This is a genomic window from Pseudomonas sp. GW821-FHT10B02, assembly GCF_059415665.1.
Window position 1 is genome coordinate 125,454 of sequence record NZ_JBWKNR010000012.1, and the last position, 113,199, is coordinate 238,652.

Genomic DNA, 113,199 nt, shown 5'->3' on the forward strand with positions numbered 1-113,199 from the left:
AAATTGGTAGACACGCCAGCTTCAGGTGCTGGTGACCTTACGGTCGTGGAAGTTCGAGTCTTCTTCTGGGCACCAATTTCAAATCTTAGAACTGCCCCGCGCTTCTGAGATTTACTGCAACACGCTACACTGTTTTCGTTACAAGCTACACCGCTTCATTTTGCCCAGATGGTGAAATTGGTAGACACGCCAGCTTCAGGTGCTGGTGACCTTACGGTCGTGGAAGTTCGAGTCTTCTTCTGGGCACCAATTCAGATCAAACCCGCGAAAGCGGGTTTTTTCGTTTCTGCCCTCCTCGTTTTCTTGCTTGCTGCCTCGAAACAACCGATAGCCTGCTCATGAAATTCCTCTCATTCAGGCATCTGAGAAGCGATATCGTTTATCATTGTTTCCAGATATGTAGCCGCAAGCGAGGAAGTACCCGCATGACGTTCCGCAATGCCCCCCTATTGCGCGGCCTGGCCGTTTCTCTTTTGACCCTGCTGCTCGGCGCTCCCGCCGCCATGGCCGCCGACCCTGTGTCCCTGACCCTGTACAACGGCCAGCACAAGGAAATCGGTGATGCCATCGCCAAGGCCTACGAGGCCAAGACCGGCATCCACATCAACATCCGCAAGGGCAGCAGCAACCAGCTGGCCAGCCAGATCATCGAAGAAGGCGAGCGCTCGCCAGCCGATGTCATCTACACCGAAGAGTCGCCACCGCTGAACAACCTGGGCGAGCTCGGCCTGCTGGCCAAGATCGACGAGTCGACCCTGCAGGTACTGCCCAAGGAATTCGTCGCAACCAACGGTACCTGGATGGGCGTGACCGCACGCACCCGGGTGGTGGCGTTCAACCCGAAAGTCATCGACGAGAAAGAGCTGCCACCTTCGGTGATGGACTTCGCCAGCCCCGAATGGGAAGGCAAGATCGGTTTCGTGCCGACCAGCGGCGCCTTCCAGGAACAGGCCGTGGCCATTCTCAAGCTGCACGGTCGCGACGCCGCCGAAGAATGGCTGACCGGCCTGAAGGCCTTCGGCAAGACCTACACCAACAACATGGTTGCTCTCAAAGCCGTGGAAAACGGTGAAGTGGCGGCGGTACTGGTCAACAACTACTACTGGTACGCCCTAAAGAAAGAGCGTGGCCAGCTGGATTCGAAACTCTACTACCTGGCTGACGGCGACGTCGGCGGCCTGATGACCATTTCCGGCGCCGCTGCCGTGAAGGCCAGCAAACACCCGAAAGAAGCCCAGGCACTGCTGGCCTGGATGGCCAGCGAAGAAGGTCAGCGCGTGATCACCCAGACCACCGCCGAGTATCCGCTGCACAAAGGCATGGTTTCGGACCAGGGCCTGAAGCCGTTCGAAGACCTGCGCCCACCGAAAATCACCCCGGCCGATCTGGGTAACGCTGAAGAAGCCCTGGAGCTTGAACGCGAAGTTGGCCTGCTCTGATGAGTGCAGCCGTACCCGCACCAGCGCTGAGCAGCCGCTACGTCCCCAAGCGCAAGCGCCCTTCGATCTGGGTTGTGCTACCGGTGCTGCTGCTGGTCGGCCTGAGCCTGCTGCCCCTGCTCTATGTCGCCCTGAAAGCCTGGGAAGCCGGTTGGCGGGAAGCCTTGCACCTGCTCTGGCGTCCGTTTGTCTGGGGCCTGATGCGCAACACCCTGATGCTGATGGCCGGCGTCACCCTGGCCTGCATGGCCCTGGGCGTGTCACTGGCCTGGCTACTGGAGCGCAGTGACCTGCCGGGACGGCGCTTATGGGGCGTTATTCTGTGCCTGCCTTTCGCCGTGCCGGCCTTTGTCAGCGGCTTTACCTGGGTGTCCCTGAGCCCGCGCTTCGAAGGCCTGGGTGGCGCCATTCTGGTGATGAGCCTGTCCAAGTACCCGCTGGTGTTCCTGCCGGTGGCGGCAACCCTGCGCAACCTCGACACCTCCCTGGAGGAATCGGCGCGCACCCTGGGGCAAAATCGCTGGGGCGTGTTCTTCAGAATCACCCTGCCATTGCTCTGGCCATCGATTCTCGGCGGCAGCCTGCTGATTGCCCTGCACATGCTGGTGGAGTTCGGCGCCCTGTCGATCCTCGGCCTGCAGACATTCACCACGGCGATCTACCAGCAGTTCGAACTGGAGTTCAGCAATGCCAACGCGGCGATGCTGTCGGCGGTGCTGCTGTTCATGTGCCTGCTGATGCTCTGGTTTGAGCTGCGCGTACGCGGCAAGGCGCGGCATGTGCGCATTGGCCAGGGCGTGGCGCGACGCGGTGCACCGATCCGCCTGCGCGCCTGGATGCCAGCGGGGCAACTGTATTGCCTGATCCTGGCACTGCTGGGCAGCGGCATTCCGCTGGGCATGCTGGGTTACTGGCTGAGCGTCGGCTCGTCTGCGGCCTTTCCGGTGGCCGACATCAGCCGTGCACTGTTCTCGTCGCTGTCACTGTCGCTGGGTGGCGCAGGCTTGAGCTTGCTGCTGGCGCTGCCGGTCAGTTTCCTCGTGGTGCGCTACAAAGGCCGTCTGGCGATCTGGGCCGAGCGTTTGCCCTACCTGCTGCACGCCCTGCCCGGCCTGGTGATCGCCTTGACTCTGGTGTATTTCGCCCTGCATTACGTACCGGCTCTGTACCAGACCACCGGATTGTTGCTGCTGGCCTATGCCCTGCTGTTTCTGCCGCTGGCCCAGGCGCCAGTACGCACGGCACTGAACAAGGCAGCGCCGCAACTTGAAGAAGCGGCGCGCACCCTTGGCGCAACGCAGTTCACGGCGTTCTGCCGGGTCACCCTGCCGATTATCTTCCCGGCCCTGGCGGCAGCATTTGCCCTGGTGTTTCTCGATGCCATGAAGGAGCTGACCGCAACCCTGCTGCTCAGCCCGACCGGCATGACCACCCTGGCCACTGAAGTCTGGGCGCACACCGCCAACGTCGAGTTCGCGGCGGCAGCGCCTTATGCTGCACTGCTGATTCTGGTGTCGGGGCTGCCGGTGTATTTGTTGACTACGCGGATGTATCTGAACCGCGCTTGAGGCTGTGGAAAAGCATCGCGGGGCAAGCCCGCTCCCACAGGGTTGTGAATAGCCACCCTGTGGGAGCGGGCTTGCCCCGCGATTGCTTTCAGGCCCGAAACTGCCCGAGGCTGGCCTTGAGCTGCGCCGCCAAATCATCCAGCACCTTGCTACTGGCAGTGGTCTGCATCACCACCTCGGCAGCGCGCTCGGCCTGGGCATGAATGGTCTGCACCCGCCCACGCACAGCCTGAGCCCCTTGTGCCTGTTGCTCAGCCGCGCGGGTAGCCAGGCCAATCGCCGCATGCACCTGCTCAACCGAAGCCTGCACCGACTGCTGCAAGCGCGCATTGTCACGCAGCACCAACAGACCTTCGCTGGCCTGGCGCCCGGCCTGACTGATCGCCGCAACCGCCTCTTTCGCCCCTTGCTGCAGCGCACCGATATGCGCCTGGATATCGCCGGTTGAGCTCTGGGTCTTGCTCGCCAAGGCCCGCACTTCGTCAGCGACCACGGCAAAGCCGCGCCCGGTCTCACCGGCCCGTGCCGCTTCGATCGCGGCGTTGAGCGCCAGCAGGTTGGTCTGTTCGGCGATACCGTGAATCACCGTCAACACCACCTCGATCTGCTCGCTTTGCTGAGCCAGGCGCTCGATGACTTTCGAGCCGGTCTCGACTTGCCCGGCCAGCTCTTCGATGAGCTTGGCCACCTGGGTCGAGGTCCGGCTGTTTTCGTCAGTGGCCTGACGGATATCCACCACTTGCTGCAACGCCGACTGCATGGCGTGGCTCTCGGCCTGGGCCTCATCGGCCATGCTCGACAAGTCGCGCAGGCTGGCCGCCACTTCGTCACGCTGCAGTTCAGCCGCAGCATCGGCGCCGGCATTGCGCTGAGCCATGACGCCGATCTCGACGCCCGTGCGCTGCGCCACTTCACCCGCCTCACGGACAATGGGCTGCAACTTATCGACAAACTGGTTAACCGCGGCCGCCATATCGCCAATCTCGTCGCGGCTGTCGATCGTCACGCGTTTGGTCAAGTCACCCTCACCTGCCGCCAGATCGTTGAGCGCAGCGATCAGCAGACGCAGCTTGTTGACCACCCGCCGCCCCAGTACCACCGCCACCACCAGCAGCACGCCGAGCCCGACCAGCGCCAGGCCTACGCCGATATTCCAGCGTAGCGTTGCAGCAGCCTCCTGGACACTCTGCGAGGTGTTGGCCTGCATGCCAGCAGCACTGGCCTGTGCCGCCTCCAGGCGCGCGCGCAGGGCCTTGTTACTGTCAGCGGCAGCGCCCACCAGGCTCTCGCCAACCAACTGATCACCACTGGCGATCAAGGCCGAGAAGCGCTTGTCGAGGGCGACCAGTTCGGCATCCACTGCCGCAGTGGAAACACCCATCAGCACCTTGCCGATCTCGACGCCGTTAGGACTGATCGAAGCTTCGACGAAGTACACCGAGGGATCATTGCGCGCAGCGTCGAGGACCTTGTCCAGCGCTCGTTCACCCTGGCCCTTTTCCAGCAGGACCTGGTTGATCGGGTTCTGCCGGTTCAGGTAGCGGGTCAGGTGCTGACCCTGGGCATCGTCGTACACCACGAACAGCACATTGGGGTTGCGCTGGGCACGCCGGGAGAACTCCGACAGGGTCGGCACATCGTTGTCCCACATGGCCCGCGGGGCGACCGAGGCCAGCAGTTCAGCCATGTCATTGGCCGAGTCCTTGAGGTTTTTCTCCAGGGTCGCCCGCAACTGGGCCTGCTCGCCTTGCAGACGCGTCGAAAGCCCAGCGGTAAGACGCTGGCGGGTACTGGCGGAAAGGCTATCGAGCCCGGCACTGACTTCCTGCCCGGCCTGCTCAAGCTCGGCGGACAATTTCTGGCTATCGGCACCCAATCGCTTGCCCAAATCGGCCTCAAGGGTGGTGACCGTGCTCCGGGTCAGCGCGACCGCGACCAGCACCTGCACCAAAAGAGCGATACCAAGGGCAACAAAGACCGGCCGCAACAGGCGGCTTCGTAACAGTGAGAGAACGGCAGACACGTAAGAACCCTCTACTACTGGGGCCATTAAAATGATGGCAACCCGAAAGCGATTCTTACAGCAAAGGTTGTGCCGAACAGCAGGCAGAAACGACAAAGGCCCCTATAAAGGGGCCTTTGCTTTCACATCAATCGCGACTCAGGCGAACGGGTGACGCAGCACGATGGTCTCGTTGCGGTCCGGGCCGGTGGAGACGATGTCGATCGGCGCGCCGATCAACGCTTCAATGCGCTTGATGTAAGCACGAGCGTTGGCTGGCAGCTCTTCCAGGGTCTTGGCACCCACGGTCGATTCGGTCCAACCCGGCACTTCTTCGTACACAGGCTGCAGACCCACGTAGCTGTCAGCGTCAGTCGGAGCAACGTCGTTACCTTCTGCATCTTTGTAGCCGACGCAGATGTTGATGGTTTCCAGACCGTCGAGCACGTCCAGCTTGGTCAGGCAGATGCCCGAGATGCTGTTCACATCGATAGCGCGACGCAGGATAACGGCGTCGAACCAGCCGCAACGACGAGCACGGCCGGTCGTCGCGCCAAACTCGTGACCTTGTTTAGCCAGATGCGCACCTACCTCGTCGAACAGTTCGGTCGGGAATGGACCCGAGCCTACGCGCGTGGTGTAAGCCTTGGTGATGCCCAGGATGTAGTCCAGGAACATAGGGCCAACACCCGAACCGGTAGCGACGCCACCAGCGGTGGTGTTCGAACTGGTCACATAGGGGTAGGTACCGTGGTCGATGTCCAGCAACGAACCTTGGGCGCCTTCGAACATGATGTCTTTGCCAGCGCGACGCAGGTCGTGCAGCTCAGCGGTAACGTCCAGCATCAGCGGCTTGAGCAGCTCAGCGTATTCTTTGCATTCAGCCAGGGTCTTGTCGAAGTCAATGGCTGGCTCTTTGTAGTAACCGACCAGCATGAAGTTGTGGTACTCCACCAGTTCACGCAGCTTGTCTTCAAAGCGCGGCATGTTGAGCAGGTCGCCAACACGCAGGCCACGGCGCGCGACCTTGTCTTCGTAGGCTGGGCCGATGCCGCGACCGGTAGTACCGATCTTCAGCTCGCCACGCGCCTTTTCACGGGCCTGGTCCAGCGCAACGTGGAAGGACAGGATCAGCGGGCAGGACGGGCTGATACGCAGGCGCTCGCGCACCGGTACGCCCTTCTCTTCCAGCTTGCTGATCTCACGCAGCAGGGCGTCCGGTGCAACCACCACGCCGTTGCCGATCAGGCACTGTACGCCTTCGCGCAGCACGCCAGACGGGATCAGGTGCAGCACGGTCTTTTCACCGTCGATCACCAGGGTGTGGCCCGCGTTGTGGCCACCTTGGTAGCGCACTACGGCGGCAGCATGTTCGGTCAGCAGATCAACGATCTTGCCTTTGCCCTCATCACCCCACTGGGTGCCCAGGACTACGACATTCTTACCCATAACACTTGTCCTCATTCGCGCAAACTTGGCGCCGGCTCGTACCGGCGGGGAATCTCAAATGGCCAGCGGCAGTACCTGCCAAAGCCCGTTTTGCTGAATCAATTGCCGATCGCAATCCGCCTCGACGGCGGCAGTCAATGGCTGCCCAGGCAGCGCCTGAACCACCCGCTGACCTTCACTGCGCAATTGGCAGACCAACTGCCAGAGTGCTGCATCGCTGCTGTCGGGCATCCAGATCCCGCCAGACGGCAACACAACCTCGGCCCGCCCCAGTGTGACCAGGGTCTTCAAATCCGTGGAGAAACCGGTAGCCGGGCGTGCCCGGCCAAAGTCTGCTCCGATATCGTCGTAACGACCGCCCTGGGCGATCGACTGACCGACGCCCGGGACGAAGACGGCAAACACTACGCCAGTGTGGTAGTGATAACCGCGCAATTCACCCAGGTCGAAATACAGCGGCAGCTCGGGGTAACGCGTAGCCAGCCGCTCGGCGATCGCCATCAGGTCATCCAGCGCTGCCAGCACCGCAGCCGGGGCACGCCCCAGACGCACGCGCGCCTCGGCCAGCACTTCACGACCGCCGCACAGCTCGGTGAGCGAACGCAGCATGGCGGCAAGATCCGCCGGCAGGTTGGCGGTCAGCTCGATCACTTCATCGATAGCCTTGCGCTGCAGGGCATCGAACAGCTGCTGTTCAACCGCGCCGGACAAACCGGCCGCACGGGCCAGGCCACGGTAGATACCGACATGACCAAGGTCCATGTGCACATCCGGCACGTCGGCCAGTTGCAGCATGGCCAGCATCAGGCTGATTACTTCAACGTCGCTGACCGGACTGGCGTCGCCGTACAGCTCGGCACCGAGCTGGATCGGGCTGCGCGAAGTCGACAGCGCGCGCGGCAAGGCGTGCAGCACGCTACCGGCGTAGCACAGACGACTCGGGCCTTCACGACGCAGGGTGTGCGCATCGATGCGCGCGACCTGCGGGGTGATGTCGGCACGAAAGCCCATCTGCCGACCCGATTGCGGGTCAATAACCTTGAACGTGCGCAGATCCAGGTCCTGGCCGGCACCGGTAAGCAGCGATTCCAGGTACTCGATATGCGGAGTCACGACGAACTCGTAACCCCAGCTCTGGAACAGATCCAACACCTGACGACGCGCGATCTCGATGCGCGCCGCCTCAGGTGGCAGTACTTCTTCGATGCCATCTGGCAGCAGCCAGCGGTCTACCGTTGCCATTACGCCATTTCCCCTTTGGTCCGGGCGGCCTGCCCGCAGGCTTGCCTTGAGTGAAGCAGGTATCGCCAAACTATGACGCGCAGCACTGATTCCAGCGCAACCGCCGTGCCGATACCCTCAAATACCTTGGGCTGCGCTGTAGGCCGGCGACGGCTTGCGGCCGTTCGGTCTTGCAGACGCAAAAAAGCCGGGAATTTCCCGGCTGCCGCATCATACACCCGTTTTCTCGCAGGATCACCCCGCCAGGCGTTTTAACCGCCCGGCGGGGTGCAACCTGACTACTTGGCCTTGTCCATGAAGCGGAAGAACTCGCTGTTCGGATCGAGCACGAGTACATCGCTTTTGCTGGCAAAGCTTTCGCGGTAAGCCTTGAGGCTGCGGTAGAACGCGTAGAAGTCCTGGTCCTGACCATAGGCCTTGGCGTAGATCGCCGCCGCCTGGGCATCACCATCACCACGGGCCTCTTCCGATTCCCGATAGGCTTCTGCCAGCAATACACGGCGCTGACGGTCGGCGTCGGCACGAATACCTTCGGCCAGCTCGTTACCTTTGGCGCGGTGTTCGCGGGCTTCACGCTCACGCTCGGTGCTCATACGCTCGAACACGCTGCGGTTTACTTCCTTGGGCAGGTCGATGGCCTTGACGCGAACGTCGACCACTTCGATGCCCAGCTCCTTGCTGGCCATACGGTTCAGCGAGGCAGTAATGTCAGACATCAGCGCGTCACGTTCACCGGAAACCACTTCGTGCAGGGTGCGCTTGCCGAACTGGTCACGCAGGCCGCTTTCCAGACGGCGCGACAGACGTTCGTCGGCGATCTGCTTGAGGCCCGAAGTCGCGGTGTAGAAACGCTCGGCGTCCTTGACCCGCCACTTGGCGTAGGCATCGACCATCACCGCTTTCTTTTCCAGGGTAAGGAAGCGCTGGGTCGGGGCATCCAGGGTCATCAGGCGGGCGTCGAACTTGCGCACCTGGTTGACGTACGGAATCTTCACATGCAGGCCAGGCTGGACATCGGTCTGAACCACACGACCGAATCGCAGCATTACCGCACGCTCGGTCTGCGAGACGATGTAGAAGCTGTTCCAGGCCACGATCGCCAGCACCACGCCAACGATCAGGGCGATCAGCGATTTATTGCTCATCAGCGGCTCTCCCTAGTACGCAACTGTGTTTGCTGCTGTTGCAGCTCAGCTGCCGCGCGATTGGCCGCGTCGTTGGCCGAAGCCGGGACGCTTACTGGAACACTGCTGCTACGGCTGCCTTCGACCATCTTGTCCAGCGGCAGGTACAGCAGGTTGCTCTGGCCATCCTTACCGGAAACCAGGACCTTGCTGGTGTTGCTGTAGACTTCCTGCATGGTGTCCAGGTACAGACGCTGACGGGTCACTTCAGGTGCTTTGCGGTATTCGGCAACCAGCTTGGTGAAGCGATCAGCCTCACCCTTGGCGCGCGAGACGACTTCGTCGCGGTAACCGTTGGCATCCTCGATGATCCGCTGGGCCTGACCACGCGCTTCCGGCACCACGCCATTGGCGTAGGATTCGGCCTGGTTGCGGGCACGCTGCTCGTCTTCACGGGCACGGATCACGTCATCGAAGGCTTCCTGCACTTCACGCGGGGCTGCCGCGCTCTGTACGTTGACCTGGGTGACGGTGATACCGGTACGGTAGGTGTCGAGGAAACGCTGCAGGCGCTCCTTGATTTCCACGGCCATCTGCTCACGACCTTCGGTCAGTACCTTGTCCATGGCGGTGGAACCCACCACATGGCGCAGGGCGCTGTCGGTCGCATGCTGCAGGCTGACTTCAGGCTGATCGACGTTCAGCACGAAATCCTGCAGGTTGGTGATCTTGTACTGCACGGTCAGCGGCACTTCGACGATGTTCTCGTCTTCGGTGAGCATCTGCCCCTGCTTGGTATAGGCACGCTCACGCGTGACGTTTTCCATGTACTTGCGATCGATCGGCGGGAAGTAGATGTTCAGGCCCGGCCCTACGGTTTCGTAGTATTTGCCGAAGCGCAGCACTACCGCCTGCTCCTGTTCGTCGACCACATACACGGCGCTGTACAGCCAGATAGCTGCCAGCACGGCCAGCCCGACGCCGAGCAGGCCGAAGCCACCGCCCTTGCCGATGCCGTTGTCACCGCCGCGTTTTTTGCCACTGCCGAACATGCCGTTCAGGCTGTCCTGCAGCTTGCGGAAGGCCTCGTCGAGATCCGGCGGCCCTTTCTTGTCGCCACCACGGCGCCCGCCCCACGGATCCTGATTGTTCGAGTTGCCACCCGGCTCATTCCAAGCCATAGCGCTCTCCATCTGATAAAGCAAAGACGCACCCACGGCGCGCCGTCCAATGCTACAGAATGCCTGTCACGGCTGCCCGACCGCGTCGCCGGGCTTTTATTGCAAAGTGTGTTGCTCGATGAACTCCGCCGGCTTCAAGCCTTCGCGAGTGACCAGGCGATTGAACTCGACCCGCGACACCCGAATGGCCAGAAGACTGCTGCCTTCATCGTCGTGCTCTTCGCCCTGCACTGCGCCCAATGCAAAGAATTGCGCGCGCAATCGCGCGAAACGCTGTTCAAGGCGCAAGGTTCCGATAAACAGGTCATCCCCCAGCAACTCGGCGACTGCCTGCCCCACCAGTTCCAGGCCGCGCCCATCACGCGCCGAGACCCAGACCCGCTGCGGCTTGCCGTCGGCATCGCGCTGAATCTGTGGCTCGACACCCTCAAGCAGGTCGAGTTTGTTATAGACCTCGAGGATCGGCAAGCCTTCTGCACCAATCTCCCCCAACACCGCCATGACCTGTTCAATCTGCTCCATGCGATCAGGCTCATGGGCGTCGATCACATGCAGCAGCAGATCGGAGTTGCTCGACTCTTCGAGCGTAGCCCGAAAAGCTTCCACAAGCTTGTGTGGCAGGTGGCGAATGAAACCCACGGTATCGGCCAGCACGATCGGCCCGACGTCATCGAGCTCAAGCCGGCGCAGGGTCGGGTCGAGGGTCGCGAACAGCTGGTCGGCCGCGTAGACCTCGGATTGGGTCAGGGCATTGAACAGGGTCGATTTGCCGGCGTTGGTATAGCCGACCAGGGACACCGACGGGATATCTGCCCGTTTGCGCCCGCGGCGAGCCTGCTCGCGCTGGCTGCGGACCTTCTCCAGGCGCGCCTTGATCTGGCGCAGACGCACCCGCAACAGACGCCGGTCGGTTTCCAGCTGGGTTTCACCCGGACCGCGCAGGCCGATACCGCCTTTCTGCCGCTCAAGGTGTGTCCAACCGCGTACCAGCCGCGTGCTCATGTACTCAAGCTGAGCCAGTTCGACCTGCAGCTTGCCTTCATGGGTACGCGCCCGCTGGGCGAAGATGTCGAGAATCAGACCGGTGCGGTCAAGCACGCGACACTCGAAAACTCGTTCGAGGTTACGTTCCTGACTGGGGGTGAGGGTGTGATTGAAAATCACCAAATCTACCTGCTCGGCGCTGACCAGGTCGCGCAATTCCTCGACCTTGCCACTGCCAATCAGGTATTTGGCGCTGGGCTGATGTCGCGCCACATTGGCGAACGCGACTATATCGGCCCCAGCCGACAGTGCCAGCTCCCGAAACTCCTGCGGATCTTCGCGCGCCTCAGGGTTCTGACCTTCCAAGTGAACGAGGACTGCCCGCTCACCACCACCGTGGCGCTCAAAGAACAAAGCAGACTCCTATCAGGCGTTACCTGGCTCAGCGTCGCCATGCTCGGATTCGGATGCGCTTGGCAGACGGATCGGACGCACAGGAACCACTGTCGAGATAGCGTGCTTGTAAACCATCTGGCTGACGGTGTTTTTCAGCAGGATCACGAACTGGTCGAAGGATTCGATCGTGCCTTGCAGCTTGATGCCGTTAACCAGATAGATCGAAACCCCAACTTTTTCTTTTCTCAAAGTATTCAAGTAAGGGTCTTGTAGCGAATGCCCTTTTGACATATGCCGCACTCCTGTAAGGATCAATAGTAAAAAAATCAAAGAAAAACTGATGGCTCAAGCCGCCCCACCCCAAGGATAGACGGCAATTACAAGGACTCAGCTCAATATGGAGACCGATCCCAGGTATTTCAAGGTGCGAGACAGATTGTCGCAAGCCAGGCTATCCAACCAGTGCAGGTCAGCCCAACTACGCAACCAGGTGAATTGCCGTTTCGCCAATTGGCGAGTGGCAATAATGCCGCGCTCCTGCATTTCAACTGATGTTAACTTGCCATCAAGATGATCCCAGACCTGGCGATAACCAACCGCCCGTATAGACGGCAGCCCCGCGTGCAAGTCACTTCTGGCTCGCAGCAATCGGACCTCGTCAACGAAGCCCTGTTCCAGCATTTGCCCAAATCGTAGCGCAATCCGCTCGTGCAACACGTGACGGTCGGCAGGCGCAATGGCCAGGCTGGCGACAGTATAGGGCAAATGACCCGCCGCCGAAGGGCCTGCGGCGCTACTTTCCGCGGATTGACGCTGGCGGTGAGCCGTCATTGTCAGGCCGCTGACCCGATAAACCTCGAGCGCGCGAATCAGGCGCTGGGGGTCATTGGGGTGAATTCTCGCTGCCGATTCCGGGTCGACCGCTGCCAACTGCTGGTGCAGCCCTTGCAATCCAAGGCGTGCAGCCTCTTCTTCAAGTTCGGCGCGTACCTGCGGGTCGGCCGCAGGCATGTCGGCCAGGCCTTCGAGCAGGGCCTTGTAATAGAGCATGGTGCCACCGACCAGCAGCGGTATTTTGCCGCGCGCGGTGATATCGGCCATGGCCTCCAGTGCATCACGACGAAAATCGGCAGCCGAATAGCTCTGGGCCGGGTCGAGAATATCGATCAGGCGGTGAGGATGGGCCGCCAGCACCTCTTTGGAGGGCTTGGCCGTGCCAATATCCATACCTCGATAGACCAGCGCCGAATCGACACTGATCAACTCGCAAGGCAGTACCTTGGTCAGCTCGATGGCCAGATCGGTCTTGCCCGCCGCGGTCGGGCCCATCAGGAATATCGCGGGAGGTTTGCCACTCATTTTATCGACCGCGCAGGAACAGTTTGTCCAGATCGTCCAGGCCCAGTTGGGTCCAGGTCGGTCGGCCATGGTTGCATTGGCCGCTGCGCTCGGTGTTTTCCATGTCGCGCAGCAGGCCGTTCATTTCTGCCAGCGCCAGGCGCCGGTTGGCGCGGATGGCACCGTGGCAGGCCATGGTGCCGAGCAGTTCGTTCAAGTGCGCCTGAATCCGGTCGCTGGTGCCGTATTCCATCAGGTCGGCCAGCACATCCTGGACCAGGCGGTTGGCTTCGGCCTGCTTGAGCAGTGCCGGGATCTGGCGAATCGCCAGGCTTTCCGGGCCCAGGCGTTGTAATTCGAAGCCCAGGCGCTGGAACCATTCGGCATGCTCTTCGGCACAATCGGCCTCACGCTGGCTCAGCGCCAGGGACTCTGGCACCAGCAGCGGCTGGCCGCTGAGCCCTTCGCTGGCCATGGCCACTTTCAGGCGCTCGTACATGATGCGCTCATGGGCCGCGTGCATGTCTACCAGCACCAGACCCACGGCGTTCTCGGCAAGAATATAGATACCCTTGAGTTGCGCCAGGGCGTAGCCCAGTGGCGGGATATCACCCTGGCTGTCAGGCAGTGCAGCGGGCGCGGCCTCGTTCAGCGGCGCAAAGAATTCACGGTAGACGCTCTGCGTCTCGGCAGCCGGTAGCGCCTGGGCCGGACGCGGGGTGTACTGATACTGGTATGCGCCACCACTGCCACTGCCGTTGCCAGCGCCCATGGGCCGCACGCCCGGCTCGGCCAGCGGCTGCTCAAGCAGGTTGGCCGCCAGGCGCATCTCGCCCTGAGGGCCGAATTCGCCGGCCTGGATACCGCTGGGGCGGATGATTTCGCTGGTCGCGGCAGGCGCAGCCAGTTGATCTTCCGGACGCACGTCGGCCAAGGCCCGGTGCAAGGTGCCATAAAGGAAGTCATGGACCATGCGCCCATCACGAAAACGCACTTCATGCTTGGTCGGGTGCACGTTGACGTCGACGCCGGTGGGGTCGACCTCGAAGAACAGCACGAACGTCGGGTGCCGGCCGTTGAACAGTACATCGCGATAGGCCTGGCGCACCGCGTGGGCAACCAGCTTGTCGCGCACCGCACGACCGTTGACGAAGAAGTACTGCAAATCGGCCTGGCTGCGCGAGAAGGTCGGCAAGCCAACCCAGCCCCACAGGTGCAAGCCATTGCGTTCGACTTCGATCGGCAATGCCTGCTCAAGAAAGCCCGGGCCGCAGATCGCCGCCACGCGCCGGGCGCGTGCAGTGTCATCCTGGGCTTCGTGCAGACTGAGAATGCTCTTGCCGTTGTGACGCAGGTGAAAACCTACATCAAAGCGCGCCAGCGCCAGGCGCCGGATCACTTCCTGCAGGTGATCGAATTCGGTTTTCTCGGTTTTGAGGAACTTGCGCCGGGCCGGGGTGTTGAAGAACAGGTCACGCACTTCGACCGAGGTACCGACCGGATGCGCCGCCGGCTGCACTCGGGGGGCCATGTCGCGGCCTTCGGTTTCCACCTGCCAGGCCTGTTCGGCATCGCGGGTTCGCGAGGTCAGGGTCAAGCGTGCGACCGAGCTGATCGATGCCAGCGCCTCACCACGAAAACCCAGGCTCATGACCCGCTCGAGGTCTTCCAGGTCGCGAATCTTGCTGGTGGCGTGACGGGCCAGAGCCAGCGGCAGGTCGTCGGCGGCGATACCGCTGCCATCGTCGCGGACCCGCAGCAATTTCACGCCACCCTGCTCGACTTCCACGTCGATGCGCCGGGCACCGGAGTCGAGGCTGTTCTCCAGCAACTCCTTGATGACCGACGCCGGGCGTTCGACCACCTCACCGGCGGCGATCTGGTTCGCCAGCCGCGGGCTGAGCAGCTCGATCCGTGCGCTATCGGTCATTGCTGGGACGCCAGGGCAGTAGTAGGGATATGCAGGCTCTGGCCGACCTTCAACTCATCGGTCTTGAGGTTGTTGGCAGAACGCAGGCTGGCTACGTTGACCTGATAACGCACGGCGATCATCGCCAGCGTCTCACCCGGCCGCACGCTGTGTTCGCGCGGCCCCTGGGCAATCTTGCCGCTGTCGCGCAGGAAGGCGATGTAAGTGCCTGGCGGCGGGTTCTGCTGGAAGAACTGGCGCACGCCGCTATGAATCGAGCGTGCCAACGATTGCTGGTGGCTCGGGGTGGCCAGTTTGGCCGCCTCGTTGGCGTTGGAGATAAAGCCGGTTTCCACCAGGATCGACGGGATGTCTGGCGACTTGAGCACCATGAAGCCCGCCTGTTCGACCCGGCGCTTGTGCAGCGGCGTGACCCGGCCCATGTTGCCCAGCACCTTCTGCCCGACGTTGAGGCTGGAACTCAGCGACGCGGTCATCGACAGGTCGAGCAGCACGCCGGCGAGCATGCGGTCCTTGTCATCGAGGCTGACGTTGCCAGCGCCACCGATCAGGTCCGAACGGTTTTCACTGTCTGCCAGCCAGCGTGCGGTTTCCGAGGTGGCGCCGCGATCGGACAGGGCGAACACCGAGGCGCCGAAGGCGGCCTTCGACGGTGCGGCGTCGGCGTGGATCGAGATGAACAGGTCGGCGCCCTTCTTGCGGGCGATCTCGGTACGCTTGCGCAGCGGAATGAAGTAATCGCCGGTACGCGTCAGTTCGGCGCGGAAGCCTTTCTCGCTGTTGATCTGACGCTGCAGCTCTTTGGCGATCGACAGCACGATGTCTTTTTCATGCTGGCCCTTGGAGCCCGAGGCGCCCGGGTCTTCGCCACCATGACCGGCGTCGATGGCGATAACGATGTCACGCTTGCCACTGGGCACCGGGGTCAGCTTGATTGCCGGCTGCGCTGGCGTCACCGGCACAGCGGGTGCAGTGGCAACCGGAGGGGTTGGCGGTGGCGAAACGGCGTCGGCAGCCTGATCGTAAAGGTCGACGACCAGGCGGTTGCCGTACTGGGCGTTAGGCGCCAGGGTGAAACTCTTGGGGGTCACCGACTTGCTCAGGTCCACGACCACACGCAGGTCGGTAGGTGTGCGCTGGGCCGAGCGCACACTGGTAATCGGGGTGTTGGAAGTCGACACGGTCAACGGCGCGGCCAGGGTCGCACCATTGATGTCGATAACCAGGCGATCCGGGGCGGTCAGGGTAAAGACACTGTGCTGCACAGGCCCTGAGAGGTCGAACACCAGCCGCGTGTTATCCGGCGCTCGCCACAAACGCATACTTTTGACTTGCGTGACGGCCAGAGCATCAACAGTCACCGCCGTAAGCAGCAATCCTACGACCGCAACCAGTGCGCGAATGCGCATACCTATCCCCATTTTCTATTTGAATTCCAAGGCCAGAGCGGCACACCAGGCTTCGCCACGTGCCCCCTGCGGCGACAGGTTGAGCGAACGACCGCTCGCCTGGGGGCTTATGGTAATGGTCAGGTCGGGCTTTGGCAAAATACCCGCCCCCTTTTGGGGCCATTCGAACAGGCACAGGGCATCGTTTTCGAAGTAATCGCGAATACCGATGTACTCAAGCTCTTCGGGATCGACCAGGCGATAGAGGTCGAAGTGGAAGGCACGGATCTCGCCGATCTCGTAGGGCTCGACCACAGTAAACGTAGGGCTTTTGACCGCCCCTTTGTGGCCGAGACCGCGGATGATGCCGCGCGACAGGGTGGTTTTACCCATTCCCAGATCGCCTTCCAGAAAAATCACGCCGTGACCTTTGGTCACTTCGGCGATACGGGTGCCGAAGCGGACCATGGCCTCTTCGTCGGCCAAAAACAGGGTTACACCTGACACGCTGAATGCTCCTCCAATAAATGACGAATGGCCGGGACCAGATCACTGGCCGCCAGCCCCCGACCGTGCATGCCCAACCGCTCTCCGGCGCAAGCGTGCAGCCAGACGCCCAGGCAGGCGGCGTCCCAGCCCGACATGCCCTGAGCCAACAGCGCCCCCAGCACACCACTGAGCACATCGCCCAGGCCCGCCCCGGCCATCGCCGGATGCCCGCGGTTGCACAGGGCAAGCTGCCCGGCCGGATCAGCCACCAGGGTACCGGCGCCCTTGAGCACACAGATGACCGCATATTTACGTGCAAGTTTGCGCGCCGCCCCGGCACGGTCCGCCTGTACTGCTTCAGTGGAAATGCCCAGCAGCCTGGCCGCCTCCCCCGGATGCGGGGTGATGATCGAGCCCGCCGCCAGCGCCAATGGCGCCCGTGCCAGCAGGTTCAAGGCGTCGGCATCCCACACTTGCGGCAACCGCGCGCTGACGACTGCCGACAGCAAGCTACGCCCCCAGGCCGCCTGGCCGAGGCCGGGGCCGACCACCACGACCGACGCGCGCTCGATCGGGGTCATCAACTGATTGGCCGAATGCACACCCAGACACATCACCTCCGGCAGCCGCGCCAGGGCCGCAGGCACCTGCTCGCTGCGCGTGGCCAGCGAAACCAGCCCGGCGCCACAACGCAACGCGGCTTCGGCGCTGAGCAGAACCGCTCCGCCGGTACCACGATCGCCGCCAACCACCAGGACGTGGCCGAAATCACCTTTTTGCGCCGCAAGCAGGCGCGGCGCGAGGGGCGTCAAGGCAACACTGGTGAGGATTTGCGCCTGGTTTGCAGGGTGTTTGGTCTGAGGCATGGGTCAAAGGCTCCGATGTCTGGCAGAATTATACGCACCTGAGTCTGCGTTGCCTTATTTCCCATGTCTGCTGCCACCCCCGATCTTCCCGCACTGGCCCAATCAATCAAGGATTGGGGCAAAGAGCTCGGCTTTGCCCATGTCGGCATCGCCGGGGTGGAGCTGGGCGAGCACGAGCAACACCTGGAGCGCTGGCTGCAGGCGGGCTATCACGGTGAAATGGACTACATGGGCGCGCATGGCAGCAAACGCTCGCACCCGGAGCAACTGGTGCCCGGCACCCTGCGCGTGGTGTCCCTGCGCATGGACTACCTGCCAGGCGACACGCGCATGGCCCAACAACTGGCCCAACCGGAAAAAGCCTACATCTCCCGGTACGCCCTGGGCCGTGACTACCACAAGCTGATTCGCAAGCGCGTGCAGCACCTGGCCGAGCGCATCCAGAAAGAAATCGGTCCCTTCGGCTTTCGCGCCTTCGTTGACAGTGCGCCGGTACTGGAGAAGGCCATCGCCGAGCAGGCCGGCCTGGGCTGGATTGGCAAGAACACCCTGCTGCTCAACCGCAAGGCGGGCAGCTACTTCTTTCTCGCCGAACTGTTTGTCGACCTGCCGCTGCCTGTCGATCCGCCCCAGGTCAGCGAACATTGCGGGCGTTGCACGGCCTGCCTGGACATCTGCCCCACCCAGGCCTTTGTCGGCCCTTACCTGCTTGATGCCCGGCGCTGCATCTCGTACCTGACCATCGAACTGAAAAGCGCTATCCCTGAAGAACTGCGCGCGCTGATCGGCAACCGGGTGTTCGGTTGCGATGACTGCCAGATCGTCTGTCCGTGGAACCGCTTTGCCAGGCCCACCGACGAGAGCGACTTCAAGCCCCGGCATAACCTCGACAGCGCGGGATTGGCGGAGTTGTTCATGTGGGATGAACAGACCTTTCTCGACAGTACCGAAGGCTCGCCGCTGCGGCGCGCCGGCTATGAGCGCTGGCTGCGCAACCTGGCGGTGGGGTTGGGGAATGCGCCGTCGACAATCCCCGTACTGGAGGCACTCAAGGCGCGGCAGGACTACCCTTCGGAACTGGTGCGCGAGCATGTGGAGTGGGCACTGAAGCAGCATGCCGCGCGGCAAGCCAGCTGATTTCGCGGCGCGACCATCGCTGGCAAGGCCAGCTCCCACAGGGTTTGGTGGGCACAGAAATTGTGGGAGCCGGCCTTGCCGGCGATGAGGCCGGTACTGCTCTGATCAATGCTCGTCGTTGTAATGAAACTTCGGCATTTCCCAGTGGAAACGAATCGCCAGCAAGCGCAGCAGAAAGCCGCCAAACAAGGTCAGCAGGATCGCCTGCTCGCCGGGCACCTTGAAGTAGACACAACCCAGATAGAACCAGGCCGCGGCAAAAGACACACTCGCATACAGCTCACGGCGGAAGATCAGCGGAATATCGTTACAGAAAATATCCCGGAGAATGCCGCCAAACACCCCGGTGATCACCCCGCTGATAGACGCCACCAGCATGCCCTGGCCCATTTCCAGGGCGGTCATGCAGCCGATCAGGGTAAAAGCGACCAGCCCCAGCGCGTCGAGCACCAGGAACAAGGAGCGCAGGTGACGCATCAAGGGTGCAATGAAGATGGTCATCAGCGCGGCAAAGCTGGTCAGCACCAGGTATTCCGGGTGCTTGACCCAGGTCAGCGGGTAATGCCCCAGCAACACATCGCGCACTGAACCGCCACCCAGGGCGGTGATGCAGGCAATCAGCACCACGCCGAACCAGTCCATGCCGCGGCGCCCGGCAGACAGCGCGCCAGTCATGGCTTCAGCGGTGATTGCAATGAGGTAGAGCATCAACAACATGGCGCAGATCCGTGCAATGGGGCGCGCAGTCTAACCAGTTGCCTCAGGCACCAAAAGGGGGCGCCGCACGGATTGTCTGTACAACCGTGCGGCGGGGTGATCAGAACTTGATGAAGTGTTCGCGGTAGTGGCGAAGTTCGTTGATCGATTCGCGAATATCGTCCAGCGCCAGGTGCGTGCCACCTTTCTTGAAACTGTCGCGCACCGCAGGTGCCCAGCGTGCCGCCAGCTCTTTGAGGGTCGAGACATCCAGGTTGCGGTAGTGGAAGTAGTTTTCCAGGCCGCGCATGTGGCGGTAGAGGAAACGACGATCCTGGCAGATGCTGTTGCCACAGATCGGCGACTTGCCTTTCGGTACCCACTGCTCCAGGAAGGCAATGGTCTGCGCTTCGGCTTCGGCCATGCTGACCTTGCTGTCCTTGACCCGCTGGGTCAGGCCGGAGGCGCCATGGGTGCGGGTGTTCCACTCGTCCATGCGCGCCAGCACCTCGTCACTGTGGTGAATGGCGATCACCGGCCCTTCGGCCAAGGTGTTGAGGTCGCTGTCAGTAACGATGGTGGCCATTTCGATAATGACGTCGTGGTCCGGATCCAGACCGGTCATTTCCAGGTCGATCCAGATCAGGTTCTGTGGGTTCTGCATGATTCTGCTCCTCGGTAGGTGCGCAGTTTAGCCTAGTGGAGCGTGCTAAACTCCTCGCCGTTTAATAATGCATGCCGAACACGGAACCTTCATGGCCAAACGCCAGCTCAATCGCCGCCAAAACTGGCGGATCGAAAAAATCCAGGGTGAACGCGCTGCCCGCGCCGCCAAACGCGAACAACAGACCCTGAAGGAGCTCGAAGGCGGTGACTTGGGCCCCGAGCAACTCGGCCTGGTGATCGCCCACTTTGGCGTGCAGGTCGAAGTCGAGGCCCAGGACGGCGAAGATGCCGGCCAGGTGTTCCGCTGCCACTTGCGCGCCAACCTGCCAGCGCTGGTAACCGGCGACCGCGTGGTGTGGCGCGCGGGCAACCAGGGTATCGGCGTAATCGTCGCGCAAATGCCGCGCAACACCGAGCTGTGCCGCCCCGACAGCCGTGGCCAGCTCAAGCCGGTGGCGGCCAACGTCGATCTGATCGTGATCGTCTTCGCCCCGGCGCCGGAACCGCATGCCAACCTGATCGACCGCTACCTGGTAGCCGCCGAACACGCCGGCATTCACCCGCTGCTGTTGCTCAACAAAGCCGACCTGATCAACGAACAGAACGCCCCGGCGCTCAACGCGCTGCTGGCGGTGTACCGCCAGCTGGGTTATCCATTGCTGGAGGTTTCGGCCCATCACGGCGATGGCATGCAGCAGCTGCAGGCGCGCCTGGATGACCATATCAGCGTCTTCGTCGGTCAGTCGGGGGTCGGCAAGTCGTCGCTGGTCAACAGCCTGCTGCCCGAGGTGCAGACCCGGGTCGGCGATCTGTCGGAGTGGTCCGGCCAGGGTACGCACACCACCACGACCGCACGCCTGTACCACTTCCCGGGCGGCGGTGAGCTGATCGACTCCCCGGGTATTCGCGAATTCGGCCTGGGTCACGTCAGCCGTGCCGATGTCGAAGCCGGCTTCATCGAGTTCAACGACCTGATCGGCACCTGCCGCTTCCGTGACTGCAAGCATGATCGCGAGCCAGGTTGCGCGTTGCTCAAGGCCCTGGAAGACGGTCGTGTCCAGCAGCAGCGGATGAACAGCTATCGCTCGATCATTGCCAGCCTGCCTGAAGACAGCTACTGAAATACCGCGTGAGGCTCGCAATGGGCCTCACTTTGCTGCCTCGTAGGAAAACACTGCAGGAAAATTTACCAAGCAAGGTAAGACCCTTCTTTAACGCTGGTCGTCCCTTGCCGTCATAAAAGCTTTCATTGATTGTCACCTTTCAGATTCGCCACGACCAAGCGAATCAACTCCATGCTCTGAGTATGAAAGGAATCAACAATGACAATACGATCCTCAGGTACCCGCCACCCAGCCTGTGCACCAGGAGGGCCTGTCTGATGCCAGTCGTTATCAGCTATCGCCACCCGCAACGCCTGGATGCCTACATCATCAGCGAACGCCTGAAACTTGAAGGCATTGCTACCCACCTGGATCTGTTCGATGGCGACGCCGGGCAGACCGGCGACGACATCAGCGGCCTGGTCTGTAGCAACATCAGCAGCTGTACGCACCTGATCAGCGTGCTGTCCGAAGAGAACGCCGATACCTGGTGGGTGCCCTTCCAGCTCGGTGCTGCCACCCTCAGCAATCGTCGGGTATCGCTGTTCCAATGTGCAGAGAGCACATTGCCCGACTACCTGGACAAGTGGCCGATCATGAGTTCACGCGAGCACATCGACCTGTTCGTCCTCGCCTACCATGACGAACAGACCTTCAAACGTTCGATCACCAAAGAAGAAGCTGGCGCCGACGCCACCAACCGCCTGAACGCAGGATTCTTTCACGCCGACCTGAAGGCCAAGATCCGCCGCGGTTTCTGAAGCCGCCCATAAAGCACAACGCCCGTGAGCATCGCTGCTCACGGGCGTTGTGATCAGAACCCAGGATTACTCCTTGCTCTCATCCATCTTCAACACACCATCCTCGAAGATGTTCAGCTTCTGGCGCAGCTCGCGCGGCTGCATCGGCTCGGCCTCGGGTGCCGGGGCCGGCACTGCAGGCGCAGGAGCCGGCGCATTGGCGTCTGGAACGGTGCCCTCAGGCGCAGCTGGCTGCTCGCCTTCAAGGGTCCGCTGGGCCTTCTTGGTCAAGACAATGATATCGATGCGCCGGTTGACCGGGTTGAGCGGGTTCGCCCGATCAAACAACGATGACGAGGCGTAACCGACCACCCGGGCAACCTGCGCATCCGGGTAGCCACCGGCAACCAGGGCGCGCCGCGCCGCGTTGGCACGGTTGGCCGACAGTTCCCAGTTGCCGAAGTCACCGGTGCCGGCATACGGCTTGGCATCGGTATGGCCGCTGATACTGATCTTGTTCGGTACCGCCTTGATGGTGTCGGCCATGGCCAGCAGGATATCTTCGAAGTACGGCTGCAAGCGGGCGCTGCCCAGGTCGAACATGGGCCGGTTTTCGGCATCCATGATCTGGATGCGCAGACCATCCTGGGTAATTTCGAAGAGGATCTGGTCCTTGAACTTCTGCAGCTGCGGGTTTTCTTCGACCTTGTTCTGCAATTCCTGCAAGAGCAACTCGAGACGCTCGCGCTCGACCTGCTCGGCCATGCTTTCAACCTTGTCCTGGCCCAGCTGGATACTGGTGTCCGGGGTCGGCTCGGACTTCTCTTCCGGGTTGATGGTCTTTTCCGGGGCAAGCTGTGGCGAGCCCCCCAGGTCAATAACGTAGGGTGTGCCGCTTTCGGAAAAACCGATCGGGTCCTTGAAGTAGCCGGCAATGGCGATCTTCTGCTCCGGCGTGGCCGTCGACAGCAGCCAGAGCACCAGGAAGAACGCCATCATCGCCGTAGCAAAGTCGGCGAAGGCGATCTTCCAGGCGCCACCGTGGTGGCCGTCGCCAAAGCGTTTGACGCGTTTGACGATAATGGGCTGGTTGTTCTCCATGACTCAGCGTCCGCGAACCGCTTGTTCCAGCTCGGCGAAGCTCGGACGGTGGGCCGGAAACAGCACCTTGCGCCCGAATTCCACAGCCAGCGACGGCGGCATGCCGGAAGCCGAGGCTACCAGCGAAGCCTTGATGGCTTCATAGACGTTGAGTTCTTCCCGGGCATCCTGACGCAAGGCGGTGGCCAGCGGGCCAAAGAAACCGTACGCCGCGAGAATACCGAAGAAGGTACCGACCAGCGCCGCACCCACGTGCAGGCCGATGGATTTCTGGTCGCCATCGCCCAGCGAGGCCATGGTCACCACGATCCCCAGTACCGCCGCAACGATACCGAAGCCCGGCATACCGTCGGCGATACCAGTCACGGCATGGGACGGATGATCGAGCTCTTCCTTCATGCTCAGCAGTTCCATGTCGAACAGGCCTTCGAGCTCATGCGGAGCCATGTTGCCGGTGGACATGATGCGCAGGTAGTCGCAGATGAACGCAGTCATGCGTTCATCACCGAGCACAGCGGGGTACTTGGCAAAAATCGGGCTGGAGGCGGCGTCTTCGATATCGGCTTCAATCGCCATCATGCCTTCGCGCCGGCTCTTGTTGAGGATCTCGTAGACCAGCCCGAGCACCTCGATATAGAAGGTATGGGTAAAGCGCGTACCAAACATCTTCAGCGACTTCTTGATTACATGCATGGTCATGTAACCGGGGTTCGCCTGCAGGAACGCACCAAAGGCCGCGCCACCGATGATCAACACCTCGAAGGGCTGAATCAGTGCGGCAATTTTGCCGTGGGATAGAACATATCCGCCGAGCACACTCGCGAATACGACGATGATGCCGATAATTTTAGCCATAGATAGAAAGCACTTACTGTCGTGGTCAGGGTCGTGAGCGGAAGTTAATAAAACTCTTCTTCTACTTATCGGCAGATCTGCGCCAGACTATAGTCAGTCACGGCGAAAAGCCAGTTCGGCCCCCTCCAGCATACCTATTGAATCCATCGTGCCAGATCAAATACCAAAAACACTCGATGCCTGGGTCAAACTACTCGATAGCGTTCGCCTGCCGGTTCCGCTGGCCAGCTACGAACGGGTAAAAGCCACCATTGCCGACAACCGCAGTGCGCTGCGCGATATTGCCGAGGTGATGCAGGACAGCCCGGCGCTGGTGCTCAGCGTCATGCGCGAGGCTAACCATCACACCCAGACCAGCATCGGCGAGCCCGCCGAAAGCCTGGAAGTCGCCCTCAATCGCCTGGGGCTGGCACGCACCTCAGAGCTGTTGGAGCGCTTGCCGGCGCTCCCCGAGGGTGAAATTGCGCCGACCTTGCGCCAATTGCAGCAGGTCAGCCAACACGCCAGCCAGCAGGCCAACGGCCTGTTCGCCAGCCGCCTGGCGCGGCTCTGGCAGGAAATACACTGGGGCAGCCTGTTGTTTCTGTCGCCTTTATGGCCACTGGCCCTGACCTTTCCCAAGCTGCTCGAAGACTGGGAACTGCGCGTGGTGCACAAGGGCGAATCGGCGCCGCAGGTAGAAATGGAGCTGTTCGGGGTACGGCTGCTCAGCTTGTGCCAGGCACTGGCCGAACACTGGCGCCTGCCGGACTGGGTCACGCGCGGCTATCACCTGCTGCAGGAGGAGCGGCGTTTGCTGGCCAAGGCACTGCACATCGCCCGCGACCGGAACAGCCTGCGCCAACAGCAGCGTCTGGACGACAACCCGAACCTGCGCCGCTGGTTCAATCAGCCCGCCAACACCGTACTCTTGGCCAACGGCCTGGCCCTGGCGGCACAAGTCGGCTGGACCAACACGCATGTTCGACGCTGGCAACTGCTTACCAGCCTGTACCTGCAGACCTCACTGGATGATGTGCAACAGCTGGTGCACCAACAAGCGGCCATCAGCGCCCGCCACCATGCCTGTCATGACCTGTTTCACCCGGCCGAAGCCCTGCTCTGGCCCTGGCATCAACGGCGCCTGCACCAGGGTCTGATCGCCCCGCCGCCGCCCTCGGCCCAGGCCCTGGGCACCTGGCGCAAGCTGTGCGCCGAGCTACTGGTCGAGCCCAGCCCGTTCAGCAATGCCCTTCACCTGACGACCCTGGCCCGAGATGCCTTGGTCGCCTGTGGCATGCAGCGGGTCATGCTGCTGATGACCGACAAGACCCTGACGCAGCTGCGGGTTCATCAGATTGCCGGATTGGCGCCAGAAGCGGCTGGCCTGGTTTTGCCTGTCGAACAGAGCAAACTGCTTCAGCGCCTGTTGAGCGCGTCGGCGCAACTGCGCCTGACCCCCGAAAATCACGCACAATTCTCGGCGCTGCTTCCGGCTCACTTGCGCGCATTGTTTCGCAGCGAACACCTGCTGTTGCGCTCGCTGTCGAGCAATGGCCGCGTAGTGATGCTGCTGATTGCCGACCAGGGTGCAAAACCGCTGGCTGATATCAGCGTGCAGGCCTTTGCCAAGACCGCGCAATGCATCGAGCGCGCCTTGACCGCCTTCAGCACCCGCAGCGCCTGACCCATGCGCTACAATCGCCCCCTCTGTTCTGCTCTGGAGACTCTGGATGACTGACTTTTCTGGCTTGCCCCTGGTAATCGAACCGGCTGACCTGCAAGCCCGGCTTGATGTACCGGAGTTGATCCTGGTGGACCTGACCAGCGTCAACCGCTATAACAGCGGGCACATTCCGGGGGCTCGCTTTGTCGACCCGAAGCGTACCCAGCTGGGCCAACCCCCTGCGCCGGGCCTGCTGCCGGCCAAAGCCGATCTGGAAAAACTGTTTGCCGAACTCGGCCACAACGCCAATGCGGTCTACGTGGTCTATGACGACGAAGGCGGCGGCTGGGCCGGGCGCTTCATCTGGTTGCTGGATGTCATCGGTCACACGCGTTATCACTACCTCAACGGTGGTGCGCAAGCGTGGCCAGCGAGCACTCTCAGCACCGACGTACCGGCCGCTGCCAGCGGCACGGTCAGCCTGACCCTGCACGAAGAACCCACGGCAACCCGTGAATACCTGCAAAGCCGCATCGGCGCCGCCGACCTGGCGATCTGGGATGCACGCAGCCCCGCTGAATACCGCGGCGAGAAAGTCCTGGCCGCCAAAGGCGGGCACATTCCCGGCGCGGTCAATTTCGAATGGACTGCCGGCATGGACCTGAACAATGCCCTGCGCATCCGCAAGGACATGCCCGAGATCCTCGAACAGCTGGGCATCAGCAAAGACAAGGAAGTGGTTACCCACTGCCAGACACATCACCGCTCCGGCTTTACCTATCTGGTGGCCAAGCATCTGGGCTACCCTCGGGTCAAAGCCTATGCCGGATCCTGGGGCGAATGGGGCAACCACCCCGACACCCCTGTTGAAGTTTAAGGAAACCTAATGAAATCCCGCTTGTTCATCATCAGTCAGTACCTGCTGCCTCATCACCTGCTGTCGCGCCTGGCCGGCTGCATTGCCGAATGCCGCGTGCGCTGGTTCAAGAATGCCTTCACCAGCTGGTTCGCCAAGCGCTACCAGGTCGATATGTCCCAGGCCCTGGTCGAGGACGTCACCGCTTACGAGCATTTCAACGCCTTCTTCACCCGCGCCTTGAAACCCGGTGCACGTCCGCTCGACGAGACCCCGGGTGCAGTCCTCTGCCCGGCCGACGGTGCGGTCAGCCAGCTGGGCCCGATCGAGCACGGTCGCATTTTCCAGGCCAAAGGCCACAGCTTCAGCGCGCTTGAACTGCTGGGCGGCGATCCGGCCAATGCTGCGCCGTTCATGGGCGGCGAATTCGCCACCATCTACCTGTCACCGAAGGACTACCACCGGGTGCACATGCCACTGGCCGGTACCCTGCGCGAAATGATCTATGTGCCGGGTCGACTGTTCTCGGTCAACCAGACCACCGCCGAAAACGTACCGGAGCTGTTTGCCCGCAACGAACGCGTGGTCTGCCTGTTCGATACCGAGCGCGGGCCGATGGCTGTGGTGCTGGTTGGCGCAATGATCGTCGCGTCGATCGAAACCGTCTGGGCTGGCCTGGTGACCCCACCTAAGCGTGAACTGAAGACGTTCCGCTACGACGAAGCCAGCCGCGCGCCGATCCACCTGGAAAAAGGTGCGGAACTGGGTCGCTTCAAGCTGGGTTCGACGGCTGTCGTGCTGTTTGGACCTGAGCAGGTCAAATGGGCCGAAGAACTCGGTGCCGGTTCGGCGGTGAGCATGGGCCAGCGTCTGGCGCTGCCTGCCCAGGCCTGAAAACGAAAAAGCCCGCAGCGATGCGGGCTTTTTTGTACCTTTCTTTTAGCTACGACCGTCGCGATCACGAAAGCCCAACAGGTACAGCACACCATCCAGACCCAGCGTCGAAATCGCCTGTTTGGCCGACTGCTTGACCAGCGGTTTGGCACGGAACGCCACGCCCAGACCGGCGATGGCCAGCATCGGCAGGTCGTTTGCGCCGTCACCTACCGCAATGGTCTGCTCCATCTGCAAGCCTTCCTTGCGCGCCAGCTCACCCAGCAGGTCAGCCTTGCGCTGGGCATCGACGATCGGCTCAACCGCAACGCCAGTGACTTTACCGTCAACCACTTCCAGCTCGTTGGCAAAGACATAGTCGATGCCCAGCTTGGCCTGCAGTTGCTTGGCGAAGTAAGTGAAACCGCCAGACAGGATCGCGGTTTTGTAGCCCAGACGCTTGAGTTCGGCAAACAGGGTCTCGGCGCCCTCGGTCAGGCGCAGCGAGGCGCCGATCTCGTCGAGCACGCCAACATCCAGGCCCTTGAGCAAGGCCAGACGCTCTTTGAAGCTGGCGCGGAAGTCCAGCTCACCACGCATGGCCCGTTCGGTGATTTCCGACACCTGCTCGCCCACGCCAGCGGCCTTGGCCAACTCGTCGATCACTTCGGCCTCGATCAGGGTCGAGTCCATATCGAACACCGCCAGACGGCGGTTGCGACGGAACAGCGAGTCCTGCTGGAAGGCGATGTCGACGTTCAGCTCCTGGGCCACACTGAGGAACTCGGCACGCAAGGCTTGCGGATCGGCCGGCTCGCCACGGACCGAAAACTCGATGCAACCCTTGCCCTGCTCGACCGGCGTATCCAGAGCCACACGGCCGGAAAGACGGTCGATATGGTCGATGTTCAGCCCGTACTTGGCGGTAATCGAACTGACCCGCTGCAATTGTTCGGCAGTCACCTTGCGGGTCAGCAAAGTCACGATGTGACGGGCCTTGCCCTGACCTTCGACCCAACTCTGGTAGTCAGCTTCGGAAACCGGCGTGAAACGGACCTGCTGATCGAGTTCGTAGCCCGCAAACAGAATATTTTTCAGAACCGATGAGGCCTTCTCGGTATCCGGGATTTCCACCAGGATGCCAAAGGACAGGGTGTCGTGAATCACCGCCTGACCAATGTCGAGGATGTTCACGCCACCCTGGGCCAGAACGCCGGTAATGGCCGCAGTAAGACCCGGACGGTCTTCACCTGTGATGTTAATCAGAACGATTTCGCGCAAAACGGGCTCCGACTCGTGGAAAAAAGCACATTCTACCGATTTTCGCTGACCATCGGGCGCAGCCGATGCTTTGCCGGTCCATGAGCGCTCGCTATACTGCGCAGCAACTTCTCCGACATAAAGAGCCGCGCTCTGTGAACCGGCCCACGCCCGTTAAAACCGACAACTTCTTCCTGCTGATATTTCATGCTCTGCGCCAGCGCCGTGTGCCGCTTGCGCTGCGTATCGCCTGCCATAACGTGCTGCTGGTGGCACTGGCGCTGGTGATCTATGCCTGCGTGATGGGATTGCAATTCAAGCAGGCCATGCATGAACAAGCCGACGCCCTGGGGCAGAGCCTGACCACGCAGACCGCTACCTCGGCGACCGAGCTGCTGGTGTCCAACGACATCCTCAGCCTCAATGTGCTGCTGGGCAACCTGGTGAAAAACCCGCTGGTGGCCCATGCGGCGATCTACAGCGTCGACAACCGGATCCTTGCCGAAGCCGGCCAGCGCCCGAAAAACGGCCTGCTGGGTGAGGCCGAAGGCCTGTACCAGACCAAGATCACCTTCCAGGACGTGACCGCCGGGCAACTACGTATCAGCCTGGACATGAGCCAGTTCCAGCAGCCGCTGACCATCAGCCTGCAAAGCATGGGCATTCTCGCCGGTATTCTGCTGGCCCTGGCCCTGGCCATGAGCTTGCGCCTGGGGCGCTTCATCTCTACCCCGCTGCTGCAACTGCGGGTGTGGCTGCGTGACATCAACGAGTTCACCCCGGCCACTGACCGCCAGGATGAGATCGGTGACCTGGCCCGCCAGCTGCACACCCGCTTTGCCCCACCGCCGCGCGAAGTCGAGCCGGAGCCCGAAGAGCTGGACGAAGACGAACCCGAGTTCGAAGTTCGTAACCTGCGCGACCCGAGTTTTGACGAAGCACCTGCCGTGGCCAGGATCAGCAAGCCGGTAACTGCCGACGACGACAACGATGACGCATTTGCCGACCTGATCGACGACGAAACGCACAGCGCCCCGCGCCCTGCCCCGCAAGCCGTCAATCGCGAACCCCAGGCCAGTGCCGTACTGGCGGTGCAGCTAGGCTCCCAGGAGCAACTTCGGCGCCTGCCGCGCACCCGTCTGACCGAGTTGCTGGAACGCTATCGCGACTGCCTTGACCAGGCCGCATCGCTGTATGAAAGCGAAGTGCACACCCTCAACGACGGCAGCACCCTGATGCTGTTCCACAGCCAGGACAGCGGCGAGGACTACCTCACCAATGCCATTTGCTGTGGCGAGCTGTTGCGTGCCCTTGGGCATGCCCTGCAGATCGAAGTGGCCGACAGCGGCATCACCTTGCAGCTGCAGCTTGGCCTGACCCTGGGTGAAGACCTGCACGGCCTGAACCAGATCGACCTGCTGTTGACCGAGAAGGCCCAGGATGCCCTGGCCCTGTCGCAACACAGCCGTAACCTGCTGCTGGTTGAACGCAAGATCAGCGACGACAGCCTGATCCGTCAGCGCGCCCGCATCCGCCCGATTGCCAGCCCCGAGGGTGCCTGCTGCGTCGAGCGCCTGATGGAGCCCTACCCGTCGATGCTGGAACGCCAGCTGGCGCGGATGCATGAGCGTCGGGTCAAGAGCTGATCTGTGGGAGCCGGCCTTGCCGGCGATGGCATCGCTGCGGTATCAGGCGTTACGCGGCGCCTGCATCGCTGGCAAGGCCAGCTCCCACAGTTAACCAGGTGACAGACCGTTGCTCCCTCAGGTTTGTACAGCGCACAAAAAAGCCCGCATTGCTGCGGGCTTTTTTATGGGTACTTGCTTAGAAGCGGAACACTTCCAGATCGGTACGAATCGGCGTTGCCAGAGGAATCTTCGGCTTCTCCGGCTCTTTGCGCACCTGCACCGGCGCGGCCTTCTTCGGCGCCTCTTCAACAATCGGAGGCTGGTTGGCCAAAGGCTTGAGGGCAATGCTCAACTGCTCAGCGAGCTTTTGCAGCAACTGCCCCTGGGCCTGAACCTGCGCCGCCGAGCTACCCTGGTGCTGCTGCTCAAGGTGAACAATGCGGTTGTCCCGGACCTGGCCACGGCGATCAAGCAAACGCCACTGGGCATCCAGAATCGCCGGTTGGTTAGTGCCGGAGTCCAGACGGGTAATCGACAGAAGGACCTGCACATCCGGCGTGAAGCCGGTATTAGCCGGTGCCAGCACTACGCGCTGGCTGTCCAGGCGCCAGGCCAGCTGACGGACCAGCAACTGATCGATATCTGCCGACAGGCTGCCAGCCCAGCGGCCATCGGTCGCTGCGGTCAGGCTGCCATCGGACTGGCGCTGCAGCAGGGTCTCGCGCTGCAGGTAGTCGGCGACCGATACCGGGCCGAGCACGACAGCCATGCCCGCGCTTTGCTTGGGTTGGCCAGGCTCACCACTGTCGAGCTGATACAGGGATACCGGCTGGTGCATGCTGCAACCGGCCAGACCGAGCACGCCACTCATCAGCAGAACAAACGGAAGGCGCAGAAATTTCATCATCCCATCCAGGCGGTCGCCACAAGGCAAACCGCAGTGATACTCATATAGATTCATTCGGGCACACAGCTACGCTGGCACCGCAAGGGCCCTATCATCCGCGAAATAGCGGCACGACTCCAGTGTTTCAACCACGAACGGGTGCTAATTTACCCATTCGCAGCCTCTATCCCGGCTTATACGGGATTTTCCACCAACAACGCATCAACCCGCTGGAAGCCCCGTGGCAGTTTATTGCCTCGACGGCCACGCTCCCCTTTGTAATGCTCGAGGTCATCGGCCTTCAGTGACAGCGTACGCTTACCGGCCTGCAACACAAGGGTCGCGCCATCGGCAATGACCGCCAGATCGGTGACGAACTCCTCACGACTGGCAACCCGGTCGCCGGGAATCCCGATGATCTTGTTGCCCTTGCCTTTGCCCAGCTGTGGCAAGTCGCTGATCTTGAAGATCAACAGACGACCTTCGGTGGTCACCGCTGCCAGCCAGTTCAATTCGCGGTCAGCCACCGCACGCGGGGCAATGACCTTGGCACCATTGGGAAGGCTGAGCAACGCCTTGCCGGCCTTGTTCTTGGCCTGCAGGTCTTCGCCTTTGACCACGAAGCCGTAGCCGGCGTCGGAAGCGATTACATACAGTGCATCATCTTCAGGCAGCAGCACACACTCGAAGCCCGCCCCCGGCGGCGGCGTCAGACGACCGGTCAGCGGTTCGCCCTGGCCACGTGCCGAAGGCAAGGTATGCGCGGCGACCGAATAACTGCGCCCGGTGGAGTCGATGAACACGGCAAACTGATTGGAACGCCCGGCAGCGGCGGTCTTGAAACCGTCACCGGCCTTGTAGGACAGGCCCGTGGCGTCGATATCATGACCTTTGGCGCAACGTACCCAGCCTTTTTCCGACAACACCACCGTCACCGGCTCGGTCGGCATCAATTCATTTTCCGACAGCGCCTTGGCTTCAGCACGCTCGACGATCGGCGAACGACGATTGTCGCCGTAGGTTTCAGCATCCTTGATCAGCTCGGCACGCACCAGCTTGCGCAACTTGCTTTCGCTGCCCAGCAGCGCGATCAGCTTGGCTTGTTCCTTGGCCAGCTCGTCCTGCTCATTGCGGATCTTCATCTCTTCCAGCCGCGCCAGCTGGCGCAGGCGGGTTTCGAGGATGTACTCGGCCTGGGTTTCAGTCAGGTCGAAGCGCGCGATCAGCGCGGCTTTGGGCTGATCCTCGGTGCGGATGATGTGGATCACTTCATCCAGGTTGAGGAACGCAACCAGCAAGCCTTCGAGCAGATGCAGGCGGCGCTCGACCTTGTCCAGACGAAATTGCAGGCGGCGGCGCACGGTCTGTACGCGGAATTCAAGCCATTCGACCAGCAGCGCACGCAGGTTCTTCAGCTGCGGGCGTCCATCCAGGCCGATAATGTTGACGTTGACCCGGTAGCTGGACTCAAGGTCGGTGGTGGCGAACAGGTGTTGCATCAGCTCGTCGAGGTCAACCCGGTTGGAGCGGGCGATGATCACAATGCGGCACGGGTTTTCGTGGTCCGACTCATCGCGCAGGTCTGCCACCATCGGCAGCTTCTTGGCCTGCATCTGTGCGGCGATCTGCTCCAGTACCTTGGCCCCGGAGACCTGATGCGGCAGTGCCGTGACGACGATATCGCCATCTTCAATGCGGTAGACCGCGCGCATGCGCACCGAGCCGCGACCGCTTTCGTAAATTTTCAGCAGTTCCGCGCGCGGCGTGATGATCTCCGCTTCGGTCGGGTAGTCCGGGCCCTGGATATGCTCGCAAAGCTGCTCGACCGTAGCTTTCGGCTCGTCCAGCAGGCGCACGCAGGCGCTGGCGACTTCGCGCAGGTTGTGCGGCGGCACGTCGGTGGCCATGCCCACGGCAATACCGGTGGTACCGTTGAGCAGGATGTTCGGCAAACGTGCCGGCAGTACCGCAGGCTCATCCAGGGTACCGTCGAAGTTCGGTACCCAGTCGGCAGTGCCCTGGCCCAGCTCGCTGAGCAGCACTTCGGAGTAGCGCGACAGGCGCGCCTCGGTATAACGCATGGCGGCGAACGATTTCGGATCGTCCGGCGCACCCCAGTTGCCCTGGCCATCGACCAGGGTGTAGCGGTAGCTGAACGGCTGGGCCATCAGCACCATGGCTTCATAGCACGCCGAGTCACCGTGGGGGTGGAACTTGCCGAGTACGTCACCCACGGTACGCGCCGACTTCTTGTGCTTGGAATCGGCGTCCAGGCCCAGTTCGCTCATGGCATAGACGATGCGTCGCTGCACCGGCTTCAGGCCGTCGCCGATATGCGGCAAGGCGCGGTCCATGATCACGTACATGGAGTAGTTGAGGTAGGCCTGTTCGGTGAAGTCAGCCAGTGACCGGCGCTCTACGCCATCGAGGCTGAGATCAAGGGAGTCGCTCATGCGGGCCTCATCATTTCAGGTTCTGGCGCAGCAGCAAGGTGCCACCACGCTGGGTAAATTCGAGTTGTTTCAGGGCACTCATGCCCAGTAGTACCTGGTCGCCATCCAGCCCTGGTACCACCAGGGCGCGCACTTCGCGCAGCAGAATGTCACCCAGTTGCAGCGTGCCAAGACGGGTGCGATAGCCCTGGGTCCGGCCATTGGCGGTACTCAACATCACCGGGGCGCCACGCTCAAGATCAAGCCTTGCGGCCAGCTGTTCGGGAATTGCCACGTCGGTGGCACCGGTATCGAGGAGAAAATGTACTGCCTGGCCATTGATCTGACCATCGGCGACAAAGTGGCCCTGGCCGTTACCTGCCAGCTGCACCTCGATAAAACCTTCGCCGTGCTGGGAGCGGACCTGTGCATTGGGGTTGGCCTGACGCTGCTCCCAATCACCGAAAAAACGTGTGGCCAGGAACAATCCGGCCGCCCAGGCCAGGACCAGCAGTACCCTGCCAGCACGCTTGCCTGGAGGCTGACTCACGATTTACTGCTCCAGCCGCCAGCTGGAGCGGCAAAACGCCAGACAACCGGCCGCGACTCGCCATCGTTGCGGGTTGCACCATTGTTGTCCAAGCCGATCCAGGCACCTTCGGCATCGATCACCAGTGCCTCGGCCAGGCCAAATGGCTGGGAGTACAGACGCGGCTCGGTCAAGCCACCCTCAGCGTACGACCAGCAGCGCTCGACCTTGGCGCTCGCCGTGTCGCGCCGGCAGATACGATGGGCGTTGCGTTCCAGGGTGAACAGCTTGTCGTTGAACAGTGCCAGGTCAGCAAAATCCCGTGGTAGCGCTCGCGCGCCGGGCATCTGCGGCGGCTGCATTTCGACCCCGGCCTCACTGAGCAGCACGCAGCCATTGCCGCAATTCCAGACGGTCTGCTGGCGATTGATCAGCAACAGGCCGCGGCGCTCGCGCTCGGCCGCCAGCCAGATGCGATCACCGGCCGGGCTCACCGCCAGGCCTTCGAACAGGGCGTTGAAATGCAGGAGCATGCCACTGGCCCGCGCCTGACGCACCATGCTCGGGTCGATCTTCAGCCAGTTCGGCTCGCCGTCGACCGGCACCTGCAACACGCCAGCATGCGCCTCGCTGACCAGGTAGCGGTTACCTGCGGCATCACAACTGATGCCTTCGAAATCCAGATCGCCGCCACGAACCTTGCCGACTGCCCAGGTCCGCGAACGAATGCCCCAGGGCAAGCCGCTTTCCGGCACCGGCGGCGCCGCCACCGGCACCGATTCGGCCTGCCATACCGGCGCCTGGGTATTGAGCCGGTAAATCAGGTCGTCATCGCGGTCTGACACCGTCCATAGCTCACCCTTGCACAGCGCCAGGCCCGACAGGTTGCCACCGCGCATGCCCTCGACCGGGTACTCGGCGACAAACTTCAACTCCGGCCACGGCGCGGCCTGCGATGACAGGGCAAAAACGCCAAGCACTGCTGCCAGGAGTGAACGAATCAAGCCAGGACCTCGGCCAGGTTGCCTTTGGACTCCAGCCAGTTCTTACGGTCGCCGGCACGCTTCTTGGCCAGCAGCATGTCCATGATCTCGCGGGTGCCGTCCAGATCGTCCAGGGTCAACTGGACCAGACGGCGGGTGTTCGGATCCATGGTGGTTTCACGCAGCTGCGGCGGGTTCATTTCACCCAGGCCTTTGAATCGCGTGACCTGCGGCTTGCCGCGTTTCTTCTCGGCGACCAGGCGATCGAGGATGCCATCACGCTCGGCTTCATCGAGGGCGTAATAGATTTCCTTGCCCAGGTCGATACGGTACAGCGGCGGCATGGCCACGTAGACGTGACCGGCTTCGACCAGCGGACGGAAATGCTGGACGAACAGTGCGCAGAGCAAGGTGGCGATGTGCAGACCGTCGGAGTCGGCGTCGGCGAGGATGCAGATCTTGCCGTAGCGCAGCTGGCTCATGTCGGCAGCGCCAGGATCGACGCCGATGGCCACGGCGATGTTGTGCACCTCCTGGCTGGCCAGGACTTCACCACCGTCGACTTCCCAGGTGTTGAGGATCTTGCCGCGCAGCGGCAGGATCGCCTGAAACTCCTTGTCGCGCGCCTGCTTGGCCGAACCACCTGCCGAGTCACCCTCGACCAGGAACAGCTCGGCTCGCATCGGGTCCTGCCCGGCGCAGTCGGCCAGCTTGCCCGGCAATGCCGGACCCTGGGTAACGCGCTTGCGTTCGACCTTCTTGCTGGCTTTGAGTCGACGTCCGGCATTGTTGATGGCCAGCTCGGCAAGCTGCATGCCCAGCTCGGGGTTCGCATTGAGCCACAGGCTGAAGGCGTCCTTGACCACCCCGGAGACGAATGCAGCGGCCTCACGGGACGACAGGCGTTCCTTGGTCTGCCCGGAGAATTGCGGCTCCTGCATTTTCATCGACAGGACGAAGCTGATGCGTTCCCAGACATCTTCGGGTGCCAGCTTGACACCACGAGGCAACAGATTGCGGAACTCGCAGAACTCGCGCATGGCATCGAGCAAGCCTTGGCGCAGGCCGTTGACGTGCGTGCCGCCCTGGGCGGTAGGAATCAGGTTGACGTAGCTTTCCTGGATGCTGTCGCCGCCCTCGGGCAACCACAACAGGGCCCAGTCGGCAGCTTCCTTGTTCCCCGCCAGGCTGCCGCAGAACGGCTCGTCGGGCAAGCGCAGGAAATCGCTGACCGAGTCGACCAGGTAGGAACGCAGGCCGTCTTCATAGTGCCATTCGACTTTTTCGCCGCTGGCCTTGTCTTCGAAGCTGACCAGCAGTCCCGGGCACAAGACCGCTTTGGCCTTGAGCACGTGCTTGAGGCGGCTGATGGAAAACTTCGGTGAATCGAAATACTTCGGATCCGGCGCGAAATACACGCTGGTACCGGTGTTGCGCTTGCCAACCGTACCGACGACTTCCAGCTCGCTGGCCTTGTAGCCGTCGGCGAAGGTCATCTGGTACTCGTTGCCGTCGCGCTTGACCTTGACCCGCACCTGGCTGGACAAGGCGTTGACCACGGAAATACCCACGCCGTGCAGACCCCCGGAGAACTGGTAGTTCTTGTTGGAGAACTTGCCGCCGGCGTGCAGCTTGGTGAGGATCAGTTCGACCCCGGAAACACCCTCTTCCGGGTGGATATCCACGGGCATGCCGCGACCGTCATCGGACACTTCCAGCGAGTGGTCGGCGTGCAGGATCACCTGCACCGACTTGGCGTGCCCGGCCAGGGCTTCGTCGACACTGTTGTCGATGACTTCCTGGGCCAGGTGGTTCGGCCGGCTGGTGTCGGTGTACATGCCCGGGCGTTTGCGCACCGGGTCAAGGCCCGAGAGGACTTCGATGGCGTCTGCGTTATAGGCACTAGCGCTGGGAATGGCCATGGGGTCTCGTCGTCAGTCGTGGGTGAAAATAAGTCATCAAAATACAGAAAAATCGAGCGATTGATACTGCTGTGGCGCAATGCCGGCAAAGCTCAACAAGGCTGGCAGGTGCTCGGCAAAGCCCTGGAAACTGTGATCGCCACCAGCCTGGATGCGCAGCGCGCAGGCCCGGTAGAACTGTTCGGCCTGGCGGTAGTCCAGGGTTTCATCGGCGGTTTGCAGCCAGACCTGATAGCGCCCGGCATCCGTCGGCGGCGCCACCTCAAGTTCGGCCAGGGCCTGCACATGATCGAGGGTCAGCTCCCAGGACTCACCGGTGTAGTGGTTCTGCTGAGTGCCCAGAAAGCCATCGAAACGCCGGTGCGGGTTGACCGCCGGGTTGATCAGCAATGCCTTGAGCCCATGGCGCTCGGCCAGGTGGGTGGCATAGTAGCCGCCGAGCGAGCTGCCGACCAGTAATGGCGATTCGAGCTCGGCAATCGCAGCTTCGAGCTGAGCCATGGCCTGGCGCGGGTGATGGTGCAGCGCTGGCACCCGCAGGCGTTCGCCCAGGCCGATCTGCGCCATCACTGCAATCAATTGGCAGGCTTTCTTGGACGAGGGCGCGCTGTTGAACCCGTGTATATAGAGAATCGAACCCGACATGCCGCCCCCGGTGCACTTCATTCGCCTGACGGTGCCAGGCAGGAAAGCGCGCATTTTAGCCTGTTCAACGGCAGATGGAGCAGTTTCACCCATTCAGCAACACTTAATAGCCGTCGCCTTCATAGTCGACCGTGAACACAAAGTCGGTTACCCGCGAGACCCCGGTGTCGATCGAGCCATCGTCATGCAAGCGCAACCAGCGGTAGCCGGGAGCCTGCTCACCGACCTTGAAGTCCTCACTGCCGGGCTCGAACTGAATGCAGGTGGAGGGTGAGGCCAATAGCCGCAGACCGTCACGCCGCTCATCCCATTCCTGGTGCACATGCCCCCACAGCAAGGCCCGCGCCTGTGGATAACCGTTCAGCAGGGCAAACAGTGCGTCAGCATTGCGCAGGCCGATCGGCGCCATCCAGGCGCAACCGATGGGCACCGGCTGGTGATGAAAACAGATCAGATGGTGACGCTCGGGCGCCTCTTTCAAGGACTGCTCGAGCAGCGCCAACTGGCGCTCATCAAGCACGCCCGGCACGGATCCCGGCACCGCTGAATTGAGCATCAGGATACGCCAGTTACCGATATCGACCAGCGGCTTGAGCAGATCACTGCCCTGCGCCACGCGCTCCATCGGCACAGGCTCGTCATGATTACCGGCGAGCCAGCGCGCCGGGGCCCCGAGGCTTGCCGTCAAATCACGAAAATATTCGTAGGAGGCTTCGCTGCCATCCTGAGACAAATCGCCAGTAGCCAGCAGCAGGTCGATTCGCGGCTGCTCTTCACGCACGCGTTCGACCACCCGCTGCAAGCTGTCGCGGGTATTCATGCCCAGCAGCGTGCCCTGCCCGTCGGCGAACAGATGGCTGTCAGTCAGTTGCACCAGGTACAAGGATGCATCGCTATGCGGGATCGATTGTTGCGGCAAGGGCCGACTCCTTGAAAGGATTCAGCGCGATTATGGCGGCACGCGGCGCTTGAGCAAATACGCGAAAACGACCGCCGTCACATTTCAGCGAACTGCGGCCAGTTCATGGCCACAGGCCAGACAGTGACTGAGCCACTCACCGAGGAACAGATTGAGCTGCGCTTTTTCGTCAGGCTGGTGCATCGCCGCATTCGGATAGGGATAGATGCTGCGAAAACGCCGGGCGTGCTCGGCGCTGACCACTTCGGCCATGCGCGCATCGTGATACACCTGCACTTCCAGCTGTGGCACCGGCAGCCATGGCAGGCTGTGCTCCTGGCGCACGCGCAGGGTGGTGGTGTAGGGACAGGCGAGCACCACATCGAGGACCAGCACGCCGAGCATCTGGTCACCCTGGGTCATACCGATGCGGCGCGAACTCATGGTGCTGCGCATGTCCGGCAACAAGCGCATCAAACGCGCATAGTTGGCCTCGCAGGCAGCCTGCAACCCGACCAGATCGACCCGGTAGCGTTCGCGCAACAGATTCACGACCATAGCCCCCTGACTTCATCTCGATTCAAGGCCAGCCATTGCAGGGCAATAATGCTTGCCGCGTTGGCGATCAGCCCATCGCGCACGGCCTGCATGGCATCCTCGAACGCCCAGACCTTGACGCGAATGTCTTCACCCTCTTCCTCCAGCCCGTGCAGGCCGCCCGCCCCAACGCTGCTGCACTGGCCCAGATACAAATGAACGAACTCATCGCTGCCGCCAGGTGACGGGAAATACCGGGTCATCGGCCACAGCGCTTTGAACACAAGCCCAGCTTCCTCCTGCGCCTCGCGGTGTGCAACTTCTTCCGGTGCTTCATCTTTATCGATCAGACCAGCGACCAGTTCGATCAACCAAGGGTTGGCGACCTTGCCCATGGCACCGACGCGAAACTGCTCGATCAGCACCACTTCATCACGTACAGGATCGTAGGGCAGCACACAGACGGCATCATGGCGAACGAACAGCTCACGGCTGATCTCGCGCCCCATGCCACCGGCGAACAGCTCGTGACGCAAGCGAACCCGGTCAAGCTGGTAGAAGCCCTTGAAGCAGTTGACCCTTTCGACGATCTCGACGTCCGTGGGCACAGGTTTCAGCGTGTCTGACATGGAAATCCTCATAACCTCGTGTACTGCATCGCGCCATCCTAACCTGCGCACCGCCACGTTTCACCCCTTTCAACTTGCAGGCCGGGCTGCGAGGATAGACAGCCTGCTGATATTCAGCTTAGTGGCGAACTGAAGGCCTTGCCGACGGTCCAAGCCCGATCACCTTTGCCTTACAAGGATCATCATGACGCTTGTGAAACTAACTACCGTGGCCGTGCTGGCCTTGGTCCTGGGCGCTTGTCAAAGCCTGTTCCAGCCCAACATGCGCACGCCACTGGAGGTCAAGCGCGACCGCTGGGAGCACATCAAGCCCGGTTGCAACACGGCCGATTGCCCGCTGGTCAATATCGACACCATTCACTTCCCGGCCAACCCGAAACTGGACGCGATCGTCGAAAAACGTCTGTTGCAAATGACCCAGGACAACCAGCACAGCGCCCTGCCCGCTTCGCTAAAAGCCTACGAAGACCAGTTCATGGCCACCGCCGAGACCCGCCATAGCAGCTACCTGCAAGCCAAGGTACGCGAGCAGCATGACGGACTGGTGATCATCGAACTGTCCAGCTACCTGGACACCGGCGGTGCCCATGGTATGCCGGGGCGCGGCTTCATCAACTACTCGCGTCAGCAGGACAAGGTCCTGACCCTGCAGGACATGCTGGTGCCGGGCCAGGAAGCGACGTTCTGGAAGACCGCCGAGGAAGCCCACCGGGCCTGGCTGATCAGCACCGGCATGGACAAGGACGCCGAGTTCGTCAAAACCTGGCCGTTCCGCCAGACCCCGCATATCGCCCTGACCTACGGCGCGGTAGTGCTCAAGTACGAAGTGTATGCCATCGCCCCGTATTCCATGGGCCACATCGAACTGAAGATCCCCTACCCGCGCCTGAACGGTGTGATCAAGCCGGAGTTGTTTCCGGGTCGCGGCTGACCGACGGCGCTGCCGCCCAGTACACGCACCCTGCCAGCAGCAAGGCGGGCAGGGTCGAGCCGAGATCGGCAGCGTAATGCGCCAGCAGATGGTAGGTGGCGACGCCGCAGGCCCAGGCGATCAGAGCGCGCCAGTGCAGGCTCTGGATCGGACTGGCGTCACTGCGACGGCGACGCACGACGAAATGATCGACCAGCACCACGCCGAACAGCGGGGCGAACACCGAGCCGATCAGCAGCAGGAAGTTCTGGTACTGCGCCAGCGGCGCGAAGCAGGCGATCAAGGTGCACAGCACACCGATGGCCAATGCCAGATGCTCGACCTTCAAGCGAATCAGCAGGCCAGTTGATACCGCCGCCGAATGGATGTCGGCGAAGGCCTTTTCCGATTCATCGAGCAGAATCAGCAGCAAGGGAATTCCGATACCGGCACCGGCCAGCGCCAACAGCAAGGTATTGACCTCGCCCGCCGGCGCGAAGGCCAGGGTATAGGCCACGCCCAGACTCATCATCCACACGTTGCCGACGAAATAGCCCAGCGCCGTACCAAAAAACACCCGGCTGCCATGGCGGCTGAAGCGGGAATAGTCGGCAATCAACGGCAGCCACGACAACGGCATGGCAATGGCGATGTCGATACCCACCGCCAGCGACATCGAACCATCACCGGCACGTGCCCAGAGGGCGGCGAGATCAGCCTTGGCAAACAGGTTCCAGGTCAGCCACAGGCAGGCACCGAGCAACAACCAGATGCCCCATTTGCGCAGAATCTTGCGCACGAAAGTCAACGGCCCGCTGACCGCCAGCAGGGTTGCCAGGGCGCCGAAGCACAAGGTCCACAGCAAGGGGTTGGTCAGCGCACTGCCTTCGCCGAAGGCGCGGGCACCGAGCAGACTGGCGGCATCACGCATGACGATGATTTCGAACGAGCCCCAGCCGATCAGCTGCAGCAGGTTGAGCAGCGCTGGCAGGCGGGCGCCTTCGCGACCGAGACTGCGCCGCAGCGCCGCCATGGACGACAGGCCGGTATCGCTGCCGATGACGCCAACGGCCGCCAGCAGCAAGACCCCCACGCTGGTACCGATGATGATCGCCAGCACCGCATTGGCCAGGCCTAGGCCAGGGCCAAGCAAGGCGCCGGTCTGCAGGACCATCAGGCCGATGCCCAGGGAGAACCATAGGGAACAGAGGTCGCGACCGCTGAGGACGCGTTGCCCGGCGGTTACCGGGTGATCGGGGGAGAACTGACTGGGTGTGCTCACAAGGGTGATCTCGACAGGGAGAAAATTGTTGTTCGGGCCCTATCGCTGGCAAGGCCAGCTCCCACAAGAGTCTGTATGCAGTCCCCTGTGGGAGCCGGCCTTGCCGGCGACGCGGTGTGCACGGCACACCGCCTGAACAGGCCGATCAGACCTTCTTGTACAACTGGCTGCCTTCCTGGCGGAACCGCTCGGCCTGCTCGCGCATGCCGTCCTCGACCGCCACATCCACCGCATCAATGCGCTGGTTGGCGGCGTACTCACGCACTTCCTGGGTAATTTTCATCGAGCAGAACTTCGGCCCGCACATCGAGCAGAAGTGCGCGACCTTGGCCGAATCCTTGGGCAGGGTCTCATCATGGAACGAACGCGCGGTATCCGGATCCAGGCCAAGGTTGAACTGGTCTTCCCAACGGAACTCGAAACGCGCCTTGGACAAGGCATTGTCACGGATCTGCGCGCCCGGATGCCCCTTGGCAAGGTCGGCGGCGTGGGCGGCGATCTTGTAGGTGATGATCCCGGTCTTGACGTCATCCTTGTTCGGCAGGCCCAGGTGTTCCTTGGGTGTCACGTAGCAGAGCATGGCGCAACCGAACCAGCCGATCATCGCCGCGCCGATACCGGAGGTGATGTGGTCGTAACCTGGCGCGATGTCGGTGGTCAGTGGGCCGAGGGTGTAGAACGGTGCTTCGTCACAGCATTCCAGCTGCTTGTCCATGTTCTCCTTGATCAACTGCATCGGCACGTGGCCCGGGCCTTCGATCATGCACTGGACATCGTGTTTCCAGGCGATCTTGGTCAGCTCGCCAAGGGTCTCCAGTTCGCCGAATTGCGCCGCATCGTTGGCATCGGCAATCGAACCCGGACGCAGGCCGTCGCCCAGCGAGAAGCTGACGTCGTAGGCCTTCATGATTTCGCAGATTTCGTCGAAATGGGTGTAGAGGAAGTTCTCTTTGTGATGCGCCAGGCACCACTTGGCCATGATCGAACCGCCACGGCTGACGATGCCGGTAACGCGCTTGGCGGTCAGCGGCACATAGCGCAACAGCACGCCGGCGTGAATGGTGAAGTAGTCCACGCCCTGCTCGGCCTGCTCGATCAGGGTGTCGCGGAACAGCTCCCAGGTCAGGTCTTCGGCGACGCCATTGACCTTTTCCAGGGCCTGGTAGATTGGCACGGTACCGATCGGCACGGGCGAGTTGCGGATGATCCACTCGCGGGTTTCGTGGATGTGCTTGCCGGTGGACAAGTCCATGACCGTGTCCGACCCCCAACGGATACCCCAGGTCAGCTTGGCCACTTCTTCTTCGATCGAAGAGCCCAGCGCACTGTTACCGATGTTGCCGTTGATCTTCACCAGGAAGTTGCGGCCGATGATCATCGGCTCCAGTTCAACGTGGTTGATGTTGGCCGGAATGATCGCGCGACCACGGGCGATCTCCTCACGGACGAACTCGGCGGTGATTTCCTTGGGGATGCTGGCACCGAAGCTGTGGCCCGGGTGCTGCTGGTCGAGCAGGCCGGCGGCGCGGGCTTCTTGCAGCTTCATGTTCTCGCGGATGGCGACGTATTCCATCTCGGCGGTGATGATGCCCTGGCGCGCGTAGTGCATCTGGCTGACGTTGGCGCCGGCCTTGGCCCGGCGCGGATTGCGCACATGGGCAAAACGCAGCTTGGTCAGCTCGGCATCCGCCAGACGCTGCTGGCCAAAGTCCGACGACAACCCGGGCAGGCGCTCGGTGTCACCACGGGCGTCGATCCAGGCCGAACGCACATCGCTCAGGCCTTTGCGCACGTCGATGACGACATTGGGGTCGGTGTAGGGGCCGGAAGTGTCGTAGACCAGCACCGGCGCGTTGGCTTCACCGCCGAAATCGGTCGGGGTGTCGTCCAGGCTGATTTCACGCATCGGCACGCGGATGTCCGGGCGCGAGCCTTCGACATAGATTTTGCGCGAACGGGTGAACGGCTGTACGGACTGCTGATCGACCTGGGCCGACTCACTCAGATTGGTCAGGTATTTTTCTTGTTTACTCATCACAGGCTCTCCAGACGGCTTCCTAGCAGTGGAATGTCGGGGAGAACCTGAAAGGCACGGACGCACCAGGAGCGGTGCTGTGCCAGATGTGCGGGGATGCCTGCAGCTATTTACGGCTGGCTCGACATTCCCGGACCTGACACAAGAGACTCGCCGGGAAAGCGAGAAATCTTGTTCCCTACGCAGGCGCTAACCTGATCAGGTTCAACGGGATCCGGATTATCCGATCTCAGCCTCAACGCAAGGCACCCCGACAAGAACGCGTCCAGTCTAGACTGGACGCCGCTGCAAAGCCAACAGTACAAACACGGTGACGATAAATGGTGTAATTGGCAGATTGTTGCAAAGTGCCCGCGCATCTACACTCACCGGTTCAGAAAGACTCAATCGTTCAAGGATCGCCCTATGCTGCGCAAACTTTCACTGGCCCTTGCCGTGTCTTGTGCTATCAACGGAATGGCCTGGGCAGCAGACGCGCCCTTGTCAGCGAAAACCGATCTGGTCAGCGTCTACCAGGAGGCTGTGGACAACAACGCCGACCTCGCCGCAGCCCGCGCCAACTACGGCGCGCAAAAGGAAGTGGTACCTCAGGCCCGTGCCGGCCTGCTGCCAAACCTTTCGGCCGGTGCCGAAATGCAGAGCACCCGGACCAAGCTCGATGATCCATCGATCACCTCCAACCGCAGCGGCAACTCATGGTCGGCAACCCTGGCCCAGCCGGTGTTCCGTGCCGATCGCTGGTTCCAGTTGCAGGCTGCCGAAGCGGTCAACGAACAGGCGGCGCTGGAGCTGTCGGCCACTGAGCAGAACCTGATCCTGCAAACTGCCGAGAACTATTTCGCGGTGCTGCGCGCCCAGGACAACCTGGCCTCGACCAAAGCCGAAGAAGCCGCTTTCAAGCGTCAGCTGGACCAGTCCAATGAACGTTTCGATGTCGGCCTTTCGGACAAGACCGACGTCCTGCAGTCCCAGGCCAGTTACGACACGGCCCGGGCCAACCGGATCGTCGCGCAACGCCAGGTCGATGACGCGTTCGAAGCACTGATCACCCTGACCAACCGCAACTACGACGCGATCCAGGGCATCCGCCACACCCTGCCGGTGCAGGTCCCGGTGCCGAATGACGCCACGTCCTGGGTCGAAACCGCCGGTAAGCAGAACCTCAATCTGCAAGCGACCAACTACGCCGTCACCGCCGCCGAAGAAACCCTGCGCCAGCGCAAGGCCGGGCACGCGCCAACCCTGGATGCGGTAGCGCAGTACCAGAAAGGCGACAACGACAACCTCGGTTTCACCAACCCCAACCTCGGCGGGACCATCAGCGGCGACGTCGAACAGACCAGCGTTGGCCTGCAGCTGAACATTCCGATCTACAGCGGCGGCCTGACCAGCTCGCAAGTGCGCGAGGCCTATCAGCGCCTGAGCCAGAGCGAACAGCAGCGTGAAAGCCTGCGTCGCCAGGTGGTGGAAAACACCCGCAACCTGCACCGTGCGGTCAATACCGACGTGGAGCAGGTGCAGGCACGCAAGCAGTCGATCATCTCCAACCAGAGCGCTCTGGAAGCCACCGAGATCGGTTACCAGGTCGGTACCCGCAACATCGTCGACGTGCTCGATGCCCAGCGCCAGCTGTACACCTCGGTGCGTGACTACAACAACACCCGCTACGACTACATCCTCGACAACCTGCGCCTGAAGCAGGCGGCGGGCACCTTGAGCCCGCAGGACCTGACCGACCTGAGCCGCTACCTGAAGCCGGACTACAACCCGGACAAGGATTTCCTGCCACCTGATCTGGCGGCATTGGCCAAGGCTAACTTCGACGCCCGGCCTTAAACAGCATCGCGGGGCAAGCCCGCTCCCACCGGATTCAACACTGCTCGGTGGGAGCGGGCTTGCCCCGCGAAAGCTTCAGAGCAACCGTCCCAAGCCATCCAGCAAGCGCTGCAACGCGCCCTGGTTGGCTTTCATTACCGCCCGCCCCGCCTCGCCCATGCGCCGCGCATCCTGCGGCAACTCGATCAGCCGCCGGATCTCGGCCGCCAGCCCCTGGGCATCATCCACCTCCTGCAAAGCGCCAGCGTCGCGCAGCATCGCCGCGATCTCCAGGAAGTTGAACAGGTGCGGACCGCTAATCACCGGCAATGACAAGGCCGCCGGCTCCAGCAGGTTGTGCCCGCCATTGGGTACCAGGCTGCCACCGACAAAGGCAATATCCGCCAAGGCATAAAGAAACAGCAGTTCGCCCATGGTGTCGCCGAGCAGCACTGCACTATCCGCGGCCACCGCAGCGGCACTGGAGCGGCGGACCGTCGGGAACTGTGCCGCGCACAACTCAAACACGCTGTTGAAGCGCTCCGGGTGCCGTGGCACCAGGATCAGCAAGGCATCGGCATGGTGCTCCAGCAACTGGCGATGCGCGGCGAGAATCACTTCGTCCTCGCCCTCATGGGTGCTGGCGGCAATCCACACCGGGCGTTCAGTGGCCTGCCACTGCTCACGCAAGGCCCGAGCACGCGGCAACAGCTGCTCGTCGATACGCAGGTCGAACTTGATCGAACCGGTGACCTGCACACATTCAGCCCGCGCGCCCAGCTGGCGAAAGCGCTCAGCTTCGGCCTCGGTCTGCACCGCGATCAGGCTCATCTCGGCCAGCATCGGCCGGGTCAGCCCGGCGAAGCGTGCATAGCCACGCGCCGAACGCTCGGACAAACGCGCATTGGCCAGCGCCACGGCAATACCGCGCTTGGCGCACTGATGAATATGGTTGGGCCACAACTCGGTTTCAATGATCACCGCCAGCTTCGGCTGGACATGATCGAGAAAGCGCCCAGCCGCCCACGGCAGGTCATAGGGCAGGTAGCAATGCTGAATGCGCGGCTCATCGGCAAACATCGCCCGTACCCGCTCGGAGCCGGTCGGCGTCATGCAGGTAATCGTGATCGGCAGCTGTGGATAAGCCTGCAACAGGGCACGGATCATCGGCGCTGCGGCGATACTTTCGCCTACCGACACCGCATGCACCCAGATACCACCCTTGCGCATGGCGGGCAGGTTCATGGCGAAGCGTTCGCCGATACGCTTGGCGTAGGCTGGCGCCTTGCGCGAACGCAGGAACAGGCGCAGCGCAACCAGCGGCAGGCCCAGGTGAAACAGCAGGGTATAGAGTGTTCTGTTCATGGCGCCGAAGTGTACTAGCCAATCGCTCGCAAGTGCACTGCGAAGCGCTCGGCCAACCACTGTGCCGCAGGCCCCAGTGGCTCGTCACGCCGCCACACCAGCTCTACCACCAATGCCGGCGGTGTCCATTCGCTACGCAGCTCGACCATCTGGGCATGGTAAGTCGGGTACTGCACCACGTGCCGGGGCAGCCAGGCCCAGCCCAGGCCGCGCATCAGCAACTCGGCCATGGCGTAGAAGCTGTCGGCCCGCCAGATCTGCGGGCTGATTGGCTCGCCGCCGGGATAACCGCTTTCCTGCGGGGCAATCAACAACTGGCGATGGCGTGCCAGCTGTTGGCGATTGACCTGCCCCAGTCGCGCCAAGGGATGATTGACGGCGCAGACGGTGACCATCTCCACATTCCCCAAGGCGCGGCGCTCCAACGCTGACGGCATGCGCTCATGACGAAACAGCAAGCCCAGGTCAGCACGGCGCTCGACCAGCTTGCGCGCCACGTCACCCTGGGCGCCGCTGGCCAGTTGCACTTCCAGCATGGGGAACTGCTGGGCCAGTTCGTCGAGACTGTCGATGACCGGCTGATAAGGCATGGCTTCATCCTGGGCGACCCGCAACTGCGCCTCCTGGCCGCGCATCAGCGCCAGCGCCCGACCGTCCAGGCGCTCGCACTGACGCAACAACTCACGCGCATCTTCCAGCAGCGCCGCGCCGGCCTCGGTCAAGCGCGGCTGACGGCCACTGCTACGCTCGAACAGGGTGACGCCCAGGTCCGCCTCGAGCAGGGCAATGGCATTGCTCACCGCCGACTGCGCCTTGCGCTGGGTGCGGGCCACCGCCGAAAACGAGCGTTGCTCGGCAACGCCGACAAACAGCCGCAGTTGCTCCAGATTCCACTGTTCAGCCATGCAACCTATCTCCAGAAAAGATAGGTAATGACTTTACCCCATCCAGGCTTGCTCTAAAATGCCCAGCCAGAACAGAGGAACACCGACATGAATGCCTACACCTACCTGGCTATCGCCATCTGCGCCGAAGTCATCGCCACCGCCTCGATGAAGGCCGTCAAGGGTCTGAGCACCCCGCTGCCGTTGCTGCTGATGATCTGTGGCTACGCCGTGGCGTTCTGGATGCTGACCCTGGTGGTGCGCAGCATTCCGGTCGGTATCGCTTACGCCATCTGGTCGGGGCTGGGGATTGTCTTGATCAGCGTCGCCGCGCTGGTGATCTACGGGCAGAAACTGGACGTCCCGGCGATGCTCGGCATGGCCATGATTGTCGGCGGCGTGGTCGTGATCCAGGTCTTCTCGAAAACCGCCGGGCATTGATCCGCCTCACAGGCTGTATACTGGGCTTCTGTCCAAGCTTGTGAGGTGCATGCATGCCATCCGTTATTTCCACCGACGTCCTGATCGTCGGCGCAGGGGTCGCAGGCCTCTGGCTCAATGCCCGTCTGCGCCGCCTGGGTTACTCGACGGTCGTGGTGGAACGCGCCAGCCTCGGTGGCGAGCAGACCCTCAAATCGCAGGGAATCATTCATGGCGGCGCCAAGTATGCCCTGCATGGCGCACTGACCGGTGCATCCGAAGCCATTGCCGACATGCCGCGACGCTGGAGCGAAGCGCTGGCAGGCAACGGCGAACTGGACCTTTGCGGCGTGCGCCTGTTGTCCGACGCCCATTACCTGTGGTCCCCCGGCACGATCGCCGGCAACCTCACCAGCTTCTTCGCCAGCAAGGCGGTGCGTGGCCGTGTCGATCAGGTCAAAGGCGAGCAACTGCCACCTGCCCTGCAGGACCGCGCGTTCAAGGGCAAGGTCTATCGCCTGGCCGAACTGGTCATTGACGTGCCAAGCCTGCTGAACAAGCTCGCCGAACTGGCCGGTGACAGCCTGCTGGCTGGAGAGCAGATCGAACCCCTGCAAGAAGCTGGCGAACTGGCCGGGCTGCGCGTCGATGGCCGCGAGATCCGTGCCCAGCGCATCGTCCTCAGCGCCGGTGCCGGCAATGCCGCCCTGCTTGAAACCCTCGGCCTGAGCCAGCCTGCCATGCAGCGTCGCCCGCTGCACATGGTCATGGCCAAAGGCGCCAGCCTCAAACCCCTGTATGCCCATTGCCTGGGCGGCGGACCCAAACCGCGTATCACCGTCACCAGCCACCCGGCCGCCGATGGCCAGTGGGTCTGGTATATGGGTGGCGACCTGGCCGAGGCCGACGGCGTTGCCCGCGAGCCCGAAGCGCAGATTGCCGCGGCTAAGAAGGAAGTCAGCAACCTGCTGCCATGGATCGACCTGAGCCAGGTGCGCTGGGCTACCGTACGCATCGATCGCGCCGAGCCGGCACAGTCCGGCCTGGTGCGCCCGGACAACGCCTTCCTCGCCGAACAGCAGCGCCTGCTGGTTGGCTGGCCGACCAAACTGGCCCTGGCTCCGGACTTCAGTGATCGGGTACTGGCCAGCCTTGAGCGCGACGGGATCAAGCCGGGAGCTCACACCACCCTTCCCGAACTGCCACGGCCGCCGATGGCCCTGCCGGTCTGGGAGCAGCTGCTGCCATGAGCCTGCCGACTCTCCACGATCTGCACCGCCCCTTGGGCAGCACCGGTCTGCGCGTCTCGCCACTGGGCCTGGGTACAGTCAAGCTGGGGCGTGATCAAGGAGTCAAATACCCCAACGGCTTTACCATCCCCGACGACGACCAGGCCCGCCAGCTGCTGGCCCAGGCCCGTGACCTGGGCATCAACCTGATCGACACCGCCCCCGCCTACGGCCGCAGCGAAGAGCGCCTCGGCCCACTGCTGCGCGGCCAACGCGATCACTGGGTGATCGTCAGCAAGGTCGGTGAGGAGTTCGAAGAAGGCCAGTCGCGTTTCGACTTCAGCGCCGCCCACACGCGCTTTTCCATTGAGCGCAGCCTCAAGCGCCTGGAAACCGAGCAGATTGATCTGGTGCTGGTGCATTCGGACGGCAACGATCTGCACATTCTTCAGCACGAGGAGGTCTATCAGACCCTCGAAGCGCTGAAGCAGGAAGGTAAGATCGGCGGCTTCGGTCTGTCCGGCAAGACCGTGGAAGGTGGTTTGAAAGCACTGGAGCGCGGCGATTGCGCCATGGTCACCTACAATCTGAACGAACAGGCCGAACGCCCGGTGCTCGACTATGCCGCCGAGCATGGCAAAGCCATCCTGGTGAAAAAGGCCCTGGCCAGCGGCCATGTGTGCCTGAGCCCGGGGGTAGACCCGGTGCGTGCCAGTTTCGAGTTGCTGTTTGGCCACCCGGGCGTGAGCAGTGCCATTGTCGGCACCATCAACCCGGTACACCTGGCCCACAACGTGGCGACTGTTACCGCCGTATTGAATCGCTGACGCCCACGCCGCCGTCGCGGCCGACCCCAACGCAAGAAGGAGCCGACATGCCGCGAACGCTGATCCGCAAGAACCCGAGCAACTTCAAGACCCTGCCCCTGCACGTCGAAGCCAGCCCCGAGGGCTTGTGCTACCAGAGCATCGGCATGCCGCTGAACTTCGCCCAGACCCAGCAACGGCGCAAGCAGATTCACCTGGCCGACAGCCAGCGCTTCGCCGTAGAGCTGGCCAATCTGGGCGTTTCGGTGCGCCTGACGCTGCACTGGCAGAACCGCGATTACTGGGTCCTGGTCCGCCAGCGCCGCCAGGACCGCGGAGATGTGGTGCTGAAACTGATTTCCGGCTATGTGCCCGCCCAGGAACTGAACCTGCCGCTGCATACCGCCATTCAGGAGGTAGCTGAAGAATGCCTGCTGGAAACGCCGGAAGGCTGGCTTGGGGGGCGTTTCAACGATACCTGGCTGCCAGCGCCTTATGCCGACGCCCTGCATTACCGTGAAGCGCTGCCTTTCGTGCTGACCCCGCAATCCGGTGCGGCACGGCCGGTGCGTTGCGCCAACCTGCAGCTACTGGAGCGGCCACGGGCCTACGTGCATCTGCCGACCGCCTCGTTACAACTGGTTTATGACCTGCGCCTGCAGGTCCCGCGCGAAGCCAAATCCTTGAGTCTGTTTCATGTCGATGAACGACTTGAAGGAAACCAACTGGTGGCCCGCCTCAACCGCACCCGCCCCGACCTGTACCTGATGCCCCTGGAAGACGGACATCCTCGCGCCGAGCTGTACACACTGAAAAAGGACCACTTGGTGCCGGCGAGCACTCGTGGTCTGTATCTGGCCGAAAGCTTTGCCCGTCAGGAAGGCTGGCTGGTCAGGGATGAGCGGATTCGCTGGAAGGATTGGGTGAGTCAGCAGGGGCTGGCGGCGCCGAAACCGGATACGGGGCTGCAGCGGCTGACGGGCAAGGCACGGGAGTTGTTGCAGATGGCGCGAGGCGGATTGCGTAAGTAGCTGACAAATTGCAATCGCGGGGCAAGCCCGCTCCCACAGGGCCCCGCCGGGATGACGGCATGGCCCTTGCAGCTTACGCAGTTGTCGCTAACGGGCGTTGACGTGCGACAAGGGCAAGGATCGGTAAATCGCAGATGATGGCGCCCGGCAATCGGGTTAAGGAGTGGTTCCATGCAAGTACTTGATCGCCGTAAAGCGCTGGCCATCGTGCCGTTGTTACGGCTGGCGTTCCGTCCCTTTTTCCTCGCCGGTTGCGGCCTGGCGTTGCTCGCCGTGCCGCTGTGGCTGGCCGCATTGAATGGCTCGCTGGGCGACTGGCAGCCTGCCGGTGGCTGGCTGGCCTGGCATCGCCACGAATTGCTGTTCGGCTTCGGCCTGGCGATCATCGCCGGTTTTTTGCTCACTGCAGGACAGACCTGGACCGGCCAACCGGGCCTGAGCGGTACGCCGCTGGCAGCGTTGGCGCTGCTGTGGCTGGCCGCGCGAATTGCCTGGCTGGCCAACCTGCCGTGGCCGCTGTTGGCGCTGCTGGAACTGGCCTTCCCGCTGATCGTGGCGCTGTTGATGGGTGCCATGCTCTGGCGCGTCCGGCAGAAGCGTAATTATCCGGTGGTGCTGGTGTTGCTGTTGCTGACGGCAGCCGATGCGGTGTCGGTCTACGGTTTGCTCCAGGGCCATGATGGCTGGCAACGCCAGGGCGTGCTCAGCGCTATCTGGCTGGTGGCGGCGATGATGGGCCTGATCGGTGGCCGGGTGATTCCATTCTTTACCCAACGTGGCCTGGGCCGGGTCGAAGGCGTTGCACCCTGGCCTTGGCTCGACTGGTTGCTGCTGGCAGGTGCCGCGCTGGTGGCAGTGCTGTATGCCGCTGGCCCTGCGCTGGCGGCCAATGTCTGGATCGGTTTGTTGTTTGCCGCGCTGACACTGGGGCACGGGGTGCGTCTGTGGCGCTGGCATGACCGTGGCTTGTGGCGTGTGCCGCTGCTGTGGTCGTTGCACCTGGCCTATGGCTGGTTGGCGCTGGCCTGTCTGGGCATGGCCCTGTGGCACTTCGGTGTTGCGCTGAACCCCAGCCTTGCGGTGCACTGCCTGACCATCGGGGCCATGGCCGGGTTGATCCTGGCGATGATCGCGCGGGTCAGCCTCGGCCATACCGGGCGCCCCTTGCAGCCGCCAGCGGGGATGACCCTGGCGTTCATCCTGCTTAACCTCGCGGGCGTGAGCCGGGTGCTGTTGGTGCTGTGGTTGCCATTGGCGGGATTGTGGCTGGCCGTACTGTGCTGGGTCGGCGCGTTTGCCCTGTACGCCTGGCGGTACGCACCGATGCTGCTGCGCGCCCGGGTGGATGGACATCCCGGATAATCGGCACACAAGCAGGAGGCAGGCGATGTTGTATCCCTATTTACTGGTTATCCATTTACTCGCGGCCATTGCCTTTATCGGCACCTTGTTCTTCGAGGTGTTCATCTGGTATTCGGCGCGTCGGCAAGTGCCGGATGCTGCGCAGGCTGCGGCGGACCAGGCGATCGCCAAGCGTTCGCGCAAGGTGCTGCATGCGGTGGTGCTGGTGTTGTATGGCGCCGGTATCGGCCTGGCCTGGCACCATCGCGGCGCCCTCGGTCAGCCGCTGGCCAGCAGTTTCGCCAGCTTGTTGAGCCTGAAGATCATCCTGGCCCTGAGCATTATCGGCCATTACCTGTTGCTGGCTTACTGGCTGCAGCGCGGACGCTTGAGCGAGACGCGGGCGCGCTGGATCCGCTGCAGCATCCTCGGGCACATGCTGCTGATCGTGATTCTGGCCAAGGCGATGTTTTATTGGCATTGATGCAGGTCCACAAAGGCACTGCAGTTCCTGTGGGAGCTGGCCTTGCCAGCGATCAGGTCCACACGGGCCTCATCGCCGGCAAGGCCGGCTCCCACAGGGGGCAATCAGGCGAGTGCTTTGACGAACAGCACGTTGTTCTCCAGATGAATGTGCTGCATCAGGTCATCACGAAACTCCGCCAGGCCGCGATACAAGGCGCGCCAGGTGTTGCAGGCATCCTCCGGCGGAATGATGTTGTTGGTCAGCGTCAGGAGGATCTCCAGCGCTTCGCCGTGCTGATCATGCTCCAGGCGCAGTACCCGGATCGGTGGCGTTGCCTGGCGACCCATGCCCTGTTGCAGCATCGGGAACAGCACCTGTTCTTCCTTGAGCATGTGCCCTTCGAGTTCCTGCTGCATGTCTTCAAGGTGGTTGGCCAGGCCATTGGGGCAGCTGCTGCGGGCACCGTGTACCTGTTCCACGCGCCGGGCCAGACGGATCAGTTCCGGCAGTTGCTGGCGGTGGCGATCGTGATAGCGCGAGAGAATGTGTGCGATCAGTTCGGCTTCGGACGCGTCCCGCCAGTCGTCGGCACTGGCGCCGCTGCTTTGCAGTTTGAACAGGGCTTCAGCAATCAGGACCGGGTCCAGGTGTTTACCCAGGGCGGCTTCGCGCAGGGTTTTCTGCCCGCCGCAACAGAAGTCCAGGTTGAAGCTGTGGAAAATGCGCGTGGCGCCAGGGATGTCGCAGGCCAGTTGACCGAGGCTGTGTTCGAGAAGTGTCTGGCTCATCAGGGTTCCTTGGTGTGGTTGCAAAGGTCCCTGTAGCGATTGCATCGCGCATGCCATGTTCAACAGCTTGAGATTCAAGGCGTTGTATTTTGTTGTGGTGAAAATCACCCTGATGCGTCAGGGTAGATGCAACCCTTAAAGGTGATAACTACCATGCTGCGTGAAAGCCTGGCGGCCGATCTGATTGTCGAGTTGCCCAATGCCGTGCGGTTGCAACGCCTGGTGCAGACCCTGCGCGAATACTTCAACTGCGGCGCGGTCGGTTTGCTGCACCTGGATGACGACAGCCTGCGCCCGGTGGCGACGGTGGGGCTGGTCCACGAAGCCCTCGGGCGGCGCTTTGTGATTGCCCAGCATCCGCGCCTGGCGGCGATCATGGCCTCGCGCGAGCCCACCTGGTTCGAGCCCGACAGCCGTCTGCCCGATCCATACGACGGCTTGCTCGATACCCCGCTCAACGAGCCGCTGGCCGTGCACGATTGCATGGGCGTGAGCCTCTATGTGCAAGGCCAGGTGTGGGGCGCGATCACCCTGGATGCGCTGCAGGCCGGCACCTTCGACAGTGCGGCGCGCGATGAGCTCAAGCGCTGCACCCTGCAGATCGAAGCGGCGCTGCGGGTTACCCGGCTGGAGCAGGAAAACCGCAGCCTGCGCCTGGCCCGCAGCGACCCCCAGGACCTGCGGATGCCGGTGCAGGAGAGCGAGATCCTCGGCCAGAGCCCGGTGCTGCACCAGTTGCTGACAGAGCTGGACGTGCTGGCCGATTCCGAACTGCCGGTGTTGCTGCTGGGCGAGACGGGGGTGGGCAAGGAGTTGTTTGCCCGGCGTTTGCACAGTCTTTCGCGGCGCCGTCACAAGCCGCTGGTACAGGTCAATTGCGCCGCGTTGCCGGAATCACTGGCCGAAAGCGAATTGTTCGGCCACGTCAAAGGTGCCTTTTCGGGGGCCAACAGTGACCGCGCCGGGCGTTTCGATGCGGCCAATGGCGGCACGCTGTTTCTCGACGAAGTCGGCGAGCTGCCCTTGAGCGTGCAGGCCAAACTGCTGCGCACCCTGCAAAACGGCGAGATCCAGCGCCTGGGGGCGGACAAGCCGTTGCATGTGGATGTGCGCATCATTGCCGCCACCAACCGCCACTTGCCCGACAGCATTCGCGAAGGCCTGTTCCGCGCCGATCTGTACCATCGTTTGTCGGTCTATCCGGTGCCGATTCCGCCGCTGCGCGAACGCGGCAATGACGTGCTGATCCTGGCCGGGCAGTTTCTCGAACTCAACCGCACCCGCCTGGGCCTGCGCGGTTTGCGCCTGTCGGCGGCGGCCGAGCGCGCGCTGCTGGCCTACCACTGGCCGGGCAACGTGCGCGAACTGGAGCATGTGATCAGCCGTGCCGCGCTCAAGCAGCTCAGCCGCGGTGGCAGCCGCAACCTGATCATTACCCTGGAGCCGGAAGTGCTGGACCTGGACAGCAACGGGCACAGCGCCGCCGCCATCGAACGGCCGCCGGAGGTGGTTGTGCAGTCATCGCCGCTGCTGTCCTTGAGCGAAACGGTCGACGCCTGCCAGCGCCAGGCCATTGTCCGGGCGCTGGAACTGTGTGGCGACAATTGGGCCAGCGCCGCGCGCCTGCTGCAGGTCGATCCGAGCAACCTGCACAAGCTGGCCAGGCGTTTGCGCCTGAAGTAAGCGCGTGATGTTGATGGCGGTCAAGGTGGCGAGGGCAGCGAGTCAACAGACTGTGAACTCCATCCACCGGAGATCACTGTCATGCCCCTGTCCCTGGCTCAGATGCGCCGCAATTACACCCTGGGTGGCCTGCAGGAAGAGGCCGCACCGCACGACCCTTTGCCGATGTTCAACCAGTGGCTGCAGCAGGCGCGGGAAACCGAGAGCGCGCCGGTGGAGGCCAACAGCATGCACCTGGCGACGGTCGACCGTCAGGGCCGGCCCCACGGCCGGGTACTGCTGCTCAAGGGCGTGAGCGATGCGGGCTTTACCTTTTTCGGCAATTACCTGAGTGCCAAGGGCCAGGAGCTGGAGGCCAACCCGTGGGCAGCCATGACCTTCTTCTGGCCGGCGCTTGAACGTCAGGTGCGCATCGAAGGGCAGGTGCGCCGGCTCGATCCGCAGCTCAGCGATGACTACTTCGACAGCCGTCCGCTGGCCAGTCGCCTGGGGGCCTGGGCCTCGCCGCAAAGCCGGGTGCTGACCGATCGCGCAGCCCTGGAAGTGTTGCTGGCGCAGACCATCCGCCGCTTCGTCGATCAGCCGCTGCGTCGTCCGGAACACTGGGGCGGCTACTGCCTGCAGCCTGAGCGCATGGAGTTCTGGCAGGGCCGCGCCGACCGTCTGCATGACCGTCTGGACTATCGCTTGCAGGACGGACAGTGGGCACGCAGTCGCCTGGCGCCGTGAGTCGTGTGCTCCGTCGAGGTACCTCCTTGGAGGAATAGGTTCGGCTGCTGTTTCGGTTCAGGCTTGGGCGCATTCACATCATGGGAGGGTCCGCACATGGCCCATCTGGCGCAACGTACCTTTGAACCGCTGAACATTGCCGTACTGACCATCAGCGACACCCGCAGCTTCGACACCGACACCTCGGGGCAGACCCTGTGCGATCTGCTCCAGGCGGCCGGGCATCGACTGATCGACCGTGACCTGGTCAAGGACGACATCTACCAGATCCGCGCCACGCTTTCGCGCTGGATTGCCGACCCGAGGGTACAGGTGGTGCTGACCACCGGCGGCACCGGGTTCACCGTGCGCGACAATACCCCGCAAGCCGTCCTGCCGTTGCTGGACAAGCATGTGGAGGGCTTTGGCGAACTGTTCCGCCAGGTCTCGCTGGCGGAGATCGGCATGTCCAGCCTGCAGTCGCGGGCGCTGGCCGGGATGAGCAATGGCGTGCTGGTGTGTTGTGTGCCGGGTTCGCCTGGAGCCTGTCGCACTGCCTGGAACCAGATCCTTCTCGGGCAACTGGACAGCCGCACCGGCCCGTGCAATTTCGCGCCGCATCTCAAGGCCCAGGTCGAGCAGGCAATCGAGGCCTGTGGAGAACGCTCATGAGCCGCCAGGTGTGTGACAGCGGCAAGCTGATACCGGTCGACCAGGCCATCCGCCATCTGCTCGACCAGGCGCCGCCACCGCCGGCGGCGCAAACGGTGTTGCTGGAAAAAGCCCTGGGCCGGGTGCTGGCGCTGGACATTCATTCGCCGCTGGACCTGCCGGGCTGGGACAACAGCGCTATGGACGGTTTCGCCTTGCGCGCCGCGGACCTTCCCGCAGCCGGTGGCTGCCTGAACCTGGCCGGTCGCATCGCGGCCGGCCAGGCCGCCACCACGCCGCTGCAGGCCGGGCAGGCGGTGCGCATCTTTACCGGCGCGCCGCTGCCGCCGGGCGCCGACACGGTGGTGCCGCAGGAGCTCTGCCGGGTCGAGGGCGAGCAGGTCTGGTTGCCGCCAGCCAGCCTTGGCGATCATGTCCGTAAGGCCGGCGAAGAGGTGCGCAAGGGTCATCTGCTGCTCCAGGCCGGCAAGCGTCTGCGCGCCCAGGAGCTGGGCTTGCTGGCCGCTGCCGGGGTCTGCTGGGTCGAGGTCTATCGACCGTTGCGGGTGTGCCTGCTGAGCAGCGGTGACGAACTGCGCGAGCCCGGCCAACCCCTGGCGCCGGGGCAGATTTACAACAGCAACCGCTATTGTCTGGCAGCGCTGTTAGAGGGCTGGGGCGTCGAGGTGCATGACTATGGGGTGATGGCCGATGATCTGGCGGCCAGCCAGCACGCCTTGAGACTGGCGGCCTCTGAATGCGATCTGCTGCTGACCTCCGGCGGTGTTTCGGTGGGTGAAGAAGACCACCTCAAACACGCCATCGAAGCGCTGGGCAGCCTGGATCTGTGGCGTCTGGCGATTCAGCCGGGCAAACCGCTGGCGTTTGGTGAGGTGGCCGGCAAGCCGTGGATCGGCATGCCGGGCAATCCTGCGGCGGCGCTGATCACTGCCCTGGTGGTGGTGCGTCCGTTCCTGCTCAGGGCCCAGGGCGTGCGCGATGTAGTGCCGCGGCCGATGGCGTTGCCGGCAGGCTTTGACTGGTTGCAGCGCAACAAGCGCCGCCAGTACCTGCGCGCCAGGTTGACTCCGGGGGCCGATGGCCAGGTGAGCGTGCAGCTGCACCCGCAGCAAAGCTCGGCAATGCTCGCGGCCGCGTGCTGGGCCGATGGCCTGGCGGTGGTGGAGTGCGAGCAACAGCTGCACAAGCATGACAGCGTGACCTTCCTGTCGTTCGCCGAACTCATGCAGTGACCGGCCTTGATTGCCGTCAAGGTCTGCGCTGGCGGTCTGGCTAGACTGGCGGCGCATTTTCGATTGCACCGGGCCTGCTCGCGTTACGCATCGGAGGCGGGGTCGAGACACGTTCTTTCATGAGGAATGCCCATGCAACTGGTCTGCCCGGCAGGGAACCTGCCTGCGCTCAAAGCGGCGGTGCGCCAAGGCGCCGATGCCGTCTACGTCGGTTTTCGCGATGACACCAATGCCCGGCACTTTGCCGGCCTGAACATGGACGACAAGCAGTTCGACGCCGCCGTCGCCCATATCCGTCAACATCAACGCAAGCTCTATGTCGCGGTCAACACCTACCCGCAGCCCCAGGGCTGGGAACGCTGGCAACGGGCGGTGGACCGCGCCGCCGACCATGGCGTCGATGCCCTGATCGCCGCCGACCCCGGTGTGCTCGGCTATGCCAGCCAACGCCATCCGCAGCTGACCCTGCACCTGTCGGTACAGGGCTCGGCGACCAATGCCAGTGCCCTGGCGTTCTATGCCCAGCACTACAACATCCGCCGCGCGGTGCTGCCACGGGTGCTGTCGCTGGCCCAGGTGCGCCAGGTCGCGGCCAACAGCACGGTGCCTATCGAAGTCTTCGCCTTCGGCAGTTTGTGCATCATGGCCGAGGGACGTTGCCACCTGTCGTCTTACATCACCGGCGAGTCGCCGAACCTGTGTGGCGTGTGTTCGCCGGCCAAGGCGGTGCGCTGGAGTGAAGATGCCGAAGGTTTGAGTGCACGCCTGAGCGAGGTGCTGATCGACCGCTACAGCGCCGATGAGCCGGCCGGTTACCCGACCTTGTGCAAGGGGCGCTTCCTGGTCGGCGGCAAACGCTTTCATGCCCTCGAAGAACCCACCAGCCTCGACACCCTGGACCTGTTGCCGGAACTGGCGGCCATGGGCGTCGAAGCGGTGAAGATCGAAGGGCGCCAGCGCAGCCCGGCGTATGTCGAGCAGGTCACCCAGGTCTGGCGCGCCGCACTTGATGCCCACCGCCTGGCGCCCGAGCGCTTCGCGGTCAAAGACCAGTGGCGCCAGGTGCTGGCCGGTTTATCCGAAGGCAGCCAGACCACCCTGGGTGCTTATCATCGATCATGGCAATGAGGGACTGCAGATGAAACTCAGCCTGGGACCCGTTCTGTATTACTGGGACAAGGAGCAATTGGGGCGTTTCTATTCCGAGATGGCCGCCTTGCCGCTGGATGTGATTTACCTTGGTGAAACCGTCTGCTCGAAACGCCGGGCGATGAACCTGGAGCATTGGCTGGGCCTCGGCCGCGAGCTGCAGGAATGCACGCAGGCGCAGATCGTACTGTCGAGCCTGACCCTGGTCGAAGCCGCTTCCGAACTCTCCAGCCTGCGGCGCTTGTGCGACAACGGTCAGTTGCTGGTGGAAGCCAACGACATGGGCGCGGTGCAGTTTCTGGCTGAACGCAAGCTGCCCTTCGTCGGCGGCCCGGCGCTCAACCTGTACAACGGCCATGCCCTGGCACAGCTGCAGGACTGCGGGATGATCCGTTGGGTGCCGCCGGTGGAATGTTCGGCAGCATTGATCCGTTCCATACTCGACCAGGTCAAGGCGTTGGGCCGTGAGCTGCCCGAGGTCGAAGTCTTCGCCTATGGGCACCTGCCGCTGGCGTATTCGGCGCGTTGCTTTACCGCCCGCGCCGAAAACCGGCCCAAGGATGATTGCCAGTTCTGCTGCCTCAACTACCCCGATGGCCTGGCGCTGAGCAGTCAGGAAGGCCAGCCACTGTTCACCCTCAACGGTATCCAGACGATGTCGGCCGAGGTCACTAACTTGCTGGCCGACTATGCCGGCCTTGCCGCCAGCGGTGCCGATCTGCTGCGCTTGAGCCCGCGCGCGCAGGGCATGGCCGAGGTGATCGCGGCGTTCCAGCAGGTGCGTGAAGGTGGAGCAGCGCCCTTGCACGTCGAGGGTTGCAACGGTTATTGGCATGGCCAGGCGGGGATGTTGCGTGTCGAGGAGGTGGGCCTGTGCTGAACCAGAAAAAATGGCTGCTGCGCGGTGCCGACCGCTTGCTCCCGCTGATCCGGCGGGTGCCGTTCGTGCTGCAACGTGTCGCGCTGCAACAAGCGCTGAACCGCTGCCTGGCTGAGCCACTGAAAGACGGCGAGTTCGATTTGCTGCGCGGGCGCTGGCTGTGCCTGCGGATTCCCGACCTGGACCTGACCTGGTACCTGACCCGCAGCCTTTACGGCTTGCAGATTGCCGAAAAGGCCAAAGCGGATGTCACCATTCGCGGCAACTGGCGCGAGTTCCTGCTGCTGGCCAGCCGTCAGGAAGATCCGGATACCTTGTTCTTCCGGCGACGGCTGGTGATTGAAGGCGATACCGAACTGGGCCTGACCCTGAAGAACCTGATCGACAGCCTCGACCCGGAAGTGTTGCCGGTGTGGTTGTGGCGAAATCTGGAGCGGGCAGGGAAGGGCTTGGCAACAGGCTGAACTGCGGACGGCAGAGATCAGTGTGGGAGCCGGCCTTGCTGGCGATGAAATCGCCGCGGTGTGTCGGGTGTTGCGCAGCGTCTGTGTCGCTGGCAAGGCCAGCTCCCACAAGGGGGCAATCTCAACGGGGTCGCTGAGTGCCGGTTTTGGAATGGGGTTGATCTATTGGCGATGGCGACCTCGTATCACCACGGCGAGTACCAACGCCTGAGCTTCCACCCCACCGGATTAGCAAAGCAATGCAAGATCAAACACCCAAAAATCAACCACTGCAGTGATAAATGTTCATTGAAAAGATCAGGGGTGTAGCCAACGAACAGAAGGTACTCTCTTTTAAACCACCTCAAGTGATAGGTTACGAAGAACAGATTAAAGGCCAGGCAAGCGAAAGACTTCAGGTGGCCTAATTGGGGCCCGGAAAGCTGGAATCTTAGGCAGTAAGCCACTGTCACAGCTATCAGCGAAGCACCAATATACAGCGACAGGATCATTTTTTTGTCTCTACATACACCTGCTCTCCGGTCAACATGTCGACACCTACTTCAAATACAATCGCCCCTCTGCTCATATTTATATAAGAGCGCACGTAATCAGAGGGTATATATTTGAATAGTTTCCATGCCCCTGTTCTCAACACCATTCTGGTCATTCCATAAACGGACAACCCGATATCAGACACCCCATAAGCGATATTTCCATCTCGCATGCTGCCACCCATGGACTTCGTGACGGCCTGATAACCTTTTCGAACCCAGCCCTCACTATCCGAACGCCCCGTCAGTAAATTCTCACCATTCTCGTAAATGTTGTTCGCACCGTGTGCGATCATCGGGAGGCCAGCCACACCGCAAAGTATAATCGCAGGACTGGCGCAGATTGTCGCTCCAGCAGCTACCTGGAATACCCCCGCAATGACCCCGGCACCTTTTCTGCTAATCTCCAGTGACTGATTGATCAGACTCCACTGTTCATTCTTGATCTCCAGCAACGCCTCATCCGGCGTCTTCTTCCCATTCGCTACGTCGTCGGCAATGTGTTTGGCGTAATAGGCCATCTCCCGGTTGAACTGCGTGCGAACCACACCGTCCTTGATATGTATGGCAGCGAGAGTGCAGGCCTGTTTAGTCAGACTACTTGCGGCTTCGCAGACAACCCAGTAGTCGTTAGGGTCCAATAATAATGGAGAGGGGCGTGAAGTCATTTACCCGCGCCCCAGTAGGTATAAGCGCTTGTGCCGGCGATGTGGTGGGTCCAGCGGATGGTCTGGTAACGCAGCGAGAGCACTTCCTGAGCTTCCGTCTCGTTCTGCAGTACCGCGTGAGGGACATCCGATACCAGTTCTGCTACCTGGCCACCTTTAATCTCGACGCTGAAGTACTTTTCCTGCCCTCCATTCGGGCTAACCCGATAAAAGTGGATCTGGCATTCGATTTCTTCCCGGGTAGCCAAGGCTTGAGCCAACAAGGGAGATGACTTGTCAATGGCTTTGGTAATGACGATGGGATGATGGGTGGGATTCGGGGTGTTGTCGACGTTGATCATGCTGTGTGTGTACGACAACACCATGATTTCATCGGTATGGCCGCTCTGGCATTTGTTACCAATGGAGTCGGGTGTTGAACAGCCGGCGGAAATCACACCTTGTTGGTTGCCGGTGATGGTCATGTAGCCGTGACTGGCCATAAGCGCTACTCCTTGTCGTTGGAGTAGGCAGGCTAGCCAGGGAAGCGTTTTCCTGTATGTAGGTAACTTCCCGGCAGCCCGTAGGACGGTGCCTTATTGGTGAGTGGCGCCCATCGCTATCAACTTCGAACATTCCTCACCTGCTAAGCGATTGATGATGCGAAGCGCACCATGAAGACCGGCGATATTTCGAAAGGTAAGTTGAGGTTCGGGAAGACTGCCTTGACGATCGTCATTTTCGATAAGGACCTCGGAAAGCAGCTCTAAGGTCCAGAGGCAAGTTTGGAGCTGCTGAGTAGACTCTTCGAAGCGCAGCTGTGATGTCGTTGAGTTGAAAATTTGCATGGGTGGAACTCCTTTGGGTAATGGGAGCTGCCACGAACCGTCGCCAAACGATTGAGGGTGGCAGCTGTGCGCAGGTTGGCGAACCGGTACCCAAAGAAACCGGCAGACACGAATGTCTCCCACGCACAGCCGCCATAGCACGGACATGCGGGCGCAAAAAAAGCGCCAGCATTCATGTATGGGCGCCTATGCGCCTTGGGTAGTTCAGGTCGCCAAACCTGATCGCTGAGTTTGCAGCGACAGGGGACGATAGCGCCGACGGGCTGGTGTTGCAAGCGATGTGAGCTGTGGGGAGTGCTGAAGTGGACCGCCGTAGGCAAATCAGTCGGTAGGGCCACTACATCAAATTGATAGGTTTCTCGTTGGAGGGACTATGGCTTGGAATATGACGAGCTGTTCCGTTCGCAGTGAAGTTTCAGGTCACCTTTACGTCCTCACGGCACGTCACTTTTGACCGGCACAATTCACCAGCAACTGCCTGACCTCGGCAAACAACTCATCGGCCTGCGCCGCGCTGCAATCCTCGCCATAACGCTTGCGCAGCCCCTGCTGGCTGAGGATCAGGTGCTTGTCGGCCTGCAGACCGTGCTGGCGCAGGCAACCGGCAACACACTGCAGCGGGCAGCCGTCCAGCGCCAGAATCCAGCGTCCCGAGCAGGCCAGATTGACCAGCGCCGGCACCTGCCCGCCGACCCCGGCGATGCACGACATCTGCGCCAGGCCTTCACGGTCGAGGCGCAGCGCGACGTTGTTGGCCAGTTGCGCAACGTTGGAGCAACCGGAGCAGGCGTAGACCAGAGGCAGGGCAGTGCGGGGCATGAAGACTCTCCAGTGATAGGTCCGTCAGGCTTGATAATCGACCAACGCCTCGGTCGCCAGAATGCGGATGTCGCGGCGCTCCATGGCAATCAGGCCGCTCTCCACCAGACGGTGGAGGATGCGTGAAAAGGTTTCCGGCTGGATCCCCAGTTTCGACGCCACCAGGCGTTTGGACACCTGCAGTACGACGCGGCCGTCCTCGGGGTCCTGCTCCTGCAGAAGGAAGCTGATCACCCGCTGGCTGGCGCTGGCCAGGGTCAGGGTGTCGATGTCCTTGAGCCGCTGGTGCAGGTGGATGCTCATGCTCGCGAGGATCGCCAGGCACACTTGCGGCTGGTCTTCCAGGGCATTGCGGTAGTGGCCGCCCTCGATGCTGACCACCACGCTGTCCTTGAGCGCGGTGGCGCTCACCGGGTAGTAGCGGGTCTGGCTGAACAGCAGGGCTTCGGCGAAGGATTGCCCGGGCTGGATGATCTCTACCAGGTTCTCCTGGCCCTGGGCGGTGATGCGGTACAGCTTGATCTGGCCACTGACCAGCAGGAAGAAGCGTTTGGCCGGGTCGCCCTGGTGCATGAGGGTGTCGTGACAACCGAGGCGGCGTTGCATGGCCAGGCCGCAGACCTGTTCGAAAATGCGTTCGGGCAAGTGGCTGAACAGGTGATGGCGGCGCAAAAACAGTACGAGGGAAGGGTGGGTCAGCATGGCGTACCTCCTGCCGGCCATGGTAAAACGCCCGGCACCTGCGGCCTATGCCTCCGCAGGTCTACCTCCAAAGGGGCAGTCAGCCGTGTTGACGCAGATGCTCCATGGCCCAGACCGCCGCCTCGACCCGTGAGCGCAAACCGAGTTTGTGCAGCAGGTTCTTCACGTGGACTTTGACCGTGCCTTCGGTAATCCCCAGTTTGTGGCCGATGACCTTGTTGCTGTAGCCGCTGGCGATGGTCTTGAGCACCTGGCGCTCGCGTTCGGTCAGCTCCACTTCGGCATGCCGGGGCGGTGAGCGCAGGGCCTGGGCCATGACCTGGGTGAGGCCGGGGCTGATCACCAGTGCGCCGTTCATGGCATCGCGGATGTACTGGATCAGCAACTCCGGCTCCATGTCCTTGAGCAGATAGCCATCGGCGTCCAGGCGCAGGGCATCGCGGATATCGTCTTCGGCATCGGAAACGGTGAACAGCAGGACTTTGCCGGCATAGGCCAGGCTGCGCAGGTGGCGCAGGGTTTCGATGCCATTCATCTGCGGCATGTTGTTGTCGAGCAGCACCAGGTCCGGTTGCAGGGGCTCGATCATGGCCAGGGCTTCTTCGCCGTGGTTGGCTTCGCCGACGATCTCGAAATCGTCTTCCAGTTCGAGCATCTGGCGGATGCCACGACGCATCATGGGATGGTCGTCGACCAGGAGGATGCGGCAACGCGCAGGGCTATTCATGTGACATTTCCTTGGGGATGGCGGCCGAGGAATTCCGGGCGGAACTCCATCTGGACGAGGGTGCCTTGCGGCTCCCTGGAAAGAATCTGCAACTGGCCGTGCAGGCTGCGCGAGCGCTCATCCATGATGTTCAGGCCGTGATGTTCGCGTGGGTCACGACTGCCGATGAAGCCGCGTCCGTCGTCTTCGATCGACAGGCGTACGGTTTCACCGTCCTGGCGCAGTTGCAGCCAGGCGTTTTGCGCATGGGCGTGGCGCAGGCAGTTGGACAGCGCCTCGCGGGTGATCTGCAGGATGTGGATCTGTTCGCTGGCCGACAGTTCGAAGGCCAGGTTGTCGACGTGCAGGTGAACCTGGAAATCACCACGGCGGCTGAACTCCTTCGCGGTGTCCTTGAGACCCTGCATCAGGCCGGCGTCGTGAATCTGCAGGCGAAAGGTGGTGAGCAGTTCGCGCAGCTGGCGGTAGGCGTTGTTCAAGCCTTCGCGCAGCTCGGCGGTGACGCCTTCCAGGGTCTCTACCGGCTCGCCGCGGCGCATCAGGGTCTGCATGCGGCTGACCTGCAGTTTCATGTAGGACAGCGCCTGGGCCAGTGAGTCATGCAACTCGCGGGCGATGATGGCGCGCTCTTCGAGCAGCAGCAGGCGATGGTCCTGCTCGCGTTGGCGTTTGAGTGACAGCGAGGTGCCGATGAGGTTGGCCAGGGCCTGGATGAGCTGGGTTTCCCAGGCCTGCGGCGCATGACCATCGATAAAGTGCGCCTTCAGTTCACCCAGTGAGCTGCCCTGGTTGCTGATGCTGTAGATGTGCGGATTCAGTTGCTCATGGCGCTGGCAGGTGGCGCAATCGCTGCTGGCGCAGACCTTGCGGCTGTCGGCACCGTCCAGGGCGAGCAATTGCTGGGCCGGGGCCTGTAGTTGACCCTGCAGGCACAGCGACAGACGCAGGCCGGGCAGGCGTTGCTGAAAACGCCGGATCAACTCATCCAGCCCCTCGGCGTTGGCCAGGCGCGTGGCCAGGCTGCGGCTGCTTTGATACAGCAGTTCGAGGGCGGCGTTGGCCTGCTGCAGGTTCAGGGTTTTTTGCCGGACCTGGGTTTCGAGGGTGCGGTGGGATTGCTCGATGGTCTCGGCCATGGCGTTGAAGCTGGTGGCCAGCTGGCCCAACTCATCCTCGGACTGATGGTTGACCCGCGCCTGGTACTCGCCGCGGCGAAAGCGCTGGGTGGCGTCGACCAGTTCCTGCAGCGGGCTGATCACGCTGCTTTGCAGTTCGTAGAGGCCAACCAGCAGGACGATCATGGTGATGAACAGTGCCACGCCTTGAATGATCTGTTGCCAGGATTGCTTGTGTTCGCTCTGGCGCTGCAGCAGGTTGACGAACTGGTTGAGCTGCTCGATGAAGGGCAGGGTGCTGGCCTGGAACGCTATGGCGTCGCCACGCTCAAGGGCCGGGCCGAGGGTGTTCTGCCAGTAGTCCTGCAGCTGTTGGTAGCTGCCATTGAGCGCCTCGTTGCTACCGTCTTCCAGCACGCTCTTGAGCGTCTGGCTGTTGAGCCGTTGTTGCAGGCTTTCACGGATGCGGTCGATTGCTTCGCGATCGGCGCCGGAGGCCAGGTTCCAGCTCAGGCGGTAGGTCTCCATGCGCACCGAGCCTGCGGTGTTGATCGCTGCCGCATCGCCCTGGCTGAACCAGGCGATCAGGCCGGCGCTCAGCGAGCTGGCCAGCGCCAGCACCGCGATCAGGATCACCGCCACGCCCGCACGCGCGGGCAGCGAGCTACGTAGCCAGCGGGTCATGGCCGCAGGCCTGAGCGCAGGAGGGGGAAAGTGCACATGCAGGGCTCCATTGGGGGGCTGCCGATGGTTTGGCGACCGGTCCCTGGCGCTCTACCTCTAAAGAGTTCTTATCCGAAGGCTTCGCCCGAATATCCTGCATGAAACCGGCAAGACACTGATAAACAAAGGGTTTAGAGGTTTTTCGGACCTACCTCGTTGGAGGTAGGCAGTACAAGCATAGGCCTGGAGGCGTCCAGGCTTCTTTGATCCGGGTCAAGTTTTTCCGGGGTTTGCCTCTCTAGTCTGCGGCCATAGCGAACTGACTGGAGACCCAACATGACCCCACCGCGTGTACGACAAGGCCTGGTACTGGGCATGAGCACGCTGGCTTTCACCGTCTGTTTCATGGTCTGGATGATGTTTGCCGTGCTCGGCGTACCGATCAAGGAACTGCTCCAGCTCAACGAAACCCAGTTCGGCCTGCTGGCCGCCACCCCGGTGCTGACCGGCTCGCTGGTGCGCCTGCCGCTGGGGCTGTTGACCGACCGTTTTGGCGGACGCAGCGTGTTCTTCCTGCTGATGCTCGCCTGTGTGCTGCCGCTGTACCTGATCAGCCACGCCACCGCCTACTGGCAGTTCCTGGTGCTGGGGTTGTTTGTCGGTCTGGCCGGGGGCTCGTTCTCGGTTGGTATCGCCTACGTCGCCAAATGGTTCGACAAAGACAACCAGGGCTTTGCCATGGGCGTGTTCGGTGCCGGTAACGCAGGCTCGGCAGTGACCAAGTTTCTCGCCCCGGCGCTGATTGCCGCGGGCAGCTGGCAGCTGGTGCCGAAAGTCTTCAGTGCAATCCTGTTCATCACCGCCTTGCTGTTCTGGTTCCTCAGCGCCGACAACAAGGCCCACCGCAGCGCCAAGGGCGCCAACCTCGGCGAGCAGCTCAAGGCCCTGAAAGATCCTGCGGTGTGGCGCTACTGCCAGTACTACTCGATTGTCTTCGGCGGCTATGTGGCCCTGGCGCTGTGGATGACCAAGTACTACGTCGCCGAATACGGCTTCAGCCTGCAAAGCGCAGCGCTGCTGGCCGCCTGTTTCTCCTTGCCCGGTGGCGTGCTGCGCGCCGTCGGTGGCTGGATGTCGGACCGCTGGGGCGCGCAGAGCGTGACCTGGTGGGTGCTGTGGGTCAGCTGGATCTGCCTGTTCCTGCTGTCCTACCCGCAGACCCAGCTGCAGGTGCAAACCCTCAATGGCCCGCTGGACTTCCACATCGGCCTGAACCCGGTGCTGTTCACTGTCCTGCTGTTCATCATCGGCATTGCCTTCGCCTTCGGCAAAGCCTCGGTGTTCAAGTACATCGCCAATGACTACCCGCAAAACATGGGCGCCGTGTCCGGCATCGTCGGCCTGGCGGGCGGCCTGGGCGGCTTCATCCTGCCGATCATGTTCGGCGCCCTGGTGGACCTGACCGGCGTGCGCTCCTCGGCCTTCATGCTGATGTACGGCGTGGTCTGGGTGTCGCTCATCTGGATGTACTTCAGCGAAATCCGCAAACGCCCGCTGCTCGGCAAACAGCCGCAGGCGACCTCAAGCCCGTTTTCCAGCATTGCCCAAGGAGAAGACCATGTCGGTTCTTAAACAGCCTGACGCAGGCCCGGTCATACACGACTGGCGCCCTGAAGATCCCGCATTCTGGGGGCGTAGCGGCAAGAAAACCGCCACCCGCAACCTGTGGATTTCGATTCCCGCACTGCTGCTGGCCTTTGCCGTGTGGATGGTCTGGAGCACGGTGATCGTGCGCCTGAACGCCATCGGTTTTACCTTCAGCACCGACCAGCTGTTCTGGCTGGCGGCTTTGCCGGGCCTGTCTGGCGCCACCTTGCGGGTGTTCTACTCGTTCATGGTGCCGATCTTCGGCGGCCGCCGCTGGACTGCCCTGAGCACCGCCTCGCTGCTGCTGCCGACGCTGTGGATGGGCTTTGCCGTACAAGACCCGAGCACCCCTTACAGTGTGTTCGTGATGATTGCCCTGCTGTGCGGCTTTGGCGGCGGCAACTTCGCCTCGAGCATGTCCAACATCAGCTTCTTCTATCCCAAGTCGCAGCAAGGCACGGCACTGGGCCTGAATGCCGGCCTGGGTAACCTCGGCGTCTCGGTGATGCAGTTCGCCGTGCCGCTGGTGATCACTTTCGGTGTATTCGGTGTACTCGGTGGGCAACCCCAGGTGCTGGCCGACGGCAGCCAGTTGTGGCTGCAGAACGCCGGCTTCCTGTGGGTGCCGTTCATCATTGCCGTAACCCTGCTGGCCTGGTTCGGCATGAACGATTTGTCCAGCGCCAAGGCCTCGTTCAGCGAGCAGGCGGTGATTTTCAAACGCAAGCACAACTGGCTGATGTGCTGGCTGTACCTGGCCACCTTCGGTTCGTTCATCGGCTTCTCCGCGGCCTTCCCGATGCTGATCAAGACCTCGTTCCCCGAGGTCAACGCCCTGGCTTTCGCCTTCCTCGGCCCGCTGGTCGGTGCCCTGGTACGCCCTCTGGGCGGCTGGGTGGCCGACAAGTTCGGTGGCGCCCGGGTGACCCTGTGGAACTTCGTGCTGATGATCGTGATGGTCTTCGGTGTGCTGCACTTCATCCCGCAGCAGGGCGCGGCCGGCAACTTCTACGGCTTCCTCGGCATGTTCATGCTGCTGTTCTTCACCACCGGCATCGGCAACGGTTCGACCTTCCGCATGATCCCGGTGATCTTCCGCACCCTGCATGAAAAGGCCGCCGCCGGCAAAGGCGCGAAGGGCCACGAGCAGGCGCTGAAAAACGCCGGCAAGGAATCCGCTGCGGTGCTCGGTTTCAGTTCGGCCATGGGGGCCTTTGGCGCCTTCTTCATTCCCAAGACTTTCGGCAGTTCGATGGCCATGACCGGTAGCCCGGCGCTGGCTTTCTACATGTTCGTCGGTTTTTACCTGAGCTGCATTGTCGTGACCTGGTGGTGGTACGCGCGCAAAGGCGCCGAAGCACCCTGCTGACAGGACCCGAATTCAACTTTTGCGTGGGTGGGGCACAGAACCCCGCAGCAAGCCTGAGAGGAAAGCATCATGAGTCATCTGCTCGATCAATTGCGGTTCTTCAACCGCAAGCAAAACGAGTTTTCCGACGGTCACGGCGAGACTCGCAAAGAGTCGCGCGACTGGGAGAACGTCTACCGTTCACGCTGGCAGTACGACAAGATCGTGCGCTCCACCCACGGGGTGAACTGCACAGGCTCCTGTTCGTGGAAAATCTATGTAAAGAACGGCCTGATCACCTGGGAAACCCAGCAGACCGACTACCCGCGGACCCGCAACGACCTGCCCAACCACGAACCGCGCGGCTGCCCGCGGGGTGCCAGCTACAGCTGGTACATCTACAGCGCCAACCGTCTCAAGTACCCGAAGATCCGCAAGCCGCTGCTCAAGCTGTGGCGCGAGGCGCGCCAGAGCATGGCGCCGGTCGAGGCCTGGGCGAGCATTGTCGAGAACAAGGCCAAGGCCGACTCGTACAAGAGCAAGCGCGGCATGGGCGGCTTTATCCGCTCCAGCTGGGATGAAGTCACCGAGATCATCGCTGCGGCCAACGTCTATACCGTCAAGCAGTACGGCCCTGACCGGGTGGTGGGCTTCTCGCCGATCCCGGCGATGTCGATGGTCAGCTATGCCGCCGGTGCCCGTTACCTGTCGCTGATCGGCGGCACCTGCTTGAGCTTCTACGACTGGTACTGCGACCTGCCACCGGCTTCGCCGATGGTCTGGGGCGAGCAGACCGACGTGCCGGAATCGGCCGACTGGTACAACTCCAACTACATCATTGCCTGGGGTTCCAACGTCCCGCAGACCCGTACCCCGGATGCACACTTCTTCACCGAGGTGCGCTACAAGGGCACCAAGACCGTGGCCATCACCCCCGACTACTCGGAAGTGGCCAAGCTCACCGACCTGTGGCTGAACCCCAAGCAGGGCACCGACGCGGCTCTGGCCCAGGCGTTCAACCATGTAATCTTCAAAGAATTCCACCTCGACCAGCCGAGCGCTTATTTCACCGAGTACGCCAAGCGTTACACCGACCTGCCGGTGCTGGTGCTGCTCAAGCCCATGCTGGGTACTGCACCGGGCGCCGGGTATCAGCCGGACCGCTTCCTGCGGGCCTCGGACCTGGCCGGTAACCTCGGCCAGGAAAACAACCCCGAGTGGAAAACCATCGCCCTCGATGCCGACGGCGAGCTGGTGTCGCCGCAGGGTTCGATCGGCTATCGCTGGGGCGAGCAGGGCAAGTGGAACATCCTGCCGCGTGAAGGCGGCGCCGGTCGCGACATCGACCTGACCCTGAGCCTGATCGGTGGCGACGTCGCCGAAGTGGCCTTCCCGTACTTCGCCGGCGAATCCCACGAGCACTTCCAGCATGTCGCCGGTGATGCCGTGCAATACCGCCGTGTGCCGGTGCGCAGCCTGACCCTGGCCGATGGCAGCCAGGTCAAGGTCGCCACCGTGTTCGACCTGTCGGCAGCAAACCTGGCCATCGACCGCGGCCTGGGTGGCGCCAACGTCGCCCGCGATTATGACGACGCCAGTGTGCCCGGCACCCCGGCCTGGCAGGAGCAGATCACCGGCGTCAGCCGCGAGAAAGCCATCCAGATCGCCCGCGAGTTTGCCGACAACGCCGACAAGACCCGTGGCCGCTCGATGATCATCGTCGGTGCGGCGATGAACCACTGGTACCACATGGACATGAACTACCGCGGGCTGATCAACATGCTCATGCTCTGCGGTTGCGTCGGCCAGACCGGTGGTGGCTGGGCCCACTATGTCGGCCAGGAAAAACTGCGTCCGCAGTGCGGCTGGCTGCCACTGGCCTTCGGCCTGGACTGGAACCGTCCGCCTCGGCAGATGAACGGCACCAGCTTCTTCTATGCCCACAGCTCGCAGTGGCGTCACGAGAAGATGAACATGCACGACGTGCTCTCGCCGCTGGCCGACAAGAGTCAGTTCCCCGAGCACGCCCTGGACTACAACATCCGCGCCGAACGCGCCGGCTGGCTGCCCAGTGCGCCACAGCTCAACCGCAACCCGCTGGACATCTGCCGCGATGCCGCAGCCGCCGGCATGGCGCCGAAAGACTACGTGGTCAAGGGCTGGCAGGACGGCAGCCTGCGTTTTGCCTGCGAACAGCCGGACAACCCGGTGAACTTCCCGCGCAACATGTTCATCTGGCGCTCCAACCTGCTGGGCTCCTCGGGCAAGGGCCACGAGTACATGCTCAAGTACCTGCTCGGCACCCGCAACGGCGTGATGAACGAAGACATCGGCCAGGTCGGCGACTGCAAGCCGCAGGAAGCCGAATGGGTTGACGAGGGTGCCATCGGCAAGCTCGACCTGGTCACCACCCTGGACTTCCGCATGTCCTCGACCTGCGTGTATTCCGACATCGTCCTGCCGACCGCGACCTGGTACGAGAAGGACGACATGAACACCTCGGACATGCACCCCTTCATCCACCCGCTGTCGGCGGCTATCGATCCGGCCTGGGAATCGCGTTCCGACTGGGAAATCTACAAAGGCATCGCCAAGGCGTTCTCGAAGATGGCCGAGGGGCACCTGGGCATCGAACAGGACCTGGTCACCGTACCGCTGATGCACGACAGCGTCGGTGAACTGGCCCAGCCGTTCGGCGGCACCGACTGGAAAACCGCGGGCGTCGCCCCGCAGCCGGGCAAGAACGCGCCGAACATCCAGGTGGTCGAGCGCAACTACCCGAACATCTACAAGCAGTTCACCTCGCTCGGCCCGCTGCTGGAAAAACTCGGCAACGGCGGCAAGGGCATCAACTGGAACACCGATGAGGAAGTGAAATTCCTCGGCGAGCTGAACTACCGCGAGAACGATGCGGGCATCAGCCAGGGCCGGCCGAAGATCGATACCGCGATCGATGCGGCGGAAGTCATTCTCTCGCTGGCCCCGGAAACCAACGGCCATGTGGCGGTCAAGGCCTGGGCGGCACTGTCCGAGTTCACCGGCATCGACCACAGCCACCTGGCGCTGTCCAAGGCCCACGAGGCGATCCGCTTCCGCGATATCCAGGCGCAGCCGCGCAAGATCATCTCCAGCCCGACCTGGTCGGGGCTCGAGGACGATCATGTCAGCTACAACGCCGGCTACACCAACGTTCACGAGAACATCCCGTGGCGCACCATCACCGGCCGCCAGCAGTTCTACCAGGATCACCCGTGGATGCAGGCTTTCGGTGAGCAGCTGATGAGCTACCGGCCGCCGGTCAACACCCAGACCATCGCCGCAGTGAAAGGCAAGCGCAGCAACGGCCACACCGAGATCGTCCTGAACTGGATCACCCCGCACCAGAAGTGGGGCATCCACAGCACCTACAGCGACAACCTGCTGATGCTCACCCTCAGCCGTGGCGGGCCGATTGTCTGGCTCTCGGAAATCGACGCACAGCGCGCCGGTATCGAGGACAACGACTGGATCGAGTGCTTCAACGCCAACGGTGCGCTGACCGCCCGCGCGGTGGTCAGCCAGCGGGTCAAGGAAGGCATGGTGATGATGTACCACGCCCAGGAACGGATCGTGAACGTACCCGGCTCGGAAACCACCAAGACCCGCGGCGGCCACCACAACTCGGTGACCCGCGTGGTGCTCAAACCGACCCACATGATCGGCGGCTATGCCCAGCAGGCCTATGGGTTCAACTATTACGGCACGGTCGGTTGCAACCGCGACGAATTCGTCGTGGTACGCAAGATGGCCAAGGTCGACTGGCTCGACGGATCGCGCGGCGATGAGCTGCCACGTCCGCTGCCGACCGAGATGGAATAAGGAGTGCTGTCATGAAGATTCGTTCACAAGTTGGCATGGTCCTGAACCTGGACAAATGCATCGGCTGTCACACCTGTTCGATCACCTGCAAGAACGTCTGGACCAGCCGTGAAGGCATGGAATACGCCTGGTTCAACAACGTCGAAACCAAGCCTGGGGTCGGTTACCCGAAAGAGTGGGAAAACCAGGACAAGTGGAAGGGCGGCTGGGTCCGCAATAGCAACGGCAGCATCAACCCGCGCATCGGCGGCAAGTTCCGGGTGCTGGCGAACATCTTCGCCAACCCCGATCTGCCGGGCCTTGACGATTACTACGAGCCGTTCGACTTCGATTACCAGCACCTGCATACCGCGCCTTTGGGCGAGCATCAGCCGACGGCGCGGCCGCGCTCGCTGGTGTCGGGCAAGCGCATGGAAAAGATCGAATGGGGTCCGAACTGGGAAGAGATTCTCGGCACCGAGTTCGCCAAGCGCCGCAACGACAAGAACTTCGACCAGATCCAGGCCGACATCTACGGAGAGTACGAAAACACCTTCATGATGTACCTGCCGCGCCTGTGCGAGCACTGCCTGAACCCGGCCTGTGCGGCATCGTGCCCGAGCGGGGCGATCTACAAGCGTGAGGAAGACGGCATTGTCCTGATCGACCAGGAGAAGTGCCGCGGCTGGCGCATGTGCATCAGTGGCTGCCCGTACAAGAAGATCTACTTCAACTGGAAAAGCGGCAAGTCCGAGAAGTGCATCTTCTGCTACCCACGGATCGAAGCCGGCATGCCTACGGTCTGTGCCGAAACCTGTGTCGGACGTATCCGTTACCTTGGTGTGCTGCTGTACGACGCCGACCGCATCAGCGAAGTGGCCAGCACTGCCAATGAGCATGACCTGTACGAGAAGCAGCTGGAGATTTTCCTCGATCCGCACGATCCGGCAGTGATTCGCCAGGCCCTGAAAGATGGCGTGCCGCAGTCGGTGATCGACGCCGCGCAACGCTCGCCGGTGTACAAGATGGCCGTTGACTGGAAGCTGGCGCTGCCGCTGCACCCTGAGTACCGCACGCTGCCGATGGTCTGGTACGTACCGCCACTGTCGCCGATCCAGAACGCAGCCGCTGCGGGCACCGTGGGCATGAACGGGGTGATCCCGGATGTCGACAGCCTGCGCATTCCGCTGCGCTACCTGGCCAACCTGCTCACCGCCGGCGACGAGAAACCGGTCAAGCGTGCGCTCAAACGCCTGCTGGCCATGCGCGCCTACAAACGTGCCGAACAGGTTGAAGGTGTACAGGACCTGCAGGTGTTGAAAGACGTGGGCTTGAGCGTGAACCAGGTCGAGGAGATGTACCGCTACCTGGCCATCGCCAACTACGAGGACCGCTACGTGGTGCCGAGCGCGCACCGTGAAGAGGCCATGAGCGACGCCTTCGCCGAACGTTCCGGGTGCGGCTTCAGTTTCGGCAGCGGCTGCAGCGGCAGCTCCGACACCAACATGTTCGGGGCGAAGAAGGCCAACCGCCGCGACATCCTCAAAACCGTACAGTTGTGGGAGGACTGAGCATGCGCATTCTCAAAGTGATTTCGCTGCTGCTCGATTACCCGACCGAGACCCTGGTCGCCGGCCGTGATGAACTGGAACAGGCGATCCTCCAGGCGCGGGAAATCAGCCCGCGCCAGCGCGGCGCGCTGTTCGAACTGCTGGAGCTGATCTGCAACAACGACCTGATGGATGGCCAGGAGCACTACGGTGCGCTGTTCGGCCGCGGCCGGGCGCTGTCGCTGCTGCTGTTCGAGCATGTGCATGGCGAGTCGCGCGACCGTGGCCAGGCCATGGTCGACATGCTCGCCCAGTATGAAGAGGCGGGCTTTGCCATCGGCGTCAAGGAGCTGCCGGATTACATCCCGCTGTACCTGGAATACCTCTCGACCCGCGACGACCTCGAGGCCCGCGAGGGCCTGGCCGATGTCGCGCACCTGCTGGCCTTGCTCGCCGCGCGTCTGGAGGAGCGCGAGAGCGCCTATGCCAGTTGTTTCCGTGCGCTGTTGCAGATCGCCGGTGCCGAACCGCACCAGGCCGTGGCCGACCTGCGTGAACAGGTCGCCGCCGAGCAGCGCGACGACTCCCTAGAAGCCCTGGACAAGATCTGGGAAGAGGAGGCGGTGGATTTTCTCAAGGCCGAGCAGCAAGAGCGTTGCAGCGCCATGCCAAGTGCGCCGGGCAAGGCCCGCGAAGAAAGCGCGGTACCGCTGCACTGGGTTGATTTTCAGCATCAAGGGCCTGCCAGCGCGCAGGCTACGGAGGTGGGCAATGTCTAAATGGAATCTGTTGGCGTTCGGGGTGTATCCCTATATTGCTCTGGCGGTCTGCCTGCTGGGCAGCTGGGCGCGTTTCGACCTGTCGCAGTACACCTGGAAGGCCAGCTCCAGCCAGATGCTTTCCGGGCGCGGCATGCGCGCGGCGAGCAACCTGTTTCACGTCGGCGTGCTGTTCGTCCTGGCCGGGCACTTTGTCGGCCTGCTGACCCCGGCTTCGGTCTATCACCATGTGATCAGCACTGAAAACAAGCAACTGCTGGCGATGGTCTCCGGCGGCTTTTTCGGCCTGCTGTGCCTGATCGGCTTGATCATGCTGATCCACCGGCGCCTGACCGATCCACGGGTTCGCGCCACCTCCAACACCTCGGACATCCTGATCCTGCTGGTGCTGTTGGCGCAGCTGGTGCTCGGTTTGCTGACCATTGTCGCCTCCACCGGACACATGGACGGCTCGGTAATGGTGATGCTCGCCGAGTGGGCGCAGAACACCGTGCTGTTGCGTCCGGTAGAGGCCGCGGCGGCGATTGCCCCGGTCAGCCTGGTGTACAAACTGCACGTGTTCCTGGGCCTGACCCTGTTCGTGCTGTTCCCCTTCACCCGCCTGGTGCACATCGTCAGCGCACCGGTCTGGTACCTGGGACGGCGCTATCAAATCGTTCGGCAGAAAATCTGAGGAGGTTGTCATGTCAAGCGGATGTGGATGTGGCGGTGGTAATGGCGGCGGTGGTTGCGCCTCTTCAACAGTCGTTGAACCCGAGCTGGCGGTAGAGGCGGTGGAAATCGCAGCGCCCGCGCAGTTGATTGCCAGCAGCGAACAGGAATGGCCGATCATCAGTGTCAATGAGGTGCCGATCAGCCCTCAGGCCATGGCCCAGGAGCTGCAATATCACCCGGCAGCGGACCGTGAGGAGGCAGTATTCATGGCCGCCCGCGCTCTGGTGATCCGCGAGCTGTTGCAACAGCGGATCGCCGAGCTGGGCCTGTCGCTGCAGGTCGGCGCGGGGGAGAACGAAGAGGAGGCGGCGACGCGTTTGCTGCTGGAGCGCGAGGTGCAGGTGCCCGAGTGTGACGAGGCCACCTGCCTGCGTTACTACGACAGCAACCGCGGGCGCTTTCACAGCGCGCCGCTGCTGGCGGTACGGCACATTCTGCTCGAATGTGCCCCGGACGATGCCGAGGCGCGCAGCCTGGCGCTGGTTCAGGCCGAGATCCTGCAGCAACGTCTGGTCCAGTTCCCCGAGCAATTTGCCGAGCTTGCGTTGAAGCACTCGGCTTGCCCGTCGAAAGCGCAGGGCGGGGAACTGGGGCAGATCAGCAAGGGCCAGACAGTGCCGGAGCTGGAACGGCAGCTGTTCACCCTGGCCCCGGGGCTGGCCGACAAACCGCTGGAAAGTCGCTATGGCTGGCATGTCATCAGCGTCGACCAACGCATCGAAGGCCAGCAATTGCCGTATGAGGCGGTCGCCACGGCGATCCGCACCCAGCTGCAACAGGGCGTGTGGCAGAAGGCGGTGGTTCAGTACCTGCAGACCCTGATCGGTGCTGCGGATATTCGCGGTATCCAGCTACAGGGCGCTGATTCGCCGCTGGTGCAGTAACCAGGTAAGCAAGGGGAATGTGATGAGCACGGTGATGCAGGATGGATTCGGGCGGCAGATCGATTATCTGCGTATGTCGGTGACCGATCGTTGTGATTTTCGCTGTGTGTACTGCATGGCCAAGAACATGACCTTCCTGCCGCGTCAGCAGGTACTCACCCTTGAGGAACTGCAGCGTCTGGCAACGCTGTTCGTCGGCCAGGGGGTGCGCAAGATCCGCCTGACCGGAGGGGAGCCGTTGATCCGTCCGGGGATTGTCGATCTGTGCCGTCACATTGCCGCCTTGCCGGGCTTGCGCGAACTGGTGATGACCAGCAATGGCTCGCAGTTGCAGCGCCTGGCCCGACCGCTGGTGGATGCCGGAGTCAAACGCATGAATATCAGCCTCGACAGCCTGGACAGCGAGCGCTTTCGCGCGATTACCCGCAACGGCGATCTCGCTCAAGTGCTGCGGGGAGTCGAAGCGGCAAGCACGGCCGGGTTCGAGCGGATCAAACTCAACTGTGTGGTGATGAAGGGGCGCAACTTCGATGAGGTGCTGCCTCTGGTGCAGTACGCCATCGATCTGGACATTGATATCACCTTCATTGAAGAAATGCCGCTGGGTGAAGTAGGGCGCTCGCGTGGCGAGTCGTTCTGTGCCAGTGACGAGGTGCGGGCGCTGATTGCCAGCCGCCATGCCTTGCTCGACAGCGCCGAGAACAGCGGCGGGCCGGCGCGTTATGTGCGCCTGGCGCAGCATCCGCAGACGCGTATCGGGTTTATTTCGCCCAACAGTCATAACTTCTGTGCCAGCTGTAACCGGGTACGGATGACCGTCGAAGGGCGTTTGCTGTTGTGCCTGGGGCAGGAGGACTCGCTGGATCTACGCGGGTTGTTGCGGCGTTATCCGCTGGATGACCAGCCGATTGTCAGTGCAGTGCAGCAGGCCTTGCGGGGTAAACCGCTACGGCATGATTTCGATGCCGGGGGAGAGGTGCAGATTCTGCGCTTCATGAATATGAGTGGAGGGTGATGTTGTCTGCACTGGCCTCATCGCCGGCAAGGCCGGCTCCCACAAGGTCCGGTTAATGCCAAGTTTTTGGGGCAGTCCAGACCTGTGGGAGCCGGCCTTGCCGGCGATGGGGTACCCCGCTTTATTTGAACAACCAACCTTGACATCAATCAATTTTCTCCCGTGCCTTTAGCCGTAACCTCCACTGCATATTGTGTTTTAAATTTCATAAACACCTATATGTAGTGTTTTGGGGGCAAGATGCACAGCACGCTGATCAGGGTAGGGCACAACCAGCTACACAAGCGCGACGGCAGTCTGGTCGCTTTCGATGCCGACAAGATCCGCCAGGCGTTGATCGCTGCCGGCAAGGCCACCGGGGAGTACGCCGAGGCTGAGGCGGAAGGGTTGCTGGCGGCGGTGCTGGCCCATCTGGAGGGCTATTCGCAGCTGCACGTCGAGCAGATCCAGGACCGGGTCGAGCGGGTGCTGATGGACGCCGGGCATTTCCTTTCGCTACGCGCCTATATCGTCTACCGCGAACAGCACGGGCGCTTGCGTCGCGACCGCAAGACCCTGGTCGAAGTGGCGACCTCGATGAACGAGTACCTCAACCGTGAAGACTGGCGGGTTCAGGCCAACGCCAACCAGGGGTACTCGCTCGGCGGGCTGGTGCTCAATGTCTCCGGCAAGGTCACCGCCAACTACTGGCTTGATGAGGTCTACAGCGAAGCGATTGGCCGCGCCCATCGCGAAGCCGACCTGCACGTGCATGACCTGGATATGCTCGCCGGCTACTGTGCCGGCTGGTCGCTGCGCACCTTGCTGCACGAAGGCCTCAATGGCGTACCCGGACGGGTCGAGGCCGGGCCGCCCAGACACCTGAGCAGCGCCCTGGGGCAGATGGTCAATTTCCTTGGCACGCTGCAGAACGAGTGGGCCGGGGCCCAGGCCTTCAGTTCCTTCGACACCTACCTGGCGCCCTATGTGCGCAAGGACCGGCTGCCCTACGAAGAGGTCCGCCAGGCCATCCAGGAGTTCATCTACAACCTCAACGTGCCGTCGCGCTGGGGCACGCAGACACCCTTTACCAACCTGACCTTCGATTGGGTCTGCCCGGAAGATCTGCGCGAACAGATTCCGGTGATCGGCGGTGAAGAAATGCCCTTCGCCTATGGTGAGCTGCAGGCCGAAATGGAGCTGCTCAACCGCGCCTACATCGAAGTGATGCAGGCCGGCGATGCCAAGGGCCGGGTGTTCACCTTTCCGATCCCGACCTACAACATCACCCACGATTTCCCCTGGGACAGCGACAACGCCGAGCGGCTGTTCGAGATGACCGCGCGCTACGGCCTGCCGTATTTCCAGAACTTCCTCAACTCCGACATGCTGCCCAACCAGGTGCGCTCGATGTGTTGCCGTCTGCAGCTGGATGTACGCGAACTGCTCAAGCGCGGTGGCGGTCTGTTTGGTTCGGCGGAGCAGACCGGCTCGCTCGGTGTGGTGACCATCAACTGCGCACGCCTGGGCTATCTGTTCAAAGGTGACAGCAGCGGTCTGCTGCAGCGCCTGGATACCTTGATGGAACTGGCCATGGAGAGTCTGGAGGTCAAGCGCAAGGTGATCCAGCACCACATGGACGCCGGTTTGTACCCCTACACCAAGCGCTACCTGGGCACCTTGCGCAATCACTTCTCCACCATTGGCGTTAACGGTCTGCACGAGATGCTGCGCAATTTCAGCGACGACCAGATGGGCCTGCACACCGAGCAGGGGCGGCGTTTTGCCTTGAACCTGCTGGACCATGTGCGTGCCACCCTGGTGCGCTTCCAGGAAGAAACCGGGCACCTCTACAACCTCGAGGCGACACCGGCTGAAGGCACCACGTACCGCTTCGCCAAGGAAGACCTCAAGCGCTATCCCGACATTCTCCAGGCTGGCTGCGCGCAGGCGCCGTACTACACCAACTCCTCGCAACTGCCGGTGGGCTACACCGACGATCCCTTCGAGGCGCTTGAGCTGCAGGACGAACTGCAGTGCAAGTACACCGGCGGCACGGTGCTGCACCTGTACATGGCCGAACGGATTTCTTCGGCCCAGGCCTGCAAGCAACTGGTGCGCAAGGCCTTGGGGCGCTTCCGCCTGCCTTACCTGACCATCACCCCGACCTTTTCCATCTGCCCGGTACACGGCTATCTGGATGGCGAACACGAATTCTGCCCGAAATGCGACGAAGCCCTGTTGCTGGCGCAGCAGGTCGGCACTGTTCACTGATTTCGAATTACCCAACCGCAAGGAGCTTCATCATGACTGCACTGCAAACCCTGCCTGTGGCACAACGCCAACGCTGCGAAGTCTGGACCCGGGTGATGGGCTATCACCGGCCGGTGTCGGCATTCAACCCAGGCAAACAGTCCGAGCACCGCGAGCGTCAACATTTCACTGAGGGTGCGGCAGCGGCCGGGCATCCATGAGTCGAGCGCTACGGGTCGGGGGCATGGTGCCCCTGACCACCCTCGACTACCCGGGCAAGCTGGCCTGCGTACTGTTTTGCCAGGGTTGCGCCTGGCGTTGCCGTTACTGCCACAATCCGCAATTGATCCCGCCGCGCGGCAGTCAGGAGCTCGAGTGGAGCCAGGTGCTGGCATTCCTTCAGCGTCGTCAGGGCCTGCTCGACGCGGTGGTGTTCAGCGGCGGCGAAGCGACCCTGCAGGACAGCCTGCCGGCGGCCATGGCCGAGGTCCGGCAGATGGGCTTTGCTGTTGGCCTGCACAGTGCCGGGATCAAACCCGAGGCGTTCGCCCGAGCGTTGCCGGGGGCCGATTGGGTCGGCTTCGACGTCAAGGCCCTGGCCGAGGAGTGTGCGCTGATTACTCGGGTAAAGGGCAGCGGGGTGGCCAACTGGCGCAGCCTGGAACTGTTGCTGGCCAGTGGCGTGGAGTATGAATGCCGTACTACGGTGCATTGGCATCTGATCGACCCTGAGCGCCTGCTGACGCTGGCTCGTCGCTTGAGCGAGCGTGGGGTAAAGCATTTCGTGGTACAGATGGTACGTACCACGCAGATGCTCGATGCGAGTTTGCCAAAGGTATCGATGCACACTGCGTTGCCGGCGCTGTGGGATGCGCTTGGCGATCTGTTTCCGGTGTTTGAGGTGCGCGGCTAGGCCGGGTGGCTGCAAGTTTTGAATTACCGATTTTCATCCGGGCATCAGGCGTTGGGCTGCATACGCCCCCTGCAGCCCATTTGTCGCACAGGTACCTGACATTTTTACCAGTTACCGGCGTTACGGTTTTTCTGCACACTGCCCCGCAACACACCTGCGCCGCGCTGTTCACCTTCCGGAGCTCCTCATGACCACACTCAGTGATTCCCGAGCAGACATTCATGTTGCTGAAGCCATAGTCGGCCTCAAAAACCTGATCCTCGATCCTGACGAGGTCCGCAACGGTACCATCGCCACCATCCCTCAGTACCCGGGCAAGGCCGAGGGCGATGTAATAACCTTCAGCTGGCTAGGCGGTGCTGGCCACAACTACATCTTCAGCTTCACTGTGAGTGCGTTCGGCAGCAGTATTCCGATTCCCATCTCTATCGCCTATGACCCGTACATCATTGGCAACCTCGATACCAGCGTATCGGTGAGCTACGAGGTCAAACGCACAAACGGCAGGACGGATACTTCACCGGCACTGGTGTTCCGGATTGCGCGCCAACTGGGGCAAAACCTGGTGGCGCCTACGGTGATAGAGGCGTCGCTCGGCGATACGCTTGATCCAATCAATGCGCAAACCGGCGCCACTGTGCGGGTTGCCTTTGTCGGTATGTTGCCAACCGATAGCCTGTCCGTAGGCTGGAGCATTGAAGGCAACCCGAATGCATACGAAACTGCCCCACAGAACGGCAGCCTTAGCGGTGTTGTCAATTTCCTCATCCCGGTCGCGGTGGTGGCGGCCAGCCAGGGCAAGCGGATCAGTGTGCGCTATTTCGTTGGCCGCGGGGGCAGGCCAGGCGTACCGTCCGCTCTATTGGAGTTATCGGTAAGGGCGCTTGGCCAGGAGCATTTGCCTGCGCCGGTGGTGCCCCAGGCCGGCGGCGGCACGCTGGACCTCACCGCTTTCACCGGTAATGCCAGCGTCACGGTTGCGGCCTGGCCGTTGATCGCCGTAGGGCAACGCTATTGGATCAGCGTGCAGGGCACACTGGATGACGGTACTCCGCGCATCTTTTACGTGGCGAGTGGCCAAGTGGTCAGCCAGGCTCAGGTGGGCGCCGGCTTGAGTCATCCGATACTACGCAGTGAACTGGAAAGGCTTGGTCACAATAGCACCCTGACAGTGACATGCAGCGTGACATTTGACGGCTCTGCAAATCTGGAGGATGCGCGGTTTTTTCCGACGTTATCTCTCTCGCTCAAGACGCTCCCAGTTCAGGATTTGGAGAACTTCACCTCGCTGCCCGATAGGATTTATGCCGGTAGCAGCGTCCAATTGCGATTCATGAGAGTCTTCGTTACCGGGGGTAGCGGCGCATATGCAGTTAGGAACAATTTTCCTCCGGAGCTTGGCACTTATGTATCAAGTTTGTGGGCAGCTGGCCTTGCCACTGTAAATCTCGAATTAACTCATGTGGCGTCAGCAGTGCAATTCCAGTTTTGGGGAAATGCAACGATCACTGCCAGGAACCAGTCAGGTGGAGTTATCTACTCCAGGCAGCACTCCCATATAATACGATGGTCGTGGCTGCCGATTTCAATAGACATACAAGGACAAAAAATCAAGACGATTGAAATACAGGCCTCGAGTCCTGCCACTCCAAGGGAGGGACTGTGTGCACAGTTCAGGGTCATCTATTAGACTGTTTCCCACAACTGAGTGCTAGCACTCAGTCGGCAAACACCTGCGCCGCCGGTGAGCAGGGCGCCTGTTTACCGTGCGCCAGATAGTCGGCTTGTCCGGTGCACGACATACTCCGATACCAGGCGGACAGAGCCTAGAGCCAACCCCAAAACTGCAACCACCAGCCATAGCCTACCGTGGCAATGGCTGCCAACAGGCAAGCGCTGGCGGCGCAGCGCCGGGATCGGGCAATGTCCTGACGTGCCAGCAGCTTCCAGCCCAACCAGGCGCTCCAGGCCATGGCTGCAATCAACAGCAAGGCTCTGGCCGGTTGAACCCACTCCAGCAACAAGCCTTCATAGCGCAGCAGCTTCACCGTGGTTGCCGACAGGCCGAGAAACAGCCCGGCGCCGCCCAGGGGTGTAAGCGCCAGGCTCAAGGCTCCATACAGATCAGGCTTGCCCGTCAGGCGTGCCGCCAGGCGCAATAAAACCAGCAGGCTGCCGCCCAGTAACAAGGCGCTGGCGCTCAGGTACAGGACGATACTGAAACCGTCCAGCCAGCTGAAGCTGTCATTGAGCTGCGGGTAATGGGTCAGCAGCCACCAGGGGGCGTTGTCGTGCAAGGGCCAGAGCACATCGTGCTCCACCAGCCACTGCGCCAAGTGCTGTTTGAGGGCGATGAACCAGGGGCTGACGGTCCACTGGAAGGCCCCCATGGCCAGACCGATGACGCCGAACAGCAGCAGGCGGCTATCCCAGGCTGATGGTGCGCGCGTGGCCGCCTGCAGGATCTCTGCGTTGCTGGAGCGGGCAATCAGTTGCACCGCGCCGCGTTGCCCGCTGCAGCGGCCGCAGGCGTGACAGTCGCTGGCGCCCTGCAGGCGACGGATGTCCAGCAGCGGTGCACAGTTAGGGGGTGGCAGGCGCGGTGCGGTGTTTGCTTTCCAGCGCTGTTCATCGACCTGGAAGTGTACCGGGGCGAGGCGCGCGAGCAGGGCAAAGACGCCGCTGACCGGGCACAGGTAGCGGCACCAGACCCGCTTGCCGCGGGCGAACAGCAAACCGATGGCAATCGCCGCCAGTGTCGAACCGCCGAGAATCAGCAGTGCCGCCTGGGCATAGTCGTAGACGCTGATCAGCTGGCCATAAAGGGTGGTCAGGCAGAACGCCAGGGTCGGCCAACCACCCCAGCGCATCCAGCGTGGCACGCCCATGCCCCGGCCATACTGGCTGGCCCATTCGCTCAGCGAGCCTTCCGGACACAGTACGCCGCACCAGAGCCGGCCGAACAGTACGATCGACAGCAACACGAACGGCCACCAAAGGCCCCAGAACAGGAACTGGGCGAACAGGGTCAGGTTGTCCAGCATCCGCGCCTGGCTGCCGGGCAACGGCAGCAATGCCGGTACTACCAGCAGCACGGCGTAGAACAGCACCACCGTCCACTGCAGGGTGCGAATCACCCCGGCATGGCGGCGCATGCCGTTACCCAAACGCTGCAATAGGCGATTGTGCACGCTCAGGCTGGACATGCGGCCCTACCTGTTTTGCGCTGCAGCAGCCAGCACCCGACGCTCAGCCAGTAGCCGCTGAGCACCAGCAGGGTCAGGGCGCTGGGGGTGGCGCGGTAACCGGCGAAGCCGGCGAGAAAGGCGCCCAGGCCCTGGCTGTCGCTGAGCACTGTGCTGCTGTCCCAGAGCGCATCGCCGACCAGGGTATAGGCCATTTCCGGTAAATCCATGGCCAGCAGTTGACCGCCGATTCGTTCGGTCGCGCTGACCAGCAAGGCTGCCGCGAGCAGCAGCAACAGCGCTTCACTCAGGCCAAAAAAATGTCGCCATGAAATGAACCGCCGGCTGCTGTGCAGCAGGGCAATGGTCAGGCCTGACAGCAGCAGCCCGGCGATGGCGCCGATGAAGAATTGCGCCAGCGCCAAGCCTTGCAGGCGAGCACCGGCGCCATAGAGAAAGACCACGGTTTCACTCCCTTCGCGGCTGACTGCAAGCATGGCCAGCAGCAACAATCCGACACCACCCTGGCGCGCGAGTTGCTGCTCGGCGTGGCGCCGCAGGTCGTCCTTGAGCGAGCGTGCGTGTCGGTGCATCCAGCCGACCATCTGCACCATCAGCATACTGGCCAGTAACGCCAGGGCGGCCTGGAACCATTCGCTGGCAGTGCCGCTCATGGCCTCGCCGGCAAACAGGATCAGCAGCGCCAGCATGGCCGAGAGCAGCAAGCCCAGGGCGACGCCGCTCCACAGATATTTCAGCAGTCGCTGGCCGCGAGCTTGCTGGCTGACCCAGGCCTGGAGAATGCCGATCACCAGCAGCGCTTCGACGCTTTCGCGCCAGACGATAAACAGTGCTTGATTCATCAAGACTCCCTGCACACCCACGGCTACTGCGCGAGGATGGCGCCCTCGGGCAGTTGCGGATTGAATTCGTCGAAGAACGGGTAGCGGCCGGGCCGGAGCGGGTGAATGACGACAAAGGTCGTCACGCCTGGCGACAGCACTTTCTCTACCCGCAAGGGCGTGCTTTCGAACTCTGCCGGGCCTTCGCCCTGATTCTTCAGAACGATCTTGAAGCGTTGCCCGGCGGGAACTTCCAGCACCGCAGGGGTGAAGTGCCCGTCACGCAGGATCAGTTCGTAGCTGGGTAGTGGCGCGGCGCTCAGGGGCGTGGCTGCACCGGCCAGAATCAACCAGGCCAGGCGCTGGTGGAGGCGGGCGTTCATTCAATAGCCGCCTTTCTTGCCAATCCCGGCGTAGACGAAGGTGTAGTGCAGTTCGCAACGCTCGAACCAGGGTTCTACCCCGGTTTCCTTGTCGGTGTGGCGTCCCAGCGAAGCATGACCGCCCGGAGGCAGGAGGGTGAAGGTCAGCTGGTATTTGCCCGGTCCCTGCAGTTTGACGTTATCGCCATAGTGCGGGCCGTCGTTGGCGACCATGGCATGGAAGTCACCGCTGATGGGCGTGTCGCTGTCTTGCTTTTGCAGGCTGAAGGCGACATTCAGGTAGGGCACGAAACTGCCTTCCTGAAAGCCCTGGCGATTGTCGGCGGTGGCGCGGATATCGGCTTCCAGGTGGATGTCCGAGTCGGCGGTTGGGCGCATCATGCCGGCCGGGGCCATTTCGATCGGCTGCAGGTACACCGCGCCGACCTCCAGCCCCGGGCACAGTTGCGGCTCGCCGATGGGGTATTCCTTGGCCAGTGCCGGCGGGGTGATCAGGAGCAAGGCGAGTGACAGCGAAAAGGGGGTACGCATGACGACTTCCTGGGTGCTGACGAGTGGGAGCCCGAGTCTAGGAAGATTCTGCGTGAATAATAATGATTATTATCAATTTTACCGGCGATCCGTCAGCGCCCTTGATCTGCATCAAGGGCAAAGCCGTAGCGAGGCAATAAGGTGGAAGCTCGCCCATAGCCTGCCTGGGGAATATCATGGCCAAGCCCTTTCCCGTCAGCCCGAAACACCCCGAACGTATCTGCTGGGGTTGCGACCGTTATTGCGCGGCGAATGCCCTGGCCTGCGGCAATGGCGCCGACCGGACCATGCATCCGGTAGAGGTGTTCGGTGAGGATTGGAACGTGCCGGGGGACTATGGTCTGGGGCTGCCTGACAGCCAGGATACCGCTCAGGAACAAGGGGCCGCATAACAGCAGCCCCGCGATTGATCCATGCAGTCAGAACAGGTGCTGACGCTTGTCCAGCTGCTGATCGACCAGCCACTTGCCATGCGCAAGCGACACGTGTTGGGCATTTTCCAGGTCGGCCAGAAAGGCCATCTTCAATGGCAGCGGTAGACGCCGGCTGGTGTGGCCTTCGGGATCTGTGATCAGACACCCGCCGGCAAACGGCGTAGGGATGCCGTCATGGGTTTCGACACTGGCGGTGATGGTGTAGTTGCGATGCACACATTGAAGGGTTTTCATCGTCCTGACCTCGCTGCTGGGGTATCGATGGCTCGCCGTTGTTGAAGCTCCTCGCTAAGGTGCTTTTTCGGGTATACCACAGCAGTGGCCCGGAGTGACCCGGGCCGACGAACGTATGCGATCGAGAAAGGCTGCTTAGAACTCGGTAGGCTGGATGATCTCAACCCAGTAATCGTCCGGATCCTTGATGAAGGCCAGGTGCTTCATCCGGCCGTCGCTCAGGCGCTTCTGGAAAGTCACGCCCAGTTGCTCAAAGCGCTCGCAGGCAGCGCGAATATCCGGCACCGAAATACAGATATGGCCAAAACCACGTGGGTCGGTGTTGCCGTTGTGGTAGGCAAAATCCGTGTCGTTTTCAGTGCCGTGGTTGTGGGTCAGTTCGAGGATGCCGGGGATCGATTTCATCCACTCGGTGCGCTTGGCGGCATCGGCCGGAATCTGCGCCTTGTCGACCAGGGCGAGGAAATACAGGCTGAATTCGGCTTCAGGGAAGTCGCGCTTTTCCACCAGGCTGAAACCCAGGACACGGGTGTAGAAGTCCAGCGACCTGGCAACGTCCTTGACCCGCAGCATGGTGTGGTTGAAGACAAAGTTCTGGGTCGCGGCATCCGGTTGCGCGGTGACACCAGGGAGGGTGTCGAGATGGTTCAGGCTCATGGGCACTCCGCTTGAAGAGGCTGGCAACAGCAATGCCAGCAAGACAGTCAGGGCCACATGATACGGAACTGAAACAATTGCGCAAACGAATTGCGCCCCGCCTGTGAAGGGCGGGGCGCAAGAATTAGAAGCCCGCCGAGGCGGGCGTATGGGGCGCTATTCCGTTAGCGATCTTCATCCTGATTGAGTGGATGTGAAAAAAGTGTGAAGAACACTTTCACGAACGCAACCAGCTGTCGACTGTTTTCGCCCCGTACTGTTCTTTCCAGGCTTTGAGACCACGGTGGTTGCCACCCTTGGTTTCGATCAGCTCGCCGGTGTGAGGGTTTTCATACACTTTGACCACCCGTGCGCGGCGGGTTTTCGGTGCGCTCACCGCACCTTTGGCCACAGCTTTGGGGTCGAGAATGGAAATGATATCGCGCAGATTCTTGCCATAGCTGCTCATCAGCTCAACAAGTTTGCGTTCGAACTCGATTTCGCGCTTGAGGCCGGCGTCCTTTTTCAGCGCCTCCAGTTGCGCCATCTGTTCTTGAAGCGCTTTTTCGGCAGCACGAAACTCTGCAAGTCTGGACACTGTCATCACTCCTTTATGTCTGCAGTGGCCCGGCACGCGTAAAAACGAGGAGTTACCTGAATAACGCAGCGAGCACTGGGTTGGGCACAACATCGCACTAATAAAGAGTGTAGTAGTCCCAGGGCGGCGGGTAAACATATGAAATTTAACTTTGCTGCAATGGAACTTTCTTACTTGCCCGCGCGTTAATACGAAACAACTAGTCGATTGCCTGGCAAGCGCCTTAGACCAAGGTCCAATGGCCCGGTCTAGAGCGGTTTGGAGATAATTCGCGGTCAGCCTCGAGCTTTATTGGCGCTGGATGCATTGCCGGTGCCTGGACGGCTGCCGGTTGTTTTTTGTCACTCTTTCGGATTGTGCTTCTGATGTTTGCCCCATACCCCCTCGCGCCCGGGCGCGGCCTTGCCGGCCTGCTCGCGATGTTCACTGCCGCTTCGACTCAGGCTGCCGGTTTTCTTGAAGACAGCAGTGCCAAAGTCGAAGCACGCAATGTCTATTTCAATCGCGATTTTCGTGACGGCCATGTCAGTTCCAGTCAGGGCGCTTCGAAACGCGAAGAATGGGCTCAGGGATTCATTCTCAATGTGCAGTCCGGTTATACCCAGGGCCCTGTAGGCTTTGGCGTCGATGCCTTGGGCATGCTCGGGATCAAGCTCGACTCCAGCCCGGCTGATAGCAACAGCGGCTTGATGCCGTCCAGCGGGCATGACCCGCGGGAGTCGGTGGACCAATATGCCAAACTGGGCCTGACCGCGAAAATGCGCTATTCGAAGACCGTGCTCAAGTACGGCTCGATGCTGCCGGACATGCCGCTGCTCAAATACAACGACGGCCGCCTGCTGCCGACGATGTTCCAGGGGGCGATGCTCACGTCCGAGGAAATCAATAACCTCAAGTTCAGCGTTGCCCGTCTGGACAAGTACACCGCGCGTGATTCCACCGATCGTCAGGACATTCGCGTGCACTGCAAGAACAAGCGCTATGCCTGCAATATCACCGCCGATCATTTCGACATGGCTGGCGTCGATTACAAGTTCAATGATCGGCTGAGCGCCCAATACCAGGTGGCCAAGCTGGAAAACATCTACCGTCAGCACTTCCTCGGTGTGGTAGCCAGCCAGCCGCTGAGCGTCGGCAGCCTGTCGGCCGACCTGCGCCTGATCAAGAGCGATGACATCGGCAACGCCCGTGCCGGCGATATCGACCACCGCGCGTTCAGCGGCATGCTCGGCTACAGCCTGGGCGGGCACAAGGTCAGCGCCGGCTGGCAGCGCATGTATGGCGAAAACTCCATGCCGTACCTCGATGGCAGCAATCCGTACCTGGTCAACTATGCCCAGGTCAACGACTTCGCCGCCGCCCAGGAGCGCTCCTGGCAGCTGCGCTACGACTACGACTTCAAGGCCCTCGGCGTGCCGGGCTTGAGTTTCTTCACCCGCTATATCAACGGTGACCATATCAAGGTCCCCGGCAGCCTGGCCGAGGGCAAGGAATGGGAGCGCGACAGCGAGCTCAAGTACCAGGTCCAGAGCGGCACTTTCAAGGACGTCAGCGTGCGTCTGCGTAACTCCACCTACCGCAGCAACTACGAAAAGTGGGCGCGGGACATGGACGAAACACGGGTAATCGTCAGCTACAACTTCTCGATCTGGTAAGCAGCGCATTGCCACTGCCCCTCGGCCGGCCGACAATGGCGGCTGGCCGAGCCATGGAATGAACTGCAATGAAACAGCTGTTGTTGATCGGTATCGGGCCGGGCAATCCGCGCCAGATCACCCTTGAGGCCGTCGATGCGCTGAACCGTGCCCAGGTGTTCTTCGTCCTCGACAAAGGCGCGGTCAAGGATGAGCTGCTGCAGCTGCGCAAGGATATTCTCGAACGCTATATCCAGCAGCCGGGCTATCGCCTGGTGCAGGTCGAGGATCCGCAGCGTGAGGGTGCTGCCAGCGACTACGTCGGTGCGGTGCATGACTGGCACCACAAGCGCGCCACGCTCTATGCCCGCTTGATCGAAAGCGAACTGGCCGAGGGCGAGTGCGGCGCCTTTCTGCTCTGGGGCGAGCCGACCCTGTATGACAGCACCTTGCGTATCCTCGATCTGGTGCAGGCCGCAGGTGTCGGCATCGAGCTAGAAGTCATTCCCGGTATCAGCAGCGTACAGGCCCTGGCTGCCCGCCACCGGATTCCCTTGAACCGTATTGGCGAGCCACTGACCGTCCTGCCAGGCCGGCGCCTGGCCGAGCAGTCACGGATCGACAACCTGGTGGTGATGCTCGACGGTCAATGCGCGTTCGCCGCGCTCGACGACCCCGAGCTGCTGATTTACTGGGGCGCCTACCTCGGTACCGATGACGAGATCCTCATCGCCGGGCCGTTGCAGGCAGTGCGCCAACAGATTCTTCAGCAGCGCGAGCAGGCCCGTGCGCGCAAGGGCTGGATCATGGACACGTATCTGCTGCGCCGGCCGCTGTAGCCAGGCGGTTCTTCACTTCGATCCATTGCGCCATGTACTGCGTGCTCTTGTGCTGGTGGTGACGCAGCATGGCCCCGGTGAAGTTGAACAAGCGGTGCTGGTCCAGGTCGCCCAGCGCGTACTCGATGCGCTCGACCAGCGCGCTGCTGTGCTGGCGCCGGTCATAGCGCGCGGCAAGCAGCTGCAGTCCCTGTTGTTGTGCTTGCTGCCAGCGTGCCGGGTCGTTGTACAGCTGCACCGCAGCTTCGGCCAGCGCTTCGCCGGTGCTGGCCACCGCGCCTGGCCAGGGCAGGGCGCCGTGCATGGCTTCGGCGCCGATTGGCGTGGTCACGCTGGGGGTGCCGCAGAGCATGGCGTCGGTCAGTTTGCCCTTGATCCCGGCGCCGAAACGCAGCGGTGCCAGGCAGATTCGCGCATTGCTCATCACCTCCAGGGCATCTTCGGCCCAGTTCATGATGTGGAAGCCTTCGGCAGGCTTGTGCAGCGCCGTGGCCTTCGGTGGCGTGTAGGCGCCGTAGATGTGCAACTGCGCCTGGGGCAGGCGGCGGCGGATGATCGGCCACAGCGTATTCTTCATCCACAGCACGGCATCCCAGTTCGGGGCGTGGCGGAAGTTGCCGATGCTGAGGAAGTGCGCGCGCTCGTCGTAAGGCTTGAACGCTGCGCCGGGCACATCGACCATCAGCGGGCACCAGTGCAGCAGGTGTTCGGGCACGCCGAAGCCGTTGATCAGCAGGTCGATCTCGACGTCCGAGACCATCAGGCTCAGGTCGCTGCGGTAGATGGCGGCCAGTTCGCGCAGGGTCTGGTCGGCCGTGGCCATCTGCCGATACAGCTCGGGGCCGGAGGTGGCGAACAGCGCGCGGAAATCATTGGGGTCCAGCCCTTCGATCAGGCGGCGGCGCAGCAGTTGCTGACGGGCGTCGCGCAGGCTTTGCAGGTCCGAGGTTTCCAGTACGCGCAAGGCGTCGGGGCAGTGTTTTTCCACGCGCCAGCCGAATTGCTCTTCCATCATGAAGCGGTCGAACAGCACCACATCCGGGGCCAGTTCACTGACGAACTGGTCGAAACTGCTGTCGTTGAGGGTGATGGCCTGCTCGGCAATGCCCAGCTCGGCAAGATCCGCCTTGTGCTCCCCGATCGTCGCCGGGCTGCTGAAGGTTACGCGCCAGCCACGTTGTACGAAGCTCTCGAGGATCTGCATCATGTGCCCGCCGGCGGCCGAAGAGCGCGGTTCGGGCCAGACGTAACCGATGACCAGGACGTTGAGGGCGGGCTTGAGCATGAGGGGAAGAGGCCTTGTAAAAAGTGCCTATTCTACAGGGTGGGAGCGGGCTTGCCCCGCGATTTGTGTTGTGCCAGTTACATTGAATCGCGGGGCAAGTCGGGTCGCCGCACCGCCGCTCCCACCGACAGGATGCTTTGCACCTTGTCGCGCAACTGATCGATGCTGAACGGTTTGCCGATCAGGTGCATACCCTCTGGCACGTCGATGTTGTCACCAAAGCCACTGGCGAACAGGATCGGTAGCAACGGCCTTGCCTCTTGCGCCTTGACCGCCAGCGCCTTGCCGTCCATGTCCGGCAGGCCGATATCGGTCATCATCAGCGCCAGCGCCTGTTCAGGATCCTCGAGGATCTTCAGGGCGTTCTCAGCGTCCTGGGCCTCGACGACCGAATAGCCCAGCGCTTCCAGCACCTCGACGATCAGCATGCGTACGATCGCGTCATCTTCGACAACCAGAAGGGCGGGGGCAGATGAGGGCATGGCAAGGGTCCTGTACTAATGTCTGTTCATACTCTGTAAGCCAGGTGTGGCCTGAAGTTCCGCGCTTGCTTTGCAGGATAGCGATGTGCACACCCGCAGGGAACGATTGACGCCTGTTGACCTCAAATGCTGGCTAAATGCCCTGCCAGGACCGGCAAAGCTGTTTAGACTCATGGCAAGAAGGCCGCAGGGATCGCCTTCGCAGTGGAAAATAGAACAATTACTCGAAAATCCGCCACACTTCTTTTGTTTGATTCACTTGCTCGGATGTATGTGATGATTCAACCAGCCTCGATAGATCAGCAAAGCTTTCGCAAGTTGCTGAGCCGCAACATCGGCCTGCCTCTGGGCGTCGGCCTGCTCAGCGCTGTCGTGTTCATCGCCATGATCAATTACCTGTTGTCGGCCATTCAGTGGGTGGAACATACCGACCGGGTGATCAACAACGCCAACGAGGCGGTCAAGCTGTCGATCGATATGGAAACCGGCATGCGCGGCTTCCTGATCACCGCTGACGAGCGCTTTCTCGAACCTTACGAGGTGGCCAAGCCACAAGTGCTGTCCGGCCTGATGAGCCTGCAGACGATGGTGACCGACAATCCGCAGCAGGTCGACCGGCTGGAGCGCTTGATGGCGCTGCAGCAAGAGTGGAATACCTTTGCCAGCCAGGTGATCGGTCTGCGCCGTCAGGACAGTGACTACCAGGAACCGATCCGGGCCGGACGCGGCAAGCGCATCACCGACGAGATCCGTAAGGAATTCGCTACCTTCATCGGCATGGAGCAACAGCTGCGGGTGGCCCGTAACGAGCAGGTCAGCACCCTGACGCGGGTGGCGATTTCCGTGTACCTGGTGTTCATCATCCTGCTCAGTGCTTTGTTGGCGTTCCTCGGGCGCCGCGATCTGCTGGCGTTGTCCTCCAGCTACACCAGCAACCTGCAAGCCCAGCAACGTTCGACCCAGCGCCTGGAACAGCAAGCCTGGTTACGCAGCGGGCAGACGCAACTGGCCGGGCAGGTGCTCGGGCAACTGACGCTGCCGATGCTGGGCACCAATATCCTGCGCTTTTTCGCCACTTACCTGGGCAGTGTGGTGGCGGCGCTTTACGTGCGTGATGACCAGGGTGGTCTGCGGCGGGTGGCAAGCTACGGCTTTTCTGCCGAGCAGGAAGCCCGTGAACAGCTGATCGGCCATCAGCAAGGCCTGCTCGCCCAAGCGGTGAGCCAGGGGCGCCTGCTGCGCCTTGATGACGTGCCGGAGGACTACTTCAAGGTCAACTCCGGCCTGGGTGAAGGCTTGCCGCGCAGTGTGCTGGTGGTGCCGGCCAGCAACGACGGGCAGATCAACGGGGTGGTCGAGCTGGGTTTCCTGCGGCCGCTGACTGATCGCGATATCGAGCTGCTCGAGCTGGTCGCTGACAACCTCGGCACTTCGATTGAAAGTGCCCGCTATCGTCAACGTCTGCAGGATGTGCTGGCCGAAACCCAGCAGCTCAACGAAGAGTTGCAGGTGCAGCAGGAAGAGCTGAAATCCGCCAACGAGGAGCTCGAAGAACAGTCGCGGGTGCTCAAGGAGTCCCAGGCTCATCTGGAAACCCAGCAAGCCGAGCTGGAACAGACCAATGAGCAACTGGCCGAACGCACCCAGGCCCTGGCTGAGCAGCGCGATGCGCTGAACCGCAAGAACAGCGAATTGAACCAGGCCCAGGCCGAACTGCAGGCCCGTGCAGAAGATTTGCAGCGCTCCAGCAAGTACAAGTCAGAATTCCTTGCCAACATGTCTCACGAGCTGCGTACACCGCTGAACAGCTCGCTGATCCTGGCTAAATTGCTGGCGGAGAACGCTCAGGAGAATCTCAGCGAAGAGCAGGTCAAGTTTGCCGAGTCGATCTACTCGGCAGGCAACGACCTGCTCAACCTGATCAACGACATTCTCGACATCGCCAAGGTCGAAGCCGGCAAGCTTGAAGTACGCCCGGAGGCCACCCAGCTGGCGCGTCTGACCGAAGGTCTGCAATCGCTGTTCGAACCGCTGGCCAGCGACAAGCAGCTGAGCTTTAGCGTGGTCATCGAACCCGAGGTGCCGAGCACCTTGTACACCGACCGCCAGCGCCTGGAGCAGATCCTCAAGAACCTGCTGTCCAATGCCGTGAAATTCACCGAGAAAGGTCAGGTCAACCTCACCGTCAGCCTGCAGCCGGGTACCGGCATTGTGTTCGCTGTGCGCGACAGCGGTATCGGCATCGCTGCCGACCAGCAACAGCGTATTTTCGAAGCCTTTCACCAGGCCGATGGCACCAGCAATCGACGTTATGGTGGCACTGGTCTGGGCTTGTCGATCTCCCGCGATCTGGCGCAATTGCTCGGAGGGCAGATCAGTGTCGACAGCAGCCTGGGCAAGGGCAGTGTGTTCAGCCTGATCCTGCCGGAACGCTATGAACCGGTCGACAGCCAAGGGCCGGCACTGATCGTCAATCAGCCCCTGGCCACAGTCGTTGAAGCAGAGCCCGAGGCGCCGGTCGACGCTGTCATGGCTTCCCGCCGCACGCCGGCGTTTGCCGATGACCGGGCGCTGGCACCGTTCAGCAACCGCTGCATTCTGGTGATCGAGGACGAGCCGAATTTCGCCCGCATTCTCTTTGATCTTGCCCACGAGCTGGGTTACAGCTGCCTGGTGGCCCAGGCCGCCGACGAAGGTTTCGAGCTGGCCGCAGAGTTCATTCCCGACGCCATCCTGCTCGACATGCGCCTGCCGGATCACTCCGGCCTGACCGTGCTGCAACGGCTCAAGGAGCAGGCCGGCACCCGCCACATTCCGGTGCATATCATTTCTGTCGAAGACCGGGTGGAGGCGGCCATGCACATGGGCGCCGTCGGCTATGCGGTGAAACCCACCAGCCGTGAAGAACTCAAGGCCGTGTTCGCGCGCCTGGAAGCCAAGCTGACCCAGAAGCTCAAGCACATTCTGCTGGTCGAAGACGATGATCTGCAGCGCGAGAGCATTGCCCGGCTGATTGGCGACGATGACATCGAGATCACCGCTGTCGGCCTGGCCCAGGAAGCCCTGGACCTGCTGCGCGAGAACGTCTACGACTGCATGATCATCGACCTGAAACTGCCGGACATGCTTGGCAACGAGCTGCTCAAGCGCATGTCGTCCGAAGATATCCGCGCCTTCCCGCCGGTGATCATCTATACCGGGCGCAACCTGACCCGCGATGAAGAGGCCGATCTGCTCAAGTACTCGCGCTCGATCATCATCAAGGGGGCGCGCTCGCCGGAGCGTCTGCTGGATGAAGTGACACTGTTTCTGCACAAAGTCGAGTCGACGCTGTCTCATGAACGTCAGCGCATGCTCAAGACCGCACGCAGTCGCGACAAGGTCTTCGAAGGGCGCAAACTGCTCCTGGTCGACGATGATGTACGGAACATTTTCGCCCTGACCAGCGCACTCGAGCACAAAGGCGCGATCGTCGAAATCGCCCGCAATGGCCGCGAGGCCATCGAGCGGCTGGAACAGAATGTCGATATCGACCTGGTGCTGATGGACGTGATGATGCCGGAGATGGATGGCTACGAAGCCACCCGGCTGATCCGCCAGCAACCGCGCTGGCGCAAACTGCCGATCATCGCGGTGACGGCCAAGGCCATGAAGGATGACCAGCAGCGTTGCCTGCAGGCCGGCGCCAATGATTACCTGGCCAAGCCCATCGACCTTGACCGTCTGTTCTCGCTGATCCGTGTCTGGCTGCCGCAACTGGAGCGAATTTGACCATCGAGCGTAATACCGACATCGAAATACGGCTGTTGATCGAGGCGATCTACCTCAAGTACAGCTATGACTTTCGTGATTACTCCGGTGCTTCGATCAAGCGCCGGATCCTGCATGCCGTGCGCCAGTTCGAGTGCAACACGGTCTCGGCGCTGCAGGAGCGGGTGCTGCACGATCCGGGCATGTTCATGCAGTTGCTGCAGTTCCTGACCATCCCGGTCAGCGAGATGTTTCGCGACCCGGAGCACTTTCTGGCGCTGCGCCGGGAGGTGGTGCCGCTGCTGCGTACCTGGCCGTCGCTGAAGGTCTGGGTTGCTGGCTGCAGCACCGGCGAGGAGGTCTACTCGCTGGCCATCCTGCTGCGCGAAGAGGGCTTGCTGGAACGTACCATCATCTATGCCACCGACATCAACCCCAGTTCCCTGGACAAGGCCAAACAGGGCATCTACTCGATGCAGAACATGCGCGGGTATGCCGAGAACTATCGCAAAGCCGGGGGGCAGCGCGATTTCAGCGAGTACTACACCTGCGCCTATGGCAACGCCATTGTCGACAGCAGCCTGCGCGACAACGTGACCTTCGCCGACCACAGCCTGGCCACCGACAGCGTGTTTTCCGAAACCCAGCTGATCTCCTGCCGCAATGTGCTGATCTACTTCAACAAGACCTTGCAGGATCGTGCGTTCGGGCTGTTTCACGAATCGCTTTGTCACCGCGGCTTCCTGGTCCTGGGCAGCAAGGAGACCCTGGATTTTTCCGCCTATGCCGGGCAGTTCCAGGCCATGGCCAAACCAGAACGGATCTACCGTAAATCATGAACGGCATTCAGGCGATCACCCTGGGCGCCTCGGCCGGTGGCGTCAGTGCCTTGCTCAACCTGTTTCATGCCTTGCCGCTGGATTTCCGGATTCCGCTGGTGTGTGTGCTGCACTTGCCGGATGACCGTCACAGCCAGCTGGCCGAGGTATTCAGCCGTAGATTGGGGCGCCCGGTGACGGAGGCACGGGACAAACAGGAGGTAGCCCCCGGGATGATCTATTTCGCCGGGCCCGGTTATCACCTGTCGGTGGAGCGCGACCGCAGCTTTTCCTTGAGCCAGGAGGAGCGGGTGTATTTCTCCCGGCCTTCAATCGACATCCTGTTCGCATCCGCCGCCGACGCCTATGGCCCGGCGTTGCTCGGTGTGCTGTTGACCGGGGCCAACGAAGACGGTGCCCATGGCCTGGCGCAGATCAAGCAGTCAGGCGGCTACACCATCGTTCAGGACCCGCGCGAGGCGCAGGTCGCCACCATGCCGAACGCGGCGCTGGCCCTGCACCACCCAGACTACATACTGCCGTTGCACGGCATCGGGCAATTGCTCGCCAAGCTGGAATTCACTGAATGCTAAGCCACATCCAAGCCAAACTGCTGATCGTCGACGACCTGCCGGAAAACCTGCTGGCACTGCAGGCGCTGGTCAAGGGTAGCGACCGTGAGGTGTATCAGGCACAGTCCGCCGACCAGGCGCTGTCGCTGCTGCTTGAACATGAGTTCGCCCTGGCCATTCTCGATGTGCAGATGCCGGGCATGAACGGTTTCGAGCTGGCCGAGCTGATGCGCGGCACGGAGAAGACCAAGAACATCCCGATCGTCTTTGTCAGCGCTGCCGGGCGTGAGATGAACTACGCCTTCAAAGGCTATGAAAGTGGTGCGGTAGACTTTTTGCACAAGCCGCTGGACAACCAGGCGGTGAAAAGCAAAGTGGCGGTGTTTGTCGACCTGTTCCGCCAGCGCAAGGCCCTCGATCAGCAACTGCAGGCGCTGGAGCGCAGCCGAGAGGAACAGGAGCAGCTGCTGACCCAGCTACAGGTCACCCGTCGTGAGCTGGAACATGCGGTGCGCATGCGCGACGATTTCATGTCGATTGTCTCCCATGAGGTGCGCACGCCGCTCAACGGCCTGATCCTGGAAACCCAGCTGCGCAAGTTGCATCTGGCCCAGGACAACGCTGATGCCTTCACCCTGGACAAGATGCGCGCCATGGTCGAGCGCGATGAGCGTCAGATCAACAGCCTGATCCGTCTGATCGAAGACATGCTCGATGTGTCGCGGATCCGTACCGGCAAGCTGTCGATCCGTCCCAGTCAGTTCGACCTGACGCAGCTGGTCGCTGGGCTGGTCGAGAACTTCGCCGCCCAGGCTGCGGCGGCGGGCTCGCTGATCGAGTTCAAGGCCGAGGCGCCATTGATGGGGGTGTGGGATGAGTTTCGTATTGAGCAGGTGGTGGCCAATCTGCTGACCAATGCGCTGCGTTACGGGGCCAGGCATCCGGTCCGGGTGCGTGCCTTTGAGCAACAGGGGTTGGCGTGTATCGAGGTTCGCGATCAGGGCATTGGTATCAGTGCGCAGAATCAGCAACGCATTTTTCAGCAATTCGAGCGGGTGGTTTCGAGTCCGGGGAATGGAGGGCTGGGGCTGGGGTTGTACATCTCGGAACAGATTGTCCTGGCCCATGGCGGCAGCATTGATGTGGAGAGTGTCGAGGGGCAGGGGGCGACGTTTACGGTGCGTCTGCCACTGTAACCACCCTGTGGGGCCCATCGCCGGCAAGGCCGGCTCCCACAGCCTTCTAAGGCACCACCAGTCCTGTGGGAGCTGGCCTTGCCAGCGATACAGACAACGCCGATCAGACTTACACCATGGTATTAAGGCTTTCGCCGCGCAAGGTCCGTTCGATCCCGCCCATCAACATGCTCTCCATCAGCGCCAGGCCTTGGGCCTGAGGCAGCTGCGAGGCCTGCAGCCAGCTGGGCAGGCAGTTGAGCAGGTTGGCAATCACATGGGCAGTAGCAGCCAGGGCCTGGCCGCGCAGGGTCGACTTGGGCACGATCAGGCGCAGCAGCGACGCTTCGTACTGTTGGCGCAATTGACCGATTCGCACCTGCTGGTCCGGGGTCAGGCAGCAGAGATCGCGTTTGGCCAGACGGAACTGCAACGGGCGCTCGGCATGCAGCGCCCAGTGTGCGGCAATCACTTCGGTCAGGGTTTGCTGGTGAACGCGACGGCCCTGGTTGAGGGTGGCAAGCAGTTCTTCGTAGACCTCTTCGATCAGGTCGTACAACAGGTCCTGCTTGCTGGGGAAGTGGTGATACAAAGCCCCTGCCGTCAAACCCAGATGGCTGGCCAGCTCGCGCATGCTGACCTGGCCAAAGCCCTTTTCGGCAAACAGCGCCAGGGCCCTGTCACGCCGCTCTTCAAAGCTCGCACAACGCAAAGCGGCGTCCATCGGGTCGCTCCTCAGTAGGTGAAGAAACCGCGACCGCTCTTGCGACCCAGGTAGCCGGCGGCAACCATTTCCTTGAGCAGGGGGGCAGGGCGGTATTTGCTGTCGTTATAGCCTTCGTGGAAGGCCTCCATGATGGCCAGCAGGGTGTCCAGGCCGATCAGGTCGGCCAGGGCCAGCGGGCCGATCGGCTGGTTGCAGCCAAGGCGCATGCCGGTGTCGATGTCTTCGGCACTGGCCAGGCCTTCCTGGAACACGAAGATCGCTTCGTTGATCATCGGCACCAGGATACGATTGACCACAAAGCCCGGGCGGTTGCCGGCGCTGATCGGCGTTTTGCCAACCTGCTCGGTCAGGGCCAGGGCCTTGGCGTAGGTGGCATCGCTGGTTTGCAGGCCGCGAATGATTTCGACCAGGGCCATCATCGGCACCGGGTTGAAGAAGTGCACGCCAATAAAGCGCTCAGGCTGGCTGACCGCCGCACCCAATTGTGTGATCGACAGCGACGAGGTGTTGGTGGCGATCACGCAGTCGCTGCTGACGCTGGCAGCGATCTGCTGGAGGATGCGCAGTTTGAGCTCGAGGTTTTCGGTGGCGGCCTCGATCACCAGCTGCGCCTGTTGCAGCTGGGCGTAGTCGGTGCTGGTGCGGATGCGCGCCACCGCGGCTTCGGCAGTTTCGGCGGTCAGGGTCTGTTTGCTGACCTGACGCTCCAGGTTCTTGCGCAAGGTGGCCAGGCCGCGCTCCAGCGCGGCGTCGGACACATCGATCAGGGTGACCTGGTAACCGGCCACTGCACACACCTGGGCAATGCCGTTGCCCATGGTACCTGCGCCGATTACGGCAATGTTTTGAATACTCACCTTGAAAACTCCTGGGTTCAGACGCGCTCGAAGACCACGGCGATGCCTTGGCCGCCGCCGATGCACATGGTCGCCAGTGCGTAGCGGCCTTCAATACGCTGCAGCTCGTGGATGGCCTTGGTGGCGATGATTGCGCCGGTAGCACCGACCGGGTGGCCGAGGGAAATACCCGAACCGTTGGGGTTGACCTTCTCCGGATCAAAGCCCAGTTCAGCAGCGACGGCGCAGGCCTGGGCGGCGAAGGCTTCGTTGGACTCGATGACGTCCAGGTCGGCGACCGTCAGGCCAGCCTTTTCCAGAGCCTTGCGGGTGGCCGGGACCGGGCCCAGACCCATCAGCTCAGGCTCGACGCCCGCATGGGCGTAGGCCACCAGGCGTGCCAACGGCTTGAGGCCATGACGTTTGACGAAGTCACCGGTGGCCAGCACCAGAGCGCCAGCGCCATCGTTCAAACCGCTGGCATTGCCGGCGGTGACGCTGCCGTCTTTCTTGAAGGCGGGTTTCATACCGGCCAGTTGCTCGATGGTGGCTGCGCCACGCACGTGCTCGTCGATTTCAAAGCGCACGGTGCCTTTGCGGCCAGGAATATCGATTGGCACGATCTGGCTGTTGAAACGGCCTTCAGCAATCGCGCGGGCGGCGCGCTGCTGGCTGACCAGGGCCAGTTCGTCCTGCATCTGACGGGTGATGCCATTGCGCTCGGCAACGTTTTCGGCGGTGATGCCCATGTGGAAACCGGCGAACGGGTCGTGCAGGGCGCCGAGCATGTAGTCCACGCCTTGCAGGTCACCCATGCGCGCACCCCAGCGGGCTTGCGGCAGCAGGTAAGGGCCACGGCTCATGGATTCGGCACCGGCGGCAACGACCGCTTCGGCGTCGCCCAGCAACAGGCTCTGGGCGGCGGAAACAATGGCCTGCAGGCCCGAACCGCAGAGGCGGTTGACGTTGAAGGCAGGGGTTTCCTTGGGGATACCGGCATTCATGGCGGCCACACGCGACAGGTAGGCATCGCGGGCTTCGGTGGGAATCACGTTACCCATGACCACATGGCCGATCTGCTCAGGCGCCACACCGGCGCGCTCGATGGCGGCGCGGGTCACTGCCGTGGCCAGGTCAGCCAGAGGCAGGTCTTTGAGGGTGCCGCCAAACGTGCCGATGGCCGAACGGACGGCGCTGATTACGTAGATTTCCGGGGTGTTCATGATCGACTCCAGTATGCGAAAGCATGGCGGGGCGGGGGCAGGCTCTGAGAGAATGCACGCCAAGCCAGTTCAGGTTGTCATCGAGTCTAGGCAAAGCCTTTCGCCGGGCCTATGCCATAACTGTTCACTGAATCTGGTATTTTTTGCCATACCTTGCGGAATCCGCCATGCGGGAAAACGATACAGTCGCGGTTTACTTCGTCCACAGCATGTTGCACGCCCTGCGCGACCAGCCGCAGCGGGCGCAGGCTTTGTTGCGCGAGGCCGGTATCGATCCGGCGGTGCTCGAGTCTGTCGGGGCCCGGGTGCCGGCCACGGCCTTTACCCGGCTCTGGTTGATCCTGATCCAGGACCTGGACGACGAATTCTTCAATCTCGACAGCCATGGCATGCCGACCGGCAGTTTTGCCCTGATCTGCCGTGGCCTGATTCAGGAACCTACCCTGGAAAAAGCCCTGCGCCAGTGCCTGAGCTATTTCGGTCTGTTCTTGCGTGACATTCATGCCAGCTTGTCGATCAAGGGCGCGCGTGCGGTGATCAGCGTGCAGTCACGTATCGAAGATCCAGTGACCCGGGTGTATGCCGACGAGACTTTTCTGGCCTTGGTGATCAGCCTGTTGTGCTGGCTGGGCGGGCAACGCCTGGTCATCGATCGCACCGCGCTGACGGATATGCGTCCGGCGCAGGACGATGATCCGCTGCTCTGGGGCCCCAACCTGCAGTTGGGGGCGGGCGTGAGCGAGATTGAATTTGCCGCTGATTATCTGCGTTTGCCGGTGATCCAGGACCTCGCCGGGCTCAAGACGTTTCTGCGCAGTGCCCCGCAATGGCTGGTGATTCGCTATCGCAACCACAGCGGCCAGGTGGCCCAGGTATACCGCTACTTGCGTGAGCGTGATCAGGGCCAATGGCCAACGCTGGTGGCCATGGCCAAGCGCCAGGGCCTGAGTGCCAGCAGTTTCCGCCGGCAGCTGGAACGTGAAGGCCGCTCGTTCCAGCAAATCAAGGATGAAGTTCGCCGCGCCACGGCCTTTGAATGCCTGCGCGAAACTGACATGAGCATTGCCGAAATCGCTGAACGCACCGGGTTCCAGGAACCCAGCGCGTTCCACCGCGCGTTCAAGAAGTGGACCGGCGAAAGTCCGGGTGGCTATCGGTTACGCATGGCTACCCGGCGTTAGCAGGTCGTCCAGCAATGCGCGCAGATGATCCTGTCCGGCCTGGTTCAGGGCGAAGACCGGCCGCCGCGGCTCGCCTACTGGCAAGCCGCGCATGGCCAGGCCGGCTTTGACCGTAGCAGGCAGGCCTGCCTTGAGGATGAAGTCGAGCAACGGCAACTGACGGTAGAACACCGCCTTGGCGGTTTTCAGGTCGTTGCAGACGATGGCCTTGTACAGGGCCTGGTTGAGTTCGGGAATCAGGTTCGCCGCCGCGGTGCACCAGCCGCTGGCACCGGCGATGAACGCTTCCAGAGCCAGCGGGTTGCAACCGTTATAGAACGGCACCTTGCCTTCACCGAGCAGTTGCAGTTTGTGCATACGTTGAATGTCGCCGGTGCTCTCCTTGACCATGGTGACATTTTCAACCTCGCGCACGATGCGCAGGATCAGCTCCACCGACATGTCGGTGCCGCTGGTGGCGGGGTTGTTGTAGAGCATGATCGGCACGTCGATGCTGGCGCCGATAGCACGGTAGTGCTCGAAGATTTCTGCTTCGCTGAGTTTCCAGTAAGCCGTTGGCAAGACCATCACCGCATCGGCACCATGGGCCTGGGCAAAGCGTGCACGGCGGATGGCGCCGGCAGTGGTCAGGTCCGAGACACTGACGATGGTCGGCACTCGGCCGGCGATGTGGGCGAGGCTGAACTCGGTGGCCTGGTCCCATTCCCGATCACTCAGGTAGGCGCCTTCGCCGGTGCTGCCCAGCGGGGCGATGGCATGCACGCCACCGGCGATCAGGCGGTCGATGGACTGGCCCAGGGCAGGCAGGTCAAGGTGCTGGCCGTCGCTGCTGAACGGGGTGATGGTGTAGCCGATGATGCCGTGGAATTTCGTGGTCATGAAACGTACTCCGCAAGTAAGGCAAAAGGGCGAACAATCAGTTCAGGCAGTCGGCATGCACCCGCAGGCACTGCCGCGCATAGTAGTTGAAGGCGGCGCTGTGGCGTTTTGGCCGGGAGATCCAGTCGTGGGCTTCGCGGCCCAGCGCCGGCTCGATCGGTTTCACTTCGCCTGCGGCCATCGCCAGCAGCTGCAGCTTGGCCGCACGCTCGATCAACTGGGCGATGACGCAGGCTTCCTCGATGCTGGCGCCGGTGGACAGCTGGCCATGGTGCGAGAGCAGGATGGCGCGTTTGTCGCCCAGCGCGGCGCTGATGATTTCGCCTTCTTCGTTGCCGACCGGCACCCCGGGCCAGGCTTCAAGAAAGGCGCAGTCTTCATACAGCGGACACAGGTCCATGTGCGAAACCTGCAGCGGCACTTCCAGCATCGACAGCGCGGCGACATGGGTAGGGTGGGTGTGGATGATGCAGTTCACATCCGGGCGTGCCCGGTACACCCAGCTGTGGAAGCGGTTGGCCGGGTTGGGCATGCCCTGGCCTTCGAGTACTTCAAGGTCTTCATTGACCAGCAACAGGTTGCTGGCGGTGATTTCGTCGAAGCCCAGCCCCAGTTGTTGGGTGTAGAAGGTGCCAGGTTGTGGCCCGCGGGTGCTGATTTGCCCGGCCAGGCCCGAGTCGTGGCCGTTGTCGAAGAGAATTCGACAGGTCAGGGCCAGCTTTTCCCGTGCAGTCCACGTATTATCGGCAAGCGAGCCTTGCATCTGTGTAAGGGCCTGCTTGATCAGTTGGTCCTTGGGCAATGCCAGAGTCTTGGCCATGGGGATATCCTCGATGGTGTAGAGAAATGTCAGGCTGGCCCGCCCCGGTTACTTGGAAGGTGAAGGGGCGGTTAAGCAAATGACACAAAAAAGGATAAATGACACAATGTGTCATTAGCAAGAAAAAGCTTGCCCGTGGCACTGGGAAAATTGCACCACATGTCTATCCGATTGAAATTGCTGAGAAAAAAACTGGGGATTACCTTGGAGGTGCTGGCCGAGAAGTCCGGCATGACCAAGAGCTATCTTTCCAAGGTCGAGCGTGGCCTGAACACGCCGTCGATTGCCGCTGCGCTGAAGCTGGCGCGGGCGCTGAGTGTCAATGTCGAAGAGCTGTTTGCCGAAGATGCGCCCGGCCAGGCCCGCTTTAGCCTGGTACGCAGCGCTGAGCGCCAGGCGCTTTCCGGGAGCGCTCAGGGCCCGGGTTATGCAGTGTTGGCCAACCATATCGGCAGCCGCAGCTTGCTGCCGTTCATCATCAGCCCGCCCGCTGATTTCAGCGACTCGACCTTCAAGGAGCACCTGGGCGAGGAGTTTCTGTTTGTTCACGAAGGCCAGGTGGAAGTGGACTTCATGAGTGAGCGGGTCATCCTCGAACGGGGTGATGCGCTGTACTTCAATGCCCAGACGCCGCATCGTCTGCGCTCGCTGGGCGAGGTGCAGGCGCAATTGCTGGTGGTGGTACATGACGCCGAAGACTGAAGCCGATGGACAGCCACTCTCGATTCTGGCGTGACCCGGCGCTGCCGTTCATCGAGGCGCGCAGCGTCGAGGATGGGCGCAAAGTCTGCTATTCGGCGCATTCCCACGAGAGCTTCAGCATCGGGGCGATCACCGCGGGTCGCAGCACCTACGTGAGTGGTGACAGCCAGCAGCAAATCATTGCCGGCACCGTTGTGCTGATGAACCCCGGCGCTGTGCATGCCTGCAACCCGATCGATGGGGAGCCCTGGTCGTACCTGATGCTGTATGTGGACCTGCCCTGGTTGCAGGCGTTGGGGTTCCAGCCGTTTGCGGCAATCAGCAGCCGTTCGCCATCCCTTTACCAGGATCTGTGCCGATTGCATGCCGTGTTGCTCGATGATCAGTTCAGCATCGCCAGCAAGCACGCCGCGTTATGTATTTTTTTCAGTGAACTGATCCAGCGATTGCCCTCCCGCGTTCCTGGGGTGGGGCGGGTCAATCCGGGCTTGCTGACAGCTGCCGCCTTCATCCGTGAGCACTGCACCCAGCCGCTGCACCTGCAGGACATTGGGGCCGCAGCCGGGCTGTCAACTTCGTACCTGATCCGCGCCTTCAAGCAGCAGTTCGGTCTGACGCCTCACGGCTACTTGCTGGATCAGCGCGTGCAATATGCCCGGGCCCGGTTGCGTCGTGGCGCACTGATCGCCGAAGTGGCACTGGAAGCCGGGTTTGCCGACCAGGCCCACCTGCAGCGGGCGTTCAAGCGTCACCTGGCGGCGACTCCCGGCCACTATCGATCAGGCCAGTAACAGGTACAGGGCGCTGGCCACCAGCAGCGCCGCCAGCACGCGGTTGAACACACGCACGCGGTGCCGGTTGCCCAGGTACTGGCTGATGACACTTCCCGCCCAGGCCCAGCTGGCGATGGACAGGTAGCAGATGACAAAGTAGATCCCGGTGAACTGCCAGAGCAGGGCGGTTTCGCCTTCGCCGACATAAGCGCCGACACCGGCCACGCAGGCCAGCCAGGCCTTGGGGTTGAGCCATTGCAGGGTTGCCCCGGCGAGCATCGAAGGTGCTGCCGGGGCGCTGCTGTTGGCCAGTTCACCGCGGTCGCTGGCCAGTTTCCAGGCCATGTACAGCAAAAAAGCCACGCCGCCGGCATGCAGAACCTCGGTCATGGCTGGCCAGTAACGCAGCAATTCGTGCAGCCCCAGGCCGATCAGCAACAGCAGCAGGCTGAAGCCCAGGGTGGCACCGGTGACATGCCTGAGGCTGGCACGCAAGCCATAACGGGCACCGCTGCCCAGGGCGACGATGTTGACCGGACCGGGGGAGATGGAGGCGGCCAGCGCAAAGGCGGCCATGAACAGGGTCAGACTCATTGGTGTTCATCCTGTAAGAAAGGTGAACTCAGTCTGCTGGCCTGGCTGGGATTGGTATTGAAGGAAATTACCCTGTGGCAGCTGATACAGAATTTGAAATAGTTTTGCGCTGTAAGAAATCCCTGCTGCAATTGTAGGATCTCATCCCCAATTGATATTAGGTTGATATGACTTCGTTCTCGGAGCCCCCCAGTACCTGGCCGTCCTGGCCATTCTCCCGTCCCTGTGACGTTTCCCCGCTGTTCACCCAGATGAGTACCCTCCCATGGAATGGCTAGCCGACCCCACGGCCTGGCTGGGCCTTGCCACGCTGATTGTTCTGGAGCTGGTGCTGGGTATCGACAACCTGGTGTTCATCGCCATCCTTGCTGACAAGCTGCCACCGCATCAGCGCGACCGTGCGCGGGTGATCGGTTTGTCCCTGGCGTTGATCATGCGCCTGGGCTTGCTGGCCAGTATTTCCTGGATGGTGACCCTGACCGAACCGTTGTTCGAGGTGCTCGGCAAGAGTTTCTCCGGCCGTGACCTGATCATGCTTTTCGGTGGTGTGTTCCTGCTGTTCAAGGCCACCATGGAGCTGCACGAACGTCTGGAGGGCCATGTCGCGCAGTCCGGTGGCAGCACCCGTCATGCCGCGTTCTTGCCCATCGTGGCGCAGATCGTGGTGCTCGACGCGGTGTTCTCGCTGGACGCGGTGATCACTGCCGTGGGCATGGTCGAGCAATTGTCGGTGATGATGATCGCGGTGATTTTCTCGATCGGTATCATGATCGTCGCCAGCAAGCCTTTGACACGTTTCGTCAACAGCCATCCGACGGTGATCATGCTGTGCCTGGGCTTCTTGATGATGATCGGCTTCGTCCTGACAGCGGAAGGGCTGGGCTTCCATATTCCCAAGGGCTATCTGTACACGGCTATCGGTTTTGCCATTGTGGTCGAGCTGTTCAACCAGGTGGCCCGTGCCCGACGCAAGCGCAGCCTGCAGCAACACCGGCCGTTGCGTGAACGCACGGCCCATGCGGTGCTACGCCTGTTGGGCGGGCGGCGTATCGAGGCGGACGAGGTCGGTGAGGAAATTGCCGACCTGGTCGAGGGTGGCGAGGAGCATGTGCTGTTCGATCGGCGCGAGCGGGTGATGATCAGCGGTGTGCTGAACCTTGCCGAACGTCCGATCAAGACGCTGATGACCGTGCGGGCCCAGGTCGACGCCATCGACCTGGCGCAAACCCCGCAAGCCATTCGTACGGCGCTGATGCATTCGTCCTACTCGCGCTTGCCACTGATCCGCAACGGCCGTATCGAAGAACCACTGGGCTTCGTGCACAAGAAGGAGTTGCTCAAGGAGCTGCTGGCCGGTAACGAGCCGGACCTGGAAAGCCTGGTTCGCGCGCCGCTGAACCTGCTGGAGAGCTTTAGCATCCTCAACGCCCTGGAACAGATGCGCAACCAGTCGACGCACATCGCTTTTGTGGTCAACGAGTTCGGTGACTTCACCGGCATCCTGACCATGACCGACATCCTCGAATCCATCGCTGGTGAACTGCCTGATGCCAGCGAAGTCGAGGGGCCGGGGATCGTCGAGGACGAGCAGGGCTTTGTCGTCAGCGGTGCCTTGAACCTGAGCCAGATCCAGGCGCGCACCGGCTTTGCCGCCAAACCGACCGAGGATTACCAGACCCTCGCCGGTCTGGTCATGAGCCTGCTTGATCGCTTGCCGGTGGTCGGCGACTGCCTGCAGTGGAATGGCTGGCAGATGACTGTGGTTGCGGTGGAGGAACGTCGGGTCCGTGAGGTACGCCTCAGGCCGAGCGCCGCTGATGGCGTAGCAGGTGCTTGATGCCTTCAAGGATCAGCACCACGACTGCCAGCCAGATCGGCAGGTAGGTCAGCCACTGGTCGGGACCGATGGTCTCGCCCAGTAGCAGGGCCACGGCCACCAGCAGCACCGGCTCGACATAACTGAGCAGGCCGAACAGGCTGAACGCCAGCAGGCGGCTTGCCAGTACGTAGCAGATCAGCGCCAGCGCGCTGATCACCCCCAGCAACGGGATCAGGCCGTACAGGGCCGGGTGTTCGACCAGGTCCTGGGCGCTCAATGGGCCCTGGATAACAAAGTACAGCGCCGTCGGCAGCAGCAGGCACATGTCGGCCCACAGGCCACCGAGGTGGTCGGTGCGGCATTTGCGCCGGAGGATGAAGTACAGCGGATAGCCGATGGCGACCAGCAGGGTTTCCCAGGCGAAACTGCCGTGCTGGTACAGCTCGTGGGCAACGCCGGTTGCGGCACAGGCCACCGCCAGCTTCTGCAGGCGTGACAGGCGTTCACCGTAGACCACGCGCCCGGTCAGGACCATGGTCAGCGGCAGCAGAAAATACCCCAGCGACACCTCCAGGCTGCGCCCGTGCAACGGCGCCCAGAGGAACAGCCAGAGCTGCACACCCATCAGCGATGAGGTGCCGATCAACCCCAGCAGCAGGATCGGCTTTTGCCGGATCCGTTTGAGCAGGCCGGTAATCAGCGGCCAGTCCTTGCTCAGCAGCATGAACAGGGTCAGGCAGGGCAGGGTCAGCAGGGTACGCCAGCCAAAGACTTCCTCACCGTCCAGCGGTGTTAACAGCGAGGTGTAGAAATACATCACGGCGAACAAGCACGACGCCATGACCGATGAAACGATGCCTTTGGACACGAGGGCCTCTGTAGCAGGAAAAAGGAGGGTGCTCAGCCACCCTGGATCAGCACCTGGTGGTCACTGGCTGACGCCAGGCCTTGTGCCTCCAGGGCCTGAATGAATGCCTCGGCCGACATTGGCCGGGCAAACAGGTAGCCTTGCTGGAAATCGACGTTGTGCCGGGCCAGGTAGTCACGTTGTGCCTCGGTTTCCACCCCTTCGGCAACGATGCCCAGGCCCAGCTTGCTCGAAAGCTCGATGATACTGTCGAGGATATGCAACGACAGCGCATCGCCGCCAATCATCGCCACGAAGCTCTGGTCAATTTTCAGGTAGTCGACCTGGAACTGACGCAAGTAAGCCAGGCTCGATTGTCCGGTACCGAAGTCGTCCACGGCAATCATCACCCCCAGGTCGTGGAGCCCGGCAAACAACGCGTGGGTGACCTCGCTCGGGGCAATGAGTTTGCGTTCGGTCAATTCCAGGGTCAGGCGCACGCGGCCCTTGGGAAAGGCTGCGAGGAACGCATGGCAGTCATCGAGCAGGGCCAGATCCTGGCAATGATCGGCGGTGATGTTGATACCGATGTGAAAGCCATCCGCCATGCGCTCGGCATGCGGGGCCAATACCTCGACGGTACGGGCCATCAGCTGGCGGGTCATGGGCACAATCTGGCCGCTGTGTTCGGCATAGGGGATGAACAGGTCAGGACGGACCAGGCCTTCGCGTGGATGTTGCCAGCGCATCAACACCTCGACACCGGCCCAGCGGTAGTCGCCATGGCGTACCACGGGCTGGAAGTAGGGGATGAATTCGTTGGCCTCGATGGCTCGTTGCAGTTCCACCCGAGGCGAACTGGCCCGGCGCAGTTGCCAGTAGCAGGTAACCGCGGCCATGGCGCCGAGCATCACCAGCAGACCGAACAGGGCTGGATACTCGCTGCGCATTTGTTCGCCAACCTTGCCCTGGGTGTAACCGCTGTGAATAGAGAAGGGATAGCGCGTCGAAACATACTCGCTGGCGGCCACCTCAGATGTTGGGGCAAGGCCTTTGTGGACCTGACCACTGCGGTCTATCCAGTTTTGTCCGACTTGCAGGATCAATTGATTGTCGGTGCCGAGCAGGTAGAGGGCCCCGATCAGATGATCGCCATCGACTGTGGTGATAGCGCCCCGTTCGCCTTCAGACACCCGGTACACCAGCAATGGATGCCCGGGGGTTACCGAATTGCCATCCATCAGCCACAGTTTGCCTTGAACGTAGTCATCGACGTTGACCGGCTCGCTGTAAGGCCCGAACAGTGAGTTGCAATACAGTTCGCCGCGGTATTCGAGGTTGGTGGAGCGAACAAAGGCGCGCCGGGTGACTTGATCGCGCAGGGCCAGTTTTTCTTCAACGCACGGTTGACCGGCCAGCGGCAGCAGTTCACTGGCGGCGCGGGAGGCACTGTCGAGGATCCGTTCAATCTGGCCACCTACCCGTTGTGCACTGGCCTCGCTGCGGTTCTGCAGCTCCCGGCCAGCTTGCCAGTGCATGATCAGCAGTCCGCACACCATGGGCAAGGCACCGACCAGCCAGGGCAAGAGTGTGCGCCAAAGGCGTAAAGGACGGTGTTTTACCGAAAAGGGCATAGAGACTAACCTGAAAAATACAGAACTGTGCAGAGGATAGCCGTACGTCGGAATCGTGTCTGAACTTAAAGTGCGACAAATTGGATTACGCACTGTAGAATCATCTTACGCATACAATAATAAGGTTCCTCGCCACTCGAGGAATCAACCCGCCGAGAATGGGTCCATATGAAGTGTCATGGGTTCAAGCTGATCTATGGTGACTACCTCGCACGCAGTGTGAGGGGCATCTCCTGCGCGCCGCCATCTTCGCTCGACATCGATAGCAAGTAATCACCGTTTTTAGCGCTTTGATGATGAGGTAATGAGCATGGCCGACATTTTTGAAAACCCGATGGGCCTGATGGGCTTCGAATTCATCGAGTTCGCTTCGCCGACCCCTGGCGTCCTGGAGCCGATCTTTCAGATCATGGGCTTCACCAAGGTGGCGACCCACCGTTCCAAGGATGTGCACCTGTACCGCCAGGGTGACATCAACCTGATCCTCAACAACGAACCGAAAAGCATCGCTTCGTACTTCGCGGCCGAGCACGGTCCGTCGGTGTGCGGCATGGCTTTTCGCGTGCGCAACGCCCATGAGGCCTACGCCCGTGCCCTGGAACTGGGGGCTCAGCCGGTGGAAATCGAAACCGGTCCGATGGAGCTGCGCCTGCCGGCGATCAAAGGCATCGGCGGTGCGCCGCTGTACCTGATCGACCGTTTCGAAGAAGGCAGCTCGATCTACGACATCGACTTCAACTTCATTGAAGGTGTCGACCGTCACCCGGTCGGTGCCGGCCTGAAGATCATCGATCACCTGACCCACAACGTTTACCGTGGACGCATGGCCTATTGGGCGGCGTTTTACGAAAAACTGTTCAACTTCCGTGAAATCCGTTACTTCGATATCAAAGGCGAGTACACCGGCCTGACCTCCAAGGCCATGACCGCGCCCGACGGCATGATCCGTATCCCGTTGAACGAAGAGTCGTCCAAGGGCGCCGGGCAGATCGAAGAGTTCCTGATGCAGTTCAACGGCGAAGGCATTCAGCATGTGGCCTTCCTCACCGACGACCTGCTCAAGAGCTGGGATGCGCTGAAGAAACTGGGCATGCGTTTCATGACTGCGCCGCCGCAAACCTACTACGAAATGCTCGAAGGTCGTTTGCCAGGTCACGGCGAGCCAGTCGACGAACTGCAGGCCCGCGGCATCCTGCTCGATGGCTCTTCGCAGCCAGACGACAAGCGTCTGCTGTTGCAGATCTTCTCGGAAACCCTGATGGGACCGGTGTTCTTCGAGTTCATCCAGCGCAAGGGCGATGACGGCTTTGGTGAAGGCAACTTCAAGGCACTGTTCGAATCCATCGAGCGCGATCAGGTACGCCGCGGTGTGCTGAACGCCGAGTAATCGAGCGCCATAACTGTAAAAGGCCATTGAGGGTTCTCAATGGCTTTTTTGTGGGTGCTGTCAGGGCTGCGCAGGTGTTGAACGGTTTTTTGTCCTTCTGAACATTCCCCAGTATCCGGCTGCCGAGGTCATGATGCCGACCAGCAGCAGTGACGGTAAGGCAGCGCGCATCGCGTGGCGAATCGCCTGCCAGGATTGGCCGTCCGGGTAACCGGCATGCACGGTGTATCCATACCTTTGCGAGGTGAGCTTCAGGGTGTTTTCCGCATGGTTGGGCACCTGGTAGTACTCACCGTTGCCGGTTTCCCAGACATACTGGCCACCGAATTGCAGACTCAATACCACGGCGTTCTGGAAGCCGAGCAACTCTGCCTGCAGGACCTTGAGGTTGGCGGCAGCGATGATCGCGGATCGGCCCTCCTGCAGCCGATACAGCAGGATGTCCGAGCCCGGGGTTGCAATGGTGCTTGGGTACACGCGCAGACGTCCTTCAATATAACTACCCAGATTAAGGGTGATGTCAGTCGAACCATACAGCGTGCTGCAATAAATTCGATTGTCCTTTTCCAGGGCCAATGAGCGTACGTTCGGTTGTCTGACCATTTCCATGCGCAAGTCAGACAAAATCGCTTCACAGGGCTTGTCCAGCAGACTTATGGCTTGCTGGCTGGTGTCGTGCAGGGACTGGATAACCCTGTCGATGGCGTACACGGCTTCGCGAGCGGTCACCTCGATGGTTTCTTCTTGCTTACGGTCGACCTGCAACACAAGTACCAGCAGGCCACAAGTGACAGGTGCCAGCCCGATCAGAAGGGTGACAAGAAACTCG

At 61.9% G+C, this 113,199-nt stretch carries 103 protein-coding genes, 1 tRNA gene, 3 pseudogenes and 1 riboswitch (1 of these 108 cut by a window edge); of the genes and pseudogenes, 50 read left to right on the forward strand and 57 right to left on the reverse strand.

What is annotated here, in order from left to right:
- Positions 1–162 precede the first annotated feature (162 nt).
- From AC07OF_RS18670 to AC07OF_RS18680, 3 genes are all read left to right on the forward strand, one after another.
- A tRNA-Leu gene (locus AC07OF_RS18670) sits at positions 163–249 on the forward strand.
- A 176-nt stretch (positions 250–425) separates the two neighbouring features.
- Positions 426–1,439: an extracellular solute-binding protein gene (locus AC07OF_RS18675; protein ID WP_157194417.1), complete on the forward strand. Its 1,014-nt coding sequence runs from the start codon at positions 426–428 to the stop codon at positions 1,437–1,439.
- The gene (locus tag AC07OF_RS18680; protein ID WP_157194418.1) at positions 1,439–3,007 is read left to right on the forward strand and encodes an ABC transporter permease; all 1,569 of its coding nucleotides are present in this window, start codon (positions 1,439–1,441) and stop codon (positions 3,005–3,007) included. Before AC07OF_RS18675 ends, AC07OF_RS18680 begins: the two co-directional genes overlap by 1 nt.
- 88 nt (positions 3,008–3,095) lie before the next feature.
- Here the strand turns inward: AC07OF_RS18680 and AC07OF_RS18685 are convergent, their stop codons facing one another.
- The 13 genes and pseudogenes from AC07OF_RS18685 to AC07OF_RS18745 all read right to left on the reverse strand — a co-directional run bounded on the left by AC07OF_RS18685 (position 3,096) and on the right by AC07OF_RS18745 (position 17,396).
- Positions 3,096–3,980, reverse strand: a complete 885-nt coding sequence (locus tag AC07OF_RS18685) for a methyl-accepting chemotaxis protein (protein WP_408635436.1) — start codon at positions 3,978–3,980, stop codon at positions 3,096–3,098.
- Between the two features lie 21 nt (positions 3,981–4,001).
- Positions 4,002–5,057, reverse strand: a pseudogene (locus AC07OF_RS18690) (methyl-accepting chemotaxis protein); the annotation flags it as partial.
- A gap of 111 nt (positions 5,058–5,168) precedes the next feature.
- Complete coding sequence (locus AC07OF_RS18695; RefSeq protein WP_157194420.1) at positions 5,169–6,458, reverse strand: adenylosuccinate synthase; 1,290 nt, start codon at positions 6,456–6,458, stop codon at positions 5,169–5,171.
- 54 nt (positions 6,459–6,512) lie between these two features.
- A complete protein-coding gene (locus AC07OF_RS18700) occupies positions 6,513–7,700 on the reverse strand; it encodes an ATP phosphoribosyltransferase regulatory subunit (RefSeq protein WP_191830718.1) in 1,188 nt (395 codons plus the stop codon).
- A 278-nt stretch (positions 7,701–7,978) separates the two neighbouring features.
- Positions 7,979–8,845: a protease modulator HflC gene (gene hflC / locus AC07OF_RS18705; protein WP_476446096.1), complete on the reverse strand. Its 867-nt coding sequence runs from the start codon at positions 8,843–8,845 to the stop codon at positions 7,979–7,981.
- Entirely contained in the window at positions 8,845–10,005 is a 1,161-nt protein-coding gene (hflK, locus tag AC07OF_RS18710) for an FtsH protease activity modulator HflK (protein WP_157194423.1), read from the reverse strand. Before hflK ends, hflC begins: the two co-directional genes overlap by 1 nt.
- Before the next feature lie 96 nt (positions 10,006–10,101).
- On the reverse strand, positions 10,102–11,403 hold the full coding sequence (hflX, locus tag AC07OF_RS18715) for a ribosome rescue GTPase HflX (protein ID WP_038615206.1): 1,302 nt from the start codon (positions 11,401–11,403) through the stop codon (positions 10,102–10,104).
- 12 nt (positions 11,404–11,415) lie between these two features.
- On the reverse strand, positions 11,416–11,676 hold the full coding sequence (gene hfq / locus AC07OF_RS18720) for an RNA chaperone Hfq (RefSeq protein ID WP_028945676.1): 261 nt from the start codon (positions 11,674–11,676) through the stop codon (positions 11,416–11,418).
- A 96-nt stretch (positions 11,677–11,772) separates the two neighbouring features.
- The gene (miaA, locus tag AC07OF_RS18725) at positions 11,773–12,744 is read right to left on the reverse strand and encodes a tRNA (adenosine(37)-N6)-dimethylallyltransferase MiaA (RefSeq protein WP_157194425.1); all 972 of its coding nucleotides are present in this window, start codon (positions 12,742–12,744) and stop codon (positions 11,773–11,775) included.
- 1 nt (position 12,745) lies between these two features.
- Entirely contained in the window at positions 12,746–14,653 is a 1,908-nt protein-coding gene (gene mutL / locus AC07OF_RS18730) for a DNA mismatch repair endonuclease MutL (protein WP_476446098.1), read from the reverse strand.
- Positions 14,650–16,074, reverse strand: a complete 1,425-nt coding sequence (locus AC07OF_RS18735) for an N-acetylmuramoyl-L-alanine amidase (protein ID WP_198325383.1) — start codon at positions 16,072–16,074, stop codon at positions 14,650–14,652. The genes mutL and AC07OF_RS18735 overlap by 4 nt, the downstream gene beginning before the upstream one ends.
- Before the next feature lie 3 nt (positions 16,075–16,077).
- A complete protein-coding gene (gene tsaE / locus AC07OF_RS18740) occupies positions 16,078–16,548 on the reverse strand; it encodes a tRNA (adenosine(37)-N6)-threonylcarbamoyltransferase complex ATPase subunit type 1 TsaE (RefSeq protein ID WP_038615215.1) in 471 nt (156 codons plus the stop codon).
- Positions 16,536–17,396 carry an NAD(P)H-hydrate dehydratase gene (locus tag AC07OF_RS18745; RefSeq protein ID WP_495073310.1) on the reverse strand — a complete coding sequence of 287 codons (861 nt, stop codon included), beginning with the start codon at positions 17,394–17,396 and terminating at the stop codon, positions 16,536–16,538. Before AC07OF_RS18745 ends, tsaE begins: the two co-directional genes overlap by 13 nt.
- Positions 17,397–17,459: 63 nt before the next feature.
- On the opposite strand from AC07OF_RS18745, the gene queG reads away from it, so the two are divergent.
- Complete coding sequence (gene queG / locus AC07OF_RS18750) at positions 17,460–18,533, forward strand: tRNA epoxyqueuosine(34) reductase QueG (protein WP_157194429.1); 1,074 nt, start codon at positions 17,460–17,462, stop codon at positions 18,531–18,533.
- Positions 18,534–18,638: 105 nt separating this feature from the next.
- Here queG and AC07OF_RS18755 read toward each other — a convergent pair whose 3' ends face one another.
- Together AC07OF_RS18755 and orn are read right to left on the reverse strand one after the other, a co-directional pair.
- Complete coding sequence (locus tag AC07OF_RS18755; RefSeq protein WP_028945669.1) at positions 18,639–19,250, reverse strand: trimeric intracellular cation channel family protein; 612 nt, start codon at positions 19,248–19,250, stop codon at positions 18,639–18,641.
- 100 nt (positions 19,251–19,350) lie between these two features.
- Positions 19,351–19,893: an oligoribonuclease gene (gene orn / locus AC07OF_RS18760; protein WP_157194430.1), complete on the reverse strand. Its 543-nt coding sequence runs from the start codon at positions 19,891–19,893 to the stop codon at positions 19,351–19,353.
- A 91-nt stretch (positions 19,894–19,984) separates the two neighbouring features.
- Here orn and rsgA point away from each other — a divergent pair, with 91 nt between their 5' ends.
- Together rsgA and AC07OF_RS18770 are read left to right on the forward strand one after the other, a co-directional pair.
- A complete protein-coding gene (gene rsgA / locus AC07OF_RS18765) occupies positions 19,985–21,016 on the forward strand; it encodes a small ribosomal subunit biogenesis GTPase RsgA (RefSeq protein WP_495073311.1) in 1,032 nt (343 codons plus the stop codon).
- A gap of 260 nt (positions 21,017–21,276) precedes the next feature.
- A complete protein-coding gene (locus AC07OF_RS18770) occupies positions 21,277–21,759 on the forward strand; it encodes a toll/interleukin-1 receptor domain-containing protein (RefSeq protein ID WP_157194432.1) in 483 nt (160 codons plus the stop codon).
- A 66-nt stretch (positions 21,760–21,825) separates the two neighbouring features.
- Here the strand turns inward: AC07OF_RS18770 and motB are convergent, their stop codons facing one another.
- Together motB and motA are read right to left on the reverse strand one after the other, a co-directional pair.
- On the reverse strand, positions 21,826–22,839 hold the full coding sequence (motB, locus tag AC07OF_RS18775) for a flagellar motor protein MotB (RefSeq protein WP_157194433.1): 1,014 nt from the start codon (positions 22,837–22,839) through the stop codon (positions 21,826–21,828).
- Between the two features lie 3 nt (positions 22,840–22,842).
- Positions 22,843–23,694 carry a flagellar motor stator protein MotA gene (gene motA / locus AC07OF_RS18780; RefSeq protein WP_107024216.1) on the reverse strand — a complete coding sequence of 284 codons (852 nt, stop codon included), beginning with the start codon at positions 23,692–23,694 and terminating at the stop codon, positions 22,843–22,845.
- Positions 23,695–23,824: 130 nt separating this feature from the next.
- Here motA and AC07OF_RS18785 point away from each other — a divergent pair, with 130 nt between their 5' ends.
- Genes AC07OF_RS18785 through asd form a run of 3 tightly spaced genes read left to right on the forward strand, consistent with a single transcriptional unit; the run spans position 23,825 to position 27,089 of the window.
- Entirely contained in the window at positions 23,825–25,360 is a 1,536-nt protein-coding gene (locus tag AC07OF_RS18785; RefSeq protein ID WP_157194813.1) for an HDOD domain-containing protein, read from the forward strand.
- A 46-nt stretch (positions 25,361–25,406) separates the two neighbouring features.
- Positions 25,407–26,216 (forward strand): rhodanese-like domain-containing protein, encoded by an 810-nt coding sequence (locus tag AC07OF_RS18790; RefSeq protein WP_157194434.1) that lies wholly within the window; start codon positions 25,407–25,409, stop codon positions 26,214–26,216.
- Between the two features lie 9 nt (positions 26,217–26,225).
- Positions 26,226–27,089 (forward strand): archaetidylserine decarboxylase, encoded by an 864-nt coding sequence (gene asd / locus AC07OF_RS18795; RefSeq protein WP_038615233.1) that lies wholly within the window; start codon positions 26,226–26,228, stop codon positions 27,087–27,089.
- Between the two features lie 45 nt (positions 27,090–27,134).
- On the opposite strand, the gene serB is transcribed toward asd, so the two are convergent.
- Entirely contained in the window at positions 27,135–28,349 is a 1,215-nt protein-coding gene (gene serB / locus AC07OF_RS18800) for a phosphoserine phosphatase SerB (protein WP_107024221.1), read from the reverse strand.
- Between the two features lie 134 nt (positions 28,350–28,483).
- Between serB and AC07OF_RS18805 the strand changes: the two genes are divergently transcribed.
- Positions 28,484–29,974, forward strand: coding sequence for a HAMP domain-containing protein (locus AC07OF_RS18805; protein ID WP_157194436.1), 1,491 nt, complete (start codon positions 28,484–28,486; stop codon positions 29,972–29,974).
- Between the two features lie 178 nt (positions 29,975–30,152).
- On the opposite strand, the gene AC07OF_RS18810 is transcribed toward AC07OF_RS18805, so the two are convergent.
- The 9 genes from AC07OF_RS18810 to AC07OF_RS18850 all read right to left on the reverse strand — a co-directional run bounded on the left by AC07OF_RS18810 (position 30,153) and on the right by AC07OF_RS18850 (position 39,417).
- The gene (locus AC07OF_RS18810; protein WP_495073312.1) at positions 30,153–30,860 is read right to left on the reverse strand and encodes a PqiC family protein; all 708 of its coding nucleotides are present in this window, start codon (positions 30,858–30,860) and stop codon (positions 30,153–30,155) included.
- 176 nt (positions 30,861–31,036) lie between these two features.
- Entirely contained in the window at positions 31,037–33,295 is a 2,259-nt protein-coding gene (gene parC / locus AC07OF_RS18815; protein WP_157194437.1) for a DNA topoisomerase IV subunit A, read from the reverse strand.
- 10 nt (positions 33,296–33,305) lie between these two features.
- The gene (locus AC07OF_RS18820) at positions 33,306–33,824 is read right to left on the reverse strand and encodes a retropepsin-like aspartic protease family protein (RefSeq protein ID WP_157194438.1); all 519 of its coding nucleotides are present in this window, start codon (positions 33,822–33,824) and stop codon (positions 33,306–33,308) included.
- Complete coding sequence (locus tag AC07OF_RS18825) at positions 33,821–34,807, reverse strand: esterase-like activity of phytase family protein (protein ID WP_495073313.1); 987 nt, start codon at positions 34,805–34,807, stop codon at positions 33,821–33,823. The genes AC07OF_RS18820 and AC07OF_RS18825 overlap by 4 nt, the downstream gene beginning before the upstream one ends.
- Positions 34,804–36,708, reverse strand: a complete 1,905-nt coding sequence (parE, locus tag AC07OF_RS18830; protein WP_157194440.1) for a DNA topoisomerase IV subunit B — start codon at positions 36,706–36,708, stop codon at positions 34,804–34,806. The genes AC07OF_RS18825 and parE overlap by 4 nt, the downstream gene beginning before the upstream one ends.
- Positions 36,709–36,744: 36 nt before the next feature.
- Positions 36,745–37,353, reverse strand: coding sequence for a YqiA/YcfP family alpha/beta fold hydrolase (locus AC07OF_RS18835; RefSeq protein WP_157194441.1), 609 nt, complete (start codon positions 37,351–37,353; stop codon positions 36,745–36,747).
- A 103-nt stretch (positions 37,354–37,456) separates the two neighbouring features.
- Positions 37,457–38,272 carry a 3',5'-cyclic-AMP phosphodiesterase gene (gene cpdA / locus AC07OF_RS18840; RefSeq protein WP_157194442.1) on the reverse strand — a complete coding sequence of 272 codons (816 nt, stop codon included), beginning with the start codon at positions 38,270–38,272 and terminating at the stop codon, positions 37,457–37,459.
- Between the two features lie 84 nt (positions 38,273–38,356).
- Positions 38,357–38,809, reverse strand: coding sequence for a DUF1249 domain-containing protein (locus tag AC07OF_RS18845; RefSeq protein WP_038615250.1), 453 nt, complete (start codon positions 38,807–38,809; stop codon positions 38,357–38,359).
- Positions 38,800–39,417 carry an NUDIX domain-containing protein gene (locus AC07OF_RS18850; RefSeq protein WP_157194443.1) on the reverse strand — a complete coding sequence of 206 codons (618 nt, stop codon included), beginning with the start codon at positions 39,415–39,417 and terminating at the stop codon, positions 38,800–38,802. The genes AC07OF_RS18845 and AC07OF_RS18850 overlap by 10 nt, the downstream gene beginning before the upstream one ends.
- Before the next feature lie 184 nt (positions 39,418–39,601).
- On the opposite strand from AC07OF_RS18850, the gene AC07OF_RS18855 reads away from it, so the two are divergent.
- Positions 39,602–40,348, forward strand: a complete 747-nt coding sequence (locus AC07OF_RS18855) for an RsiV family protein (RefSeq protein ID WP_157194444.1) — start codon at positions 39,602–39,604, stop codon at positions 40,346–40,348.
- Here AC07OF_RS18855 and cytX read toward each other — a convergent pair.
- Positions 40,317–41,609 carry a putative hydroxymethylpyrimidine transporter CytX gene (gene cytX, locus AC07OF_RS18860; protein WP_157194445.1) on the reverse strand — a complete coding sequence of 431 codons (1,293 nt, stop codon included), beginning with the start codon at positions 41,607–41,609 and terminating at the stop codon, positions 40,317–40,319. The genes AC07OF_RS18855 and cytX overlap by 32 nt on opposite strands.
- Before the next feature lie 145 nt (positions 41,610–41,754).
- Positions 41,755–43,644: a phosphomethylpyrimidine synthase ThiC gene (thiC, locus tag AC07OF_RS18865; RefSeq protein ID WP_157194446.1), complete on the reverse strand. Its 1,890-nt coding sequence runs from the start codon at positions 43,642–43,644 to the stop codon at positions 41,755–41,757.
- A 158-nt stretch (positions 43,645–43,802) separates the two neighbouring features.
- A riboswitch (TPP riboswitch) is annotated at positions 43,803–43,907 on the reverse strand.
- Between the two features lie 142 nt (positions 43,908–44,049).
- Between thiC and AC07OF_RS18870 the strand changes: the two genes are divergently transcribed.
- On the forward strand, positions 44,050–45,480 hold the full coding sequence (locus AC07OF_RS18870) for a TolC family outer membrane protein (protein ID WP_157194447.1): 1,431 nt from the start codon (positions 44,050–44,052) through the stop codon (positions 45,478–45,480).
- A 75-nt stretch (positions 45,481–45,555) separates the two neighbouring features.
- On the opposite strand, the gene waaA is transcribed toward AC07OF_RS18870, so the two are convergent.
- Entirely contained in the window at positions 45,556–46,824 is a 1,269-nt protein-coding gene (waaA, locus tag AC07OF_RS18875; protein ID WP_495073314.1) for a lipid IV(A) 3-deoxy-D-manno-octulosonic acid transferase, read from the reverse strand.
- Between the two features lie 14 nt (positions 46,825–46,838).
- A complete protein-coding gene (locus AC07OF_RS18880) occupies positions 46,839–47,729 on the reverse strand; it encodes a LysR family transcriptional regulator (RefSeq protein WP_157194449.1) in 891 nt (296 codons plus the stop codon).
- Positions 47,730–47,816: 87 nt separating this feature from the next.
- On the opposite strand from AC07OF_RS18880, the gene AC07OF_RS18885 reads away from it, so the two are divergent.
- The 6 genes from AC07OF_RS18885 to AC07OF_RS18910 all read left to right on the forward strand — a co-directional run bounded on the left by AC07OF_RS18885 (position 47,817) and on the right by AC07OF_RS18910 (position 53,019).
- Entirely contained in the window at positions 47,817–48,149 is a 333-nt protein-coding gene (locus AC07OF_RS18885; protein WP_038615263.1) for a DMT family transporter, read from the forward strand.
- Between the two features lie 53 nt (positions 48,150–48,202).
- Positions 48,203–49,378, forward strand: coding sequence for an NAD(P)/FAD-dependent oxidoreductase (locus AC07OF_RS18890; RefSeq protein WP_495073315.1), 1,176 nt, complete (start codon positions 48,203–48,205; stop codon positions 49,376–49,378).
- Positions 49,375–50,184, forward strand: coding sequence for an aldo/keto reductase (locus AC07OF_RS18895; protein ID WP_495073316.1), 810 nt, complete (start codon positions 49,375–49,377; stop codon positions 50,182–50,184). Before AC07OF_RS18890 ends, AC07OF_RS18895 begins: the two co-directional genes overlap by 4 nt.
- Before the next feature lie 47 nt (positions 50,185–50,231).
- Positions 50,232–51,194, forward strand: coding sequence for a metal ABC transporter ATPase (locus AC07OF_RS18900; protein WP_157194452.1), 963 nt, complete (start codon positions 50,232–50,234; stop codon positions 51,192–51,194).
- Positions 51,195–51,365: 171 nt separating this feature from the next.
- Positions 51,366–52,556: an NnrS family protein gene (locus AC07OF_RS18905; protein WP_495073317.1), complete on the forward strand. Its 1,191-nt coding sequence runs from the start codon at positions 51,366–51,368 to the stop codon at positions 52,554–52,556.
- A 25-nt stretch (positions 52,557–52,581) separates the two neighbouring features.
- The gene (locus AC07OF_RS18910; RefSeq protein WP_422419767.1) at positions 52,582–53,019 is read left to right on the forward strand and encodes a CopD family copper resistance protein; all 438 of its coding nucleotides are present in this window, start codon (positions 52,582–52,584) and stop codon (positions 53,017–53,019) included.
- 104 nt (positions 53,020–53,123) lie between these two features.
- Here the strand turns inward: AC07OF_RS18910 and ytfE are convergent, their stop codons facing one another.
- Positions 53,124–53,789 carry an iron-sulfur cluster repair protein YtfE gene (gene ytfE, locus AC07OF_RS18915; RefSeq protein ID WP_495073318.1) on the reverse strand — a complete coding sequence of 222 codons (666 nt, stop codon included), beginning with the start codon at positions 53,787–53,789 and terminating at the stop codon, positions 53,124–53,126.
- A gap of 153 nt (positions 53,790–53,942) precedes the next feature.
- Here ytfE and norR point away from each other — a divergent pair, with 153 nt between their 5' ends.
- The 7 genes from norR to ubiT all read left to right on the forward strand — a co-directional run bounded on the left by norR (position 53,943) and on the right by ubiT (position 60,577).
- The gene (norR, locus tag AC07OF_RS18920) at positions 53,943–55,472 is read left to right on the forward strand and encodes a nitric oxide reductase transcriptional regulator NorR (protein ID WP_495073319.1); all 1,530 of its coding nucleotides are present in this window, start codon (positions 53,943–53,945) and stop codon (positions 55,470–55,472) included.
- Between the two features lie 81 nt (positions 55,473–55,553).
- On the forward strand, positions 55,554–56,201 hold the full coding sequence (gene pdxH / locus AC07OF_RS18925; RefSeq protein ID WP_476447241.1) for a pyridoxamine 5'-phosphate oxidase: 648 nt from the start codon (positions 55,554–55,556) through the stop codon (positions 56,199–56,201).
- 96 nt (positions 56,202–56,297) lie between these two features.
- A complete protein-coding gene (gene moaB, locus AC07OF_RS18930) occupies positions 56,298–56,852 on the forward strand; it encodes a molybdenum cofactor biosynthesis protein B (protein ID WP_157192187.1) in 555 nt (184 codons plus the stop codon).
- On the forward strand, positions 56,849–58,084 hold the full coding sequence (locus tag AC07OF_RS18935; protein WP_157192188.1) for a molybdopterin molybdotransferase MoeA: 1,236 nt from the start codon (positions 56,849–56,851) through the stop codon (positions 58,082–58,084). Before moaB ends, AC07OF_RS18935 begins: the two co-directional genes overlap by 4 nt.
- A gap of 132 nt (positions 58,085–58,216) precedes the next feature.
- A complete protein-coding gene (ubiU, locus tag AC07OF_RS18940) occupies positions 58,217–59,212 on the forward strand; it encodes a ubiquinone anaerobic biosynthesis protein UbiU (RefSeq protein WP_038610010.1) in 996 nt (331 codons plus the stop codon).
- A 10-nt stretch (positions 59,213–59,222) separates the two neighbouring features.
- Positions 59,223–60,113 (forward strand): U32 family peptidase, encoded by an 891-nt coding sequence (locus tag AC07OF_RS18945; protein ID WP_157192189.1) that lies wholly within the window; start codon positions 59,223–59,225, stop codon positions 60,111–60,113.
- Complete coding sequence (ubiT, locus tag AC07OF_RS18950; RefSeq protein WP_038610015.1) at positions 60,107–60,577, forward strand: ubiquinone anaerobic biosynthesis accessory factor UbiT; 471 nt, start codon at positions 60,107–60,109, stop codon at positions 60,575–60,577. Before AC07OF_RS18945 ends, ubiT begins: the two co-directional genes overlap by 7 nt.
- A gap of 487 nt (positions 60,578–61,064) precedes the next feature.
- Here the strand turns inward: ubiT and AC07OF_RS18955 are convergent, their stop codons facing one another.
- The 7 genes from AC07OF_RS18955 to AC07OF_RS18985 form a co-directional block, all read right to left on the reverse strand.
- A complete protein-coding gene (locus AC07OF_RS18955; RefSeq protein ID WP_476447237.1) occupies positions 61,065–61,778 on the reverse strand; it encodes a DUF4225 domain-containing protein in 714 nt (237 codons plus the stop codon).
- Positions 61,775–62,260 carry an Hcp family type VI secretion system effector gene (locus tag AC07OF_RS18960; RefSeq protein WP_274294611.1) on the reverse strand — a complete coding sequence of 162 codons (486 nt, stop codon included), beginning with the start codon at positions 62,258–62,260 and terminating at the stop codon, positions 61,775–61,777. The genes AC07OF_RS18955 and AC07OF_RS18960 overlap by 4 nt, the downstream gene beginning before the upstream one ends.
- A gap of 93 nt (positions 62,261–62,353) precedes the next feature.
- Positions 62,354–62,605: a hypothetical protein gene (locus AC07OF_RS18965; RefSeq protein WP_274294610.1), complete on the reverse strand. Its 252-nt coding sequence runs from the start codon at positions 62,603–62,605 to the stop codon at positions 62,354–62,356.
- 444 nt (positions 62,606–63,049) lie between these two features.
- Complete coding sequence (locus AC07OF_RS18970) at positions 63,050–63,424, reverse strand: putative zinc-binding protein (protein ID WP_157192193.1); 375 nt, start codon at positions 63,422–63,424, stop codon at positions 63,050–63,052.
- Positions 63,425–63,448: 24 nt separating this feature from the next.
- Entirely contained in the window at positions 63,449–64,126 is a 678-nt protein-coding gene (locus AC07OF_RS18975; RefSeq protein ID WP_038610026.1) for a Crp/Fnr family transcriptional regulator, read from the reverse strand.
- 79 nt (positions 64,127–64,205) lie between these two features.
- Positions 64,206–64,853: a two-component system response regulator NarL gene (gene narL / locus AC07OF_RS18980; protein ID WP_157192194.1), complete on the reverse strand. Its 648-nt coding sequence runs from the start codon at positions 64,851–64,853 to the stop codon at positions 64,206–64,208.
- Positions 64,850–66,652 (reverse strand): HAMP domain-containing protein, encoded by a 1,803-nt coding sequence (locus AC07OF_RS18985; RefSeq protein ID WP_157192195.1) that lies wholly within the window; start codon positions 66,650–66,652, stop codon positions 64,850–64,852. Before AC07OF_RS18985 ends, narL begins: the two co-directional genes overlap by 4 nt.
- Positions 66,653–66,967: 315 nt before the next feature.
- On the opposite strand from AC07OF_RS18985, the gene AC07OF_RS18990 reads away from it, so the two are divergent.
- From AC07OF_RS18990 to AC07OF_RS19045, 12 genes are all read left to right on the forward strand, one after another.
- Positions 66,968–68,263, forward strand: coding sequence for an MFS transporter (locus tag AC07OF_RS18990; protein WP_157192196.1), 1,296 nt, complete (start codon positions 66,968–66,970; stop codon positions 68,261–68,263).
- Positions 68,250–69,647 carry a NarK family nitrate/nitrite MFS transporter gene (locus tag AC07OF_RS18995; protein WP_157192197.1) on the forward strand — a complete coding sequence of 466 codons (1,398 nt, stop codon included), beginning with the start codon at positions 68,250–68,252 and terminating at the stop codon, positions 69,645–69,647. Before AC07OF_RS18990 ends, AC07OF_RS18995 begins: the two co-directional genes overlap by 14 nt.
- A gap of 69 nt (positions 69,648–69,716) precedes the next feature.
- Positions 69,717–73,484 carry a nitrate reductase subunit alpha gene (locus AC07OF_RS19000; protein WP_157192198.1) on the forward strand — a complete coding sequence of 1,256 codons (3,768 nt, stop codon included), beginning with the start codon at positions 69,717–69,719 and terminating at the stop codon, positions 73,482–73,484.
- Positions 73,485–73,495: 11 nt separating this feature from the next.
- Positions 73,496–75,034: a nitrate reductase subunit beta gene (narH, locus tag AC07OF_RS19005; protein ID WP_495073320.1), complete on the forward strand. Its 1,539-nt coding sequence runs from the start codon at positions 73,496–73,498 to the stop codon at positions 75,032–75,034.
- 2 nt (positions 75,035–75,036) lie between these two features.
- On the forward strand, positions 75,037–75,792 hold the full coding sequence (gene narJ, locus AC07OF_RS19010) for a nitrate reductase molybdenum cofactor assembly chaperone (protein WP_038610044.1): 756 nt from the start codon (positions 75,037–75,039) through the stop codon (positions 75,790–75,792).
- Complete coding sequence (narI, locus tag AC07OF_RS19015; protein ID WP_495073321.1) at positions 75,785–76,465, forward strand: respiratory nitrate reductase subunit gamma; 681 nt, start codon at positions 75,785–75,787, stop codon at positions 76,463–76,465. The genes narJ and narI overlap by 8 nt, the downstream gene beginning before the upstream one ends.
- Positions 76,466–76,475: 10 nt before the next feature.
- Positions 76,476–77,390: a peptidylprolyl isomerase gene (locus AC07OF_RS19020; protein ID WP_495073322.1), complete on the forward strand. Its 915-nt coding sequence runs from the start codon at positions 76,476–76,478 to the stop codon at positions 77,388–77,390.
- Between the two features lie 22 nt (positions 77,391–77,412).
- Positions 77,413–78,405 carry a GTP 3',8-cyclase MoaA gene (gene moaA, locus AC07OF_RS19025; protein WP_157192202.1) on the forward strand — a complete coding sequence of 331 codons (993 nt, stop codon included), beginning with the start codon at positions 77,413–77,415 and terminating at the stop codon, positions 78,403–78,405.
- A 240-nt stretch (positions 78,406–78,645) separates the two neighbouring features.
- The gene (locus AC07OF_RS19030; RefSeq protein ID WP_157192203.1) at positions 78,646–80,658 is read left to right on the forward strand and encodes a ribonucleoside triphosphate reductase; all 2,013 of its coding nucleotides are present in this window, start codon (positions 78,646–78,648) and stop codon (positions 80,656–80,658) included.
- A 32-nt stretch (positions 80,659–80,690) separates the two neighbouring features.
- Positions 80,691–80,858, forward strand: a complete 168-nt coding sequence (nrdD, locus tag AC07OF_RS19035) for an anaerobic ribonucleoside-triphosphate reductase (RefSeq protein WP_038610059.1) — start codon at positions 80,691–80,693, stop codon at positions 80,856–80,858.
- On the forward strand, positions 80,855–81,550 hold the full coding sequence (locus AC07OF_RS19040; protein WP_495073323.1) for an anaerobic ribonucleoside-triphosphate reductase activating protein: 696 nt from the start codon (positions 80,855–80,857) through the stop codon (positions 81,548–81,550). The genes nrdD and AC07OF_RS19040 overlap by 4 nt, the downstream gene beginning before the upstream one ends.
- A 187-nt stretch (positions 81,551–81,737) precedes the next feature.
- On the forward strand, positions 81,738–83,240 hold the full coding sequence (locus AC07OF_RS19045) for a hypothetical protein (RefSeq protein ID WP_495073324.1): 1,503 nt from the start codon (positions 81,738–81,740) through the stop codon (positions 83,238–83,240).
- A gap of 136 nt (positions 83,241–83,376) precedes the next feature.
- Here the strand turns inward: AC07OF_RS19045 and AC07OF_RS19050 are convergent, their stop codons facing one another.
- From AC07OF_RS19050 to AC07OF_RS19065, 4 genes are read right to left on the reverse strand one after another with little or no spacing between them, the layout of a single operon-like run.
- The gene (locus AC07OF_RS19050) at positions 83,377–84,756 is read right to left on the reverse strand and encodes a 4Fe-4S binding protein (protein ID WP_495073325.1); all 1,380 of its coding nucleotides are present in this window, start codon (positions 84,754–84,756) and stop codon (positions 83,377–83,379) included.
- Positions 84,744–85,598 carry an FTR1 family iron permease gene (locus tag AC07OF_RS19055; RefSeq protein WP_495073326.1) on the reverse strand — a complete coding sequence of 285 codons (855 nt, stop codon included), beginning with the start codon at positions 85,596–85,598 and terminating at the stop codon, positions 84,744–84,746. Before AC07OF_RS19055 ends, AC07OF_RS19050 begins: the two co-directional genes overlap by 13 nt.
- A gap of 23 nt (positions 85,599–85,621) precedes the next feature.
- Positions 85,622–85,960, reverse strand: coding sequence for a cupredoxin domain-containing protein (locus tag AC07OF_RS19060; protein WP_038610070.1), 339 nt, complete (start codon positions 85,958–85,960; stop codon positions 85,622–85,624).
- Positions 85,961–86,491, reverse strand: a complete 531-nt coding sequence (locus AC07OF_RS19065) for an iron transporter (RefSeq protein WP_495073327.1) — start codon at positions 86,489–86,491, stop codon at positions 85,961–85,963. It lies immediately after the preceding gene.
- Between the two features lie 176 nt (positions 86,492–86,667).
- Between AC07OF_RS19065 and AC07OF_RS19070 the strand changes: the two genes are divergently transcribed.
- Complete coding sequence (locus tag AC07OF_RS19070; protein WP_157192209.1) at positions 86,668–86,883, forward strand: DUF3079 domain-containing protein; 216 nt, start codon at positions 86,668–86,670, stop codon at positions 86,881–86,883.
- A 27-nt stretch (positions 86,884–86,910) separates the two neighbouring features.
- On the opposite strand, the gene AC07OF_RS19075 is transcribed toward AC07OF_RS19070, so the two are convergent.
- The 3 genes from AC07OF_RS19075 to AC07OF_RS19085 all read right to left on the reverse strand — a co-directional run bounded on the left by AC07OF_RS19075 (position 86,911) and on the right by AC07OF_RS19085 (position 88,393).
- Complete coding sequence (locus AC07OF_RS19075) at positions 86,911–87,159, reverse strand: hypothetical protein (protein WP_157192210.1); 249 nt, start codon at positions 87,157–87,159, stop codon at positions 86,911–86,913.
- A gap of 135 nt (positions 87,160–87,294) precedes the next feature.
- Complete coding sequence (gene gloA / locus AC07OF_RS19080; RefSeq protein WP_157192211.1) at positions 87,295–87,816, reverse strand: lactoylglutathione lyase; 522 nt, start codon at positions 87,814–87,816, stop codon at positions 87,295–87,297.
- 217 nt (positions 87,817–88,033) lie between these two features.
- Complete coding sequence (locus tag AC07OF_RS19085; protein WP_157192212.1) at positions 88,034–88,393, reverse strand: histone-like nucleoid-structuring protein, MvaT/MvaU family; 360 nt, start codon at positions 88,391–88,393, stop codon at positions 88,034–88,036.
- Between the two features lie 365 nt (positions 88,394–88,758).
- Between AC07OF_RS19085 and AC07OF_RS19090 the strand changes: the two genes are divergently transcribed.
- Together AC07OF_RS19090 and cobF are read left to right on the forward strand one after the other, a co-directional pair.
- Entirely contained in the window at positions 88,759–90,048 is a 1,290-nt protein-coding gene (locus AC07OF_RS19090) for an OprD family porin (RefSeq protein WP_157192213.1), read from the forward strand.
- A gap of 68 nt (positions 90,049–90,116) precedes the next feature.
- A complete protein-coding gene (gene cobF, locus AC07OF_RS19095) occupies positions 90,117–90,866 on the forward strand; it encodes a precorrin-6A synthase (deacetylating) (protein WP_495073328.1) in 750 nt (249 codons plus the stop codon).
- Here cobF and AC07OF_RS19100 read toward each other — a convergent pair.
- Positions 90,832–92,151 (reverse strand): glycosyltransferase, encoded by a 1,320-nt coding sequence (locus tag AC07OF_RS19100; RefSeq protein ID WP_157192215.1) that lies wholly within the window; start codon positions 92,149–92,151, stop codon positions 90,832–90,834. The two genes, cobF and AC07OF_RS19100, sit on opposite strands and share 35 nt — an antisense overlap.
- Before the next feature lie 77 nt (positions 92,152–92,228).
- Complete coding sequence (locus AC07OF_RS19105) at positions 92,229–92,633, reverse strand: response regulator (RefSeq protein ID WP_495073329.1); 405 nt, start codon at positions 92,631–92,633, stop codon at positions 92,229–92,231.
- Between the two features lie 276 nt (positions 92,634–92,909).
- On the opposite strand from AC07OF_RS19105, the pseudogene AC07OF_RS19110 reads away from it, so the two are divergent.
- From AC07OF_RS19110 to AC07OF_RS19130, 5 genes and pseudogenes are all read left to right on the forward strand, one after another.
- Positions 92,910–95,069: pseudogene (locus AC07OF_RS19110) on the forward strand (CHASE3 domain-containing protein); the annotation flags it as partial.
- Between the two features lie 111 nt (positions 95,070–95,180).
- Positions 95,181–96,404 (forward strand): annotated as a pseudogene (locus tag AC07OF_RS19115) (response regulator); the annotation flags it as partial.
- Positions 96,401–97,222: a CheR family methyltransferase gene (locus AC07OF_RS19120; protein WP_157192218.1), complete on the forward strand. Its 822-nt coding sequence runs from the start codon at positions 96,401–96,403 to the stop codon at positions 97,220–97,222. The pseudogene AC07OF_RS19115 and the gene AC07OF_RS19120, both read left to right, overlap by 4 nt.
- Positions 97,219–97,794 carry a chemotaxis protein CheB gene (locus tag AC07OF_RS19125; RefSeq protein WP_157192219.1) on the forward strand — a complete coding sequence of 192 codons (576 nt, stop codon included), beginning with the start codon at positions 97,219–97,221 and terminating at the stop codon, positions 97,792–97,794. The genes AC07OF_RS19120 and AC07OF_RS19125 overlap by 4 nt, the downstream gene beginning before the upstream one ends.
- Positions 97,788–98,969, forward strand: a complete 1,182-nt coding sequence (locus tag AC07OF_RS19130) for a hybrid sensor histidine kinase/response regulator (RefSeq protein WP_495073330.1) — start codon at positions 97,788–97,790, stop codon at positions 98,967–98,969. Before AC07OF_RS19125 ends, AC07OF_RS19130 begins: the two co-directional genes overlap by 7 nt.
- A gap of 109 nt (positions 98,970–99,078) precedes the next feature.
- Here AC07OF_RS19130 and AC07OF_RS19135 read toward each other — a convergent pair whose 3' ends face one another.
- Genes AC07OF_RS19135 through AC07OF_RS19145 form a run of 3 tightly spaced genes read right to left on the reverse strand, consistent with a single transcriptional unit; the run spans position 99,079 to position 101,734 of the window.
- Entirely contained in the window at positions 99,079–99,672 is a 594-nt protein-coding gene (locus AC07OF_RS19135; RefSeq protein ID WP_157192221.1) for a TetR/AcrR family transcriptional regulator, read from the reverse strand.
- 11 nt (positions 99,673–99,683) lie between these two features.
- Positions 99,684–100,532: a 3-hydroxybutyryl-CoA dehydrogenase gene (locus AC07OF_RS19140; RefSeq protein WP_157192222.1), complete on the reverse strand. Its 849-nt coding sequence runs from the start codon at positions 100,530–100,532 to the stop codon at positions 99,684–99,686.
- Between the two features lie 17 nt (positions 100,533–100,549).
- Positions 100,550–101,734, reverse strand: coding sequence for an acetyl-CoA C-acyltransferase family protein (locus AC07OF_RS19145; RefSeq protein ID WP_157192223.1), 1,185 nt, complete (start codon positions 101,732–101,734; stop codon positions 100,550–100,552).
- A 167-nt stretch (positions 101,735–101,901) separates the two neighbouring features.
- Between AC07OF_RS19145 and AC07OF_RS19150 the strand changes: the two genes are divergently transcribed.
- Positions 101,902–102,915, forward strand: a complete 1,014-nt coding sequence (locus AC07OF_RS19150; protein WP_157192224.1) for an AraC family transcriptional regulator — start codon at positions 101,902–101,904, stop codon at positions 102,913–102,915.
- Here AC07OF_RS19150 and AC07OF_RS19155 read toward each other — a convergent pair.
- Positions 102,892–103,794 carry a dihydrodipicolinate synthase family protein gene (locus AC07OF_RS19155; protein ID WP_495073331.1) on the reverse strand — a complete coding sequence of 301 codons (903 nt, stop codon included), beginning with the start codon at positions 103,792–103,794 and terminating at the stop codon, positions 102,892–102,894. The two genes, AC07OF_RS19150 and AC07OF_RS19155, sit on opposite strands and share 24 nt — an antisense overlap.
- A 37-nt stretch (positions 103,795–103,831) precedes the next feature.
- Positions 103,832–104,614: an aldolase gene (locus AC07OF_RS19160; RefSeq protein WP_107023150.1), complete on the reverse strand. Its 783-nt coding sequence runs from the start codon at positions 104,612–104,614 to the stop codon at positions 103,832–103,834.
- Positions 104,615–104,773: 159 nt separating this feature from the next.
- On the opposite strand from AC07OF_RS19160, the gene AC07OF_RS19165 reads away from it, so the two are divergent.
- Positions 104,774–105,316, forward strand: a complete 543-nt coding sequence (locus AC07OF_RS19165; protein WP_157192226.1) for a helix-turn-helix domain-containing protein — start codon at positions 104,774–104,776, stop codon at positions 105,314–105,316.
- A gap of 5 nt (positions 105,317–105,321) precedes the next feature.
- Entirely contained in the window at positions 105,322–106,107 is a 786-nt protein-coding gene (locus AC07OF_RS19170; protein WP_495073332.1) for an AraC family transcriptional regulator, read from the forward strand.
- Here the strand turns inward: AC07OF_RS19170 and AC07OF_RS19175 are convergent.
- Positions 106,096–106,683 carry a LysE family translocator gene (locus AC07OF_RS19175; protein ID WP_495073333.1) on the reverse strand — a complete coding sequence of 196 codons (588 nt, stop codon included), beginning with the start codon at positions 106,681–106,683 and terminating at the stop codon, positions 106,096–106,098. The two genes, AC07OF_RS19170 and AC07OF_RS19175, sit on opposite strands and share 12 nt — an antisense overlap.
- Positions 106,684–106,948: 265 nt before the next feature.
- On the opposite strand from AC07OF_RS19175, the gene AC07OF_RS19180 reads away from it, so the two are divergent.
- Positions 106,949–108,520: a TerC family protein gene (locus AC07OF_RS19180; RefSeq protein ID WP_157192229.1), complete on the forward strand. Its 1,572-nt coding sequence runs from the start codon at positions 106,949–106,951 to the stop codon at positions 108,518–108,520.
- Here the strand turns inward: AC07OF_RS19180 and rarD are convergent.
- Together rarD and AC07OF_RS19190 are read right to left on the reverse strand one after the other, a co-directional pair.
- Positions 108,483–109,370 (reverse strand): EamA family transporter RarD, encoded by an 888-nt coding sequence (gene rarD, locus AC07OF_RS19185; RefSeq protein WP_157192230.1) that lies wholly within the window; start codon positions 109,368–109,370, stop codon positions 108,483–108,485. The genes AC07OF_RS19180 and rarD overlap by 38 nt on opposite strands.
- Positions 109,371–109,402: 32 nt before the next feature.
- Entirely contained in the window at positions 109,403–110,983 is a 1,581-nt protein-coding gene (locus AC07OF_RS19190) for an EAL domain-containing protein (RefSeq protein WP_157192231.1), read from the reverse strand.
- A 310-nt stretch (positions 110,984–111,293) separates the two neighbouring features.
- Between AC07OF_RS19190 and hppD the strand changes: the two genes are divergently transcribed.
- Positions 111,294–112,370, forward strand: coding sequence for a 4-hydroxyphenylpyruvate dioxygenase (gene hppD, locus AC07OF_RS19195; protein WP_038616518.1), 1,077 nt, complete (start codon positions 111,294–111,296; stop codon positions 112,368–112,370).
- A 60-nt stretch (positions 112,371–112,430) separates the two neighbouring features.
- On the opposite strand, the gene AC07OF_RS19200 is transcribed toward hppD, so the two are convergent.
- A protein-coding gene (locus AC07OF_RS19200) for a CSS-motif domain-containing protein (protein WP_157192232.1) crosses the window boundary here: on the reverse strand, positions 112,431–113,199 show its 3' portion. It continues 35 nt past the right edge of the window; only the last 769 of its 804 coding nucleotides appear in the window; the start codon falls outside the window, past its right edge; its stop codon occupies positions 112,431–112,433.

Coding starts and splice junctions, on each gene's coding strand:
- AC07OF_RS18995 (WP_157192197.1), top strand. CDS start 68,250: ATGTCGGTTCTTAAACAGCCTGACGCAGGCCCGGTCATACACGACTGG.
- motB (WP_157194433.1), bottom strand. CDS start 22,839: ATGGAGAACAACCAGCCCATTATCGTCAAACGCGTCAAACGCTTTGGC.
- AC07OF_RS19175 (WP_495073333.1), bottom strand. CDS start 106,683: ATGAGTCTGACCCTGTTCATGGCCGCCTTTGCGCTGGCCGCCTCCATC.
- moaB (WP_157192187.1), top strand. CDS start 56,298: ATGGCCCATCTGGCGCAACGTACCTTTGAACCGCTGAACATTGCCGTA.
- parE (WP_157194440.1), bottom strand. CDS start 36,708: ATGGCCATTCCCAGCGCTAGTGCCTATAACGCAGACGCCATCGAAGTC.
- AC07OF_RS19145 (WP_157192223.1), bottom strand. CDS start 101,734: ATGAACACCCCGGAAATCTACGTAATCAGCGCCGTCCGTTCGGCCATC.
- AC07OF_RS19155 (WP_495073331.1), bottom strand. CDS start 103,794: ATGACCACGAAATTCCACGGCATCATCGGCTACACCATCACCCCGTTC.
- nrdD (WP_038610059.1), top strand. CDS start 80,691: ATGACTGCACTGCAAACCCTGCCTGTGGCACAACGCCAACGCTGCGAA.
- AC07OF_RS18850 (WP_157194443.1), bottom strand. CDS start 39,417: ATGTCAGACACGCTGAAACCTGTGCCCACGGACGTCGAGATCGTCGAA.
- AC07OF_RS18770 (WP_157194432.1), top strand. CDS start 21,277: ATGCCAGTCGTTATCAGCTATCGCCACCCGCAACGCCTGGATGCCTAC.
- AC07OF_RS19000 (WP_157192198.1), top strand. CDS start 69,717: ATGAGTCATCTGCTCGATCAATTGCGGTTCTTCAACCGCAAGCAAAAC.
- AC07OF_RS19135 (WP_157192221.1), bottom strand. CDS start 99,672: ATGGACGCCGCTTTGCGTTGTGCGAGCTTTGAAGAGCGGCGTGACAGG.
- AC07OF_RS18755 (WP_028945669.1), bottom strand. CDS start 19,250: ATGTTGTTGATGCTCTACCTCATTGCAATCACCGCTGAAGCCATGACT.
- waaA (WP_495073314.1), bottom strand. CDS start 46,824: ATGAACAGAACACTCTATACCCTGCTGTTTCACCTGGGCCTGCCGCTG.
- AC07OF_RS19165 (WP_157192226.1), top strand. CDS start 104,774: ATGTCTATCCGATTGAAATTGCTGAGAAAAAAACTGGGGATTACCTTG.
- AC07OF_RS18695 (WP_157194420.1), bottom strand. CDS start 6,458: ATGGGTAAGAATGTCGTAGTCCTGGGCACCCAGTGGGGTGATGAGGGC.
- narH (WP_495073320.1), top strand. CDS start 73,496: ATGAAGATTCGTTCACAAGTTGGCATGGTCCTGAACCTGGACAAATGC.
- AC07OF_RS18965 (WP_274294610.1), bottom strand. CDS start 62,605: ATGCAAATTTTCAACTCAACGACATCACAGCTGCGCTTCGAAGAGTCT.
- AC07OF_RS18745 (WP_495073310.1), bottom strand. CDS start 17,396: ATGCCTCAGACCAAACACCCTGCAAACCAGGCGCAAATCCTCACCAGT.
- AC07OF_RS19130 (WP_495073330.1), top strand. CDS start 97,788: ATGCTAAGCCACATCCAAGCCAAACTGCTGATCGTCGACGACCTGCCG.
- AC07OF_RS18880 (WP_157194449.1), bottom strand. CDS start 47,729: ATGGCTGAACAGTGGAATCTGGAGCAACTGCGGCTGTTTGTCGGCGTT.
- AC07OF_RS18985 (WP_157192195.1), bottom strand. CDS start 66,652: ATGACCCGCTGGCTACGTAGCTCGCTGCCCGCGCGTGCGGGCGTGGCG.
- narJ (WP_038610044.1), top strand. CDS start 75,037: ATGCGCATTCTCAAAGTGATTTCGCTGCTGCTCGATTACCCGACCGAG.
- narI (WP_495073321.1), top strand. CDS start 75,785: ATGTCTAAATGGAATCTGTTGGCGTTCGGGGTGTATCCCTATATTGCT.
- AC07OF_RS18895 (WP_495073316.1), top strand. CDS start 49,375: ATGAGCCTGCCGACTCTCCACGATCTGCACCGCCCCTTGGGCAGCACC.
- narL (WP_157192194.1), bottom strand. CDS start 64,853: ATGAATAGCCCTGCGCGTTGCCGCATCCTCCTGGTCGACGACCATCCC.
- thiC (WP_157194446.1), bottom strand. CDS start 43,644: ATGAGTAAACAAGAAAAATACCTGACCAATCTGAGTGAGTCGGCCCAG.
- parC (WP_157194437.1), bottom strand. CDS start 33,295: ATGAGCGACTCCCTTGATCTCAGCCTCGATGGCGTAGAGCGCCGGTCA.
- AC07OF_RS18890 (WP_495073315.1), top strand. CDS start 48,203: ATGCCATCCGTTATTTCCACCGACGTCCTGATCGTCGGCGCAGGGGTC.
- norR (WP_495073319.1), top strand. CDS start 53,943: ATGCTGCGTGAAAGCCTGGCGGCCGATCTGATTGTCGAGTTGCCCAAT.
- AC07OF_RS18990 (WP_157192196.1), top strand. CDS start 66,968: ATGACCCCACCGCGTGTACGACAAGGCCTGGTACTGGGCATGAGCACG.
- orn (WP_157194430.1), bottom strand. CDS start 19,893: ATGCAGAACCCACAGAACCTGATCTGGATCGACCTGGAAATGACCGGT.
- hppD (WP_038616518.1), top strand. CDS start 111,294: ATGGCCGACATTTTTGAAAACCCGATGGGCCTGATGGGCTTCGAATTC.
- asd (WP_038615233.1), top strand. CDS start 26,226: ATGAAATCCCGCTTGTTCATCATCAGTCAGTACCTGCTGCCTCATCAC.
- rsgA (WP_495073311.1), top strand. CDS start 19,985: ATGGCCAAACGCCAGCTCAATCGCCGCCAAAACTGGCGGATCGAAAAA.
- AC07OF_RS18960 (WP_274294611.1), bottom strand. CDS start 62,260: ATGGCCAGTCACGGCTACATGACCATCACCGGCAACCAACAAGGTGTG.
- AC07OF_RS19065 (WP_495073327.1), bottom strand. CDS start 86,491: ATGCGTACCCCCTTTTCGCTGTCACTCGCCTTGCTCCTGATCACCCCG.
- hflK (WP_157194423.1), bottom strand. CDS start 10,005: ATGGCTTGGAATGAGCCGGGTGGCAACTCGAACAATCAGGATCCGTGG.
- cobF (WP_495073328.1), top strand. CDS start 90,117: ATGAAACAGCTGTTGTTGATCGGTATCGGGCCGGGCAATCCGCGCCAG.
- AC07OF_RS19050 (WP_495073325.1), bottom strand. CDS start 84,756: ATGTCCAGCCTGAGCGTGCACAATCGCCTATTGCAGCGTTTGGGTAAC.
- AC07OF_RS18790 (WP_157194434.1), top strand. CDS start 25,407: ATGACTGACTTTTCTGGCTTGCCCCTGGTAATCGAACCGGCTGACCTG.
- AC07OF_RS19045 (WP_495073324.1), top strand. CDS start 81,738: ATGACCACACTCAGTGATTCCCGAGCAGACATTCATGTTGCTGAAGCC.
- AC07OF_RS18855 (WP_157194444.1), top strand. CDS start 39,602: ATGACGCTTGTGAAACTAACTACCGTGGCCGTGCTGGCCTTGGTCCTG.
- AC07OF_RS19180 (WP_157192229.1), top strand. CDS start 106,949: ATGGAATGGCTAGCCGACCCCACGGCCTGGCTGGGCCTTGCCACGCTG.
- AC07OF_RS18700 (WP_191830718.1), bottom strand. CDS start 7,700: ATGGCAACGGTAGACCGCTGGCTGCTGCCAGATGGCATCGAAGAAGTA.
- AC07OF_RS19160 (WP_107023150.1), bottom strand. CDS start 104,614: ATGGCCAAGACTCTGGCATTGCCCAAGGACCAACTGATCAAGCAGGCC.
- pdxH (WP_476447241.1), top strand. CDS start 55,554: ATGCCCCTGTCCCTGGCTCAGATGCGCCGCAATTACACCCTGGGTGGC.
- AC07OF_RS18845 (WP_038615250.1), bottom strand. CDS start 38,809: ATGGTCGTGAATCTGTTGCGCGAACGCTACCGGGTCGATCTGGTCGGG.
- ubiU (WP_038610010.1), top strand. CDS start 58,217: ATGCAACTGGTCTGCCCGGCAGGGAACCTGCCTGCGCTCAAAGCGGCG.
- AC07OF_RS19070 (WP_157192209.1), top strand. CDS start 86,668: ATGGCCAAGCCCTTTCCCGTCAGCCCGAAACACCCCGAACGTATCTGC.
- AC07OF_RS18870 (WP_157194447.1), top strand. CDS start 44,050: ATGCTGCGCAAACTTTCACTGGCCCTTGCCGTGTCTTGTGCTATCAAC.
- gloA (WP_157192211.1), bottom strand. CDS start 87,816: ATGAGCCTGAACCATCTCGACACCCTCCCTGGTGTCACCGCGCAACCG.
- AC07OF_RS19100 (WP_157192215.1), bottom strand. CDS start 92,151: ATGCTCAAGCCCGCCCTCAACGTCCTGGTCATCGGTTACGTCTGGCCC.
- AC07OF_RS18955 (WP_476447237.1), bottom strand. CDS start 61,778: ATGACTTCACGCCCCTCTCCATTATTATTGGACCCTAACGACTACTGG.
- AC07OF_RS19190 (WP_157192231.1), bottom strand. CDS start 110,983: ATGCCCTTTTCGGTAAAACACCGTCCTTTACGCCTTTGGCGCACACTC.
- AC07OF_RS19170 (WP_495073332.1), top strand. CDS start 105,322: ATGGACAGCCACTCTCGATTCTGGCGTGACCCGGCGCTGCCGTTCATC.
- AC07OF_RS18970 (WP_157192193.1), bottom strand. CDS start 63,424: ATGCCCCGCACTGCCCTGCCTCTGGTCTACGCCTGCTCCGGTTGCTCC.
- AC07OF_RS19150 (WP_157192224.1), top strand. CDS start 101,902: ATGCGGGAAAACGATACAGTCGCGGTTTACTTCGTCCACAGCATGTTG.
- AC07OF_RS19055 (WP_495073326.1), bottom strand. CDS start 85,598: ATGAATCAAGCACTGTTTATCGTCTGGCGCGAAAGCGTCGAAGCGCTG.
- AC07OF_RS19090 (WP_157192213.1), top strand. CDS start 88,759: ATGTTTGCCCCATACCCCCTCGCGCCCGGGCGCGGCCTTGCCGGCCTG.
- AC07OF_RS19020 (WP_495073322.1), top strand. CDS start 76,476: ATGTCAAGCGGATGTGGATGTGGCGGTGGTAATGGCGGCGGTGGTTGC.
- AC07OF_RS19030 (WP_157192203.1), top strand. CDS start 78,646: ATGCACAGCACGCTGATCAGGGTAGGGCACAACCAGCTACACAAGCGC.
- AC07OF_RS18735 (WP_198325383.1), bottom strand. CDS start 16,074: ATGGGGATAGGTATGCGCATTCGCGCACTGGTTGCGGTCGTAGGATTG.
- AC07OF_RS18810 (WP_495073312.1), bottom strand. CDS start 30,860: ATGAAATTTCTGCGCCTTCCGTTTGTTCTGCTGATGAGTGGCGTGCTC.
- moaA (WP_157192202.1), top strand. CDS start 77,413: ATGAGCACGGTGATGCAGGATGGATTCGGGCGGCAGATCGATTATCTG.
- AC07OF_RS18935 (WP_157192188.1), top strand. CDS start 56,849: ATGAGCCGCCAGGTGTGTGACAGCGGCAAGCTGATACCGGTCGACCAG.
- AC07OF_RS18680 (WP_157194418.1), top strand. CDS start 1,439: ATGAGTGCAGCCGTACCCGCACCAGCGCTGAGCAGCCGCTACGTCCCC.
- AC07OF_RS18975 (WP_038610026.1), bottom strand. CDS start 64,126: ATGCTGACCCACCCTTCCCTCGTACTGTTTTTGCGCCGCCATCACCTG.
- hflC (WP_476446096.1), bottom strand. CDS start 8,845: ATGAGCAATAAATCGCTGATCGCCCTGATCGTTGGCGTGGTGCTGGCG.
- AC07OF_RS19060 (WP_038610070.1), bottom strand. CDS start 85,960: ATGAACGCCCGCCTCCACCAGCGCCTGGCCTGGTTGATTCTGGCCGGT.
- AC07OF_RS18945 (WP_157192189.1), top strand. CDS start 59,223: ATGAAACTCAGCCTGGGACCCGTTCTGTATTACTGGGACAAGGAGCAA.
- queG (WP_157194429.1), top strand. CDS start 17,460: ATGTCTGCTGCCACCCCCGATCTTCCCGCACTGGCCCAATCAATCAAG.
- mutL (WP_476446098.1), bottom strand. CDS start 14,653: ATGACCGATAGCGCACGGATCGAGCTGCTCAGCCCGCGGCTGGCGAAC.
- miaA (WP_157194425.1), bottom strand. CDS start 12,744: ATGAGTGGCAAACCTCCCGCGATATTCCTGATGGGCCCGACCGCGGCG.
- AC07OF_RS19075 (WP_157192210.1), bottom strand. CDS start 87,159: ATGAAAACCCTTCAATGTGTGCATCGCAACTACACCATCACCGCCAGT.
- motA (WP_107024216.1), bottom strand. CDS start 23,694: ATGGCTAAAATTATCGGCATCATCGTCGTATTCGCGAGTGTGCTCGGC.
- AC07OF_RS19105 (WP_495073329.1), bottom strand. CDS start 92,633: ATGCCCTCATCTGCCCCCGCCCTTCTGGTTGTCGAAGATGACGCGATC.
- AC07OF_RS18910 (WP_422419767.1), top strand. CDS start 52,582: ATGTTGTATCCCTATTTACTGGTTATCCATTTACTCGCGGCCATTGCC.
- ytfE (WP_495073318.1), bottom strand. CDS start 53,789: ATGAGCCAGACACTTCTCGAACACAGCCTCGGTCAACTGGCCTGCGAC.
- AC07OF_RS18885 (WP_038615263.1), top strand. CDS start 47,817: ATGAATGCCTACACCTACCTGGCTATCGCCATCTGCGCCGAAGTCATC.
- AC07OF_RS18685 (WP_408635436.1), bottom strand. CDS start 3,980: ATGGCGGCCGCGGTTAACCAGTTTGTCGATAAGTTGCAGCCCATTGTC.
- AC07OF_RS19125 (WP_157192219.1), top strand. CDS start 97,219: ATGAACGGCATTCAGGCGATCACCCTGGGCGCCTCGGCCGGTGGCGTC.
- AC07OF_RS18835 (WP_157194441.1), bottom strand. CDS start 37,353: ATGTCGGGTTCGATTCTCTATATACACGGGTTCAACAGCGCGCCCTCG.
- AC07OF_RS18900 (WP_157194452.1), top strand. CDS start 50,232: ATGCCGCGAACGCTGATCCGCAAGAACCCGAGCAACTTCAAGACCCTG.
- hfq (WP_028945676.1), bottom strand. CDS start 11,676: ATGTCAAAAGGGCATTCGCTACAAGACCCTTACTTGAATACTTTGAGA.
- AC07OF_RS18905 (WP_495073317.1), top strand. CDS start 51,366: ATGCAAGTACTTGATCGCCGTAAAGCGCTGGCCATCGTGCCGTTGTTA.
- AC07OF_RS19040 (WP_495073323.1), top strand. CDS start 80,855: ATGAGTCGAGCGCTACGGGTCGGGGGCATGGTGCCCCTGACCACCCTC.
- AC07OF_RS18675 (WP_157194417.1), top strand. CDS start 426: ATGACGTTCCGCAATGCCCCCCTATTGCGCGGCCTGGCCGTTTCTCTT.